Genomic DNA, 113,100 nt, shown 5'->3' with positions numbered 1-113,100 from the left:
ATGGCATGTTGCAGGGGCCTTCTGTAGCACTGTATAAAGAGCTGATAGCTGCAACGGGCATACACCTTATTGCCAGCGGGGGTATAGCATCTCTTAAGGATGTTGCCATACTTAAGCAAATTGGGTGTGCGGGCGCCATAATAGGCAAAGCCCTGTATGAAGGAAATATTACCTTAAAAGAACTGAGTAAATTATGCTGAAAAAAAGAATAATACCCTGCCTTGATATAAAAAACGGCAGGGTGGTAAAAGGGGTCAATTTTATAGGACTTAAGGATGCGGGCGATCCAGTGGCACTGGCAAAGCAATATGCCCGTGAGGGAGCAGATGAGCTGGTGTTTCTGGATATTACCGCTACATCTGAAAGGAGGAAAACACTTGCTGCACTGGTTACTGATATAGCAAGGGAAATTAATATACCCTTTACGGTTGGGGGCGGCATAAAAACGGTTGAAGAAGCAGCTATACTGCTGCATTGTGGGGCAGATAAAATAAGCGTAAACACCTCGGCAGTTATAAATCCGCTACTTATCCAACAAATTGCTGCCAAACTGGGCAGCCAGGCCGTTGTTGCTGCCATTGATGCGAAAATGGTAAACAATACCTGGGAAGTGTTTATAAACGGCGGCAAAACTGCCACAGGTATAGAACTTGTAAGCTGGGCCAGGCATGTTGCCGAAATGGGAGCGGGGGAAATACTTTTTACCTCAATGAACAGTGATGGCACTAAAAGCGGATTTGAACTAAATGCATTGCAGGCAGTATGCAATGCGGTCAACATTCCGGTTATTGCATCGGGTGGTGCGGGTACAATGCAACATTTTGAGGAGTTGTTTTCTACAACCAAGGCAAGCGCAGCCCTGGCAGCAAGTATCTTTCATTTTGGAGAAATACCCCTGCCACAACTTAAAAATTATTTAAAGCAAAAAAACATACCCATACGATGAAACCGGACTTTATAAAACTAAACGGGCTGCTGCCTGTAATTATTCAGGATGCTGCCAGCCTTGAAGTACTCATGCTGGGTTATATGAACCAAGAAGCGTTTAATAAAACCTGTACAGAAAAAAGGGTAACTTTTTACAGCCGCAGCCGCAAAATGCTTTGGACTAAAGGAGAAACATCAGGCAATTACCTTACGGTAGCCTCAATGGGGTTAGATTGCGATAGCGATACCTTGCTTATTAAGGCAATACCAGCAGGGCCTACCTGCCATACCGGTAGTTATTCCTGCTTTGGTAACCAAAGCAATAAAGGGTTTTTATATAAACTTGAGCAAAAAATATCCGACAGGATTGATTCAGATGCAGATGGATCCTATACAAATGCCCTGTATAAAAAAGGGATTAATAAAATTGCCCAAAAAGTAGGTGAGGAAGCTGTGGAGCTTATTATAGAAGCGAAAGACAATAACCAGGAGCTTTTTACCAATGAAGCTGCAGATTTGCTGTACCATTATTTAGTGCTGCTGAAAGCAAAAGGGGTTTCATTGCAAACCATAGAGGGTGTAATGCGCAGCAGGGTATAGGTGCGGTAAATTTTTTTAAATGCCAGCCTCATTAAATAACTGTGTAAATATTTGTTTTACATATTCTTAACATTTTATTTATGTTTTAAAAGTTGCGTAGAATTTTCATAATGATAACTTTGCGAGTATTTATTATTTTCTAAGCTTCAGTTAATTACAAAAAAAGTAAAGAATTTAAACTGATGCTTGGCAGTTATGTGCCGAAACTAATTTTAATTAAACAATTTACACATGAAAATTTTTACAAAAAGAGTATTACTTCTTTTAGTAATGGCTTTGGTACTTCCGGCATCGTTTTACGGGCAGGCGGTGTTTTCTAATGAAATTAACGACAGCAACCCGGGCGATTTTAACCCGTACACCTCCGGGCAGGTTGTAAACGCCAATATTACTGCCAGCGGTATAGGCCGGGGGCCGGGTATTACAGTAAATGGCGGTTCGTCACGGTATAATGCCAAAGGATGGAATACAGCAGATTTAGCTGCTGACAATTATTTTTATTTTACCCTTACGCCTAATGCAGGCTATGAAATAGATTTTGACAGTTTTATGTATACCGGGCAAAAATCGGGTACAGGGCCTAAGTATTTTTCGATAAGGACAAGCCTGGATAATTACACAACTGATGTGTATACCTATTCTGAAACGGGTGATGCTTCAATGACATTTCCTGAACTTACGGCAAGTTTATCAGCAAGTACTTTTCAGGGCATTACACAGGCTATTACATTCCGTTTTTATGCCTGGGGCGCAACTTCGGCTACAGGAAGCTTTAGTATAAACGATTTTGCCTTTAACGGTACTGTAGCATTAGCTGCGCTGGCTGCGCCCGTTACTGCTGTAACAGATGTTAACGCTACAGGTTTTACAGCCACATGGAACGCCGTACCCGGCGCCACAGGCTACTATCTTGATGTGAGCACAGACCCTGATTTTTCAGGGGCGGTTCCTGAACTGGACCCGTGGATAAACGAGTTTCATTATGATAATTCCGGTACCGATACCGGAGAGTTTGTTGAGGTTGTAGTGCCCAATAGCTTACTACCTGTTTTAGCTGATATAAAAGTTACACTATATAACCAAACCGGTGGTGTATCTTATGATGAGAAAAATTTAAGCGAGTTTACAGCAGGTACTAATACAGGTTCTTTTACGGTATTTTATTATACCTACCCCTCTAACGGCATACAAAACGGAGATGCTGACGGTATTGCCCTTTCGGTTGACGGGAGTGTGGTACAGTTTATCTCTTATGAAGGTACCCTTACCGCATCAGACGGAGATGCTACAGGCATGGCCTCTACAGATGTAGGTGTTAGCGAGCCCACCAGTACCCCAGCCGGTAACAGCTTAATGCTTACAGGTACGGGAACAGGCTATTCAGATTTTACCTGGAGTGGCCCCGATGTTGCCTCACCGGGTAGCGTAAACCCCGGCCAGACACTGGAGGTGCCTGCGGGTGTGCCGAATTTTGTTACAGGATACCAAAACCTTGATGTAGGCAATGTACTCATATATAACGTTACAGGCCTTGAGGCAAATGTTACGTATTATTACCGTGTAAGGGCTTATAACAGCACTTCAGTTTCTACAGACTCTACTACTACCCCTGTAACTACAAGCTGCCCGGTTGTTGCGCTGCCCACAGCCAACGGCCAGTTGTTTTGCGGTGCCGCTACTGTAGCCAGCCTTGCAGTAACCACAGGCGAAATGACTAAATGGTATGCCTCTGAAACCGCTGTTGATGCCCTTGCGGATGATACCGTAGTTGAAACCGGCACCTATTATGTAAGCCAAACGGTAAACGGTTGCGAAAGTGAGCGTGTTGCTGTAGAAATAGTTGTTAACCCCGTGCCGGATGCCCCTGCTATAACTTCGCAACTGTTTTGTGGCACTGCCACCACTGCAGACCTGCCTTTAGGCAATGGCCTTATATGGTATACTACCCTAACAGGTGATAATTACCTTGCGGTAGATGCCGAACTTTCTACAGGTACCTACTATGTATCTCAGATAATTAACGGCTGCCAGAGTGAGCGTATAGCTGTAAGTGTAACCGTAAACCCTGTTCCTGATGCACCTGTGGTACCGGCGCAGCTTTTTTGCGGTAGCGCCATGCCTGCCGAACTTCCTATAGGGCCCGGTATGATATGGTATACCGATGCAGAGGGTACTATACCCCTTGCGACAGATGCCGAACTTTCAACAGGTACCTATTATGCCTCTCAGATAGTGTTGGGTTGCGAAAGTGCTGTAACGGCTGTAAGTGTAACCGTAAACCCGGTTCCGGATGCGCCTGTGGTAGCAAACCAGTCGTTCTGCGGCAGCGCTACTGCTATGGACCTGCCTGTTGATTCCGGCTATATTTGGTATACGGATGCACAAGGTACTGAAATACTTGCCGTGAATGCAACGCTTACTACCGGGGTTTATTATGTATCTCAAATAGTAATGGGCTGCCCAAGCGCACTGGTTGCCGTTGATGTTACCGTAACACCTTTAGAAATGCCTACAGGCGATATTATGCAGGACTTTACCGAAGGGCAAACGCTTGCAGACCTTGACGTAACCGGAGTTAATATAATGTGGTATGCTGACGGAGCGCTTTCACAGCCGCTGGATGCCACAACCCCGCTTGTAGATAATAATACTTACTATGCCGTATCTGTTAACGGTGACTGTGTTAGTGAACCGTTTGCGGTTACCACTAACTTAGTACTGGCACGTGCCGAATTTGAACTATCGGCACTTGCTTATTACCCTAACCCGGTTAGTGATGTGCTTACCATTTCTTACCAACAGGAAATTGCCTCGGTAGATGTGTATAACCTGTTAGGGCAAACTGTACTTGCGCAGCCGGTTAATAACCGGGAGGCTAACATTAATATGGCAGGCCTTGCTGAGGGTACTTATATGGTAAAAGTAGTTTCGGGTACTACAACCACTATGGTAAAAGTGCTGAAAAAATAATCTCCACCCCCACAATTCTATATATAACCAGGGCTGCCTTTTTTAAGAAGGCAGCCCTTTTATTTTTAGCAATTTCAGCTTTACTGTACTTAGTTTTGAAAAGAAAATTAGTCCATTTCTGAAGTGTAGAACAATTTTACCGAAGGGTATTTTTGGTGTACCATTTGTATGGAAAATTCGCTATCTGCCAAAAACACCAGCTGCCCGTGTTTATCTTTCGCCATAAATTTCTGCTTAATACGGCTGAACTCGGCAAACTCTTCGTTTTTAGGGTCATCGGGTTTTACCCAGCAGGCTTTATAAGCCGGGAAATTCTCATACGTACATTTAGCGCCATATTCGTGCTCTAAACGGTACTGTATCACTTCATATTGCAGCGCACCCACGGTACCAATAACCTTACGGTTATTCATTTCAAGGGTAAAAAGCTGCGCCACACCTTCGTCCATCAGCTGGTCAATACCTTTTTCAAGCTGCTTGGCCTTCATAGGGTCGGCATTATTAATGTAACGGAAATGCTCCGGGCTAAAGCTTGGTATGCCCTTAAAGCTCATTTGTTCGCCTTCGGTAAGCGTATCACCAATTTTAAAGTTACCGGTATCGTGAAGGCCTACAATATCACCGGGATATGAAACATCCACCACCTCTTTTTTCTCGGCAAAAAAGGCGTTGGGGCTGCTAAATTTCAGGTTCTTGTTGTGGCGCACGTGCAAGTACGGCTTATTACGCTCAAACGTACCCGAAACAATTTTTACAAACGCCAGGCGGTCGCGGTGTTTGGGGTCCATATTAGCGTGGATTTTAAATACAAATCCGCTAAATTTATTTTCGTCAGGCTTTACAAGACGGGTATCGCTGTCTTTAGGGCGCGGTGTGGGGGCTATTTCAATAAAACAGTCCAGAAGTTCGCGTACCCCGAAGTTATTTAATGCCGAACCAAAAAATACGGGCTGTAGTTTGGCATCAAGGTATTGCTGGCGGTCAAAAGGCGGGTAAACCTCTGTAATAAGCTCCAGTTCCTCACGCAGTTTTTGCGCAGGCTTGGCACCAATTATTTTATCGAGTTCCGGGTTTTCAATATCGTTAAACGCAATGGTTTCCTCTATATTTTTGCGGCTGTCTCCACTAAACAGGTTGATGTTCTTTTCCCAGATATTATAAATTCCCTGAAAATCGTACCCCATACCGATAGGGAAGGAGAGTGGTGTAACGGTAAGGCCAAGTTTTTGCTCCACTTCGTCCATCAGGTCAAAAGCATCTTTACCTTCGCGGTCTAATTTGTTAATGAACACAATCATGGGGATGCTGCGCATACGGCACACCTCTACCAGTTTTTCGGTTTGTTCCTCAACCCCTTTTGCCACGTCAATAACCACAATTACGCTGTCAACCGCGGTAAGGGTCCTAAAGGTATCTTCGGCAAAATCCTTGTGCCCGGGGGTATCGAGAATATTTATTTTTTTGTCTTTATAATTAAAGGCGAGTACCGATGTAGCTACCGAGATACCCCGCTGGCGCTCAATCTCCATAAAGTCACTCGTAGCGCCTTTTTTAATTTTATTGCTTTTTACGGCGCCTGCCTCCTGTATGGCACCACCAAAAAGCAGCAGCTTTTCTGTTAACGTAGTTTTACCCGCATCGGGGTGCGATATAATACCAAAGGTGCGCCTCTTATTTATTTCTTCGTTGAAACCCATAGCCGTTTCTGTTATTTTATTTTATGAGGTGCAAAAGTAAGCCTTTAAGTTGGAAAGTCATAAAGTCAAAAGTTGTAAAGTATTTAAGTCAAAAAGCCTGTTAATTTGAATGCCTGCTTTACCCACAAAGACATCCACTATATTAATTTAAAATTGAATAGCATTTAATTAAACGACTGACGGAAGGCAAGAGGCGAGAAGTTTGTTTTTGCCTTGAAAAGTTTAGTGAAAGACTGTGGATGCTCAAACCCCAGGCTGTAGGCAATCTGGCTTACTGAGAGGGTGGTGCCTGCCAGCTGCTCTTTGGCTTTTTCGATAAGCCTGTCGTGCAGGTGTTGCTGGGTACTACGCCCTGTAAGCGACTTTAGTACCCCGCTTAGGTAATTTGGTGTAAGATTTAGGCTGTCAGCAACATATTGTACAGTAGGTAAACCTTTGTCAATCAGTTTTTCATCATTAAAATAACCATTAAGCACTATTTCTAACTGATCCAATATTTGGTGATTAATTGTCTTGCGGGTAATAAACTGCCTATGGTAAAACCGCTCTGCATAGCTTAACAAAAGTTCTATGTGGGATATAATAATATTTTGGCTAAAAGCATCAATATTTTGGGCGGCTTCATGGTGAATAGCATGCATAATTCCGGTAATAGCTAACTTTTCTTTTTCGGAAAGGAACAGCGCTTCAAAAACAGAATAATCAAAATATTCATATCGCTTTATTTCTTTTGCCAGAGTGGTACCGTGCAAAAAATCAGGATGGATTAGTAATATCCATCCTGATTTCCGGGTTTTTACATTTTTTTCTGTATCTACACTAAACACCTGCCCGGGTGCCATAAAAAACATAGTGCCGTCATCAAAATCACAATCACGTAGTCCATACTTAATTTTGGCTGTAAAATCGCTCTTGAGTGTTATAGAATAAAAGTCCATAACCCGGGTTACTGCATTATTTTCCGGGTCAAAAGGTATGGTGCTGTAGTCTATAACACTTACCAATGGGTGCTGTGGTGCAGGCAGTTTGCTAAACCGGTGAAAATCTTTTATTGTTTTTAAGTGTACAGGTAGTGTAGCCATCATGTTATTTGTTGTAAGCTGCTGCAAACTTTTTTGCAAAATCCCTTAACTTAATGTTGCCCAAAAGAGGTTGGTTTTTATCATAATCTTCGCGTAAAATGCCGCTGTGGGTTGCTGCGCCAAGCTCTGTAAACAATGCTGCTATTTTTGTGGGTATGCCATTAGATTCCATTCCCTGCTGCATTTCTTCATTACTGATGGTTATCCATTGTAGTTGCGGTTTTTCTATAGCCTTGCCAATAATGGCTGCTGCCTCATTACAGCTAAGGTCATTGCTTGCTACGTATCGTATGGTGGTGCTTTCAGGCATTGCAGTTATTTCTTCAGCCACAGCAATGGCAATGTCTTCGGGTGCTACCATGGGTACCCTGTCTTCCCCACCATAATTAGCTGCTATGATATTACCCTGTTTTATCATCGGAATAAAATTAAGTAAATTATAGTAAAAATAACCTGGCCTTATGTGTGTAAGGGCTACACCGGTAAGGGTGTTGAATATTTTTTCTGACTCGTGAGAACCAAGTATAAACCCGGTACCACTGCTTAAATGCGCGCCATAGCTGCTTAAGTGCACTACACGCTTTACATTTGCTGCTTTTATTGCAAGGGTGTAAGCAGCAGCCAGTTTTTTGTAATAGGCAATCTGGTCCTGCTCGGCAAAATTTGGTGGCAGCATACAATATACCGCATCAGCCCCGGTAAATGTTTGGGTTAAAAACGCCGCATCTGATACAGAACCTATGGCAGATGTAGCGCCAAGTTTTTCTATTTGACCTCTTTTGTTTTCAGCGCTGCTTATTATTGTTACATTGTGGCCCTGACTTAAAAGTTTTTCGGCTAACGGTTTACTAATATGCCCTAAAGAGCCTGTAAGTACTATTTTCATAATTATTATTTTTGTTACTACAAAGTTTAATTTTTATGAAAATAAGTACTTAGCCTAATCTATGTATATGTTAGCCAAAAATAACAATATTGAAGCGTGACGGATATAAAAAACTTTATTGCTTTGCTTTTTGTTACTTTATTACGCCGCTACTTTATCATAAAAAAGGCTATTTTTACAGTGACAGATGATTTGTCCGGGGATTAGCCTATGAAAAAGAACTATTATTTTGTAGCGGTAATATTATTTGTGTGTGCAACTGCTTTTGCCCAGCAGGAGCCGCAATATACGCAGTACATGTATAATACCCTTACTGTAAACCCCGGCTATGCAGGCTCTCCGGGCTATATGCAGGCAGTGTTGTTACACCGTTCGCAATGGGTGGGTATAGATGGCGCGCCACGCACACAGTCGTTCAGTTTTCAGGCGCCGCTGCATGATGCCAATGATCGTATGGGGCTTGGGTTTAGTGCCGTGAATGACAAGCTTGGCCCTGCCGATGAGGTATATGTCGATGGTAATTTTTCGTACGCGTTGCCTGTGGGAAAAGCTGCAAAGCTGGCCTTTGGGTTAAAAGCCGGGGCACGTATGCTGAGTGTAGACTGGGCAAGGGGGCAATATTACCAACAGGGCGACCCGTTGCTAAATAATAACATTAACAACAAAATAGCGCCAACCGTTGGCGCAGGGCTGTATTATTATACCGATACCTATTATGCCGGTATTGCCATACCCAATTTTATCCGCAATAATTATTATGATGATGTAGCCGAGGCCGTAAACCAGGAACGTATGCATTATTATATTATGGGCGGCTATGTTTTTGACCTGAATGAAAACCTAAAGTTTAAGCCCGCTGTGCTTGGCAAGGTAGTTAATGGCGCACCCATTACAGTAGATGTTTCGGCTAATTTTTTGTTACACGAATTGGTTACCCTGGGGGCATCGTACCGTTGGGATGACTCGGTTAGTGCGCTGGCGGGTTTCCAGATAACGCGAAACCTCTTTTTGGGCTATGCGTTTGATTATTCGGTTACGGCACTTAACAAATACAATAACGGTTCGCACGAGTTTATACTTACCTATTCGTTTATGCCGCCGCCAATACGTATAAAGTCGCCCCGGTTTTTTTAAAACGCTATGCCATGAAGAAACTCTTAGTTTTTTGCTTGTTATTCAGCTTTACTGCCTTTGCCCAGTTGCGCAGGGCCAATATGCTGTATGAAGGCTACGCCTATAAGGAAGCCGCTGAAAAATATGATGCCTACCTGCAAAAACACCCCGATGCAGCGCCGGAAATACTTAAAAAGGCGGCAGACGCTTATTATAATATTGGTGAGGGCAGCAAGGCTTTGTACTGGTACCAAAAGCTGTATGAAAGGCAGGGCGCAGCTATAGACAGTCTGTACTTCCGCAGGTATGTGGATGCCCTTAAAATGGAAGGCCACTTGCAGGAAGCAGATAGTTTATTGCTGCCTTGGGCAGCGAAGGCCGAAGGGAAACCGGGTGTAATGGCTTCTCAAAAGTATCTTCTTGAAAAAAATAATTATAACGAAAATATACTCCTAAAAAACCTGGACACTAATACCCCCGTAGCCGATTTTGGCCCTGCCTTTTACGGGGACAAACTGGTGTATGCCTCGGCAAAAGATACGGTAGGCGACGGTAAAATTTATCCATGGAATGTGCAGCCCTATCTTTCGTTATATGTAGCAGGGCGTAATGCTGATGGCTCACTTTCAAGGACAGAAAAGTTTTTGCCCGGCGCCCAAACGGGTTACCATAATGCGCTGGCGGCTTTTTCGCCCGACCGGCAAACGGTATACGTAAGCGTAAATAATGTTACTAATGCAGACAAGCCGGAGTATGATGCAGAGGGTACCAACAATATACAATTGGTATACGGGCAGATAAAGAACGGGAAATTTACCGATAAAAAAATAGCGCCGTTTTGCAATATACGGTATTCGGTAGGGCAGGCGGCAGTATCTTCAGACGGGCGCTGGCTGTATTTTGTAAGCGATATGCCCGGTGGCTATGGCAGTACCGATATTTACCGTACCGAAATTTATGATAACGGTACCATTGGCGCTCCCCATAACCTTGGCAAACATATTAATACCACGGGGCGGGAAATGTTTCCGTTTGAGAAGGATAATGTGCTTTATTTTGCTTCAGACGGTCATTATACCCTTGGCGGGCTTGATATTTTTAAAGTATCTGTTGAAAATGCTGATGCAGGCGGGGAAAACTATACCATACCACAAAACCTTGGCGCACCCTTTAACAGCGCCGGTGATGATTTTGCCTTTATTGTGGATGATGAGGGCAAGGGTTATTTTTCTTCTAACCGTAAGGGCGGTAAAGGCGATGATGATATTTACTATTTTTATCCGGATGAAACCCTGCAAAGCATAGCAGGTATACTAACCGAAAAAGACAGTATAAACCCTATAGACAAGGCAAAGATTACGGTAAAATATGATGGGGTGGAAAAGAGTATAGAAACCCATCCACTGGGGGATTATAACCTATATGTACCAAAAAATAAGCCTTATAGTATTACGGTTACAGCTGAAGGTTTTGCTACGGTAACCAGAAACTTTAAAGCAGGCGAAACCCCCGATGAGGATAGCCTGAGCCTACAGAGCCTTGAAAGCCTGACCAAGAAAGAAAATGGCGTGGAGAAAATAGCCATAAACCCGATATATTTTGATTTTGATAAATATGATATTACTCCGCAGGCTATTACAGAACTGGCAAAAGTGGTGTATGTGATGGAGCAGTTTCCAAACGTGAAAATAAAAATAGAGTCGCACACCGATAGCCGGGGCAGCGATGCCTATAATATGGTGCTGAGTGATAACCGTGCAAAATCAACCTACAACTATATCATATCAAAAGGTATAGATAAGGCCCGCATTATAAGTGTAAAAGGCTATGGCGAAACACAACTGCTTAATGAATGCAGCAATGGTGTGCCCTGTACTGATGAGGCACACCAGCTAAACCGCCGCAGCGATTTTATAATTGTAGAAAAATAATTGTAATACGTTTAGTTGTTAGGCGCAAACTCAGCCCTTTTAAAAGTAGAAACCGTTTTTGGGCATCCCACACAGGCAAAAGAGGGGTATAAAGATGTAAGCTTAAGGGTATCTTTGTCAACTATTTCTATATCAAATGTACTGGTATACTGGCCATCCGGCGTTACTAAAATCAGTTTACCTTCTTCAGTACTGTAATTATAATCCTGCGTATTGGGCTCGCCAAGGTCGGTTAATGTAGCAGTGCTTTCATCAAAACTAAAGATATAATTGGTAGGGTCTGTTTCAACCCAGTTCCCGAAAAGATAATCACTGTTTAGTGTATAGGTTTTGTTATCATCATCATCTTTGCTGCACGAGGTTAGTGTAAAAGCAGCCATTGCTACAAATAAAAAAAGTTTTTTCATGGTAATTGTTTTTTTATGTCAGATGCAGCTTAAGCCAAAGCGTTGCGTTACTACCATTTAAAAAATCTGTTTTTATAAATATATCCTTGCACAATACTGCCGATTGTTTACTTTTGTGGGTTGCAAATTGCAACCGGCATACTTTTTTAGGGTATGCCGCGTTTAGTAAACCGTATTATATCATATAAATTACCGTTTAATAATGAAATTAAATCAGGTTTTTTCTGGCCTATTGCTCACTACATTGTTAGTTGCCGGCTGTAAATCAACTCAAAGCACCACTACTTCAGCACCATCGCCCAATGCAAACAAAGAAGTACTTTTTACCATAGACGGCACACCGTATTACACTGATGAATTTGTAAGGGTTTACAACAAAAACCTTGACCTTGTAAAGGACGATTCGCAAAAAGACCTTGACAATTACCTTGACCTTTTTATAGGGTATAAATTAAAGGTAAAAAAAGCCGAGAAACTGGGCTTGCAGGAAGATAAAAAATACCAGGGCGAGCTAAAAAGCTACCGCACGCAACTGGCAAAAAACTACCTTACCGATACCAAGGTTACCGATGAGCTTATTGAAGAGGCGTATAACCGCTCTGGCAAAGAGATAAAAGCGTCGCATATTTTATTTCTTGCTGATGAAAATGCCAGCCCGGCTGATACGCTTAAAGCCTATAATAAGGCGGTAGAGGTACGCAAAAAAGCCCTGGCAGGCGAAGATTTTGGTAAACTGGCGCAGCAATATTCCGAAGACCCTTCGGCTAAAGAAAATAAAGGTGATTTAGGTTATTTTTCGGTTTTCCGTATGGTGTATCCGTTTGAAAATGGCGCTTATAATACTCCCAAAGGACAGATATCTGAGCCGGTACGTACCCGTTTTGGCTACCATATTATAAAAGTTGACGATGTAAGGGAAAACCGTGGCGATATACAGGTAGCGCATATTATGCTGCTTAGCCCCAAAGACGGCAACCCTGAGGATGCCGCTAAGGTAAAAAGCCGTATTGATGAAATTTACCAGAAACTACAGCAGGGTGAAGATTTTTCAAGCCTTGCCAAACAGTTTTCTGACGACAAAACCAGTGCAGAAGCCGGTGGCGAACTGCCTAAATTCAGTTCCGGCGAGCTTACTTCAACCGATTTTGAAAACCAGGCTTTTTCCCTTAAAAACCCGGGGGATATTACCAAACCCTTCAAAACGCAGTTTGGCTGGCATATTATAAAACTTATGAATAAATATCCGGTAAAAACCCTTGAAGAGGTTAAGCCTGATTTTGAAAACCGTATAAGGAGGGATGACCGCTCTAAACTTATAGCGGCTTCTATGACTAAAAAACTTCGTGAAAAATACAGCATAAAAACAGATCAGGATTTGTATGCCAAAGTAGAAAAAGCGTTTAATGACAGCCTGTATTCGCACAAATGGTCTATACCTGCCAATGCAGACAGTTATAACAAAACACTGCTTACCATAAATAATGATAAAAACCTTACCGGTAAAGAATTTTTGCAATATGCCCATTCGCAACAGCGCACCGGGGCATGGCCTAGGCCATTATCGCGAGCGGTGAATGATTTGTATGAGCGTTATAAAGATGAACAGCTTAGCGCTTATTATAATGATAACCTTGAAAATGAGTTTCCGGAGTTTGCTGCCACCATGCAGGAATACCGCGATGGCCTGTTGCTGTTTGACCTGATGGAGAAAGAAATATGGAACAAGGCTAAAACTGATACCATCGGACTTCAAAAGTATTATAATGCCCATAAAGATAACTACCTGTGGAAACAGCGTGCCGAAGCAGAGGTGTTTTCTTCAACCGACGAGAAGGCGGCACAGGAAGCACGCAAATACCTTACAGAGGGTAAAGATGCCGCTTTTATAAAACAAAAGCTCAATACCGGAAAAATCACTATCATGGAAAAATCGGGCACGTTTGAAAAAGGCAGCAGCGATTTTCCTGAAAGCGCCGGTTGGCATGAGGGTATTTCGGATGTTATTAAGCAGGATGGTTACTATTATGTGGTTAATGAGAAAAAAGTATTGCCTGCAGGGCCAAAAAGTTTTGAAGAAAGCAAAGGCCGCGTTATAAACGATTACCAGCAGTATCTTGAAAATACGTGGGTAGATGACCTTAAAAAAGAGTTTACTATAAAAGTAAACCAGGATGTATTTGAGAAAGTAAAAAAAGAACTTAACCAGTAATGGCAAAAAGGGCTTTATGGCTTTTAGCGGGAATACTGGCCTGTTCCTGCGGATATTTTAAAGAGGAAGAACAGCCAAAGGCCGTAGCGCGCGTTAATAATTCTTACCTGCAGCAGGAAGATATAAAGGGCCTTGTACCACCGGGTACGCCTAAAGAAGACAGTATTGCCATAGTAAAAAATTATATAGACCACTGGGCGCTGCAAAAATTGCTGTATGATGCTGCGGTGGTTAACCTTGATAAGGAGCAACAGCAGGAATTTGATGCGCTTGTAAAGCAATACACGGTAGACCTGTATACCAAAGCCTACCTTGAGGCGATAGTAAAGCGCAGTGTAGATACCGTGGTTACCCAGCAGGACCTTGAGGCGTATTATAAAGAGAACAAAGACAATTTTAAAACAACCGAAACATTAGTTAAGCTGCGGTACATAAGGCTGCCAAAAGATTTTGCAAAATTCAGCACAGTAAACAAGCGGTTTTTAAGCGGCAGTAAAAAAGACAGGCAGGCGCTTAATGATATGGCCCTTCAGTTTAAAAGCTATGCCTTTAATGATACCACCTGGGTAGATATGGACCAGGTATATGGCAAGCTGCCTTTTATAAAGCCCGATAATCGCGATAAGTATATAGCAGATAATTTGTCTTACCAGTATACCGACTCAACAGATGTATACCTGGTAAAAGTAAATAAGGTACTGCCAGATAACAGGGTGACGCCGTTTGAGTATATAAAGCCTACTTTAGAGCAGTTAATAATAAATAACAGGAAACTGGAGTTAATAAAGAAGTTTCAAAAAGATATTACGGATGATGCAATTAAAAACAGTAAATATGAGATCTATAAGTAACAGGATATTCCTGTTGGCATGTGTTTGGCTTTTAGGCTTTCAGGCGGCAAAAGCGCAGGAAATTATATCCGAAAGCGTGCAGGATACAGTAAAGCCGGCACCTGTTAACCAGCCAGGCAGGACTAAAATAGACGGTGTGGTGGCAGTAGTGGGCGATTTTATTGTGCTTGATTCTGATATTGACCTTACCTTTCGCGAGCTACAGGCGCAAAATGTGCCTATACAGGGCATTACCCGTTGTGAGATACTGGGCAAGCTTATGGAAGATAAATTGTATGCACACCAGGCCATACAGGATAGTATTATAGTAAGCGATGATGAGGTAAACGAAACCATGAACCGCCAGATTGATTATTTTGTTGAAAACCTGGGCACACCCGAAAAAATGGTGGAATATTTTAAAAAGAAAGATCTTGAAACTTTTAAAACAGACCTTTTTGAGTTAATAAAAAACCAGAAACTTACCGAGCAGATGCAAAAAAAGGTAGTAGATGAGGTTGAAATAACCCCGGAAGAGGTAAGGCAGTTTTTTGCTAAGTTTAAAGAAGATGAGCGCCCCGTGTTTGGAGCCGAAATGGAAGTGGCACAAATTGTAATAAAGCCTGAGATACCCCAGGAAGAAAAACAGAAGGTTATAGACCGCCTGAACCAGATTAAGAAAGATGTTGAAGGCGGCTCAAGTTTTTACAGTAAAGCTGTACTGTATAGCGAAGACCCCGGTTCACGCTCCAGCGGGGGGTTTTATAAAATTACCCGTAAAACGCCGTTTGTAAAAGAATTTAAAGATGCCGCTTTTAGCCTGGACGAAGGTGAAATTTCTGAGCCTATAGAAACTGAGTTTGGCTACCACCTGATTTATGTGGAAAAAATAAGGGGCCAGGAACTGGATGTAAGGCATATTTTAATGAAGCCCAAAACTACTCCTGAGGCATTGCAAAAAGCTAAAGAAAAGATTGAAGCCATAAGGAAAAAGATAATAAGCGGCGAAATTACATTTGCCGATGCGGCCCGGTCTGAATCGGATGAGAAAGAAACCCGTAACAGTGGTGGCCTGCTTATGAACCCCCGCACGCTTGAAACCCGTTTTGAGCTTACTAAAATGGACCCTTCGGTATATAACTATGTATCGTCGCTTAAAGAAGGCGAAATTACACCTCCTATACTGGATGAAGATCCAAGGTCGGTTTCCAGCTATAAGATAATGACAGTGGCTCATCGTTATGACGATCATAAGGCCGACTATGCTAATGACTATACCAAAATTAAAGAATTGGCATTGCAGGAAAAACAAAAGGAAACCATAAAAAAATGGAGTGCCAATAAAATTAAAGAAACCTTTATAAAAGTATCTAAAGACTACCAGGACTGTGATTTTGCCAATAACTGGGTTAAATAACATTTTATTTGTTTAAGCAGTAGGTAAAAAATAAAAATTCTTTTTAAGTTTGAAGGGTAGTCTGCCGAAATGGAAAAAGGCTGCCCTTAAATTTTTTAAACCACCGATAAAAAAATATGTCAGACGTAGCAGCAATACAGCACCTTGTTGAAAAACAGGCCGCTTTAAAAAGAGAAATAGCAAAAGTTATAATAGGTCAGGATGATGTTGTAGGGCAAATAGTACTCAGCATATTCAGCGGGGGGCATGCACTGCTAGTAGGTGTGCCCGGGCTTGCTAAAACCCTTATGGTAAACACTATAAGCCAGGCGCTTGGCCTTGATTTTAAGCGTATACAGTTTACACCCGATTTAATGCCGTCTGACATACTGGGGAGTGAAATACTGGACGAAAACCGCCAGTTTAAATTTTTAAAAGGGCCTATATTCAGTAATATTATCCTGGCAGACGAGATAAACCGTACACCGCCCAAAACACAGGCGGCCCTGCTTGAGGCCATGCAGGAAAAGGCCGTAACCGTAGCCGGGCACCACCACAAGCTGGCATTGCCTTATTTTGTGCTTGCCACGCAAAACCCTATAGAGCAGGAGGGTACTTACCCGTTGCCGGAGGCACAGTTAGACCGTTTTATGTTTGCCATAAAACTGGACTACCCAACTTTTGATGAAGAAGTACAGGTGGTAAAAAGCACTACTGCCGATTTTACAGCAACCATACAGCCGTTGTTTACGGCTGAAGAAATACTGGATTTTCAGCACCTTATACGCCGTATACCGGTGGCTGATAATGTTATTGAATATGCCGTAACGCTGGTAAATAAAACCCGCCCCGGCAATGCATTGAGCAATGATTATGTAAAAACCTACCTTGATTGGGGGGCAGGGCCCCGCGCCTCGCAAAACCTTATACTGGCTGCCAAGGCCAATGCCGCATTAAAAGGTAAATACAGCCCCGATATTGAAGATGTGCAGGCTGTAGCTACAGGTATATTACGCCACCGTATCATTAAAAACTACAAAGCCGATGCCGAAGGCATTACCGAAGAGGATATAATAAAAAAGCTGTTTTAATAGAGGGTTTTATTAAAATATGCTGTGTTATTATAATGTTCCCGCCACTTTTTTTATGGCGTTAAGAGTATAATCAAGGTCCTCATAGGTTAAGGCGTCGGTAATAAACCAGGTTTCATAGGCCGAAGGCGCTATGTACACCCCGTTATCCAAAAGCCCGTGAAAGAATTTTTTAAAGGTGTCGTTATTGCCGTTTCCTGCGGTGGCAAAATCGGTTACCGGCTTTTTGTCAAAATGTACCGATATCATAGAGCCTACCCTGTTAATAGTATGGCTTACTTCTTCTTCCAGTAAAATTTTGTGGATGCCTTTTTCAAGATAGGCTGTTTTTTCTTCGAGCCTTTCAAATATTTTGGTGTCGCTGTTAAGCGCTTTAAGCATTTCGAGCCCGGCAGCCATAGCAAGCGGATTGCCTGAAAGTGTACCGGCCTGGTATACCGGCCCGGATGGCGCCAGGTAATCCATAATTTTGCCGGATGCTGCAAAAGCCCCTACGGGCAGCCCGCCGCCAATAACCTTACCAAAGGTTACTATATCGGCCTTGATGTTAAATAATTCCTGTGCGCCGCCCTTTGCCAGCCTAAACCCCGTCATTACTTCATCAAATATAAGCAAGGCACCGTTTGCAGTACACACCTCACGCAGGCCTTCTAAAAATCCTTCTGCCGGGGGTATGCACCCCATGTTTCCGGCTACGGGCTCAATAATAATTGCAGCGATTTCATCAGGGTTTGCAGCAAACAGCGCTTTTACATTTTCCAGGTTGTTATACTGTGCCAGGAGGGTATCTTTGGCAGTACCCTGGGTTACGCCGGGGCTGTTTGGGGTGCCAAACGTTACTGCACCGCTGCCCGCCTGTATTAAAAATGAGTCGGAATGCCCGTGGTAGCAACCCGCAAATTTTATTATTTTTTCCCTGCTTGTGTAGCCTCGCGCCAGGCGTACTGCGCTCATACACGCTTCGGTACCGCTGTTTACAAACCTTATCTTATCAATATTAGGCACCATGCTCACGGCAAGTGCAGCTATTTCGGTTTCAAGCGCGGTAGGTGTACCAAAAGAAGTACCTTTTTTAGCGCGTTCTATAACGGCATTTACTACCGGTTCATACGCGTGGCCCAATATCATGGGTCCCCAGGAGTTAATATAGTCTATAAGTTTATTTCCGTCTTCATCATAAAGATAGGCGCCTTTGGCCTCTTTAATAAAAACAGGAGTGCCCCCTACGGCTTTAAAAGCCCGTACAGGAGAATTTACACCTCCCGGTATTACTTGTTCTGCTTCGGCAAAAAGACGGCTGCTGCGTTGATATAACATGATTATTTTACTTTTAATACCTGGCCTATGGATATGGTATTGCCTGAAAGGCCATTTAGTTTCATTAGTTGCTCTACGGTAAGGTTGTGTTTTTTTGAAATGGAATAGAGCGTATCGCCCTTCATTACAGTATATGACCCGTTAGCGGCCACAGTATCGCTATTATTTTTGGTAGCCTGTAGTACCGAATTTTGGTTTGAGGCTACTGCCGGTTCTGTTTTTGGTGCAGGGGTATAGCGTTTGTTTAATACTTCAGAATCATATTTATCAAGCTCATAGCGTTCAATAAGCCCAATAAGCTTTTCCGGGTATTTAGGGTCTGTAGCATAGCCTGCCGCGCGTAACCCTTTTGCCCACGCTTTATAATCGTCTTTATCAAGCTTGAATAAAGAGGCATAGCGCCCCCTTGTGGTAAGAAATATGGAATGGTCATCAAACGATTCTGAGGCATGTCTATATTTCCTGAAACACTCCTGTTCGGCATCATCATCATGGTATATTTTATCGCCTGCCCAGTCGCTATGGCATTTAATGCCAAAATGGTTGTTGGCTTCTACACAAAGGGTACCGCGCCCCGCGCCAGACTCCAGTATTCCCTGCGCAAGGGTAATGCTGGCAGGTATGCCGTGGCGTCTCATATTATCTTTGGCTACGTCTTTATACTGGTCTATATATTGGTTTACAATATCGCTGTATACTACAGTGCGCGATGTAGACTCTAATACCTCTTCCTGCCTGTTGTTTGCCGCGGGGCGGGCAGCAGCAGTAGCGGTTTGGCCTTTATTGGTTTTTATTTTTGAGGTGCGCTGATGTTTAGAAGTTTTTGCAGAAGCAGTGCGCCCTTTTGTTTTTACGCGCGATTTTGTGGTGCCGCAACTTACAATAAAACTTAGTAAAACGAATGCCAGTATCTTTTTCAACATTTATCTAAGGTTTTTATAATTGGTAATTTCTTTTTTAATAACATGTTATTCATTCCTGCTATGCCCTGCAACCCGCCTGTATGTATGGCTAAAATTGAGGCGTTTTCAGCAAAATATCCCTTGTATACCATATCTATAACGCCAAAAACCATCTTTGATGTATAAACGGGGTCCAAAGGTATGGCTGTTTTTTCAAAAAAATCGTTTATAAACCGCACAAGTTCTTCATTTATTTTGCCGTACCCGCCAAACTCATAGCCTGTTTTAAGCTGCCAGTTGTGTTTTTGAGTCAGTTTAGAAATATCTGCTGCCAGGGCTTCGCTTTTTAATGCGGGAAACCCCAGAACCTGCTGCCCCGCGTGGGCTGCATTGGCAATGCCTGCTATGGTGCCCCCGGTGCCCACAGCACAGCAAATATGCGTAAAGGCATTGTCTTCATCTGTTACAATTTCTTCACAGCCTTTTACTGCCAAAAGGTTGGTACCGCCTTCGGGCAGCAGGTAAAATGAGCCAAATTCGGCTTTTAATTGCTCAATAAAAGCGGCTTCATTTTTTTGCCGGTAAGCCTCACGCGTTACAAATTTAAACCTCATGCCGCGTTCTTTGGCAAAGCTGAGAGTTGGGTTATCATCAACTTTATTAACCAGCTCTTCACCGCGGATAATGCCTATAACAGGTATGCCATATTGTTTACCTGCGGCGGCTGTAGCGGCTATATGATTGCTGTATGCACCGCCAAAAGTAAGCAATGCCGGGCAGCCCAGTTTTTGGGCCTGCAGTATGTTGTATTTGAGCTTGCGGAACTTGTTGCCCGAAATATGGGGGTGCAACAGGTCTTCACGCTTAATGGTAAGCTTTATATTATAGGGTAATGGTAAATGCACCTGCTGGTTCATGCCTGCAAATAACGTAAAAAGTGGCTGTAATGCCAATTTTTACTGTTAAAGCTGGTTTTACGGGTGTGTATCTTAAAAAGATATTAAAAGGCTGAAATGCCTGTTAATCATGCGTTAATTATACTGCTATTGCTAAAATGGATTGGTAACTTTATAGTAAAAATAAGACAGACCCATGAAAAAATCAATGTATAAAGTTTATGTACTGCTGGCAATGGCAGCTGTTTTTACCTCTTGCAACACCCATGAAAAACCCAAAGCCGAGGCAAAGGCCGAAGCGCAGGTGGGCAAGGTGTATAACCCTGATGTACAGGGTATGGACCAGGAAACACATGCCAACCAGTTTTATGTTAGCAGGGGCAGCGATAAAAAAGCGGTAACCCCGCAAATTGCCACACCGGCAGTAGATACGGTTGCCCAGGTAAAAGAAGCTAATAACCAAACGGTAAACAAATAGTATTATGCAGGCAAATGTTGTAAAAGAATATAGTGACCAATACCGGGAGCTAAGGGGGCTTTTTGAAAAGCAACTGATGGAGCTTTACTGGACAGAAGGGGTTATGGGTAATATGCTGAATGGGGTTATTGTACAATCGTCCAGCAAAGATTTGGTTACCGTGCTGCAAAAACACCATGAGGAGACCCTTACCCATATTGAGCGCCTTGAAAAGATTTTTAACTACATAGGCATACCTGCGCAGGAAAAAGAGTACGAAGCCATAGACTGCTTTGTAAAAGAGGCCGAGAGCATTATACACATAACCCGCCAGGGTGTGGTGCGCGATGCGGCTATTATAGCGGTGCTGCAAAAAATAATGCATTATGAAATTGCCTGTTACGGCACCATGCGGGCATATGCTATTGCCCTGCGTGAAGAAGATGTGGTAATGCTGCTGGAGCAAACGCTTCAGGATGAAAAAGGGGCCGACCTGATGTTATCATCCATTGCTGAATCGCATATTAATACCGAAGCTGCTGATAAAGAGATTTAAAAGAGATTTAAACGATATAGGTTATGAGTTACCCCACAAAATTTCCACCGCAACACCAGCAGGGCCAGCCCGGCGATGAATATAAAATGACACCCAAACCGGAGTTTATCCGCGATTCTTATAAAGGAAGCGGTAAATTGACCGGAAAAAATGCTTTTATAACGGGTGGCGACAGCGGTATTGGCCGTAGTGTGGCACTGCATTTTGCACGCGAGGGCGCCAATGTGTTTATTGTGTATTATGATGAGCATGAGGATGCCGAAAAAACAAAAGCCCTGGTAGAGGCGGAAGGTGTTGCCTGCTATGTTATGAGCGGCGATATAAAAGATGAGAATTTTTGCATTAAAGCCGTAGATAAGGCAATAGCCGAACTGGGCAGCCTGAATATTTTGGTAAATAATGCCGCAGTGCAGTTTCCGCAGGAGGATTTTAAAGATATTACAGGGGAGCAGGTGCGCGAAACCTTTGACACTAATATACTCCCTATTTTTTATATAACCCGCCAGGCGCTGTTTCATTTACAAGAAGGCGACTGTATAATAAATACCACATCGGTAACGGCATATCGCGGTAGTGAGCACCTTATTGATTACAGTAGCACCAAAGGGGCTATAGTATCATTTACACGCTCAACATCGGCCATGCTGGCCGAAAAAGGCATACGGGTAAACGGCGTGGCGCCGGGCCCTATATGGACACCGCTTATACCCGCCACCTTTGATGAAGAACAGGTTAAAGAGTTTGGAAAATCTACGCCAATGAAAAGGGCAGGGCAACCCAGTGAAGTAGGCCCCGCCTATGTGTTTTTAGCCAGCGAAGATGCCTCATACATTACCGGGCAGGTGATTCATGTAAATGGGGGTGATACAACCGACAGTTAAAATAAATAAGAAACATTAAAATTAATGAGATATGGAAAATAATGAAAAAAAACCTGTTGTACCCACAACAAACAGCAGGGCAGATATTGTAAACGGAATTGATGAGAACAGGAGGGCCGCCGCCAGCACTACTAATAATGACGGGCGTGTGCCTTATGATAAACTGCCGTATGATGACCCGGCTGTGGTAAACCCGCAGGAGTTGGCTTCTTTTCCGCCACCGGCAGGAAAAATCAGCGAAGAAGCGCTTGAAAGTGAAAATGAAGAGCGCAATGTGAGCCTTAAAAAATCTCCGGTGCGTGACGGACGTAATATTGTACGTACCGACACTACTGCCGGTAATGATGGAGGCTATTTGTAGTAATTACCCACTTACTGTTATTATAAAGGTAAAAGGGCTGTTTTTGTAAAAAGACAGCCTTTTTTTTTATGCTTACTATAACGATTGATAAATTAATAATTTTTAACTGAAATTTTGTTAATTTATCAAAAAAACACGTACCTTTATATAACAAAAAACAACAAGTTATGGCAATTACTACTACTTTGCGTACCGGTCGGGATGATGCGGGCGCAGTGAAAACATTGAGCCATACATTTGACAGTTATCTGCCTTATGATGACCCAGCATTTATTAACCCCGCTGAACTGGCTACTTTTCCTAAAGTGGCAAAACCGTCCGGCGAACTCCATGGCCATGACAGCCACTTTGTAAACAGGAGGACACCGGTTAGGGATGGAAGTTATATAACGCGTACAGACAACCACCCCGCAGGGCGGTATATTTAAAAAGCATATTTGTTTTATTGGTTAATTTACTCCGGGCCAGGTACTATTTATATAGTTACCTGGCTATTTTTTTGTTTTTGGCGCTTTTTTGGGCTTTTGGCTGCTAAACAGGCCTGCGGTATATTTTTCGTACAGCTCAAAAAGAAACTCCATGCGCTTGGCTTCGCTTACAAAGGGTTGCGGGCGGTAGGCAAGGTCTACGGCTTTGTCTAATGCGTTATGGGCTTTTACCAGTGCGGGCGGCATGGTGAGCGGGTGGTACAGGTCGGCGAGCGAACTGCCCGGGAATTGCTCCCGAACCTCAAGCACTTTTTGCGCTGCCTTTTCTATGGCCTTAATGTGTTTGTCTGATGGGTTTTCGGGCCAGGGATAGTTATTGTAAACTATATCTTTAGAATACCTGTAATCGCTTTTTAGCCTGCCACAGGTTGTTTTTACCCATGCCATGTGCATGATAGAGGTTAAAACGCCAAAATGGTAGAGAGTTGCATCAGGTATTGCTTGACAAGTATCTCCGACGATAAAGTCTTTAGTAAAAAAACCGATGGGTATATAATTTCTATTTTCAGAAGTAGTTCTAGGGATTAATAAAAAATCACTTTTTGGTTGTGTTATTTGTCTGAAAAGATTGTGGAATTTATAATTTCTTGTAGTTGCAGCCTTACTTTCGCCTCTAAAATTTTTTACTAGTCTAATTCTTTCAGTAATTGATGGACACTGTTTAAGTATATTTGGATCTGAATCAACTAGCCATATACACCATCTTTTCTCTCCATTTATATACTCTCTAGCACTTAGAAATGGTTTTATAAAAATATCAGCTTTAGGCTCATTAATCAAAAAATTTATTTTTTCTTGATCGGTTAATAAAAAATTACCTCCATCGGTAGGTTTGTTACCATACATCATTTTAGGAACTTCACAAATTGGAGAAGAATTATTACTGATTATTATATCCTTTGCATCTACTAAATATGGATTTATATTTTTAGAATGAAGTTCATGGGGTTCAGCTTTAATATCCTCGTATTCATATATCACTTTATTATTAGTATCAAAATTAGCAAAGCCAATAATTACGCAATATACGGCTGCATTGCCGCGTGCCTCGTTACTCCATTTAAACGTGCGGTGGGCAAAATGGATTTTGATAGAGAAATTATTAATTAAATGAAGCCACAAAATTCCAACTTGTTCGCCTTGGACTATAGAATTTGTAGATACAAAAGCAGCTTTTATTATTGTATTTTGTATATATTCTGCTGCTTTATAATACCAGGCGGAAACATAATCCATGACCCCTGCAGCTTTTATACCTTTTAAAGTGTAATGCAAGTCTGACTTTTGTAATTCAGTTTGTATATGATGCCCGATAAACGGCGGGTTACCAATAATATACGATAGTTCGGTTTTAGACACTACATCTTCCCAATCAATACGCAAGGCATTGCCATGCACAATAGTAGCCGCTTTTTTTAAGGGCAGGCGGGCAAAGTACTGTCCAAACTCATTGCTTATCAGCATATTCATCTGGTGGTCCATCAGCCACATGGCTACTTCGGCTATCCGTGCGGGGAACTCCTCATACTCTATGCCGTACATCATGTCTACATCCAGCCATATAATGTCGCGCACATCTAAAAAGCCCTGCCCGTTTTTGTTGAGCGCGCGCAGTATGGCAATTTCTAAAAGGCGCAGCTCGCGGTAGGTAATTACCAAAAAGTTGCCGCAGCCACACGCAGGGTCCAGAAACTTTAATGTGCTCAGCCTCTTGTGGAACTCATTAAGCTTGTTGCGGTTGCTTTTTATTTTTTCAAACTCCTGCCACAATTCGTCCAGAAACAACGGCTTTATGAGTTTTAATATGTTTTTTTCGCTGGTGTAGTGCGCACCCAGGTTGCGGCGTTCCTGCGGGTTCATTACGCTCTGGAACATAGAGCCGAAAATAGCGGGCGATATCTGGCTCCAGTCCAGGTAGCAGCAATCTAACAATGCCTGCCGCATTTTGCTGTCAAAACTTGCCATGCGCAGGGGCTCTTCAAACAGTTTGCCGTTAACGTATGGAAAAGAGTTTAGCTGCTCATCCAGGTTTGTAAACCGTTTATCCGGCGGGGTATTTAATACCTCAAACAATTGCTGTAGCTTGGCGGCAAGGTCGCTGCCGTCTGGGCTGGTGCGCTGCTCTATAAAATTCTGGAACTCCTGCCGTATAAATATGGTGGTGTCTTCGGCAAACAGGCAAAACAGCAGCCGTACCAGGTATACTTCAAGGCTGTGGCCCTGGTAGCCAATATCCTCAAGCCTGTCGTGCAGCCTGCCCATAAGTTCGGCAGCTTTAATATTTACAGGGTCCTGCTCTTTATATACCTGTTTTTGGTAGCCGGCAATAAAGCCAAAGTGCTGCACGTTGTTTACCAGCTCCTGTAGCTTAAACTCTATGGTTATATCTTCTTCCAGGTCATATAGCCTGAAACGGGCAAAGTCTGACACCAAAATATAGCGGGGCAGTTCGGCATCCTTCAACCCGGGAAAATAGCCCCGTGCCTGGGTGTGCGCCTTATCCAGGTCTTTACCCCTCGATTTAAATTCTATGAGTATAACGCCCTTCCATAACAAATCTATAAACCCCTGTTTGCCGCCCGTTTTTTTTACATGCTTTTCAAAACTTGCCACCCGCCTGCGCGGTATACCGAACACGTTAAAAAAATCGTCCATGAACGATTTTGCCTCGGCATCTTCATTAAAATCATTTTCCCATTCTTTGCTAAATTTTACTGCGCGGTCTTTAATTTCGTTCCAGCTGAGTGCCATAATAATTGGTTTAAACTTTATAAAAGTAAACATTAATTTTTTATTGCCAAGCCTATACTGCAAGAGGGGTTTCAGTACTACTATCCTAAAATTTTGTATGGCGGTGCGCTGCCGGTTGCCATTTTTGGCACATGTGAACGATTTTTTTAGAAAAAAATATAAAGTACTGTATAACAGATTTTTAATTAAACAGGGTGTTTCTCACCCTAAAGGTAAAAAAGTACCAAATTGTGAAAGAAAAATATGTTTTTGTGGCTTTTTTCTTAAAAAAAATCCGCTCCTGTGAGCAGGGGCGGATTTTTCAATTATGAAGAAAAGGTTGGTTTTAAAATTCCCTTTATGCGAAAAAAGGTTTTGTTACCATTGCAAATGTAATAAAATATCTCAAACGTTTTCGCTTGTAACATAATTTTTTACAGTTGTATAATGTTAAAATTAGGATTTGATTAATTATGTAAAATATTAATCTTAAAATGGTTAAAGCTTGCGTTTTTGTTAAAATTATCAGACTTTTGCTACATAAAAGTTGTATTACTTTAAAACCAATATTATTTTACAATGAAAAAAAACTCACTTTTATGGATTACCGGTATGTTTATTTGCCTTGCCGGAATCTTTCAATCTTACGGGCAAATATCTTATTATGAAGACTTTGGGTCTGAAGATTTAACCTGGGACGATGGCGGCTATATGTTTTGGCAGGATGATTATTTGTCTTGCAACGGTCAGTCATGGGTAACCGAACTTTATTACTATTATGATGATGTACAGAGTGTTTCCGGTTCTATAGGGGCTTCAGACGGTAATGAAGCGACACTTACATACAGCTATAAATTAACCGATTACTGGAGTGACGAAGCTTTGCCAAATACTCCTGAATGGGGCTCAATAACAGTGTCTTACGCTACTTCGCCTACCGGCCCGTGGACAGTTATAGATGAGATTACTCCCGATAACCACACCCCTTCAGACCAATGTGTTGTGCGCTCGGCAACTTTTACACCGCCAAACGGTAATGAAATATACCTTAGTATCAATACTCAAAATCCTGTAGATGAAGATGTTGATGCGTTATTTTATATTGATGACCTGTATGTTGTACAGGGTAATTGCAATGGCACCCCGGCAGCAGCAGCTACTATTTCAAGCCTTGATGAAGCTTGTTTAAATAGCAGTTTTACGCTTTCATTATCAAGTAATTATATTTTTCCTGGTATTACTTATCAATGGCAGGCCTCTACTAATGGTACAACGTTTACCAATGTGGCAGAAGGCGGTAATTTAGCTACTTACACTACTACAGAGCCTGAAACCATGTGGTACAGGGCTATAGTAACCTGCACAGAAAGTGCCGAAAGCATTACCAGTACCCCGGTTGAGGTAACGTCTACAGGAGATATATGCCTTTGTGATATAGAGTTTTATGAAGCTGTGGAGCCTATTACACTAGTAAATTTTGCTGGCATAAATAATACTTCGGCAGATGATGCTGAAACAGGCCGTGAGGATTTTACCAGCCTTGATGCTGCACAAGTGGTTAAAGGTGAGACGTATACGCTTACCCTTAAAGGAAATACAGAAGGCTTTTATGAAAGTTATTTTACTTTATTTATTGATTTTAACCATGATGGTAACTTTACCGAAGGGGAATCTTTTGAGGCAGGATCGGTATTTTTTTCAACCGGAACCGATGATGAAGAGGCTGTAACAGAGATAACTATACCTGCCGGTGCGCTTACAGGCTTAACGTATATGAGGGTTTTAAAACTGGATGGATCCTATTCGTCTGATCCATGTTCAAGTGTAGATGGAGATGGGTATGGACAGGCAGAAGATTATATGATAAACATTAGCTGCCCCGAAATTGATACTACAGAACTGGATGAAAATTTAGTTTTTTGCGAAGGTGCTACCGGCGCCAACCTGCCATCATTTGGAGGTACTGTAGCCTGGTATGCTTCAGAAACCGCACCAGAAACTATAGCTGATACAGAAGTGTTAACTGAAACAACCTATTATGCTACTAAAACTGAAGCAGACTGCGTAAGTGAAAGGGTTGCTGTTACTGTTATGATAGATGAAATTAATCTGGATGTACAAGATGTAGCTGCCTGCGGATCATATACATTGCCGGAACTTGAAAGCGGTAATTATTATACAGCCGCCGGAGCTACTGGCGATATGCTGGCTGGCGGAGATGTAGTTACGGCAAGCATGACAATTTACGTATATGTAGAAACAGCAGAAGGCTGCGTTGCAGATGAATCTTTTGCGGTAGAAATAAATGCTGTACCTGAAATTTCTGGGGCCACAACCCAGGAGTTTACAGAGGGGCAAACCCTTGCAGACCTTAACGTTAACGGTGATAATATAGTATGGTATGCTGATGCTGAAATGACGCAGTTGCTTGAAACCACCGCTGTACTTACAGATGATGCTACTTACTATGCCGTTGCTACCAATGGCGGCTGCGTTAGTAATGCGCTTGCCGTAACGGTAAACCAGGTGCTTTCTGCCAAAGCATTTACGCTTGATACGCTTAGCTTTTATCCTAACCCGGTAACTGAGACGCTTAACCTTAGCTATGGCGCAGCCATAACATCGGTAGCGGTATATAATATTGTAGGGCAGCAGGTAGTATTTACTACTGTAAATGCTAACCAGGCACAAATTAATATGTCGGCACTTGCTGCCGGTACCTATATGGTTAAGGTAACCGCAGGTGATGCCGTTCGTGTTATCAAGGTGATGAAAAATTAATATACTGTTATATAGTTTTTAGAGCAGCCCGTTAATGGGCTGCTTTTTTTGTATACAAAAAAGTCCCGGCTGTTTAGCAGCCGGGACTTTTTACATATAAAGCAAGATGAATTAATATATTACATTATAAAACGTATAACTTCTCCGTTTTTGCTAAGCATTTCTACCCGTACACGGTTATTACCTTTGTTAGATAATATTTTAGATACTGTGCTTACATCAGTAGCCTTTACACTGTTAATACTGAGTATAATACCGTCTTTAAGTTCATCATAATAGGGCATAAAGGCTTCATCGGTAATATCTTTTATGCGTACACCGTAGTTGAGCTTAAGTTGTTTTTTCTCATCCGGGCTAAGGTCTTGCAGCTCCAGCCCTTCATAACTGTAGGTATTAATTTCGTTTTTAGAGAGTTTAACAGGCAAAGTAACTTCTTCACCATCCCGGTGCACGGTAACCTTCACCACATCATTAGGGCGTTTGGTAATAATAGCAGCATTAAGGTCAGCAAAGCCATAAATATTTTTATTGTCTACCTTAATAATTACATCACCTTTTTTAAGGCCGGCTTTCTCTGCGCCCGATCTTTCAACTACGCGGTTAACATAAAAGCCCTGGGTATCACTCACACCCAGTTCTTTAGATACATTACTATTCAATTCGCCGCCTTCAACACCCAGTACACCACGCTGCACATTGCCAAATTCCATAATATCTTCAATAATTTTGCGTGTAATATTACTGGGCACAGCAAAAGAATATCCAACATAAGATCCTGTCATAGAGGTTATCATGGTATTTATGCCTATCAACTCTCCATGAGTGTTTACCAATGCGCCCCCACTATTACCGGGATTAACGGCAGCATCGGTTTGTATAAAAGATTGTAATCCGTCTTTGCTTAAGTTTCTGGCTTTGGCAGATATAATACCTGCGGTTACGGTACTGTTAAGGTTATAGGGGTTACCTACGGCAAGTACCCATTCACCCACCTTTACATCGTCAGAATTTCCAAAAGTTGCATAAGGCAGTTTTTCATCCGTGTCAATTTTTAACAGGGCAATATCCATTTTGCTGTCAGTGCCAATAAGTTTAGCCTTATAGGCTTTGTTGTTATTCAGTGTCACTTCAAGGTCGGCAGCGCCCTGCACCACATGGTTGTTGGTAACAATGTAGCCGTCTTCGGTAATAATAACACCTGATCCCGTGCCTACCTGCGCACGCTGTTCGCCGCGTCCGCCATAGCCAAACATATAGTCCCACGGGTTAGAGGGGGCAGTGGCATAAGAGGTATTTTTAACGTGTACCACAGCATGCACGGCCTTATCGGCAGCTTCGGTAAAATCTACATTTTCAGCGCCAAGCGATACATTTCTGGCGAGGGCGGTTGGGGGAGCTATTGATAAGGCAGATGATGGAGCAGTGTCATTATCAAATACCAGTTTATAAGCTCCAAGTGTAGTGGCGCCGCTGAGTAGCGATACTAAAAAAAGGCTTGAAATTTTTTTCATAGGTTAAACAGTATTTAATTTTCTATTTGTTATTAATAAATATAGTAAAGGTGCTTTGCCTGCCATGGCCGCGTGTTATTTATATTTGTATTTTTGTTCATATTTATTTAAAATATGGAATACACCTTTTATAAATACCAGGGCACCGGAAACGATTTTGTCATGGTAGACAACCGCGATAAACTATTTCCCAAAAATGATACCAAACTTATAGAAAGGCTTTGCGACCGTAAATTTGGTATTGGCGCCGATGGGCTTATACTGTTAGAGAACGATAGTAATGCCGATTTTCGTATGGTATATTATAATTCTGACGGTAATGAAAGCTCAATGTGCGGAAACGGTGGGCGTTGCATTGTGGCCTTTGCTAATTTTTTAGAAATAATTGATACCGAAACCGATTTTTTGGCAATAGACGGCAGGCACCACGCTACTATTAGTGACGGAGGAAGCATATCGTTAAAGATGAAGGATGTTAATACCGTTTCGGTATACCAGGATTATACGTTTCTCGATACCGGTTCGCCCCACCATGTAGAGCTGGTAGATGATTTGCTTAACCTTGATGTAAAAAAAATAGGGGCAGGCATACGTTATAGTGATATGTATGGTGAGAGAGGGGCTAATGTAAATTTTGTAAAACAGTCTGGTACTGACACTTTTTCAGTACGTACCTATGAGCGCGGGGTTGAAGATGAAACACTTAGTTGTGGCACAGGCGTAACCGCCGTGGCGCTTGCTATGAAAGCTATGGGAAAAGCTGAAGGTAATACTATAATATTGCATACGCCGGGAGGAGAATTAATTGTATCATTTAAACAAAATGATAAACAGTTTAGCGATATATACCTTACCGGGCCTGCTAAATTTGTTTTTAGGGGAGATATTGAATGGTAACACTGCAAGGGGAGAATATTTTTTTAAGGGCCCTGGAGCCCGAAGACCTGGATTTTGTGCATGCACTGGAAAACGATACCCGCGTGTGGGAAGTAAGCCAGTGCCAGGCTCCTTATAGCCGTTACATTATAAAACAGTATATTAAAAATTCGCACCGAGATATTTATGAAGTAAAGCAGCTGCGTCTTGCCATTTGCCTTATCGGCAGCAACAATGCTATTGGGCTTATAGATATTTTTGACTTTGACCCTGCTAATGAAAGGGCCGGCGTTGGCATAATTATTAGTGAAAACCAGCGCAATAAAGGCATTGGCGCCGAAACCCTTAAATTGCTTACTAACTATGCTTTTACAGCACTGGGCCTGCATCAGCTTTATGCAAATATAGATACTCAAAATGCTGCGAGTATAGCACTTTTTACTACATTTGGCTTCCGGTTGGCAGGCATAAAAAAAGCCTGGAACAAGCGCAACGGAAGCTATCATGACGAGGCGCTGTACCAGCTTATACATCAACATTAATACAAAGATTGTGAAGCTTAGAAAAATTATTACAATAGTTTCTATAATAGTGGTAATTGGCGGTACTGTTATTGCCTATAACATGTATAAAAAAGTATTTACCCCCAATACTGCTTTTAGCAACAGCCGGGTAGCTTTTTACATACCTTCTGATGCTACGTATAGCCAGGTGCAGGATTCACTAAAGCCATACATTGAAGATATGGAACGTTTTAACTGGGTGGCAGAGAAAAAAAAATATCCCGGTTATATAAAGTCCGGTAAAATTGTGCTTACCAATGGCATGAACAGTAACGAAATTATTGCCGCATTGCGCAACCCGGTGCCGGTTAAAGTAACCTTTAATAATCAGGAAACATTACAGCACCTGGCAGGCAGGCTTGGCGAGCAGATAGAGCCAGACAGCATTGCATTATTAGAGGCTTTTACAGATAAGGTATTTTTGCAGGAAAATGGTTTTACAGAAGAAAATGTACTGAGCATTTTTATACCCAACACCTATGAATTTTACTGGAATACCAGCGCCACTAAAGTACGCGATAAAATAGCCAAGGAATATCGCAAATTCTGGACGGCAGAGAGAAAAGCCAAGGCTGAAGCCGTTGGCCTTACTCCGTTGCAGGTTAGTATACTGGCCTCTATAGTGCATAAAGAAACCGTTAAAAAAGATGAACGCCCACGCGTAGCCGGTGTATACCTTAACCGTTTAAAAATGGGCATGCCGCTAGAGGCAGACCCTACAGTTATTTACGCCAAAAAGAAAAATGCGGGTGATTTTAACCTGGTATATAAAAGGGTGCTTAATGCAGATTTGCAAATAGATTCGCCATACAACACCTATAAAAACGGTGGCTTACCGCCTGGGCCAATTGCCATGCCCGATATTTCTGCTATAGATGCCGTACTTAATCCCGAAAAGCATAATTACATTTACTTTTGCGCCAGTGTAGACAGGCCGGGCTATCATGAATTTGCCGTAACGCATGCGCAGCATGTTGTTAACAGTATTAAATACCACCAATGGCTTAATAAATTAAATATTAAAAGATAAGTATCTGATATACATTGTTTTATTTGTTTAAATAAGCTTTTGGCTGATAATACTGTTATAGCTAATCAGTTTTTTTAAAAGACTGTTAAAAAAAGCGCCAGGTTTTTATAATTAGTTCTTAATGTAAAGTTAAAGTTATGAGGATGTGTAAGATATTGTAAATCAGGTTACTTTTTGTCATATATTTGCCCGCAGAAATTTCATGGGGTGACAGGCCATGAGAAATTCCAATACATGATAAAAAAATGGTTAAACCTAACAGGACTTTTACTTTTAGTACTTTTAGTAACAACCGGGTTTACTAAAACCCACGTAAAACAATTTGGCAGGGTAGAAGGTTTTCACCTGGCTAAAAATGAAATTGACACCTATACTGTAGCACCTGCTGCAGAAGCTTCAAAAGAAATTAAAGAACTCAGAGAGCATTATACCTTACCTTATACAGGTAAATCTTTTGTCGGCTTTAAGCAGGCCATAGGTATAAAAGAGTCACAATGTCTTTACCGCCTTATAAGCAGCTATGGTTATATGGGCAAATACCAGTTTGGTAAAAGCGCATTACAATCGGTTGGAGTTTATAATACCGATAAATTTTTACATAATCCCGCCCTTCAGGAGCGTGCTTTTAAAGCACTGCTATCTATTAACAAATGGCAATTACGCCATGAAATTAAACGATACAGCGGCACAACCATTGCAGGTATAAACATCACTGAGTCAGGTATACTGGCGGCAGCGCACCTTGCAGGGGCACAGTCAGTAAAAAACTTTTTGCGTAGTAACGGCAAGGTAAGGTTTCGCGATGGTTTTGGTACTACGTTAAAAAGTTACCTTAAAAGCTATAGCGGTTATGATACCTCTGTAATTAAAGCCAACCCTAATGCCAGGGTACAGGTTAATTAATAATTAATGGTACTTAACGCTTATCTGCCCGTCCGGGTTATTTAATGTGTTATACAGCTTATCTTCAGCGTCATTAAGCCAGCTTTTCTGCTGTTTTAAGGTTCTGTATAGCTGTAATTGCACAATAGGGTTGTAGGATGTTTTTACACGTGAATAATTTTTATTAGAAAGATAGCTTATATAGTTGCTTTTTAGGTATTTATAGTAATTGCCATAAGTCATATCTTCAGTAAATTTTTTACCGGCGGCATTGTTTTCCTCAATGTAATTTTTAAGCATGCTTTGCAGTTTGATAGACTGCGCCCTTGCCTGGCGGAAGCCGGAAATTAAATCTCTCCTGAATTTTTTATAGGGCGGCAGGCTAACCAATATTGCCCAAAAAAATAAAAGCAGCAAAAAAAGCAAAAGCACAATTGCTAAAATCTTTTCAGTGATTGACATAATAGTAGGGGTTTATCGCAAATTAACAAAAAAGAATCTGTCTTCCTACTATAGTATGTTATTCATTTTTTAAATTTTAAGAATTAAATGTTATTTTTAATAATACTGTTAATGTGTAAAAATTAACTTAAAGTGTTTTTTCTGCTTTAGAAAAAATTGTAATTTAATTCCTGCATATGAGAAAATTTTCAACCATCTTTAACCTCAGGGAAGGAGAAGACGACAGGGAAAAAACACTGGAGAGCGTACGTAAGAATATTAATTTCCGCGGCGCAAATTTATGGATATTAGCCTGTGCTATATTGGTGGCCTCTATAGGGTTAAACCTCAATTCAGCAGCCGTAGTTATAGGTGCTATGCTTATCTCTCCGCTCATGGGGCCAATAGTAGGGGCGGGGTTTGCACTGGGTATTTATGATTTTACCCTGCTTAAAAAATCACTCAAAAACCTGCTTAATGCTACTGCGGTTGGGTTAGCCTTCTCGGCATTATATTTTTTTATAAGTCCGTTTAAAGATGTTCAGTCCGAAATACTGGCGCGCACATCACCCACTTTATATGATATACTCATTGCTTTTTTTGGAGGTATAGTGGGCGCAATAGCCGTAACACGCGAAGAAAAAGGCAATCCCATACCAGGGGTAGCTATTGCTACAGCCCTTATGCCCCCACTTTGTACCGCAGGCTATGGTATTGGTACATGGCAATGGTCATATTTTATTGGCGCATTTTATTTATATTGTATTAACTGTGTGTTTATAGGTATTTCAACTTTTGCTATAATAAAGTACCTGAAATATCCTCCTAAAAAACAGGTAAATGAAAAACAGCAAAAGCGCGTGCGTGTTCTTATCCCGCTTATTGTTACTATAATGATACTGCCCGGCGGTTACCTTGCCTATTCGCTTTACAGGGAACAACAGTTTAAAAAAAATATAGATGAATTTGTTGAAAATGAATTTACAGATAAAGGCTGCACAATAGTATTTAAAAAGTCAACCTTTAATAGTGTAACAAAAAAGCTTGAATTAGCCTTTCTGTCAAAACGCTTTGATAAAAGTGATATTAAACACCTTACCGACTTAATGGATTCCAATAAATACCTCGAAGGTACAGAATTGGTTATACGTCAGGATAGTACTGACAGGTTTAATGCTCTTAAAGGTGATATACTCAGCCAGATACGCAGCAGCGAAAATGAGCTGAGTGAAAAAGACGTAAGGATTATGCAGCTTGAAAAAACAATCACTGAAAACACTTTTGATAATCAGAAGCTTTTGGCAGAATCAAGGGCTTTATTTCCGCAGATAACATCATTATCAGTATCTAAAAATGCACTGGCTACACAAAATGATAGTGTACAGGAGCTTACTGCGGTTATTATAGAAACACCCAAACCCCTGTCAGATGCGGATAAAGAAAAATACCGTAAATGGCTAAACGAAAGGCTTTCTGTAAAAAATGTATACCTTTTCAGGAAAGAAACACCACAGCCCGAACCTACTGCTGCCACACCAAAAAAGGCTAAAGCTAAATAAAGCTGCTTATTTACTGGCGGTTACTGCTTTCTTTTTTTGCTTTTTACTGTACAGGCTAAGCCAGGTAACCCCTACAATACCCGAAAGTAACGACGCTACCAATATGGCAAATTTAGCCTCGGTTTGCAGTGCTATGGCACCATCAAAAGAAAGTATTGATATAAATATAGACATTGTAAAGCCTATACCGCCCAGCATACCCATTCCTATTACATGTTTCCAGTTGGTTTCAGATGGCAGCTGTGCAATTTTAGCCTTAACCGATAGCCATGATAAAGTAAATATACCCAGTGGCTTACCAATAAATAAACCTAAAACTATACCCAGGCCTAAATGGCCCGCTAGGCCACTCACCATGCCATGTAAAAAGGTAATATTGGTGTTGGCAATGGCAAAAATTGGCATAATGATAAAGTTTACCGGCTTGGCAAGGGCATGCTCCAGTTTTTCCAGCGGAGATTCACTGTCATCCGGTGTGGTAGGCAGTGTAAGTGCTGTAAGCACACCTGCAATAGTAGCATGTATACCCGAGTGGTGTATAAGGTACCACATAATAATACCGGGTATAATATAAAAGAAAATATTTTTTATCCGTAAACGGTTAAATACTATAAGCACTAAAAATACAATCCCTGCATACATAAGGTAATTTAAATGCAGGTCATTGGTATAAAATATGGCAATAACCAAAATAGCCATAAGGTCATCTACAATAGCAAGGGCTGCTAAAAATACCTTTAGCCCATTGGGTACTTTATTGCCAAGCAGCGAAATTATGCCCAGTGCAAAAGCAATATCGGTAGCCATGGGTATTCCCCATCCGTGGCTGGTAGGCGTACCATTATTAAACAGCGAAAATATAAGGGCCGGTGCAACTACACCGCCAATAGCCGCAAGCACGGGTAATGATGCCTGTTTAAGGCTGGATAATTCTCCTTCTACTATTTCGCGCTTTATTTCAAGCCCTACTAAAAGAAAGAAAATGGCCATAAGCCCATCATTAATCCATTCTAATACAGAATAGCGTAAACCTATGCCGCCACCTTCAAACCCGAATTCTGACTCCAGGAAATCTTTAAAGGCATAGCCGGCATTTGTATTGGCTATTAAAAGAGAAATTACTACACAGATAAGAAGTATAATACCTCCTGACGATGATGAGTTAAAAAACTCTCTGAACGTCTTTAAATTGATGAGCTTTGTTATAGGTTTTGCCATGGTTGCAAAATTACAAAATAGATACGTTTTTTAAGATATTTTATTATAGCAAAATCACTTTTTAAGTTACTTTATAATAGTTATCCCATAATATTATAAGCAGGGTCTTCTAATATATTAACTTCAATAACTGCCCCGGCATTTTCAAGCAGCCTACGGCAGTCATTGCTCAGGTGTTTTAAGCGTATTGTTTTGCCGGCAGCTTTATACTTGCGTGTAAGGGTGTTAAGTGCTTCAATAGCGCTCATATCTGCCACGCGGCTTTCTTTAAAATCAATAACAACTTCATTGGGGTCGCCTGCTATATCAAATTTTTGGTTAAAAGCAGTAGTAGAGCCAAAAAATAGCGGCCCGAATATTTCGTAATGTTTTACCCCGTTTTCATCGGTATACTTGCGTGCACGTATGCGTTTGGCGCTTTCCCAGGCAAAAACCAGTGCAGATATAATAACGCCTATAAGTACGGCCAAAGCCAGGTTATGCATTAAAATAGTAATTACGGCTACCAGTATACCGGTAAAAATATCATGGCGCGGCATTTTAGTTATTATCCTGAAACTGGCCCACTCAAACGTGCCAACAGCTACCATTACCATAACCCCTACAAGCGCTGCCATAGGCAGCCTGCCTATTACCGGGGCGCCAAACAAAATAATAATTAATATTGTAATGGCAGCTATAATACCGGCAAGCCTTGCGCGTGCACCTGCATTAAGGTTTACCAGGGTTTGGGCAATCATAGGGCAGCCACCCATGCCGGTAAAAAATCCGTTAGCAATGTTGGCGGTACCCTGTGCCACACATTCGCGGTTACTGCTGCCGCGCGTGCCGGTAATTTCATCCACAAGGTTAAGGGTAAGCAAGCCTTCGGTAAGCCCTACGGCCGCCATGATGAGTGAGTAAGGGAATATAATTTTAAGCGTATCAAAATTCAGCGGTATCTGCGGAATATGAAACGGGGGGAAGCCTCCCTGTACCGAAGCAATATCCTGTACCGTTTTAGTTTCTATCCCAATAAAATACACCAGGGCAAATACTACAATAATTGCTACTAATGATGCAGGTACTGCCTTGGTTATTTTGGGCAGTACTATTACTATGGCAATAGTAAGCGCTACAAGGCCCAGCATAGTATAAAGCGTAGTGCCGCCTATCCAGCCTTCGCCCACTTTAAATTGCTCCAGTTGCGACATAAATATAATAACCGCCAGCCCGTTTACAAACCCATACATTACAGGTTGCGGCACCAGCCGTATAAATTTGCCCAGTTTAAACACACCCACCAGTATTTGTAATACCCCGGCCATGGCAACAGCGGCAAATACATATTCTATACCCCACTCCTGCATCAGGGCTATAAGCACCACTACCGTAGCGCCCGCACCACCCGATACCATGCCCGGCCTGCCGCCTAAAACAGCGGTTACCAGCCCCATAATAAACGCGGCATATAATCCTACAAGCGGAGGGAACCCTGCCAGTATGGCAAATGATAAAGATTCCGGGATCATGGTCATGGCTACCGTAAAACCTGCCAGTATTTCGTTTTTATAATTTACTTTTTGAGAAAAGTCGAATAATTTATAAAGTCTGCCCATGCCGCAAAAGTAGCGATTACATTCTTTAGAAAAAATTTATTGGTTTTGCTTGAATGTTATTTTTGTTTATCGTAATATTGCAATATACAAATATAGGTAATGGGAGCTACTAAATCGGCTAAGTTTACAGAAAGGCAAAACGAGTTGGCAATTATTGCCAAAGCACTTGGAAACCCTGCCCGTATTGCCATTATAGAATTTTTAATGAATACCGAAGGCTGTATATGCGGCGATATAGTAGATGCACTGCCTTTGGCACAGCCCACAGTATCGCAACATCTTAAGGAATTGAAGAATGCCGGGTTGATTAAAGGTACTATTGAAGGAACCTCTGTATGCTATTGTATTGATGAAAAGGGTTTTGAAAAGGCTAAGGCCTTTTTTGATGTGGTGGACTGCAAGGCAAACGAAAAAACCAAGACTTGTTGTTAAATATAAATTGAACATAATGAGATTATCTGAAGTAAAAGAAAGCCTTGCCAAAGTAGAAAAAATACGCTTTCGCCTGGAAGACGGCACCTATGTGCCATCACATTTCCATATTACGGAACTGGGGGTTATCAACAGGCATTTTGTAGATTGTGGCGGTACGGTGAGGACAGAAAGGAAAATAAATTTTCAGCTTTGGACCGCAGATGACTTTTCTCACAGGTTGGAACCTTATAAAGTGCTGAATATTATTTCCCTGTCTGAAATTTTACTTGGAACTAATGATGATGAGGTGGAGGTAGAATACCAGGCAGGTACCATAGGTAAATTTTCACTGGATTTTGATGGTGAAGATTTTATACTGGTTAATACCCATACCAATTGCCTTGGTACAGATAAATGTGGCGTTAGTGTTAAGCCAAAAGTAAAACTTTCCCAATTAGCTAATTACTGTGTGCCGGGCTCCGGTTGCTGCTAAATCCATTCTTTTTATGAAAAAAATACTGGTACTCTGCACCGGCAATAGCTGCCGGAGCCAGATAGCCCATGGCTATTTAAAACATTTTGCAAATGGAAAAGCTGAAGTGTACAGCGCCGGGGTAGAAACCCACGGTGTAAACCCCAAAGCTGTTACAGTTATGGCAAGTGACGGTATAGACATTTCTGCACATACATCTAATAATATTAATGAATATCAGGATGTTGACTTTGATTATGTAATAACAGTGTGCGATAATGCTAAAGAACGTTGCCCGTTCTTCCCCTCATCGGCGCAAAAATTTCATTATAACTTTCCAGATCCGGCTAAGGCACAGGGCACAGAAGAGGAAGTGATGGATCAGTTTATTAAAGTGCGCAATATGATAAAAACATATTGCCGGGATTTTATAAAAACCAATAACCTTGGATAATTGCACCCCTACCCGTAACAGAAAAAAACTAGGCTTTTTAGACCGATATCTTACCTTATGGATATTTCTTGCCATGGCAACAGGTATTCTTATAAGTTACATAATGCCTGCATCGGTTGATTTTATAAACTCCTTTTCAAGCGGCACTACCAATATACCGTTGGCAATAGGACTAATAATTATGATGTACCCGCCATTGGCAAAAGTACAGTACGGTAAAATAGGGCAGGTGTTTAAAAATGTAAAAGTACTCTCAGTTTCGCTGCTGCTCAACTGGGTTATAGGGCCATTGCTAATGTTTTTGCTTGCGATAGTTTTTTTACAGGATTATCCTGAATATATGTCCGGGCTGATACTAATTGGCCTGGCACGTTGTATTGCCATGGTAGTGGTGTGGAACGACCTCGCCGAAGGTAACCGCGAATATGCCGCCGGGCTTATTGCACTGAACAGTATTTTTCAGGTACTATTTTACAGTATATACGCCTATATTTTTATAACGTGGCTTCCTACCCTGTTTGGTATAGAGGGGGTAGCCATTGCAATTTCCATTACTGATATTGCCCACAGTGTGCTTATATATCTGGGCATCCCTTTTGCTTTGGGGCTTATTTCGCATTACGTCTTAATTAAGTGGAGGGGTAGGGAGTGGTTTTATAATACATTTGTGCCGGTTATATCGCCTTTTACACTCATTGCCCTTTTGTTTACTATTGTAGTAATGTTCAGTTTTAAAGGTAATATTATTGTAGCATTGCCATTAGATGTACTGCGCATCGCCCTGCCGCTGGTTATATATTTCGGGCTGATGTTTGTAGTAAGTTTCTTAATAGGTAAAAAAATGGGCGCCAATTATTCCGAAAATACCGCTATAGCTTTTACTGCAACCGGAAACAACTTTGAGCTTGCCATTGCAGTAGCCATTGGTGTGTTCGGCATTAACAGCGGACAGGCATTTGTAGGAGTTATAGGGCCGTTGGTAGAAGTGCCGGCACTAATAGCACTGGTAAACCTGGCTTTTTGGATTAAAAGGAAATATTTTTAGGCCTGGATTAAAATTTGTGAATGATAAAAATACAAGGCCGGTTATGCAAATCCGGCTTTTCCTTTTTCCATTGGGCAACCGTTTTTGTTTTTATAAATTCAGTATCAAGCGTTATATCTGCGGCAAGGCATAAATGAGTAGCAGGATGGAGTATTTGCAGCAGGTCGTCAATAAGTTTATTGTTACGGTAGGGAGTTTCTATAAAAAGCTGGCTCTGGCTTTTTTCTTCACTTAGTTTTTCATAAAATTTAAGCGAGCTTTTCTTTTCACTTTTGTCTATAGGCAGGTAGCCGTTAAACGCAAAACTTTGCCCGTTCATGCCACTTGCCATAAGGGCGAGTAAAATAGATGAGGGGCCTACCAGCGGCACCACCTGTATGCCTTTTTCATGTGCCAGCTTTACAATAGCAGCACCGGGGTCAGCAACACCGGGGCAACCGGCTTCGCTCATAAGCCCTACATTTTTACCTTCTATACAGGGTTGTAAAAAACCATTGTGTTCAGATGGTTCAGTATGTTTATTTAATACTGATAAGTTAAGTTCGGGCTGTTTTTTTGCAGGTAGTATTGCCTTGATAAAGCGTCGGGCTGTTTTTTCATTTTCCACAATATAGTGGTCTATAAACTCAATGCTCCTTGCTACTGTTTCCGGCAATACATTTTTAGGGTTGGCGTCAGGCCCTAATGGTACAGGTAACAGATATAACTTTCCTGCAGGCATCAGGCATGTTCTTTTAAAAGTTTATTGGCTACAAGGCTGCAGGCTTCGTCCAACATATCATATACTTTTTCAAAACCTTCCGGCCCTCCAAAATAGGGGTCTGGTACATCAATTTTTTTACCGGGATAAATCTCGTCCATCATCATCTTAACCTTAGCTTTCGCTTCGGTGTCCGGTGCCATTGCGGTTACATTTTTAAGGTTGCTGCTGTCCATTACATAAATATGGTCAAACTCCTTAAAGTCGCTAATGCGTATCTGTCTTGCTTTTTGGGTACTTATATCCAGGCCGCGCCCTTTAGCGGTAGCTACAGACCTGGGGTCTGGGCACTGCCCGGCATGCCAGTCGCCCGTTCCGGCACTGTCTACCATAAACCTGTCGGCCGGAAGCTTACTTTGTAGTATTCCTTCTGCTAAAGGAGAGCGGCAAATATTGCCAAGGCAAACCATTAAAATTTTTACAGGCATTATACAGACAGTTTTTTGTTGATGTCATCAACAAATTTACGAAATTGTTTATCGGTACTTACAAGGTTATCAACCGTTTTGCAGGCATGTAATACGGTGGCATGGTCACGGTCGCCAATTTGCGAGCCAATATTAGCCAATGATGCCTTAGTGTATTTTTTGGCAAAAAACATAGCAAGCTGCCGTGCCTGTACTACATGGCGCTTACGGGTTTTAGACTGTAAGGTATCTACATCAAGCTGAAAATAATCAGACACTACTTTTTGTATGTAGTCTATAGATATTTCGCGCTTTACATTTTTTACAAATTTTTCTACTACCTGTTTGGCAAGCTCCAGCGTAACCTCACGATGGTTAAATGAAGACTGTGCTATAAGAGAAATTATAGCGCCCTCCAATTCCCGTACGTTAGATTTTATGTTGCGTGCCACATATTCTATAATCTCTGCAGGCATTTCTACGCCATCGCGGTATAGTATATTGTTTAGTATAGATATACGTGTTTCATAATCGGGTTGGTGCAATTCTGCCGAAAGCCCCCATTTAAAACGCGAAAGCAGCCTTTGCTCAATATCCTGCATATCAACCGGGGCTTTATCAGAGGTTAATATAACCTGTTTGCCGTTTTGGTGCAGGTGGTTAAAAATGTGGAAAAACACATCCTGCGTACCGGTTTTGCCCGATAAGAACTGTACATCATCTATAATAAGCACGTCTATTAACTGATAGAAGTGTATAAAATCATTACGGGTATTGCGCTTAACCGAATCTATATACTGCTGGGTAAATATTTCTGCCGAAATATACAGTACCGTTTTTTCGGGGTACTTATCCTTAATTTCTATACCAATGGCATGTGCCAGGTGGGTTTTGCCCAAACCAACACCGCCAAAAATAAGCAATGGGTTAAACGATGTTCCACCGGGTTTGTTGGCTACTGCCAAACCTGCCGAACGGGCCAGCCTGTTAGAATCTCCTTCAAAAAAATTATCAAAACTGTAATTGGCATTAAGCTGCGACTCTATTTTCAGGTTCCGTATACCGGGAATAACAAATGGGTTTTTAAGCTCCGGGCTTTTATTATGCAAGGGAACATCAACCTCCTGAGGCTTTACCGGCGCACGGTTGGCGCTGGGCAGTTGCTCAGTAAACGGCTGTTTGTTGCCGTAGGTGTTTTCCATCTTGATTTTATAGAGTAACTTTGCCGTATTGCCAAGTTCTCTTGTTAGCGCCACTTTTAATAGCTTTACATAATGTTCTTCCAGCCATTCGTAAAAAAATTTACTGGGCACCTGGATATAAAGAGCGTTGTCAGTCAGCTCAACTGCCCTAATCGGCTCAAACCAGGTTTTGTATGCCTGGTCCTGTATGTTGTCCTTTATGAACATAAGACAATTATCCCATACCGATTGCGCAGTTTTTGTCATATACTGATACTTAAGTGTTTATTAAAAGTTGTCTTTCAATTCGGAATGAAAGGATTTCATTCTCATTCGGGAGAACAAATATGAAGACAATTTTCTTTAAAAAAAAATGCTTTGTGTATTGATTTTTATGAAAAAAAAACGTAAGCATTATTAAGAGAAAATTAATAAACATTTAACATTTTTTAAACATGAATTATCATCAATTTAACGTGCGAGTACGATATGCTGAAACCGACCAAATGGGGGTGGTGTATCATGGTAATTATGCGGAGTATTTTGAAATGGGTAGGGTTGAATGGCTTAGAAATCTTGGGGTTAGCTATAAATCGCTTGAAGATGGCGGAATTATGCTGCCGGTAGTGTCTTTAACCATGAATTATAAAAAACCTGCCCGGTATGATGACCTTTTGACCGTGCGTACCATATTAAAAAAACATGAGGGCGTTAAGATAGAATTTGACTACGAGATATACAACGAAAAGCAGGAGTTATTAACAACGGGCTACTCTATGCTGGTGTTTGTAGATATGAAAACCGGCCGCCCCACAGCGCCCCCGCAATACCTTAAAGAGAAACTTAATTTTTAGTTTTTAAAACCTCAATCAAATAATAAATAACCAAAATTTAAACTGATTTAACGGTTATACCATACAAGCCTTCTAATGCCTCAAGTACCATTGGGGCATTTTTTTTGCGGGTGCTTATGGTTATCTGGCAGTCCAGTTCCATTTTTTGAGAAACAATATTCAGGTTCTTTTCTTTTATTACCCGCATTACCTTATTCATGTCGGGATAACCAAATGCAAGGGTAAAGTGTTCGTCTATAGTTTTTTCAATAATTTGTGATGCTTCCAAGGCCATTTGTGCCGAAGTGCGGTAGGCCGATATAAGCCCACCCACGCCCAGCTTTACCCCGCCAAAGTAACGTACTGATACTACAAGCACATTTGTAACGCTAAAACTCTGTATCTGTCCGTAAATAGGCATACCGGCACTGTTGTTAGGTTCGCCGTCATCATTAGCGCGGTAATATATGTTGGGTTCGGTACCCAATTGATAGGCATAACACCAATGGCGTGCCTGGTGGTGGTGTTTCTTTATTTCCGACAGTATCTCTTTTACTTCATCCTCATTACTTACCGGGAATGCATACCCAAAGAACTTGCTGTTCTTTTCTTTAAAAAGGGTTTCTTCGCCCGGTGCGGCAATGGTTTTATAAATGTCTTCTTCCATACAGTTGCAAAGATACTATTATACCAGGCAAAGCAAAAATTATGTACATTGCAATAAACCAATTAACCGGAATATGAAATACTTCTAAATTTTCATCATCTTTTTGGTAATTAGCTGTGAGAGGAAAGATACGGCTATACAGCAAAATAATCAGGATGAATGGGATAAAAATAATAACCAGGAAATTTATCCTCATAATCTGAATTTATTAAGTTCTAAAAATCTAACAAAAACTTATTTGCCATATTTTATTTCTGAATTTAAGAAGAAAAATAAAGATACTTTTTTTGCAAAGTTCAAAATATCAGAAACTGATGCAACGGAGCATATATGGCTTATGATGCTGCGTATTGATAATGATAGGTCATATGGAATCATTAGTAATGAACCTGCCGGCCTTAAACATATCATCTATGGCGACACGTTGACAATAAACATATGGCATGCCGAAGATATAATGATTATACGAAATGATTCTATATATTTTGGTGGTTTTTTGCAAAAAGAGATGGAGAAATAGATAGTATAACTTCTATCTGGAAGGAATAAAAAATGAAAATTCAAACTGAGGTAATAAAATTACTGTAGTGCTGCTTTAATAATGGCGGACAGTGTAAAGTAAACTTTAAACCTGAAACCTGAAACCTGAAACCTGAAACTTTTAATGTTACACCTCATGCAGGCTTAGCACCTTTTTTTTAAATAGCTGGGTTACATCTTCTTTCTCGGGGTTTAATGTCCAGGTTTGAAAGCCCAGTGCTGCTGCGGCATCCGTATTTTGTTTTTTATCGTCTACTACAAGTGCACGCTTTGGCTGTATCTCGTGCTTGTTCATCACATATCTAAAGGCTTCATAATCAGGCTTTCGAAGGCCTATTTCGTGCGAAAAATATACCTTTTCAAAACAACGGTAAAAATCACCGTAAAAAGATGGCCCGGCATCATCTTCAAACTTTTCTATGTGTATGGTATCGGTATTACTCAGTAAAAACAGGCGGTAGTTGTGCGATAACTTCTGTAAAAATTCCAGTCTTTTCAGCGGGAAATCTTTAATGCCTGCATTCCAGGCATCACGAATGGCATTCAATGAGGCATTATTGCTGTATTGCTGTATACCTTTTAAAAAATCATGTTCACTAATGGCGCCCCTTTCAAAATGGTCTTCCAGGTTGTCAAGCGCAGTATTCCATTGGGTTACACCCAGCGCAGCCAGGGCATCTTGTTTAGCCTTATTGTTTTTATTTATAAAAACATCGCCAAAATCAAATAGTATTGTATTGACCATAATTTCTTATTATTAAAAGTTCGTCATTCAATATTTTTTCCCTTGCGGCTATATCTCCTGTAAGGTGGGGCGCTTTAGTTCCGCTGCCAAAAACAGCCGTACCTTTAAAAACACGCGCCTCATCCCACAGCCCGGCATCTATAAAAGTTTGCAGCGTTTGCCGCCCGCCTTCTATAATGACGGATAGCAGGTTGTGCCTGTACAAAACACTGCAAATGTTTTGTGGCAGGGCATTATCAAACGTAATAGTTTCAAAAAAAAGGTTATCTAAATTAGGTAAATTAGCCTGTTCTGTCAAAATAATTGTCTTATTTTTTTGATTTTTAACAGAATAGCTTTCAGGTATCCTGCCGCTCCTGTCCAGCACCACACGCACCGGGTTATGCCCTGTCCAGCTGCGTACATCAAGCCCCGGGTTATCATCCAGCACAGTTTGGGTGCCCACTAATATGGCAGCCTCTTCGCTACGCCATTTGTGTACCAGCTGGCGGCTGTAGGGGGTGGTTATCCACACGGGCTTTTGCTCCTCTTTATGTTGCGGACTCAAAAAGCCATCGGCACTTTCGGCCCATTTTAATACAATATAAGGGCGTTGCTTTTCATGAAAATTAAAAAAGCGGCGGTTACTGTTGCGGCACTCTTTTTCAAGCAGCCCCAGTTGCACATGCCTTCCGGCAGCTCGTAATTTTTTTATGCCGTTTCCGGCTACTTTTTCATGCGGATCGGTTGTGCCTACTATAATGTTTTTAATACCTTTTTCAATAATAAGGTCGCTACAGGGTGGGGTTTTGCCGTGGTGGCTGCAAGGCTCCAGGCTTACGTATAAGGTAGCTTCGGGTATCAGGTGCCGGTTTTCAGCCCGTACCGAGTTAATGCAGTTTACCTCTCCATGCGGCCCCCCGTAGGGCGATGTATGCCCTTCTCCTATAATACGGCCATTATGCACCAGTACTGCGCCGACACCCGGGTTGGGCATAGCATTGCGCATACCTTTTTCGGCCAGTTCAAGGCAACGCTGCATAAAAATTTCTTCTGCCATGGTTTTGAGGTTGTTAATCAAAATTACAAAGTTTTTACACCTCTTTTTTATTAATATAAAAAAATGTGCTATATAATTTTACAAAAATAGTAGATTTGTATTATGGACGTGATGATTCGTGAGATACAACCGGATGATAATCCTTACATTGCCGCTGTAATACGTACTGTTTTTGAAGAGCTTGATGCCCCTAAAACCGGTACGGCTTATGCCGATACCTCGCTTGATAACCTTTTTAAAAACTACAATAAGCCAAATTCCGTATATTATATTGCACAGCAAAGCAATGGGCAAATTGCCGGCGGTGCAGGTATAGCCCCGCTTGATAATGGGCCGGATGGAGTTTGCGAACTGCAGAAAATGTATTTTTTAAAAACAATACGCAGTACCGGCACCGGGGCAGCCATGATACAAAAGTGCCTGCAGGCCGCAAAAAGTTTCGGGTTTACACAATGTTACCTCGAAACGCTTACTGATATGCATGCCGCGCAGAAGCTATATGTTAAAAGCGGCTTTACTTACCTTAACGCCCCGCTTGGCAATACAGGGCACAGCTCCTGCCCGGTCTGGATGATAAAAGAACTTGTTTAATATGCAGATGCTCCTTAAAGAATATAAAAATAATTTTATACAAACACTCTCGCATTGGTATGACCGTGCAGAAGCCGAACGTTTTTTTTATATGGCGCTTGAAGAGCTGAAAGGGTGGAAAAGGGTTGACCTTGCCATGAAACCTGAAGAATGCCTTACCGACGATGAAAAAGAGCAGTGGGATTTTGTATTGCTTGCACTGCGCCAGCAACGCCCTATACAATATATTTTTGGCAAAGCCTTTTTTATGGGGCTTGAGTTTGCCGTAAACCAGAATACACTCATACCCCGCCCGGAAACCGAAGAGCTGGTAGAACTTATTATAGCAGCACACAGCGGCAAAAAAATAAAAATACTTGATATTGGCACCGGTAGCGGCTGTATTGCCATATCGCTGGCAAAAATGCTGCCCGAAAGCGAAGTTTGGGCGCTGGATGTTTCGGAGGGCGCATTGGCAACTGCACAAAAAAATGCTGATGCTAACGGGGTACAAGTAACTTTTATGCAGCAGGATATACTTGCCTTAAAACAACTGCCGGAACGTTTTGATGTAATAGTGAGCAACCCGCCTTATGTGCGCGAACTCGAAAAAGCTGAAATAAAAGCCAATGTGATGGAGTATGAACCGCATTCTGCGCTTTTTGTGCCTGATACCAACCCTTTATTGTTTTATAAAAAGATAGCAAAACTTGCCCTTAAAAATCTTACTGAAGGCGGTATGCTGTATTTTGAAATTAACCAGTACCTTGGCCCCGAAACCCGTTGGATGGTAGAAAATACAGGCTTTACAAATGTGTTGCTCAAAAAAGACCTTTTTGGCAACAACCGTATAGTATCAGCAGTTAAACCCTGATTTATTCGTAACGCAATGCCTCTACCGGGTCTAGTGCCGCAGCCTTAATGGCAGGGTAAAGTCCGGATACAATAGTTACCACAACAATAGTAAGCAATGCAGCAATAAGCGCCACCCACGGCATTACAAACGCTATACCCATTATAGCGGCTATGCCCAAACCAATTAAAAGCCCCAGCACCACGCCTATAGCGCCACCCCAAAGGCAAATAATAAGCGTTTCGGTAAAAAACTGCATAGCAACAATGTTTTTTGTAGCTCCAAGTGATTTACGCACCCCAATCTCACGCGTACGTTCGGTTACCGATACCATCATGATGTTCATAAGCGCTACAGATGAACCAAAAATGGTAATAATACCTATTACCCATGCAGCGGTATTAAGTACCTGTGTGTCTTCAGCTAACGATTCTAAAAGCTCATCGCTGCGTTCTACACCAAAATTGTCTTTTTGCATTGGGCTAAGCCCGCGCACCCGCCGCATGGTAAGTATGGCCTGGTCTACCGCGCCGTTAAGCATATCGCGGTTGCCAATGCTTGCTTTTATTTCATAATCAATATTAGGTGCGGTAAATAAAGAGCGTGCCAGCTGTATGGGTATAATAACATTTAAATCCTGGCGGTTGCCAAAGGTAGACCCCCTTGCCTTTAAAACCCCGATAACCTTAAAACGTGCCCCCCGTATAGAAATGGTTTTGTCTATTGGGTTTACATCTTTAAAAAGCCCTTTTTCAAAATCAGAACCTATAATACATACATAATTGTTATTACTTACATCAAAACTATTAAAATTGCGGCCCTTTTCTGCTTCAAGGCCGGAGTTGGGCAGGTAATTTTCGTCAGCGCCTATAATGGTAATTTCAGGATCCGTTTTTTTTTCTCCAAATTTCACTTCGGCGCCACTTGCAGCTCTAAATGATAAAGAAACTGTAGAAACAGGGAACGCATAATCGTCCTGAAACTGCTTTGCCTGCGGGTAGGTTATTACCTCATTAACCCGTGCATTACGCCTGTTGCGGCCAATTTGCTCAGATAAATCATACCGGCTTATAGTAAAAGTGTTGGCACCCATCACCGCAAAATTGCCGGTTACAGAGTTTTCTATAACTGCCACACAGGCCAGCACGCCAACTAAGGCACACATGCCTATACCAATTATTAAAACAGTTAATATGGTGCGCAGCATCTGGCTTTTAATGGCCCCCAGCGCTATTTTTGTATTTTCCCGCAGCAGGTTAAACATCAGGTCTTAAATTTTAATGGGTACTAAATTACACAAATTATATAAGATTTGGCTTAACCGTTTCATCATTCCCCTTAACACAGCCGAAATGGCTATATTTGCAGTAAAATTTAAGAATACAGATGGCAAAACCGGGAATACCAAAAGGCACCAGAGATTTTTCACCGGCAGAGGTGGCAAAGCGTCAATATATTATATCAGCAATAAAACATCATTTTGAGTTGTTTGGCTTTCAGCCGATAGAAACCCCGTCTTTTGAAAACTCTGACACCCTTATGGGTAAATACGGTGAAGAAGGCGACAGGCTTATTTTTAAGATACTTAATAGTGGCGATTACCTTAATAAAGCGAATGAAGCTCTTTTACAAGATAAAGACAGCCTGAAGCTTACCCCGCAAATATCAGAAAAAGCCCTGCGATATGACCTTACGGTGCCATTTGCACGCTATGTGGTACAGCACCAAAATGAAATTGACTTTCCGTTTAAGCGGTACCAGATTCAACCTGTATGGCGTGCCGACAGACCACAAAAAGGGCGTTTCCGTGAGTTTTACCAATGTGATGCCGATGTGGTAGGCAGTACTTCGCTTTGGCAGGAGGTAGAATTTGTGCAATTATATGATGCAGTTTTTACCTCATTAGGACTTAAAGGCGCAACCATCAAAATAAATAACCGCAAAGTATTATCGGGCATTGCTGAGGTAATAGGCGCAAAAGATAAGCTTATTGATTTTACTGTAGCGCTGGATAAACTTGATAAGATAGGAGAGGAGGGCGTAAAAACCGAAATGCTTGCAAAAGGCATTAGCGAAGATGCTTTACAAAAAGTGCAGCCGCTTTTTAATTTTACAGGGACTATTGATGAAAAGCTAAATAAATTACAAACCCTTCTGGCTTCTTCTGAAGAAGGTTTAAAAGGGGTAGAAGAATTACGTTTTATCTGCGATAATACGGCAGTAGCGGGGTTAGGCCACTCAATGCTGGACCTTGATGTTACCCTGGCGCGCGGGCTTAATTATTACACTGGTGCCATATTTGAAGTTACGGCTCCCAGGGGCGTAGCAATGGGGTCTATTGGTGGCGGTGGCCGTTATGACGACCTTACAGGTATTTTTGGTTTAAAAAATATGAGTGGTGTAGGTATTTCTTTCGGGTTAGACCGCATTTATCTTGTGCTGGGAGAACTGGGATTATTTCCCGAAACGGTAACAGAGGGTACAAAAGTGCTTTTTATAAACTTTGGTGAAAAAGAAGCCCGGTATGCCTTACAGGCAATACAGGTATTACGCCGGCAGGGCATACGTGCAGAGTTATACCCGGATGCCGCCAAAATAGGGAAACAATTTCAATATGCAGATAAAAGGGGCATACCCTTTACAGTAGTAGTAGGGGACGAGGAAATACAGGCTGAAAGTTTTACACTTAAAAACATGGCTACAGGCACACAGGAAACAGTTACAAAAACAGCGCTTGCAGAAAAACTGAGATAAATAAATAAAAAATCCCGCTTGGCATAAGCGGGATTTTATAAAATCAACACAGCGCTGTTACTCAACAGTGTCAAGTATATTTACCTGGTTTTTTGGTACAGCACCGGTAAAATCCTGAAGAATTTCAATACCTAAAATCTCGAACGGGCGCTCAAGCTTAAGCCCGTTTGTATCAAGGTAATCCATTACAAGGTCGTCAAAACTGTCAGGGTGTAATGATATGGCTACACTGTCAGTTAACTCATTGTCAATAATAAAATTTCGAACGGCATCAAGAGTAATTTTTTCCATATAAGTAATGATTTAGGTTTGGGTAAAAATACATGAAACCACTGAATAAAGTATTGTTAAAAATGTTAAACGTTGTTAATTTAACATTTACCTTTAAATAGTAATGATAATAACACAAAAAATCTTACTGAAAACAATTTTTTTCTTAATTTACATGAAGCTTATAATGCCCCCACCGTCTTTACCAGACTTAGGTGTGCTGTTTATAACCTTATCCCAATCAAGGTCAGGGTATTTTTTTTCAAACTCTTTAATGTCGCGTTCCATCCTGTCTGTAACATATATTCTTGGCGAGCCGGGTTCGGCTTTATCTACATAGGTAAATTCGCCAATATAGGTTATGCCACCCTTTTTAACTTCAAAAGGTATTTCAAAATCTTTACTGTTGCTTATCATACCGTTAGAGCCTATATGGTCAAGATAGTTGTATTTTGTAAAAGCATAAGTTCCCGGTTTTCCTTCAATAACAATCAGGTAAGTTTTTTTATCATTAAAATCACCATTAAAGGCACTCTTTCCGTCATTACGGCCATTAATTAAAATTTTACCGTCATTGTGCTTTTTAAATTTTTTATCTCCCGATATAGGACTGTAAAAAAATCGGTACAAATCGTTTACAGGTATATCGCCCTCAAATGTTATAGTGCCCACAGCTATACCCGTATTGGGATTAGTGGTAAGGCTATCAGGGGAGGTAGTATAGTTTTGAGACGAACACGCAGCCAGTAGTAGTGTAACCAGTGCAAAAAGTTTATTTTTCATATAATCAGCATTTATTACAAAGGTACGGCAAAACGTATTTACACCTAAAGCAGTTTTTGCTATATTTGGTTTTAACTAACCATTATACCACCAATTATGAGGATATACATCATACTCCTTGCATCACTTTTGTGCTGTAAATCTTTTTGTCAGGTAAAAGAAAAAGAACAGGCAGAAATACTGGCCGAGGCCAGGCTTATGTATAACAGTGAGCGTGCCTCGTGGCTGGGCACCGATATATTTAATGAGCGGATGCCCAAGAAAATGGAAAATGAAGCCGGTGGCTATTTTAGCTATACCGCAGAGGATAAAAAACACAGATGTATTTTTTATGACCGTTCTGATACCCCTAAAATGCTCGCTTCTTTTATTTTTGATGATAGCTTTACACCCGAAGCGGTTGAGGTTGACACTGTAAAAAGAAATTTTACGGCGTATGAAAAAGATATGTATGATATAAAAAAAGGGGCACAGCAACGTGTAAATACAGACACGATATTTAAATTTTATGAAAACACAAATTATAATTTCATTCCGCTTATAACAGGCAAAAATAAAAGGGTATATATACTTACCGGTACTAACGAAACAGGTGTGGTAATACTCGGTAACGATTACCTTATAACGTTCGGCAAAAACAATACTATAAAATCGGTAAAGCCACTCCATAAAAATATTATACCGGTAAATTATGCCGGGGAGGGTCAGGAAGAAGTTGTAACTGTACACAGCCATCTTGAATCTACAGGAGATCTTATAACCGCTACCGATATTTGTACTTTACTATTATATGCACCTTATGCCCGTTGGAGGCAGCATTATGTGATGTCTAAAGATTATGTTTCGATATGGGATTGTGAAAAAGAAACACTTATGATACTCACCAGGAAAGCCTGGGATAAAATATCGGAATTTGCGAAAGACAAAAAAAGTGATGATAAATAGTAGGCAGGGGTATATTTTACAAACTTCATAAAAATTACAGGCGGATTTATTTAATATATTTATTATCAAAATAATACAATATATTTGTGATATAACCCTTAACCGCCTTAGTTATGAAGTTAAAAGTCCTACTACTTTTACTGGCTGCTGCAACCCTTACATCTTTTACCTACAGCCAGGCAAAAGAGTTTGATATTGTGGGTACGTGGCAGGCTACAAATAACGATCAGAAATTTATACTCACCTTTGATAAAGAAGGATATGCCACGCTACAAAAAGGCGGTGAGATAATAGGGGGGAAAGAGTTTACCCTTTATGGCGAAAAAGGGTCTATGACCTACAAACTAAATTATGCCAAAGATCCTGATGAGATAGATATAACTATAAGGCAAAATTCTACAGGCCGGGAAAAAGTGATTAAAGGTATTTTTAAAGTAATTAGCCTTGATGAAATGCTTCTGGCTATGGATTTTGATAACCGCCCTGCTAATTTTGACTCTGCAGAGGTAAGGCTCTTTAAAAAAGTAAAGTAAATAGCTCAACATCTATAATTTAACGTATAATTACCACTAATTAACAAGGCCCTATAAATTCGGTGCGTTAACTATGGCTACCTTTATCATTATAAATTATAAAGATAAAAAGTTATGTCACTAATCAACAACGACCGTACAGAAGGTACGGTAGCAAAAGCTATTGAAAAACAAACCGCTAAACTCCCGTCAGACATTTTTTTATGGGCTGCATTAGGCTCAATGGCTACATCAGCAACATTAAAATGTTTCGGAAAAGACAAAACGGCTTTATTTGTGGGCCAGTGGGCAGCACCATTTTTGCTATTGGGTATTTACAATAAAATTGTAAAAGTAGAAGGTAGCGATAAACAAGACAGTCCGTTTACAGGTTATGCTGAACCGGATGACGAAAATATTTTTGCAGATGCCTAACAAAAAAACAGGGCTGTATCTAAAAGTGATACAGCCCTGTTTTTTTTATAAATATTGTATTTATGCCTGCATGTAAATGCCTGTACAAACTATAAGGGCAACAATGCCTGCAATTATAAATTCTATTCTTTTAATAATAGTGTCTTTCTGGATAAAAGATTTATGAAGTTTATCCTTCTTTTGTAATACGTACGTTTTCATAGTCATTTCAGTTTATAGTAAGATTGGTTGTTGTAAAAATAATAAAACTATATTACAACTTCATTAATATTAACATTTAAATAGCTTATTACGGTCATAATTTAACATTTATTAGCTATTTTAAGGCTTTATCTGATAATTTTCCGATTGTAGAAAGGCATTTTATCCTCAACAAACTTTTGGCTAAATTTGCAGCTTAAGTTTTTAGCGGTTTGAAAAAAGAGATAATTGTACTTATAGGGGGGCCTGGTTCGGGTAAAACAACTTTAATAGACCATCTTAAAAATAGTGGCTACCTCTGTTACCCCGAAATTTCGAGGGAAGTAACACTCGAAGCCCGTCAGAGAGGTATTGAACAATTATTTTTAGAAAAACCATTGTTGTTTAGCGAACTCCTGCTGGAAGGCCGCAAAAAACAATACCAGAAAGCCCTTAAAGAGGAGGCAGCGGTTGTATTTATAGACAGGGGCATACCTGATGTATTGGCCTATATGCATTATATAGGCGATGCCTACCCGTCTTTTTTTGATCAGGCATGCAGGGATCATATCTATACCAAAATATTTTTTCTGCCACCATGGGAAGAGATTTATACCCCGGACGAAGCCCGTTATGAAAATTTTGAACAGGCAAAACTGATTGCCGGGCATTTGCATGAAACCTACAAAAATTATGGTTACAACCCAATAGAAGTGCCTAAAGATACACCTGATAAAAGAATTCTTTTTATCTTGGGGCATCTTTCAAAATAACTATGCAGCAGGCGCTCGATATCCTTAAAAAATACTGGCAGCACAACACATTCCGTACTCCGCAGGAGGCCGTAATTAACACGGTGCTCTCGGGTAAAGATGCATTTGCGTTAATGCCTACAGGGGGCGGCAAATCGGTTTGTTTTCAGGTGCCCGCACTCATGCAACCGGGTATCTGTGTGGTTATTTCACCTCTTATCGCGCTAATGCGGGACCAGGTACAAAACCTGGAAAAAAAAGGCATAAAAGCCATATCACTGGCCGGGAGCCTCTCGGTTGATGAGTTGAGCAACTTGTTGGATAACTGCCTGCATGGTAATTATAAATTTGTTTACCTCTCTCCCGAAAGGCTGCAGGCAGAGTGGGTGGCAGTGCGTATAAAGCAACTGCCGGTAAGCCTTGTGGCGGTAGATGAAGCCCATTGTGTGTCGCAATGGGGGCATGATTTTCGTCCCGCATATTTAAAAATAGCCGACTTTAAAAAAATGCTGCCCGATGTGCCGTTTCTTGCACTAACAGCTTCGGCAACCCAAAAGGTACAGCAGGATATTATAACACATCTGGGATTAAAAGACCCGGCGGTATTCAAAAAATCATTCTATCGCGAAAATATAGCCTACATGGTTTTTGAAACCGAAGATAAGCTATATCGCATCCGGCAGATACTTACTAAACATCCCGAGCCTTCTATTATATATGTACGCAACCGCAGGGCCTGCCATGATATGGCTTCTCAGTTAACAGCAATGGGCTACACCGCCACATACTATCATGGCGGGCTGAAAGAGTATGAAAAAGAAGCCAATATGCAACTATGGCTTAAAGACAGAGCACAAATAATGGTAGCTACCAATGCTTTTGGTATGGGTATAGATAAGCCCAATGTAAAAACCGTTATACATATACAACTGCCCGAAAATATAGAGAGTTATTACCAGGAAGCCGGGCGGGCAGGGCGTAATGGTAAAAAAGCCTATGCGGTATTGCTGGTAAATAAAAGTGATGTGCAAAATGCCCGTAACCAGTTTATTAATGTACTTCCTGATAAAGATTTTTTAAAAAAGGTATACAATAAAATAAATGCCTACCTGAAAATTGCGTATGGCGAGGGCACAGGAAAAACCTATGCGTTTGATTTTAATGAATTTTGCACGCGCTATGGTTTTAACCCGGTAAAAACCTATAATACATTATTGTTTTTAGACCGCCAGGGTGTACTTACACTTACCCGTGAGTTTTACCAAAAAGTAAAAATGCAGTTCATTATTTCCGGTAGGGAGGTGCTGCGTTACATAAGCCTTAACCCGTCTGATGAACCAGCCCTTTTAGTACTGATGCGCAGCTACCCGGGGCTTTTTGATATGGAAACTGCTGTAAATACCGTAATGATTGCTAAAAAAGCAGGTATTGCCGAAGGAGCATTGCTGGGGTTGCTGCAAAAGCTGCAAAAAAAAGAAATTATTTCATTACAGCTTTCCGGTACCGATAGCAGCCTTATATTTAATGAGGTGCGGGAAGATGTGCATACCCTTAGCCGCGTTAGCAAATACCTGTTGCGGCAAAACGAAAATAAGGTTAACCACTTAGAGGCCGTTATACGCTATGCTTTTGATGAGTCACATTGTAAAAGCCGCATTATTTTAGAGTATTTTGATGAACAAACGGATACCGATTGTGGTATTTGTTCCTATTGCATCACCAAAAAGGCAAATGTCGTTCCGGCAGATGTGGTGGCTAACGCTATACTCAGTACTTTGCGTACGGCTCCACTCGGTTCCCGGCAGTTGCAGGAACAATTGGGGTTTACCTCTAAAGACACTCTTTTTGCGCTTCAGTTATTGCTCGAAAATGAAAAAATAAGTATAACACCCAACAATGAATATATAATAATATAATATGGAAAAATTAAAAATAGTATTTATGGGTACGCCCGGCTTTGCTGTGGGCATACTGGACACTATTTACCAGAATAATTATGACATAGCCGCAGTAATTACCGCACCAGATAAACCTGCCGGTCGCGGGCAAAAGGTAAGTATAAGCGCGGTAAAAGAGTACGCACTGCAAAAAGGCCTTACAATTATGCAGCCCACCAATCTTAAGGATCCTGTATTTTTAGAAGAACTTAAACAATTGGGGGCAAACCTGCAGGTGGTAGTAGCTTTTAGAATGCTGCCCGAAGCTGTATGGAAAATGCCTAAATTAGGCACTTTTAACCTTCATGCCTCTTTATTGCCACAATACCGCGGCGCTGCCCCTATAAACTGGGCTATAATAAATGGTGAAGAGCAAACAGGCGTTACTACTTTTTTTATCGATGAAAAAATTGACACCGGCGCCATGATATTACGAGAGCAAATTGACATTAAACCTGATGAAACTGCCGGTGAGCTGCACGACCGCCTTATGGACCTTGGTAAAGATGCCGTAATAAAAACCCTTGCGCTTATTGAGACAGATAATGTACAAACAACCATACAGCCCCAAAGCAGTGATATAAAAACCGCATATAAGCTTAATAAAGAAAATTGCCGCATTAACTGGCAGGCCAGTGGTATAGAAATTTATAACCTTATACGCGGGTTGTGCCCTTATCCGGCAGCATGGACGTTTATAACGGATAATGAAACGGAATGGAATGTAAAAATTTACGAAAGTAAATTCGTTCCCGCAGACACGAGCGAACCCACAGGGACACTGATATCAGATAAAAAAAGCCTTAAAATTGCTGTTTCGGGTGGATATTTGGAAATTCTCAGTCTTCAGTTTCCCGGAAAAAAACGCATGTTTACACGCGATTTGCTCAATGGTATACAGTTTTCAGAAAATGCAAAAGCTTTTTAAATAGCCAAAAAACGACTTTTTTTATGAAATTATGTAAAAAACCGTATCTTTATTAACAATACAAAAAAAGTTATCAACAATTAAAATCAATTTTGCATCAACAACTTGTGTGATATTGTTTTCCTTATAAATTTGTATAACAGGATAGGATTCAATAATTTTAACCAAACAATTAATAACTATTTATTATGAACAAATCAGAATTAATCGATGCGATTGCTGCAGACGCGGGAATTTCTAAAGGTGCAGCCAAAAAAGCTTTAGAATCTTTTGTAAATAATGTTAGCGGTTCATTAGCAAAAGGTGGGAGGGTATCCCTTGTTGGATTTGGTTCTTTTTCAGTATCTGAAAGGGCAGCTAGGGAAGGCAGGAACCCACAATCAGGTGAAACTATTAAAATTGCAGCAAAAAAAGTTGTTAAGTTTAAACCCGGAGCAGAGCTGGATGGCGGTGTAAACTCTTAATATAACTTAGAATAAAATCTATTTAAAGCCTCCCGTACGGAGGCTTTATTTTTACAAAAAAAATATTTTTTTTTGTAAGGTGTTTTTTTTTAATTAAATTTAGGTCAAATTGCAAGAAGATGATTTCAATTAAACCAAAGAAAGGTTACCTGCTCATAGCAGAGCCTTCTACTATCGGAGATCTTTCTTTTAACAGGTCAGTTATCCTGCTTGCTGATCATAATTTTGAGGGTTCTGTTGGTTTTATACTCAACAAGCCCCTGGGTTATACTATAAAAGATCTCCTGCCCGAAATTCATGCCAATTTTAAAATCTATAACGGGGGGCCTGTAGAACAGGATAACCTCTACTTTATTCACAATATTCCGGACCTCATTCCCGGCAGTATAGAAATATCTAACGGTATTTTTTGGGGCGGTGACTTTGAAACCACAAAAGGCCTTATAAACAGCGGGCACGTAAAAAAAAATAATATCCGTTTCTTTTTAGGGTATACAGGTTGGGATCCCCAGCAATTGGAAGATGAGCTTGAGGTTAATTCCTGGATTGTTTCAGAAAACAGTTATAAAAACAAAATAATAGGGAAATCCAGCACTTACTTCTGGAAAGAAAAAATAATGGAACTGGGCGGTAATTACCTTATTTGGTCTAATGCGCCAGAAAATCCTTCGCTTAACTAAACCTTATTTTTGCATTTAACCTTTTTACCAACTCTGTAGCAATAGTATTTTTAAATTCTTTTTTCCTGTATTTGGTTACAGGCTGTATACCATTAATAACATTGGTAATAAAAAGTTCATCCGCCTTTTGAAGTTCAAAAGGCGAAATTGAAGCTTCTTTTACCTCAATGCCTTCTATTTTTTGGGCAAGTGCCAATACCTGTTTACGCATTATACCGTTAAGGCAGCCATCGGTTAAGGGAGGTGTAGTTAAAACATTGCCCATAAACATAAATAAATTGCCCTGTAGGGCTTCCGCAACATTTTTGGCATCATTTAGCACCAGACAATTGTTAAGGCCATTTTCATGCGCGTAAATGCTTCCTGTAACCTGTATAAGCCTGTTAGTACTTTTTAGGGTAGAGAGCAGCTGCCTGCTTACATGAAAATCTTTATAAAGGTCAACCTCATAAGGTGCTTGGTTTAACACATACAAATTTTGGTCAAGTGGCTGTGCGGTAATAATAAACTGTGTATTATTATCTGTTGGCAGATAAAATCCGCCCGAATTTCTGTAAAAAGTAAGCCTGGCACGTGCTGCTGCGCTGCCCAGTGTAGCTGTTAGCGCGATTATTTGCTCCTCCATATACTCCATGGTAAAGTTCATGGGTATTTCCATACGCAAAACCCTCATAGAGGCCATAAGCCTAAAATAGTGGTCTTCGGCAAAAATTACCCTACCGTCTAATACACGCACGGTTTCAAATACAGCATCGCCATATAAAAAAGCCCGGTTGTTTTCTAATGCGGTGGGGGTTTGTGTTAGCAGTTCTCCGTTAAAATTTATCATAAAAATGCCCTGAAATTTATTCAGGGCACAAATATAGTCGTTCTGTAAATTAATTCCTAAGCAGAACCTAAAACGTGTTTAAGGTCAGATATCTGGTTTTCCCAAAGCTGTTTAGATTCAGCCAGGCTATCTTCCTCGGCAAAATCAACTACCATAAGCGATACATCTTTGGTTATGTCGTCTACTATTATTTTAAGCTCAAAGTAATATTCTCCATCATTATTATCATCATCAACCCATTTAAATTTCACCTTCTCGCCCGATTTTTTAGAGGTCAGGCGTGCTTTCTCTTCAGAGTCATCCCAGATAAAGGTAAAAAACTCACCACGGGAGTTAACATTGTCTGCAAACCATTCAGAAAGTCCGGAAGGAGTAGAGATATATTGGTAAAGGAGTTGAGGAGAAGAGGTTATAGGAAATTCTAGCTCATATTTTATTTTTTCGTCCATTGTTGTCTAAAATTTTTGGAAATATATAATAATTCGGTATTATAAAAAAGCAATTTGTAAAATTAATTTTTTGAGTAAAATATATTTGCAGCCTTTAAATAAAGTTTTATATTTGCACCCGCATTGAGAGATACAATGCACACCGATAAAATGGCGAGGTAGCTCAGTCGGTTAGAGCGCAGGATTCATAACCCTGAGGTCACGGGTTCAACTCCCGTCTTCGCTACAAAGCCTTAACCAATTCCCCTTTAAATGGTTAAGGCTTTTTTTAAAAGCTTTCGAGATTAAAACGCTGTTGACAAACGACAAGGTAAACGGCAAAGTAAATCACAATGAAAGATCTTCTTAATGGATGCTCATATTCAGATATATGGGTTTCTCCCACTAATTGGAAAACAACTAAGAAATTAACTGGAAATTGGTACATTCAGTGTCAATTTTACGATCCGCTTTTTTCAAAAAAATATCCTGAAGGCTTTCCATTCAGGAAGAAATTAAACCGTATAAAAAATCTGGAAGCCCGAAGGGCAGCTGTGGCACTTCTCCTGAATGAGATTCCTAAACTTTTTGAAGAAAAAGGGTACAACCCTATCACTAAAGTTTTCATGGCCCGGAAAATTGATAATCAGACATTAATTTCACCTGAAACCGAATTTATAGAGGCCTTAAAATATGCACTTACTAAAGTAGTTGTAAGCGAATATACAATGAGGGATTTAAAGGTGATTGTCAACAATATTGAAAAAGCGGTAAAATCCATGCAATTGGACTTGCCATTAAAAAACGTTAATCGGCTGTTGATTAAGCAAGTTTTGGAAAGGCTACCAATGACACCTTATAAATACAATAAATACCTTACGCACCTATCAATTTTATACAACGAATTAGTAGAGCTGGAGGCATTGGAGTATAATTATATCCGGGATATAAGAAAACGTAAGACGGTAAAAAAAATAAGGGAGGTACTTACCCCTGAAGAAAGAAAAAAAGTTTTTGTACATCTTAAAGCTAATTATACCAGCTTCTGGGTTTTCATGATCATCTATTTTCATTCCGGAGGCAGGATAACTGAATTGCTTAACCTGAAAGTGCGGGATATTAATTTAACCAGGCAGTACTACCGGACAGTTATTAAAAAGGGCAGCCATTACAGGGAAGTTGACAGGCCGATTAAAGATATTGCTTTAGAATTTTGGTCTGGCTTAATAAAAGATGCTGAACCTGATATGTATGTTTTTGCAGAGAACCTGGAACCGGGGCACAGGGATAAACCTATCCGAATTGAGCAGATAACCCGCAGATGGAGAACGCACGTAAAACAACAGTTGGATATAACGGCGGATTTCTCTTCATTAAAACATTCCAATTTAACTGAGACGGTTGATGAACTTTCGGCACAGCTTGCCGCTAAACTTGCCGGGCACACCACCACTACAATGGTTAACCGGCATTATGATGTGAATAAAGAAGCCAGGGAAATGGAAATTTTAAAAAGAATGAAAAATCATTTTATTCCCGCAGATTAAAGGACTACCGATTCTATTTCCACTTCATACTGGTCAGGCGCTACTTGTGTCTTCTGATAGTTTTTTACCAGGTGAATGTTGGTATAGGCATGAATGCGGCTGCGGGCTGTAAGCCCTATGAGTTTTTCGTAATGGGCTTTAAATGTCCATGTAAAGGTTTGTGAGTTAATGCGTTTTTCCAGCCATTGCTTGTGGTAATTCTCGTGCAGGTACGGAATTAAAAGCTGAGAAGGATCTACGCTAAGGTTAAGCCCACCCACAAGGCCATTATATAGTACAAAAAAGGGCTTGCTTTTATCTTCCAGGAACCCATGTGCAGTTTGCACGCCACTGCGGAACAGTAGTGGCAGGGGCAGGGCGTTAATTTCTATATCCGTTGTCTTATCGTCGCGTGTATAACCTGCTGTTACGCTGCCCTCATAATTCTGGAAAACTTCGGCATACGTGTACACATCGCTGTTGGCATCCTGATATTTGAGCAGGAACGAATTTCCTTTATTAAATTTCCTTTTCGGAAAACGCACCTCAAATTCTGACAGGTCACGTACAGCCGCGGTTAAGAGTTGTGTTTGTATATAGTTTATGGAAACCTGGGTGCCATTTTTTTCCATATACATATTTTTCATGGCCAGTACTGCTTTGATTAATTCCCCAAAGGTCATTTCCGGTACCGCCCTGGGAATGTTTACCTGGTTTAAATTCAATATAGAAGGAATTATATTTCCTTCAACGTCATGTAGTATAATGGGGTTGACCTGAATATCAAATATGATTTCGTCTTCAAGATAACGCGCAAATAAGTCAAATAAGAGAAAGTCAGGCTGTCCGTCGTCCAGTGTTTCAAAAACAATATCAACGTTCCATGTCCGGTAATGTGAGGCTGTGTCCTGTATTGTTTTTTCCCCAATCAATTGATCCCTGTAATATATTTTAGACCATACGGAGGGGCTTTGGCTAAATGTCCTTAAATATATGCTGCCTGTAATCCTGTATTTTCCCGGTTGCGTAATCTCAAGCTGGCGTGTTAATGTCATTGAGTAGCCTTGTATACCTACGTTTGTAATTGAATCGTACTGGTCTGATAAAGCCATTAGTTCAAGGCTATCCTGGCTAATAGAAGTATAGTACTCGCAATCGGCATATAAAAGTGTTTTTTGCAACACCGGATCTGATAGGATATCGCCGTGCAGGGTAAAGCCTGCAGCCTCAATTCCGGCCTTAATAATATAAAGTAAATAGGGCAGGGGCTGCATGATGTTCCTGTTAAAGGTTTCTTCTGTTTCAATGTCCACATCATTAACCAGGAATGCACCGTTGATATAATTATTAATTATCTTATTAAAAGCATACCACACCTCGCTTTCATCAGTGTCTATCTTATCAATATGCACCTGTGGGAAATTATAATTTACTTCCGGCCATTGCTTTGTAATTACCTCGGCAGCATGTTCATAAATATCATCTACCTCCTGCAGCAGCAACGGCAGCTCCGATAGCTTCTTTCCGAAGTTGGGGAAATCATCCAGGCCATAACGCAGGGTAAGAGAAACTGTTTTTTCAATTTCCCCAATCTCAAGTACAGCTTGTTCCAGGGTATCGCCATCTACATATATCCCTTCAAAAATGGTTTCGGCCCCGGCAGCATTATAATTGCCTATCATATTGAGCATGGCATCTGTGGCATCGGTAAGCTCCATAGTAAAAGGGTAGCTGTATTTGGTAAAGTAGTTACCGCTTAGCCAGGGATTTTCTTCGTTATCGGTAATCTGATAGGCCGAAAGGTCCAGCTCAAAATCAGAATGAATAAATTTCCTCATCGTACTGCCTGTTTATTTGAAATTCTACATCATACGATACCAGCGCTTCACTGTCATCCACATTTACTATTGATTTTGATACCGGAACAATATGTATCACCTGGCTAACGGTTATAAGTACGGCGCGCTTTGCCCTCATCAGGCTTTCCACTGCAGGTTTTTCAGATTTTAAAATCCACCCGGTATTAATAGTTAGTGTGCTTACTTTTGTGGAATCTATTTTGGTTAGCACATCCACCAGATCGGTATACAGTAACTGTGTGCGGCTGTCAATATCTGATTTAACCGTATACTTCCCGCCAAATTCCATTGCAGTCTTCAGCTTATATTCATTTTCCCAAATCACCATGTTTGAATTATACCCTTCAGGAAAAACCTTCAGGAATTTTGAAAGGTTGCCTTCGGGAGTTATCAGGCGGAACTCAAACACATCCCCCGGAGCTGCACCCAGGCTGGCCATGTCTAATTTTGTTGTGCGGATGCCTTCGTTAATGGCAAAATAGTCTATTTGTTCACCGTTTTTATAGAGCTGCGCCTGTTGGAAACCTTTTACCACATAATTAATGAAGTAATACCCTGAAGGCATTACGCGTGATGCGCCGGTATGTATCTCTAGGAAACCGGTACCGGACTTAAATTCGGGCTGCAGGCCGGCAACAAAACGTATATCATTTATAATATAATGTTCATCGTATTCAGTATCAGAAAAACTTTTTTCGTGCAGGTCCAGCGTTACACTGGCCACGCGGTAAGGCTCCCCGGCTTCCTGTATAAAATCAGGCATGCGTGCCATCACCCGGTCTACAATCAAACCGATATTGAATTTCTGCTTTTGGTCAAAAAGCGGAATTTTAAAAGGGTAGTGGTAATTTTTAGGGGTATGGGTATAAAAATCTTTTGCCGTGATATACAGCATCAGTTCGTAATAGGCATCATTCAATGACGAAGTAAACTCAATAAATTTCCGGTCCAATGTAAAGGCATGGCCTCGCGTAGGGTATGGCAGTACAATATTGCCCACCACATCATACGTCACTTCAATAATGCCAAGCAGTGTATTGTTGGGCACCTTCCGTACTTCCACATTAAAAACATAGGTACCCGGCTCCATATTGGCCTGTGATAGCGGGGTAAAGGTAAGCGTAGCGCCATTAGTAACGGTTTGGGGTGATACCTGCAGCCAGGGCGGCATTACAAAATCATAATTGCCCTGGTAATAGGCCATGACAGTTTGAGGAAAGGCATCGGAAATATTTTTATAAGCTATAAAGTGAAGGCTGTCATGCTCAAGGTACAAACCATTTTCGGTAACTATGGTAACCAGTATCGGCACTTCTGTTTCACCGTTATTGATGCTTAGCGTAAATGTGAGCGGGTTCTGGGTAATCTCCTCCGGGATAATGCCACCTGCACAGAACAGTGCAAAATTTACTGTGCCGGAACCCGACATTGTAGTGCCACCCCACTCATTGGGCTGCAGCAGTGTAGTACCGGGTATGTCCGGGAACAGAAAGCCGGCCGGTGCCTGCATTGTCCAGGCATCGCCTGTTATTTGCAGGGGCTGTGATGAGGCAAGTAATTGCGGCTGGCCAATGGTCCAGGTAATATTTATAGGGCTTGGGCTAAAGCCCACGGTACCTGCAGCCACCACCGTAATAGTAACGGTAAGTGTTTTTTCGCTGTGCAGTACATTTTGCCCGGATAAACTGGTAGCCCATATCTGGTGCTTTGCAGTATAGGTATAGGTGCCCACAGGCAACTGCTCAAGGTTCTGAAAAGAATAGACCATGTCTTCCTGAAGGCCATTCTGGTAGGTATTAAATGCCAGGCTGCCCGTATACAACGGCCCGGACATAACCACCGGGGGCGAAATACTTGAAAGGCTGCCTGATAAGTAACAACGGTATTTGAAATTGCTGAAACCCGAACCGGCAATGGATCCAATAACATCTTTAAAACGGGTTACAACTGTTACCGGGGCAAGCGGTGCACCCCCCTGGGTATATACCAGGCTTATGGATGATGGGTTTAGCAGCCAATCGTTGAATAGCGGCGTAGTGCCTCCACCGGCATAGCCTCCGTTATTTAAAATTATTCCGGGCATTATAAAAGTATTGGGTTAATATCATCAATATGCTGCACATATACGCCCTGTGTGGCGATAATGTTAATGGGGCCTTCCTGGTACCAAATTTCAAGGTATAGTCCGGGGAACTGGAAAAGCGTACGCTCAACAAATTTTATACATCCGGAATGGTCAATTTTTTTGGGTAACGATTGTTGAATGAAACCATACATATCACTGTCATTAAGCAGCAGCACAACATTTTTGCATTCCGTTTCTTCGGCACCCTGCAGTATGGCTGCAGCCCGGCCTGTAAGGCACATTACTTCGTGTATTTCCACTTCAGGAAACTGGGCAGTTATTGTGCCGTAAATAAGGTCTAAAATAGCAGAAACGTTAGTGTCCTGAAAGGTCTTTGATTTTGAAAAGTTGCTCATACCCTGGCTTTTTCTTTACTGTCTTTAATTTTATCCTGTTCCTCAATCAGTTTTTTAATATCCCTCGGGTCACGGCTCACGTAGGCTACAAGGCCTTCGTTAAATATTTTCTCCATTACCTGGGTATTGCGCTCAATAACCTTCAGTAAATATTCTTTACTAACATCCTGTGCTGCCTTGGGCGCCAGTGAGGTGTCTGCCGGTACCTCAAACCGCGGATTTTTAACTTCGTCACTGTAAAAGCCTTTTTCAAATCCTTTAATGCCCCGCAGTTCCCGTATAAGAAGCGATTTTGTTTCCGGGCTCATTTCCCTGTACGCTTTGCTGTCAATCACCATTTCCGGACCGTTCTCACCCGCAAGGAAATAGGTAGGCTTATTTACCATGCCGCTGCGGGTTTTGCCCCCATACTTAGCATTAAACATTTTGCCGTCCTGCTCCCTTTTTACATATTCCGGGTAAAGGCCTTCTTCATAACCACGTGCAGGCAGTGGCTGCTGTTTTATAGTGGCAATCTGCAAAGCCCCGGTAGCTGCTGCCAACGCTGCAAATACCAAGCTCAGCGGCCACGGGCTTTGCAGGGCAGAAGTGACACCCTTGGCGGTATTTACAATAGCCTCAACTATATCAATGGTACGTTTGCGTTTTGCAGCTTTGTACTCCAGCTCTGCCTTTTTCTTTTCATAATCGGTCTCCAGCTTACTCATGCTGCGGCGGTACTCTACCTGGCTGATGTAGCCATTGTCAAGCTGCCACTTCAGTTTCCGCTTTTTAGCTTCTGCATTTCTTTCATATTCATTAAGCCGGGCGCTTTCCTGTGCGCTCACAAAATCAGAATATGCCCCCCACGCATTTTGCAATGCCGATGTACCCATTTTTACGGCGGCGAGTTTTTCTTCAAGGGTATCAAGGCTGTCAAAGGTTTGTTCCCACTGGTCTACTGTGAAGCCTAAAATATCGGCATCGCCAAAAACATTTCCGGCTGCCACACCAAAATCATCACTGCCACCTTCTCCCTGAAGTTCGGCTTTTGCCTTTATTATTTCAGAGATTTTAAGTTTCAGCTGTGCAATTTCTTCTTCAAACTGTTTCTTTTGCTCCGGGGTAAGAAGATCGAAATCTATAGCATTGTTCTGGTCGTTAATTACAGCCTGAAGCTGTGCTACCATTTGCTTTAAAAAGTCCGATTGCCTGTACAGTTCTTCTTTGTTAAACTGTTCCTGAAGCTTCTTTTTGCCTTTTTCATTTTCACCCAATGCAGCCATGGCATAATTGTGGGCCGTTTCCCGGGCAATCGTTTCTTTATCAAATTGCTGTTGTAAATCGTCAAAACGCTTATTCTCCGCATTAATGGAAATAGTTTCCATTGCCAGTTGGTGCCGTCCTTCTTCCAGTTCTATAAGCTCATTGATGTGCTTATTTTCCTCCAGCCAGTATTCCCTGATGTGTACCAGGTTGGCGCGGTCTACCACAGAGGTTTCCGGCGCATCAATCCGGGCATTTAATTTGGCTATCTCGCTTTCGTTTACCAGCTGTTGTTTCAGGTCGGCCAGGCGGCGCTTATGCTTTTCGGCTTCCAGCGCTTCCTGCTTATCATAACCATCTTCAATAAGTTCCAGCCTTTCGTCAATAGCATCACGCTCCAGGTCTAATGCTGCCTTGCGGGCTTTCTGTAAATCATCCAGGTCTTTTTTGCGCTGGTCATCTCTACGTTTACGGGCTTTGTCTTCTGCTTTTTCATCACCGGGGACAATAGCAGAACCTCCATCATCTTTGGATTTGGTTTTTATATTAACAGTAGCATCATAGTTTGCCTGTTCTTTAAGCAGGCTATCAATTACATCCTGTATTTCCTGAATGCTTGCATTTTTATTATTTATAGCCGTCAGCACATTTAGCATAGCTCCGCCGCCGGGCATAGTCGCGCCTGACTTCATAGTGTTCCACAACATCTCAAAATATGAGATATTATCCTTCAGGTTTGATTTTTCAATATCAAGTATCTGGCTGTATAATTCAGTGATTTTTGAAGCTACCGCTTTTGCCCTCGCAGATTTTTCAAGAGCTACTATATAATCATCAATGAGTTTCTTCCCTTCCTTAGTGGCGGCGTTCTGGAGGGTGAGGCCTTTAAGCATTTCCGGATTGAGCGCAATAATATCTTTAAGGGCTTTTTCCCTTTCTTTATCACTACGGTTGGTATCATTAACTATTTTTAGGCGTTGCTGAAGAAGATCCTTTTCTTTTTTAACGGCAATGGCTGTTTCTGCAGCCACATCGTTAAACATCTTCTGCTGGCGTGTTGCTTTATCACCCTTTTCTGCAAATAAAATGTACGCTGCAGCAACTGCAGCAACCATACTTAATACAAGCCCCCATGGGGTGGTTTTCATAGTGGCAGCCATTACCCTTATCGCCTGAGTGGCGCCTTTAATATTACCGGTAAGCAGCATGGTAACTGCTGCGTATGCTTGGCTTGCAATTATTCCTAAGTTTTCCATTAAAACACGGGCTTTTAAGCCCAGTGTATATAACTTAGATGCCTCCCATGCGCTCTTTGTGGTCAATGCCACAACCTGAGTCCAGGCAGCGTTTGTAATGAGCGCAGCCGTAACCACACCTACTACTTTAGCCAAAAAGGCAAGCGTATTCCGGAAGGCAGAAACATTTCCTTCAGTATCTTCCATAGCGCCTACAAATTTTGCAAACCAGTTTACCCCGGCTTCAATAAAGGCTACTACACTATCAGATGTAAACCAGCCCAACACCGTTTTCCTTAACCGTTCCATTGTGGCGGCCAGGTTATTATTTTTTATATCATACTCCGCTGTGAGGGATGTTGCTTCGGCCATGCTTTCCCCTGCCAGGCGTATTTTATCCCGGAAAAGTTCAACGTTTTCAGATGCAGCACCCAACACCTGTTTTACCTGCTGGTCATTCAGCTTCAGGTAATCTAATATTTTGGCAAGCTGTGTGGCATCAAGTCCTTTTATGGACTTAGAAAACTGGAAGAAAAATTCAGTCGGGTTAGTGTTTATTAACTCCTCCAGTTCTTTTGCCGGCCGTCCCATAACTGTTGCAAACTTGTCTACATCCCGCGCGGCTATAGTTATAAATTTGCTATAATTGTTTCCGGCAATTTCCGCTTTAAGCCCCGATTCTTCAAACGCAGCGCCAAGCCCCAGAGCCTCTTTAACAGTTGGGCGCATCTTTCCCGGTATCGTACCCACAATCTGTACAAATTGTGATACATTATCTTCAGATGCAGTTCCGGCAGCTCCTAAATCATTCAAAGCAGAACCCACAGCTTCAAAAGCTTGTTCTACACCCACATCACGTAACTCTGCGTAAAGCCCTTTAATCCTGCCCAGCTGTTCGGCTACCTGGCTGGCGCCACCCTCAAAACTATCACCCAGGGCTACTGAGGCTTTATTCATTACTTTTACAAAGTCTCCAATTTCCTGTTTTGCAATACCAAGGCGTCCGCCTATTTCGGCAATACCCAACAGTTCTATACGTGATGTACGGGTTTTCAGCATTCCGAATGACTTGGCCAGGTCTTCCACCTCCTTTTTAGTCATTCCGGTAGTTTTCTGCACATTACTTATACTGTCTGACAGTTTAGCATTAAAATCAAGGATCTTCTGTATCGAAAGCACCACCCCCGTAACCCCTGCCACGATAGATGCCCCCAGGGCAGCATACCGGTTAAAGTTATCGGCAAGGCTGCCAATACTCCATTTTGCCTGCTGCGCATTACCTCTAAGCTCACCCATACGGGCATTTACTTTTTGTAATTCGGCTTCGTATCGCTTGTAATCTTCTGTACCGGGAATTAAATGAGATAAAGTGGCCCTGAGCATGGTAGCCTCGCTACGAAGCTGGCTCATGGTTTTATCAGTAAGGTCAAGGGATGATTTTAGTTCTTTTATCCGTTGATTATTGCGCTTAACAGCTGCTTCATTCTTATTGATTTCGGCAGTTAGCGTTTTGTAGTCTGCTGTATCGGTTTTCTTCTGGCGCTGTAGTTTCTTTTGTTCCTTAAGTTGATCGGATAACGATTCTTTAAGGCTTATGTTCGCCTTTTCAAGGTCCAGTATTTCTTTCTGGGCCTCATTGCCATTAATAACAATGGAAAGTTTTATTTTATCATCGGATAACCGCCGGGCCATAGTAAGTGGAATTTCCCCAAAAGTGGCAAACCCCCGGCACCTAAACTGTAACATGAAAAAAGCCCCATTTACGGGGCTTTTAAAATATAACTAATATGAAGTATTAATTAATATTGAAGTTTTAAAGACGATAATTCTGAACCTAACTTATGTAGTGCGGCTTCAATTTTTTTCGCGCTTTCCGGTCGGGGTTTCCTGTGCCCGGTAGCATAATGATGTAATTGCTTCTGGTTTATACCAGTTAGCTTTTCAAGCGCCGGATTGTTGAACAGGCGTTTGTAATGTTCTAAGAAACTCTGCGTGTCATAAGTGTATTCCAACACATACTCCTTCTTTAAAATGTCTGGCACGTTCTCCGCAGTATTATGCTCTTTTAATAAGCGGATAGCATTTTCAACAGACCTTTTAACTTCTTCTACAGATTCCCCGGCTGCGTACACTCCTTCGACATTTTCTGCATAAGCAGAAAATAAGTCATCTGTACGCTCAATGACAATCTTAATAGTTTCCATTGTTTTAAATTAAATTTTTAAAGTACTTACAAGCGACTTTAATTAGCTTATAATATGATGAAATATGTTAAAAAGGGGAGGGGCTAAAGCCCCATCTCCTTTTTAATTTTACTGGCAAGACCTTTACCAACCTCTTTAGCGCCGTGATAAGGTACAGGGTATGTTTTGCCATCCTTTTCATAGATGTAATGACTTCCATCCGTTCTAACATGCAACCACCCTGCTTTTTTTACCATCCGATGTAACTCATTAGATTTCATAAGCGTTAAATTAAGAACGTATTACAATATTATACCACAAAGATATACAAATATATATCATTAATCAAGCTAAATGATAACTTTTTATATATCATTTAGTTTGATTACACTTACCATAAGATAATGGTATTCTTTATTTACTTCAATCCGTTTGGGTTTTAGCCCCCGGAAACACTTCAATGCCTGGCTGTAATTATCGCTGCCCCAGGTAAACATAACCATTACATCAGTTACGGCATGGCCCACATTGCTAATAACACTATCCACATCCGGAAGTTGACCAAGTTGCTGTACAGGCTGCCTTAGCAATGCCGGCAGCGAACCAAGCACAGGTAAACGGCCTGCGTTTGGTATATATGTTGCCGCATCCATCAGGCAATTTTTTCAAATAGTTCATCGTTTGCAACACATATAACGCTTCGGTCATCATCAACCAGATGAAATTCTCCATCACGTAGCAACCAAAGGTTACCTCTTTCAATTTCATCATGCTTGCCGGTTTTTAAAACGGTTGTATTTCGGTACAATCCTAGGCAATGCAGTATGGCTAATAGTTCATTATAAGTAGTAGCATCTTTACGATACTGCTCCAATACATTGGCATTGTAATATAGATGTGTACCAATATTAGGCCGGAGGATGGCCAGGGGGTCATTTCCATTTACAGGCGCAGGCCTGGAAATAAGCAGTTGCTTTACTGTAAAGTCAGCAAAGGTGTGTGCGGTACCATCGGGGTACAGCAGCACAAGGGTAGTGCGCACATCCATAACCTACACATTTATAGGATGAAAGATTGCAATAAAATGTTTTGGATTGTTACAGTGTACCCAAGGTAGGGCAGTGGCCAATACAGGTACTAAACCCGCAATGGTGTTTTTGATACTTTTGTTCTGCATAAAAAGTTCTGATTAAAATACCCACTAGCAAGGCTTGCAGAACAAAAGATTTTCATCAGAAGTGGGGTGCTACCCCTTCCTTGCCGTGGGATTATTGTTAATACAATAGATTTAAGAGTCATGTTAATGAAAAGTTTTGTTCTGCATGACAAATATAGGGAAATCATTTAATTTATTAACTTTGGATATTAACCAATCATTATTAATATGCAAACAGACACAATTCCAAAAGGGAAAGGTATATCTTATAACCATACCCTGCTTACCGATAAACATTTTTTTGGGGGCTTTTTCAATCTTGCTGAAAACAATAAAGAAGCGGCTTATGCACTTTATAAACAACGATTCGGGAAGTCAATTCTTGAAGATGTTTTAAAACCAGACAGTAATGTTTCTGAGCCTGACTATATAGACCGGGTTGAGTTTTTAAAGCAATATTTACCGGTAGTGAAATATCTTGATCTACCTGTAGAGCATGATCTGTTTTCTCGATCAGCAGATAAAGTACATGCACGGAGGGAGTACTTAATAAATAACTTTAAATTACTCACAGGAACTGTAAACGACCTAAGAAATTTTTATACGCATTACCATCACGATGCACTTCCTTTAGATAGTACATTATTTAATCTGCTAGACAATATTTTACTTAATGTTGCTAAAGATGTAAGAAAAGCAAAGAAGAAACGGGATCACACCAAACAATTAGTAAAAGATTCATTAAAAGATGAGTTGGTTGTACTCTCTGAGCAGAAAAAGCAACAACTTTTGGAAAAGGGAAAGTCGAATCCACGGGTTAAACTGGATGATGAGTCTATCGAAAACAGTATTTTCAACGACGCTTTTTCACATTTTTTATATAAGCCTAAAGATGCAAAGACAGAAATGCTTACTGACAGGTATAAGTCTGTGTACACAGGAGACCCTGCTGAGAATAATATTACAATATCTCAAAACGGAATTATATTTTTATTAAGCATGTTTCTTTCCCGTAAAGAAGCTAAAGACCTTCGTAGCAGGATGAAAGGATATAAAGGCAACGTAATAAAAGATGCCCCTGATTTTCCTAATGACAGAAATAACAGCCTGAAATTTATGGCAACCCACTGGGTATATGAATACCTGAATATTAAAACTATCAGGCCAAAACTTACAACCGGCTTTACAAAGGAAAAATTACTTACTGAAATTGTTGATTACCTTACCAAGGTGCCGGATAAAGTTTATCAAAACCTTTCTTCAAATGACCAGCAACGCTTTGTAGAAGACACCAACGAATACTTTAAAGATAACGAAGAGGCTGATGCCACCGAAGAAGCCCGGGTAATACATGATGTGATAAGGAAGCGTTATGAGGATAAGTTCAACTATTATGCCTTACGCTACCTGGATGAATTTGTAGATTTTCCATCTTTAAGGTTTCAATTGCATATTGGCAATTACACTCATCATAGCCAAAGTAAAGAAATTAATGGCACCAAATATATCACAGAGCGAAAAATAAAAGAAAAGGTCAAGATATTTGGCAGGCTGTCTGAAGTTACTAATATAAAGTCGGAATATATTCAAAGCATCAGGGATGAAAACTCAGACATAGGATGGGAAGAATTTCCAAATCCTTCTTTCAATTTTGTAGGTAATAATATCCCGATCCACCTAAATATTGATGGATTTGAAAACAGGGGAAGCAAATATAAAGACAAGCGAAATACAGCAGAAAAAAGAACAGGTAGGGGCAAGAGGCTACATAAACAGGATGTGGTTAATGAACTTGTAGCTGATAACAACAGCGTTATTGTTTCGGAACCTATTGCCATGCTCTCTTTAAATGAGTTGCCAGCGCTTTTATATGAACTTTTAATTATTGGTAAAACAGGGAAGCAAATAGAAGAAATTTTAAAGAAAAAGCTATGGCAAAGGTTTGCAACTATAGAGAATTATAAACCGGGAGAGTTGCCAAATAATCAAATTCCTAAAAAACTAAATAAGAGTACAGGTACTGATAGTATTAATATAGATAAGCTAAAACGGGCTTTGCAAAAAGAATTAGACATTAGTGAAGCCAAGCTCACACTCATTAAAAATAACCGCCGTGAAATGGATGTCTATAAGCCTACGCGAAAGTATGTATTTTACGCTAAGGAACTCGGAGCGGAGGCGGCCTGGCTGGCAGACGACCTTAAACGTTTTATGCCCATAAAAGCCCGAGAACAATGGAAAGGCTACCATCATAGCCAATTGCAAAATTCTATAGCATATTACCATCAAAAACCGGGAGAAGCTTTTGACCTTTTGCGGACTGTATGGAATTTTAATGATGATGATTTTTCGTGGAACTCCGGAATTAAGAAGGCTTTTGCCAATAACCGCTTTTTTGATAAATTTTATGAGGCCTATTTAAATAACAGGAAGAAGGTTTTAGAAGATTTTTTAAATCATATAGCCCAGCATGCTGATGACAAAAAAATGCTAAAAAGATTCATTAAGCAGCAACATATAGATAATTTATTTTATATGCGCCTTTATACTATAGACAATACCCAGGCAATTAAAGAAAAGCTACTGGCAAAGCCTTTTGTTTTCCCAAGGGGCATTTTTGATGATAGGCCAACATTTATAAAAGGAACAAATGTAACTGATAGCCCCGATGGTTTTGCCGCCTGGTACCAGTACCTGTATAATAAGCATGACTATCAGGAATTTTATAACTATGACCTTGATTATGAAGAGAACTACAAAGCATTTAAAATATCTAACGATGGGTATATTGAAAACAAGCTAAATCTAAACGCAGAAGAGCAGGAGCAAAAATTTAAAATGAATGAAGACCTGGCTATTAAAAGGGAAAAAGGTAAAGATGTTTATCTCAACCTTATAGCAAATCAGTTATTTACTGACCTCTTTAAACATTCAGCAGATTTTACATTAAACATGTTATATAAAGACCGCCAGGAGCGTATACGGATAGCAACTGAGGCAAAAAAACAAAACGACCGTGAGAAAGGGGATATTTCTGAAAATATTTTAAATAACAGCTTTATCTGGGATGAACAAATCAGTTTTACTAACGAAAGCGGGCAGATTACTGAAAAAATAAGGCTTAAAAATATAGGTAAGGTAAAAGTGTTTTTAAATGATAAACGGGTTAAAAAAATCATGGGGTATGATCCTGCCAGGAAGTGGACCATACAGCAGTTGGAAGATGAACTATACATAAAAGCCAATTCATACGAAACCCTGCGCCGCGAAGAAATATTGAAGGCCATTCAGCACTTTGAAAAGTTTATTATAGATGAAAATGGCGGGCATAGCACTGCGTTTGAAATTGGTGAACACCCAAACTTTAAAATGTATATGGTAAACGGAGTATTACAGCACATACCTTACATAGACAGCGGTGCGGTAGACTGGCTAAAAAATTGCAAAGAGGATTATTTTAATAAACCTGATGTAAGTGAATTAAATACTAAACCCGAAGAAATTCAAAAGGTATTTTTACTTACTGCAGTGCGAAATAAAGTAGGGCACAACCAATTGCCGGTAACAGAGTTGTATAACCTGATTAAAAATACAGTACCTAACCATGACGGCCTTACTACAACAGAAATTTTGCTTACTTTTACACAACAAATAATAGAATATTTTCAAAATATTTTAAAAAATAAGTAAGTAACTCTTTAACATTAAAGGTTTTACGGCCTAGAGGCTGTAACAACCCTGATTTTAGAGGGTACTCACAGCCCGTAAGGTTTTTATTGGTAAAGCTTACAGGCTGTAACAACCCTGATTTTAGAGGGTACTCACAGCGGCATTCGCCTTTATAAGCTGCCCACAATTGCTGTAACAGCCCTAATTTTGAAGGCTACTCACAGCTTTTGTAAATTATATTTCAACATACCTACAGCTGTAACAGCCCTAATTTTGAAGGGTACTCACAGCTAGTATTACCTTGTAATAGGTGTAGAAATTGCTGTAACAGCCCTAATTTTGAAGGGTACTCACAGCCACAAAAAGCAATAATACAGATTTGAACTTGCTGTAACACCCTTACTTTTGAAAGGTACTCACAGCTTATGTTTTTCTCTTAACCATTTTTGTAATGCTGTAACACCCTTACTTTTGAAAGGTACTCACAGCTTAAAATCCTGCTTCAACATCGGTACTCTCGCTGTAACACCCCTAATCTTGAAGGGTACTCACAGCCATCGTTCACTTTGCATTTTAGTGGCTTAAGCTGTAACAACCCTGATTTAGAGGGTACTCACAGCGACAACCCACTCAATTTGAGCATCAAAATAGCTGTAACAACCCTGATTTTAGAGGGTACTCACAGCGTCATGAGGCGGGTTTATTATGTTAAGTGGGCTGTAACAACCCTGATTTTAGAGGGTACTCACAGCATTAAGCAAATGCAAAGCTTTTCCGGCAGCGCTGTAACACCCTTACTTTTGAAAGGTACTCACAGCTGGCTTGCAATTGTCCTTTAAAATTCAGTAGCAGTAACACCCTTACTTTTGAAAGGTACTCACAGCGCTCACGCCGTACATCTGACCATTGATGTTGCTGTAACAACCCTGATTTTAGAGGGTACTCACAGCGTACACGGATTTTTTCCATGTTATCAGTCCGCTGTAACAACCCTTATTTTAGAGGGTACTCACAGCTAGGTAAATATCAATTCTCCCGTACTTTCTGCTGTAACAACCCTGATTTTAGAGGGTACTCACAGCTTATACTATTTTCTGAACTGGCTCCAATTAGCTGTATCACCCTTACTTTTGAAAGGTACTCACAGCACCGTAGTCGTTGTACGCGAAACTTGAACTGCTGTACCAATCCTAATTTTGAAGAGTATTCACAGCAGTAATTCAGGGTTTTCGTGTATGTTGCCTGCTGTATCAACCCTTAATTTTGAAAGGTAGTCACAGCGAGCAGTCAGAGCAGTCAGAGCAGTCAGAGGCTGTAACACCCTTACTTTTGAAAGGTACTCACAGCAATTCTTGTAGTAATAGAAATAAAAAATGCCCCTCTTCTGTAGAGGGGCATTTTACCAACCAACCAATTATTAATACTCAAATAAGTATTTGATGGCAAAAGTAGTCCTATATTCTATCCTTCCAACTTTCTTAAATCTTCTTTAACAGCTTCAGTAAAGCCATAGGCAAGTTCCCGCACAATGTTATTATAATGGCCCCACATAATGCGGTTGTATATAGGGTGGGCTTTCTTTTTATGGCGGGCTTCGCCCTGGCCAATAAACTTCATATCTACAAACCGGTGCTTTAATTTTTGCGAATATTGCAGGGCATTTTCCTGTACATCAAAGGTACGGTCGCTTATCCAGTCAGCATTGCTAAAGTTATGGCTGCCTATATATTGTACTTGGGCAAGGTTTACATCATTACTGTAATCTGTAAGTACCCGGCGTATAAACCTGCCCTCCAGTATCTCGTCCAGATGCTCAGTACCTTCAGCCATTATGGATTTGATTTAATATTGATCTGTACATAAAAGCCATTACAATCAGCCAATACCCTTACCGGGATTGCCGTAAAGCTCGCTTCCTGTAGCCAGGCTAAAAAGCCGCAGAACAAGCCCTGATTTGTGCTCTTGTCAACCATAAGCTTATCCATAAATGCCTTTGCTACGGCCTGAGTACGGGCAAAAACATCAAGGTAAGCCTGGTGGTCTTTATTGTGCTGGGTAGTTTTTTCAAGGAAATAAAAACCACAGATATTAACGTACTTAGCGCTGTCCTGTTCGCCCTCCATCGCATGATCGGGCAAAACCGAAAGCATCATGATGTTATCTTCTTTTTTCATGTCCTGCATAAATTTTATAAGATCTTCCTTCACCACGGCCACTTCAGCTTTTTGTATACCCGGCAGGGCTTCCATTACCTGCGCAGTATAGTCCCGGAGGTTATTAACTGTTATCATGATTTTTGATGTTTTTCATTTAGTTTACGGTCCAGCTCATTTTTCTTTAGATGATACAATAACATAAACACTTCCCAAAGGTTCGTGTTACGTACTTTATCAAAATTGCCCAGCTGGCCATTCTCTGCCAATGCATAGGCTACACCATCCATCCCCAGGCCGGGCACCGCTTCTTTAAATTCACCTTCACTTTCATCAAATAATATTGAAAGGTCAAGGTTACGGCCACCCCAGGGCACCACTGCTGTGGTTATAAATTTTTGGAACGAGGCAAACATTAAGTATACGCCATAAATAAAACCTTTGGGGCAGTATTTAAAAGCACTCCTGGCCTGCTCTTCTGCCGTATGCTCATTATATTTCCTGCGGATATCGCCTTTGTAGCCAGGCAACATTTTTTGCAGCCACGGCAGCGGCTTTGCCTTCCGGTATAATATTGCCGCCATTAAGTATAGGTGCTTTTCGTTCCGGCTACATCCATGCTCCATAAACAGCCGCAGGCAGTCCAGGTACTCTCCAAAGGTAATATTGGCCATTGCATCGGCCGGGCCATAATAATATTTCCACAACGGCCTGAACCTGGGCACAGGGTTATGAAAATAATCCACCCGCATAATCTTTCGCCCATTGCGCTCCTCAAAAAAACTTTCAATAAGTTCTGACATTTTATAGATATTACTCCACTTGTCTTCTTCCTCTGCAGGCATCAGGGTTCTGCCGGAGGGCTTAAGGTTTAGCAATTTGTACACGGCATGTACTTTTACATCGGCAAAAGTTATTTCCCCTTCCATATACCGGTACAGCAACCCGCACATTTCCACATACTGCTGCCCCTCGCATTCGCCCAGGTGTTCCGGCATGTACAATGTCTTTTTTAATTTAGGGATCGCTATCGTATGCATACTGACAAATCATCGTTTAAAATCACGCCCCATTTATCCATATCACGGCCAAATTTTGCCAAAACTTCCTTCCGGCATTTCTCTTTGTTCTTGATGTGTAGCGGGATAAATTTAGAATGGCCTTTAATACCCAAGAAGGTGTACAGGTGCTTTGTAATTTTGTATTTGAGGACAATCTGCTCAACCTCCCTTTCGCTTTGTTGCTTTATATGGGCTGCTTTTAGTTGTTTTTCAAAGGTTTCAAACTGTCTCTTTTTCTTTTGGCCAATCAGCCAGAAAAATGCGCCGGCAATGGCTGAAAACATTTTTTTCATGTGGATAGAAATTTACTTCCTGTTATTATTTTTGGTATGATTAATTTTTCGCAGCCTGGCTCCGGTGGCGGTGCCATAAGTTTTTCTATACGCTCCAGCGCTACGGCTGCATCTTCAAGAAATGCCTGTTTGGCTGCCTGTAGTTCCATATTCTGGGCCGGTTGCTTTATCTGCCTGCTATCCCTGTCTGAAGTATAGGCCTGCAGCACACCTTCGGGGAAAAGCGTAACCGAAAAGCGCGGCATTGCCCATGCAAGGGCTTTATAGGCACAGGCCTCGCGTATTAGCGAAAGCAGTTCCTGGTCTTCCAATTCATCTTCCCCTGCCTTTACTTTGGCTTTCAGGGCATCAAATTTTTCTTTGCCAATGCGTGGCAAAATATCCTCGCGCTCGCATTTGCTAATGCCCGGCTCCAGCTTCAGGAGTATCAGCCTGGATTCAATCCTGAAAAATTCATCAAACTGAAATGCCGACCTTATAAAAAGCCTGTTCAGGCGCTTGTATTGCTCTGAAGATTTCCAGCCGTCATAGTCTTCCAGATATATTAAAAGGTCTTCCTGGGCGCGGTAATAGCGCTTCTCAAGGGCTTCATTGTCGCGGTCTATCATCCATTCCCAAGGCGCTTTTTCATATTCACCGGCACGCATTTTGCGCCCGTTTGCAGTATGGGCAACATCATTGCTTGGCGCATAGAGGGTATAGGCACGCACTGCAATAGGGTAGCGGGTCAGGTATATTAAATGTTCCTGGTCTTCGTCTGCGCCATCAGTATAAAATCCTGTAATTTCCTCATACAGCGGTTTGCCTATCAGGGCAATCATTTCATTCGTAGCGGTAATGATGTCTGCCTTTAGGTTGGCAAACTCAAAATCGGCATCCATAAAGCCCATCAGTTGCTTTATTTCATAGCCGCCATCTTCTCCGTCCTTATTAAACAATAACTTCATTATATAGAGTTTTTAAGCCTGTTTTCGGGGTTTACGTCCTGCTCTTTCTGCGGCTGCATATGGTAAAAGCCCATCTTAAGCCCCAGCTGCGGAAAGTTCGCCTTCAGGGCGTAGTTAATAGCTTTCATGATGATCATTTCCGGAATATCAATGCCGGTAGCCATGTAGTTTTTAAGGGCATATAATTGCTCAGAACCGCTGTCTGACTTGCCCTGGTCTGAAAGGTTACCCAGTGAACCATGCAGGCCTATGCCTGCGCTTACTGCCCTGTCTGCACGGTTGGCAATGGCTATCTGAGAATCCACAAAATCTTTTAGCTGATTGTCAATTACCTTAATTTCCCATCCATGCTCAATAAGGTTTACGCCGTCATGCTCAATTTCTTTAACCGTATGCCAGAATTTCCCTGTATTATGTTCGTCAGAAAGTATTTTACCCACATGCTCCAGCGTTTCCTGTATGCAGGCCTGCAGCATTTCTTTTTTATATTCCTGGCCCATCTTTTCGCAGTTCGACTTAATATCCTTTTCTTTATTTTCCCAATACTTAGCCGGGGAAATGATGTGGTACTTTAAGTTGATGGCATTTTTAGAAAGGGCTTTTAGTATAAGTGGAATTGCCGTAGAGCGCCTTAGCCACTCCAGAGAGCCGTACAGGTCAGGCACCGTATAATAGTCGGTACAGAAGCTGTACATGTTGCTGTACAGTATGGCATTCTTTGAAGCAAAAGGCTTTGTGAAATCGAATTTATCATACACCTTGCAATCCAATGATTGAGGCCCCGCAAAGCTCCAGTCATTAACAAGTACATGGGTAGGCTTACGGGTATTAGCCGAACGTAAGGAGGCAAGCCTTGCCTTATCTACAGACACATGGTCAAGGCTATGGATAAAGCGTTTGCCTATACGGCTGCCCCTGCTTTGTATAAAGTTGCTATACACCCCTTCCATATGATGATAGTCTACACACAGTTTAGTTATATAGGCTTCAAAATCCCACGTATCAAGCCAGGCCTGTATAGTAGTATTATCCTGCCAGTCCCTTACTAATTCCCTATTCTCAAATACTTCTTTATACAACTTAGGACCGCTGCCCCACAGCAGTTGTGTCTTCTTAGTAATAATACCGGGAGCGAGCGAGTTGTTCATCACCACATTGCGGATCTGTTCCGGCAAATCGTTCCTGTTGCCATAGGGGTACACAATATAATCACCTATGTAGTTGGCGGTAGAGTTCCAGTTCAGGTCATCCACATAGCTTTCCTCCCTTAGTTCCCGGGGCGTTTCTGATGTTTGGTAAGTAAAGGCCAGCTTATCGGTTTGTACAATGGCATCCCTGCCCACATACTCTACATGCATACAATTATGGTTTTATTCTTATTCCGTTGAAATTCATCAGCAATGCAAGGTGAAAGAACCTGGGTGTAGTACCGGCACTATGGTCGGTATATGCTACTAAGGTGTTAGCCATGTGGCTCTGGTCGTTGCGCAGCCCCTGCCTGAGCTGTGCTCTGGCTACAGCTTTAAATCCATTGCTTTCATTCTTGGTTGAGTTGTATGACATAAACTCAATAGAGAAAGGTATACCAGCCCTGCTATGCTCGCGCATACGCTTGATAGCCTGGTATGGTGTAATGGAAGTTTCCATGTATTGCCTTTTTATGCAATATTATTGCAGGCAACTGCTTAATACTGTAACATGGTAAACACCAGTAAACACTGGTGTTAGCGAGTGGTTGCACCCCCTGCGGTGGTGGTGCGCGCCCTCATATTTCCCCCCGAGGGGGGCGCATGGCAACTGCTAAACCGATACTTAGCGGGACGGAGAGAATTAAACACATACAAAACCCTAAATATAATTTTTAGGGTTTGTTTGTTGTTTTTCTGATAGTTATAATTTTAGTAGTTATTTTTAAGGGCTTTTTTTAGCTGTATTATTTTGCAATTCTGCCTAATTAGAATGTGTTTAAATAACATTTTTAATTGCAAAAAAAAACGTCAATTTACCATTAAAAAGTTGGCTATATTGCTAACATTTTGTATCTTTAAGTATTGAAAATCAAATAATTGTACACATTATGAAAACACAAAACAGAAGCCACGACTACAAAGAAGTTAAAACCCTTAAAGCGGCAACTGCCGAAAAAGCAAAGGGAGAAACCACCCCAACAAAGGAGGAAACCAAAGCCGAAACTGTAATTGTGCCGACTGCTGCACAAAGGTTAATTAACGCGCAAAAATTTGCCATATTAGGCACTAAGTTTGAGCAGTTGAAGGCTAAAGGCGATGCCCTTGAACGTTTTATACTTTCAAATGATGGCACGAGGGAAAAATTAACCCTTAGCAATCAGGAAGGATTTATTTTTGAAATTAGTAATACCATGACTATTAGCAAGGTTTTAGGTGTTGTTAAAGAAGATGTTAACACCCTAATTCAAAAGGCTGAAACCCAAATTATGGAGTTTACAATTTAAGACTATTTTTAATGATAAACGCCCGCAAGGTCGAAGCTGCGGGCGTTTTGAAAATCAAATTAATTTACACTTACGAAATGCAAAAATTAATTCAGGGTAAAGGTACGCCTTTTACACCCAGTGCGCAAGTTATTGCCATACTTCACGATAAAGGATTATCTAAAATTTTCAATTATAGCGATTACGAATATTTTAAAAGGCTTTGTAAAGGCGCTTTTAACCTACCTATGGCTATTGTCGATTTGTTTATTCAGTATAACACAGAAATTGTAAGCGACTATGAAGAGTATATTTTTTGAAAATATACGCCATTTTACAATCTCTTCAATTTTTGTAAAGGCGCAATTTAAAAGAAGCCTTAAACCCAAACTTACATTAAGCGGCGACTGGATGAATGCCGCAGGGTTTAGCATAGGCGATAAGGTAACCGTTAAAATTTCAGATAACCAACTAATTATAGATAAAGATGACAGCAACAGCAGCACCAACGACTAAGACCAGAGCAGAACAGCACAAAGAAAAAAGGCAAAAACTTATTGAATTAAGCCAGGAAGCGCGCGAAATTCAAAAGGAAGAGTTAAGCGATATGTCCATAAATGAAATTTTAGTTAATGTATTTTACAGGGATGCAGACAATACAGAATTTAACACCTTCAACCAATGGAAAGAAAAAGGAATGAAAATTAAAAAAGGCGCAAAGGCTTTTTTAGTGTGGGGCAAAAAGAAAGAGGGCAAAGGGGCAGAAAAGCAGCAAGAACAGCGAGAGCAGGAAGCAGAAACTTATGAATATTTCCCGCTTTGTTACTTGTTTTCTAACAATCAGGTAGAGCCAAACAATGATTAAAACGCAGGAAGCACCCAAAGGACTAAGGGAGTTTAATAAAATTTTTAACTCCCTTACTTATAGGCATGAGGTTGTAACGGTTTTTGATGATTTGCTAACCATCATAATTTGCTGTTTGGGGCGTGGCACAAACGAGCCATTGTATTTTGATACAATTAAACGTTACAACCCTGACGAGCTGCAGCAATTTGCACAACTCTTTGCCGAGTTATGTATATATTATGAAAAAGAGATTAATGCAAGCGGATGGGCTGACCCCCTTGGAACCTATTACGAATTATTAGCAGGTAAATATAAAAAATCCCGTTTAGGGCAATATTTTACACCTGCTGCAGTATGTACCCTGATGGCTGAATTAACAGTGGGGCAGGAATGGGGGCAGACCATGAACGAACCCTGTTGCGGTAGTGGCAGGATAGTATTAGCAGCCAACCACAAAACCAAAGGGAATTATTATGTGTGCGAAGATTTGGACCCGATTTGCTGTAAAATGACTGCCATAAATTTATGTATGCACGAAATCAGGGGCGAAGTACATTGCCACAACGCCTTAACGCGTAAGGATTGGCGGTTTTCCTATGCTATAAATTACGAATACTGGAAACATAAGACTAAGACCGTTTTTATGTATAAGCCCTCTTAAAAGGGCTTATTTTCTAAATTTTCTCGCGCTGCGCGCTCGTAGCCGAAAGATAATTAACAATGTTTTAACTTTTTTTTAATAGTTCTGGGTTAATGGTACTCTATTTTTGAAAAAACCAATTTATTAAACCAATGAAAAAAAATCTTCTGAGGCTTACTAAGCCATTAATCTCTATTTTTATTTTTATCATTTTGCTAAACAGTTGTGAAAATGATGATTCTTTAAAAACTAACCAAATTGTAAATGTTGACAGCAATGGAGTTTCTTCAAAAATTATATCTCTTAAGGATATAGAAGGGATTCCTGGTTTGATGGATAAAATTTCTCAAATCAAGTCACTAAGAAATCAAAGTAATTCCAACCAACGGATAATAGATAATAAAGAATTTGATTTTATCATTGATACCGATTCAGTGCTTCTTGTTCAAAAAGGTTCTTATCACTCTTTATCGTTTCCTGTTTACAGGGATGAAGATAATCATTTGCAGGAAAATTTATTTTTGCATCCTTATAATGGGGGATACTTAGCTTTCCTAATGAAATATAATTTCAACTCCATTCAGTTAAGTAAAATCAATAGTGGTATTTCATTAGGAATATCTGAAATTCTAAACACATTACAAGTCGTTCCACTTGACGAACAGTATACAACATATGGAGCTCCTACAGGTATAATAATAAGAGGCGAAGACGGTAAATGTTACAGGCCTAATCTTTATGAATGGGGTTGGGGATGGATAGAGTGCCCCGGTTGTGAGTGTCCTGGAGAAGGAAGTGGATCTAATAATAGCTTTCCTGGAACTTTTACATTTGATGTTAGGCCTTGGGGACCCAGTGGAACAGGGGGAACAACAAGTTCAATATTTAACCCACCTTCTTCTGGAGGCGGTGGAGGTAGTTCCACCCCTCCTGGTCAGCCTGATATACCATATCCCGATCCAAGTAACCCAAGTGATCCGACATATAGTTTAACACCAATACGGAATATAGACAATGGCGAACCAATTATCGGATTTGTTATGCCTAATAGAGGTATTGCTGTTAGATATATAAATAATTTACAAAATACTTATCCTGATTTCTGGAATGACTCTAGTAATTTTACTACTGTAAATAAAATAATATCATTTATAAATAACAATACTAATCACGAAGACTATGAATTTGCAAAGCAGGCGATTGAAGTTTTAGAGGACGGCGGTGATGTAGACTTTTTTTATAAGGTAATTTTAGATGAATCTTTTACAAATAATCTTATGTTAAAAGGTATATATGATGCTTTAGGAGGTTCAGCAACTTTTCAAAATTATGTTCAAAATTTTGACGAAGAATTTTCGGTTGCCCATCTAAAATTTAGTGTTGGGCTTGATAGTGGTAATACTGGTGCATTAGCTGCAACTTATCCTCCTGATAATTATATTATCGAAATTAAATTTAATCCAAGTTATTTACCGCCAAATCAGACGAGACCAGATCTTGATATTGTCGGTACATTTATTCATGAAATTTTGCACGCAGATATTTTTAGAAAATTGCTATCAGTTGTAGAAAATGAAGGCACGATTTATGGATTTACCCAAGGTGATATAGAAAATTTACAGGATAGTTTTCCAGGTTTATATGATTATTACATGAGGTATATGTTTGGTGTGGTAGATAGTAATTTGTTGACAGATGCTCAACATCAGATGATGGCAACTCATTATAGAGATATTATTGTAGATGTTTTAAAAGAATATGATTCTTCTAAGCCGAATGAACTTTACGAAGCAATTGCTTGGGCAGGGCTAATGGGAAGTGGACAACTTGACAATTCGACTTTACTTTACGAAAACTCTACTGTTGCATGGGTAAATTTAACGTTCTCTGAAAGAGAAGAAATTTTAAATTTATATATTAATTTTATAAATGGAGTAGAATGAGATTAATTTATAAAACATACTTATTTATACTAATCGCAGGAGTTAATTTTTTTTCCTATGCACAGGACAAAGAAAAACTATTTATTCTTTTCAGGCCTGAAATAGACTCAATAGTGTATTTGAATGGACAAATAGATTTTTTTAACATCAAAAATGATAATTACGAAGAGGAATTATTGAAGTATAAGGAGTTAAAAAAAGAAAATAGTTTTTTATACCCAGACCCTGTTCTGCCTGAAAAATATTTTCCATTTAAGGTTTTATATGAAGAAAAAGAAAATTCAATAAACATCTCCGACTTTTGTTTTATTGATGTTTCAAAATTAAGGTCATTACCACCTTCAAGGTCCAGAGAATTTTATATTATTGATCAGTCAAATAACAAATGTTTTAAAGTAAAGTTTTATTATAATTTTTATCAGTAAATTCGAAACACATCAGGATATCGTTTTATTTTATTATAATATTGAGGGATAATGAATCTCCTCCGGGATAATAACAACAGTATACTATTTTTAGATGAAATCCTTCCTCACTTTTATATTATTAATTTCACTACAATGTTTCAGTCAAAATATTGAGCCCTTTTACTTAAATGGCCCTATTTATATTGATATGACAAATGACTCAATTGTAATGAACAAATATTTGGATTTTAACTCATTTAAATTTTATATTACTGATAATACTTTTCAAAAGGAATATACATTTAATGATAAAAAATTAAACCATGGGACAGTAATTTTAGGTAATTATAATAATATTCATAGTGATGATATATGTGTTAAGAAAAATGAATTTTATATAGATAATGCACCAAGGATTTTTGATTTAGATTTTATAGATAAATTTGGTATGGGGCTTTTTTTTACATACTTTAAGAGTATGGAAGGCTTTTATGTTGTCGAATCGAATAAAAAAAAACATAGAAAACTTACTTTGATAAAAGTACAAGTTGTTAGAATAGGCTATTCTACCTTTTAATTTTTAAATCTTATATAAGCTGAAATAGTTTTTATGGTTACCATGAAACCAAGTGATTTTGTGTCCTTATTCATATAAAATTATGAAATCCTTACTCACTTTTATATTATTAATTTCACTACAATGTTTCAGTCAAAATATTGAGCCCTTTTACTTAAATGGCCCTATTTATATTGATATGACAAATGACTCAATTGTAATGAACAAATACTTGGAATTTAATTCATTTAAATTTTACATTACAGATAATACTTTTCAAAGGGAATATACTTTTAATGACAAAAAAATTACAAGCAGAACAGTAATTTTAGGTAATTTTCGTCAAATGCATGGTGATGATATATATGTTAAGAAAAATAAATTTTATGTCGATAATGCGCCAAGAATTTTTGATCTTGGTTTTATTGATAAAGTAGGTTTATCATTTTTTTTCCTAAATGTAAGAAGTAGAGGAGGAATATATATAATAGAAACGGACAAGAAGAAGAGTAAAAAAGTTAAACTGATAGAGGTCAGGCGTATTATGATAGGATATGCCCCTCAGTAGTTACAATTTTTTATTCTTTGATTATGAGTACATTAAGTTTGTATTATAAACCATAAATTAAACTTATAGAGGTCACACGTTTAATATTGGGGTATAGCCCTCACTAGTATTATCTTTCAATACACACCCGGAGCAATTCCGGTAAATGTATCTGAGCGTTTTACATATTGTGTAAAGTCCGGACGGTAGATGAAATATTTAAAGGCATCTGACATGTTTGTGGAGTAAAGAGGCCTTGATGCCAACGGCAATTTTTCGGAGGATTTGTCTTTGTAAATTCGCTTTGTGCCATTCGCATCTGTTTTTACTACTGTTTTTGTGAGCTCCAGGCTACTTTTCAAATGTTTGCAGCCGAAAGTGTCAATTTTTAGTTTCGGCAATTCCTTCTCTGCTTCTCCCATCAACTGGCGGGCAAAGTTAAATTCTTCTTCCTGGGTGATGTTGCCCTGGCCAACATTCTTCAGGTTTACCGTCCAGCCTGTTTTACTTCCGTCTACATATTCAATAGAACGCTTTACCTCAGAAGCCCAGTCACGCTTCAATTTACGATACTGGTTACCGGAACGGTCATAGTACATATCCAGTTCCTTACGTTTGTGATTTTTATAGAAATTCACAAACTGTTTGCCCAGTTCCCGGGAACTTTCCGGAGCAAGCGTGTGAAAGTCCTTCAGACAATAAATATAATTGCCCCGGTGCTGGCCGGTAACCATACTTATCATATCTCCAAAGTCGATACCACACTCCATTTTTTTATTGTGGTCTACATATCGCAATGCAAGGCTGCTTTCCTGAATGGTATCAGTAAGGGAATATTTGTCTTTATAGAAATCAGCATTGATCCCATCATCATAAAAGTGATGCTGGCCAAGGTGGGAGTAGAATTTTTCACCCTGTTTAATATCCACCTTTAGTGAAAGTACTGCAGACTTAAATTCTTCCGGGCCCAAAGATGCAAGTACGTCATAAAAGTAACCATCCGTAAGTACATCTGCATTGGCCAGTGTTGATATTACATAAAACAGCGTAAGGTCTTTCCGGGCGGCATACCATTTTTCTTTCCATTGTTTATAATGCCTATACACGCGGTTGAACTCTTTTTTATCTTTGGCCTGCATGGCATTTACCATTTCCAGCTTTATTTCATTCAGCACCATGCCCGCCTGCAGGGCGAGTTGCGCGCGCTCCGGATCCATTTCTTTTTGCATATCCCATATCCAGTCTTCATCCCCGGAAAGCAGGTTTGGCATATCTGTCATGAACGTACGACCGCGGTAATATGGTGAAGTATGGAACCGGGCATATTCCCCCCTTATAGCCGGATTTATACGCTTAAGCTTTTCAAATTTCAATAAGCGGGCTTCATCACCAAAAATATGCTGGTAGGAGTTACCGGCAAGCCCGCTTGGCTGGTCCATACTTCCTAACTGGAACAGATTGCCACACAATGTTGAAATGGTATGCTTAAAACTAAGCGGCGGCTTGTAAGGCTCTTTAAAGTGGGATGGCGGACGCTTGTCTGTTACAAAATGGATGCCTTCGCGCCAACCTTCACGTTTCCAACCATCAATTAATGTCGGTACAACGTTTGCCATGGCATTCACATACGTATCAGAAACCAGGGCGAGGTAACTACCCGGCATGTCATAACATACATCCATAGAACGGCGCGCCATAAAAACAGTAGTTTTTGCAGTACCACGGCCACCGATAACACCCAGGCTCTTGGGGGCTACATTATCAATAACAATTTGCGCCTTTGTTGCGTACCTTTTTTCGACCAGGGCGTGCTCAAGATCTACGTGGGTCCTCCTGCTCATCTAAAAATGCTTTAAAGGTTCCGTCAATATCTGCTTCCATGAACAGCGCCTGCTTTTCTTTTTCTGTTAGCCCGGGTATTTTATCTTCAATAAGCGCCTTGAGTTTATTACGGTCAATTTTAGGCATGCCCAAATCCTCCGGATTTGCTGTGTACACTTTAAATGGCCTGTTGAAAATTTCTTCCGGCAGTTCCTCCTGGTCCGGTTGGTCCAGCCCACGCGCTTTATACGCATCTGTAATAGCTTTTGATATTTTCACCATGTCATTTACATCTTTCATGATGTTCATAGCGAAATTGATAAGCTGGTCCAGTTTTTCAGCGTAAATGTTCCGCCAGGCTTTATTGGAAATATGATTATCGGCGTAGAAGTATTCCAGTGCTTCTTCATACATCTGCTTCGCCTTGTTGCGTTTGAGGCCCTCATGCACCATTAAATGCTTTATGATAGCCTCAGGGCTGCCATACTTGTCAATACGCTTGTGCATGCCACGGATCTTATCCAGCAGGTCCAGGTACTGATTGATGTGTGAAGGAGCTTCGCCTCCGGGTCCATTTTCAATGTATTCCAGAATATCCTTCAGGTCTATATTTTCTATGCTTTGCTTATTCACCTTCATCACCACCAAAAAGTATTTGTTTACGGATGTTATCTACCCGCACTTTTTCTGCTTCTTTAAAGTATATTTGTGCTGCTGTGATGTTTCCGGATTTAGCAAGTTCCAACTGTTTTTGATTTGTCAGAAATTCTGCCTCCAGCTGGCCACCATCATAGGCAATACGGATATCAGTGTCATGGTCATACCAATGCTGCAGGAACAGCTTTTTATCCACCCCCAGGTACAGGGCAATTTTCTCCGGGCTGTAGTTTACTGCCGCCAGATCGGACACTGCCTTTAACTGTTCTTCAGCAAGGCTTAAAGGAAACAACTGTTTAGCCATGGGAAAAAATTTGAGTAGATTAGCAGCGCAATAATTATAGCCAGATAACAGCCTTCTATAACTTGGCTGCGCCATTCTTTAAAATCGGCCAGCTGTAACGCCTGCATGGCTATTGTTGCCATTATCACAACCATTACTATTATTTGAAAAGGATCCATCAGTATTGTTTTAATTTTGTTTCTGTGAAAAGCTTCATCCTGAAATCGTAAAGGCCTTTGTCATCTACCATGAGATACTGCTCATAATGTGCATTTTCACTCCAGTTGCCGGAACCCTCAATTACAAAATGTGCCTGATCTGTGCGCAGTAAACATACTTTAGCGTGGACCCAGGCATACAGTACCTTTACGTTAGGCCGGGTTGATGCCATTGCCCGGAGGTTATCTATTGTGACAGGGTTTCGTTTTATCATGCTGTCTGAAATAAGCAGCGTTACCTGTTCTACCGCACCACGGTCGTGCAGCTCTATTATGGCATCTATAACCTTTCGGCTGATGCTGTATGTGGTGGCGTGCAATTCCTTTATCCTGAAACTTGATACTAACAATTCTATAAATGTGAAGGCATTAAAAGCACTGTCTGACTGAAGGAAGAAAATTTCGCCCTGGGTTGGAATGCGGACAAGATCTTCCCGCAGGTTGGCTACTTTTTCAAAATGCATAGCCCTGTAAGTGGACACGTATGCGCCGTGGCTCTTTTCTTCCCCTTCATCATCAGACAGGTGTGCCTTGTAATCAAAAAATTTATTTACCGGCACCTAACTTCTTATTTACAAGTTCCAGCTTATCCTGACGATCTTTAAGTTCTGCCTGGAGTTTTGCCTTACGCTCATCTGTTGTAGCTGATGCAATTGCTTTATTTTTTTTAGAGATGTAAGAAGCAGAGCCTTTTACGAACTTCAGACATTCTTCATTAGTCATTGCCTCGACTTCGCGCTCCAGGGTAAGGCGCGCAAATATGGGATGCTCTCCGAGCACCTCTTTTTTCTCCAGGTAATGGTCAAGCTCTTTTTTAATGGCTTCGCTTTCGGCAAAATTTTCCGTAGCTTCTTTTGCTAGAGCAAGCTGCTCATCTTCCGTCAGCTGGATCTTACCCTCTTTTGCTTCCTGAAGATTTTCATGTGCCTCTTTATACCTGTTATAAGCGGCTATTTTTTTACCCACCAAGATTAAAAGTTCGTCTGGGCAATTTTTATCGTTAAGAAACGGGTATTCTGAACGGATTTTTTGAGGTTCGTCTTCCGCTGCCGGCTGTGTGCCAGAAGACAGTTTATTTGCATCCTGTGCAATTAAATCTGCATTTTGCGAATTGCCTGGAGGGTTTAATCTGATTCCTTGTCTGTACGACATACCTAAAGGTCCATCAATAACAGTTTGTGCCTGGGAAAGAGGCTTAATTTTTTCCTTATCGGTAATGCCATACGCCTTTTGTAGCTCATATATAAGCGATTCCAGATTGTACCGGCTATAGCCACCTGTATTCAGGCTACGTACAATAGCAGCATTTTTATTAGGCGACTGGCTGTAGAGCTGGAAGGCGTGATTGAAAAAATCAACCTGGCTTTTTGGGGGGTTATGGAATAAATCCAATACTTTTTCTTTAGTCATGACTTACTATTTTGATTAATCAGGACAAAAATGGTAAACCCCATAAAATAAAAGTGTAACATGAAAAAAGCCCCGTTTTCGGGGCTTTTAAAGAAGAAGACACTAACAACACATTATGAACGAGAAAGCTCAATTAAATATTTATCATCCCCGGCATCAAATACCTGAAGATGTATCACAGCATTTTTAAGCGCTGTCCATGTGGTGCCTGAAGCAAGTAACACTTCTACCACACCGGCTGTGCCCTGGGTAAGTGTGGCTGGATCATCGCCGCCGCTACCAATAAATGTTACAATCTGCCCATTGGTCAATTCCATAGCTGTTGGCGCAATAGCTGCCGTTACATCCAGCGCCGGAACTACATAGTGGCTTCCGTTTGCACTGTTTATTGCAAATGCTGCTGTAGCTGCCGTGTATGGTTCTGCAAAAATCAGCGCGCCGGTATAATGGCCTGGCTGTAAGGTTGTTTTGGCAACCTGCTCAAACGATACCATTTTTTTACGCGCCTCATTGTTATCCTGCCCGGTAGGCTTGAGTTGTAACGGAGCACATTTGGTGCCATACGCTTTTTTAAAGTTGTCCTGGCAGCTGTCAAAGATAACTATGGCATTAATACCCATCCAAGCATGAAGGAACTCATTTACCTCCAGGCTATCCCCGGGTATTTCAGTATCTACCTTATGCTTTATAGTGTACGCATCTTCATCACCTTCTACCTCAGTTGAAGCATTGAATTTTGAAGTGGTCTGTGAAAATTTATACATGCGGGCACCTTCTTTTAAAACGAAGTTACCCAGCATCTTTACCCCCTTGGCATCGCGTAAAGGCCATACCGCTATATCTTCTGCAGCGATTATAGTTACTATATCGCCTTTTGCTGCAGCACCGGCAGGCGAGGGGCCTGCGGGCCTAATAAAGTCTACTCCTGCAAACATATCTTTTTATATTTAAGCAATTACACGTTTCGTTTCCATCCAGGTACCAGCTACATTAGTAAGCTGTATATAGTCTGCAGCAGATGCTAGTGTAGCATTAACCGTAACATGGATGTTACCGGTTGTGCTTAGCGTAACATCTACATCTGCGGTATCGGTTCCATATATCTTAATGCTCTGGCTTTCCACACCATTAAGTATATTAGTTATAGCCGTTGTATCTTCGCCGTTAAACCTGAATACATTACCCTCATTGGCATCTATAACCGCCTCTGTAAAGCCTACATCGGTAACAGCAACTTCAGGTGCCGTAGTTGTCCTGGCCAACTCTTTTAACGTTTTGTCTTCATTCACAAAAAGGGTAATAGTTCCCGGAGTGTTTAATGCATAATCTCCCTGAAGGTCGAATTTTGCATTGTCCTTTAGGTTTTTCACACTCGGTAATGATGCGTTACCTGTTATTCGTATTATCTGGCCCGGAACCAGATTACCTTCAATATCTGCAATATCCGTAACCCATGTTTCATCTATGATCATGTTCGGATAGTTCACTTTTAGTATTCCTGACTTATCATCAAAAACCGGTACTTTAGTTTCATTACTGAAGATAGGGGCGTTGTTAGACCACAACACCTGTTTTTCAAATTCCTTAGGGTCTCCCGGTACTGTTTTTGTTCCAACGAATTTGAAGCGGATGCCACGCCTGTAGTCGGCAAAGATGTGCATGTCCCTTTTCTCGAAGGTAAAGGTGAACATATTCCTTTCTTCAGGCCTGTACTGCATATCCTGAATATTTTTAGAATAGGTAAAGCCTATAAAGTCTGTCTGAGTCTGGTCTTTAAGTACCTGGAATTTAAAATTAGGCCTGTCGATAGGATGGTCAAGGCTATAATCTTTTTTTCCCTGATCAGTACTGTACTGGAGATTATATATTTCGCCGGCTTTTTTGTTGTAGGCGCGTTTCCAGCGGTCTGAAATCTGAATTTCCAGTCCCTGGTCTTTCCTGTTTTCCTCCGGAATCATCAGGATGGCTTTTTCTATGTAATCAACGATGTTAGCCTCAGTAGGCAGGCCAATATTGAACGGGCGGTATTTTTTAAGGACATCCCTGTAATACCACCATAGGTAGCGCAAGCCGTTTTGAGAGTTTACGTTTGCGCCTGGCGTATCACCATCACCACCAACAGAAAAGATACCGTTAATTTGGGCTATACGGTCATCTACCTTTTGCTGCTTGGCTAGTTCTGAAAGTAGGAAGCCTACAAAGCTCATTTTCCATGGATGAGAACCTTCCATGTTCTTAATCTGGCCAACCCAGGTGTTTTCCATTTCCTGAAGCTCATAGCCATCGAAAGTGATGTCTATTTTCTTGCGGTATACTTTACCTTCTTCAGTATCGAATTTGAATTTTTGCTTGGGCGCCCAGCCTTTTTTACGGCCCTGGACAATTTCAGCCGCAATTACAAAACCGGATGAGATCCTGTCCTGTACATTTGTTACCCTGTCCCATTCTGCCGGTAGTTCTTCATAATCATTAAACAATGATTCTATAACCGTTGGATTTTGCCTTACAAAGTGCTCAAGGTCGCCCTGGAGGGTAGGTATGGTAGATTTAGAATCGTTTGTAAAATCGGTAGCTTTGACCCCGCCATCACGCAGGCGCGCATTCCATGGGCGCTTATCAAAAGCATCGTATTGTTTGCCGGATGCAAATAAATGCGTGGCTGAATGTTCCATCGTAGCTTTGTTTAGTTTGATTATTGCTGCCGGAACATCGCCTTCAGAATCCTTTAGAAGTTCCTGTACTGTTGCTTCTAATTCCTTACGCTTTTTGGTTTCTGCGGACAATGCCGTGTTTAACCTTTCCAGTTTTGCGGAAACTGTAGCATCATCTTCTGTTTTGGCTTCAGGATTTTCAAGGTCTTCCTGAATGAGTTCCTGCTCTTTCAGGATTGCATCCAGTTCGTCCTGGATCGCTTTTAATTGGAGATTGCCGTGGAGCGCGGCTTTTATTTCGCCATCCATTGCCTTAATCATTTGTGCTGTGGGGGCTTTCCCCAGCGCTTTTTCCAGCGCGACCATTTGTTCAGCTGTAAGGTCAAGTTTCTTTTCTTCAGCGTTAATCGGAATATCATCCTCTTTACTGAAGCCTAACACCGCCATAAATGCCGCGAGTGTTTTCTGAAGCTTGCCAAACTTTGGTTTTTCGTTTGCCATTTTTAAAGGGTTTAATTAATAGTTATTTATATAGTGATTTGATTTCACTCTTAATCTGAACCATTCGTATACCGTCGGCTATAGTACCTACACCATCTGTGAGGCCATATTCAATTGCCTGTTCGGTAAAGAATGTTTTTCCGGTAAGCACTCCAGGCGCTTCTTTAAGTTTTGGCCTGGCTGCCCTAACGGCATCCTGAAACTTTGTCGCCAGCGGGGACAGCATTTCTTTCTTGATCATTTCATATTTACCTTCCATGGCCAACCGAAACGCAAGATTTTTATCTTCGCTTTCGTCCGGGTATATTTCATGGAATTTATACCCCAGGCTTTCGAGGTATTTCCTGTTATCGACCACTGAAAACACAACCCCGATTGAACCTATAGTGGATGTCAATGTGTTTTCTGCCATTAAATAATCACAAAAGGTATATGCTGCAAACAAGTGTGCCGAACAGCATAGCTCATACACGCCTACATAGGTTTTAGTTTTTCTGGCCGCAAAAGCCTGAAAGGGAGGAATAGCATTAACGGCGCCGCCGGGACCGTCAAAATATACCACTGCGCCAATAAAGTTTTCGTTTCTCTCCACTTCATCCAACGCCTTCACAATATCATCAGCGCCATAAATACACCAGTCTCCATAGCGTATGAGCGCGCCAACCATTGAGATGACGGCTACAGAACCGGGCGGCACTTCCTGATGGCCATCTTCCTCCGGGGCAATGTATCTGAGATTCTCATCAAACACCTGAACTAAAGAGCCGGCCTGTAGGTCCAGCTTCACAAGCTCTCCGGACATCAGCTTATTGGCGAATGGCGCCCAGAAGGAAATACCTTCAAATGTCATAGCCCAATAGCCTTTGGACAGGTCGTTTATTAGCGGATTTGATTTCATGATGCAAAAGTGATTTTATCGGGATAAAAATTCTGTAACATGGTTTTTCAGCTTTATAAGCCAGCCAAACCTCTTATTGAGGTACCATGCAACTGCTATAATTACTAGTAGGAGTAATAGCCATAGCCAGGAGAAAAAAGATGTTGTACGCTCTACTTTCTTATCGAGCGATTCGGAATATGCCTCTGAGCTGGCCACTTCAGTACCAGAAGAAGCTGTTTTATTTTCCTGTATAACAGTGCCCTGGCTTTGAGTAGTACCACTTTCTTTTTTGCCGCCGCTTGATGCTTTAATTTTTCCGGATCCTTTAAAAACAAGTTCCCGGACGATGCCGGTGGGGCCATACTCTGTAAAAACGAGGGAATCGCCCTCACAGCCGTCGTATTCCATATCAGTAAACTGATATTCCTGGAGGGTTTCAGTGTCAAACGACTGATTTTGTAATTTTACCACAGATGTTTCACTGGCAGTATCAGTCATTTTATATCTAGCTGCAGTTTCTGTGTGCCGGCTGACTTCCTTTTTGCTGCTGCAGCCTGATGCCATTACCAGGAGAATTATTAAGAGCTTTTTCATTACTGCAACACTTTTGGATTAACAAACAGGGCTACTTTAGCACTACGAACCCGGCGCATTACCTGGCCACCATTACTGTCATTACCAATAGCTGTATTGCCTTCAATGGTACAGAAAAGGCCTGCTTTCCTGTCTTTCCAGCTGTGAAATATGCCTACATGGTCATAACGGCCATCGCTATTCCAGTCAAAAAAAACAATATCACCCAGCTGCGGCTCTTTTGTTATTGTACCCAGCTTACTTAAATGCGCCACTGCGTACTGGCAACCGGCAAAGCCACGGAGATATCCAACATTACCTAATGGCACGCCCGCACGGTCAAATACCCAGCTGACAAATATGCCACACCAAGCCACACCGTTTAAGCCAAACCATGCGCCGTACTTTGTTTTATTACTGTTGGCTGGCGTTTCCTTTGTGCCCACTTCTGCCAGAGCGGCATCCACTACCTTTTGTCTGTTCATGATATTTATTGATTTAAATTAATGTCGCTGCTATTGCCGTCGGATGCGGGAGGGGTATTGCCCAGCCCTTGCTTGAGCTTATTCAATACACTGTCATCCTTCAGGGCTATTTCAAGAAGTTCCCGCGCTACTTTTTCAGTTTTACGGCGGTATTTTTCGTCTGCTTTTTCCCGTACAGACAGAAATTCTGTCCATACCAGGATTACAGCACCTATTATGGAAGCCAGTGGGAGTATGTTAAATCCTTCGTTTAAAAGCCCAAGAGGGCTAATGCTGTCAAAGAGAAGCATGAACAGCATCATTGCGAGGTAGTTTACTATTTTTTGTACGGTTTGCCGGAGTCCGTAGCTATGGGTTATCTCCCCCAGGCTTTTTGATTTCTTAATGCCAAAATAGAGATCTATGCCCACTGCCAGTAGTACCACCAGCCAGGTAAAAAAAACAATTGAAACTTTTATGTATATACCCTTAAGGTCACCATTTACAAAATCGAGTATCATTATTACTATTTTCCGCCAAACTTATTGCCGGAGCGTAATAGAAACTGTAACATGGTTTTTAACCGTAGTTTAACACGCGGTTAGGGGAGATGTGCTGGAAGCGTTCTAAACGGCCTTTTTTTTTTCACGGTAGTACAGCTGGCGCATAGATTCCGTGCTATGGCCAAATTCCAAAAGGTCATATTTTTTTATGAAAGAATCTATTGCCGGAATAATCTTTGCTCCGGGCGTGAGCATATAACCGTCTACATAATAGACGAAAGAAGTCCTGAAGATGTCCTCCAACAGATCATTAATTGCCCTGTTAACATCTTCAGGCATCTTTAAGAAGGAACGCGCCCCGGATTCATACTTATAGTAATTACCCTCATATTTTTTTCCTGTAGGGGTATCTTCTACTGCCAGGTAAATATTATAGTAGTCCGGATCTTTCTCCGGTAAATCCACTTTTATCATAAACAGCCGCATCATCCTACCCAGGGAGGAGGATGTAGAAATCTTGATAGCAGTTACTTTCTGGTTTAGGTATACAGCTTCCCGTCCATTAAACTCTTTTAAGAAGAATGGCACCAGGTGTGGGCGTATATGAACCGGAACTGTAGACATTTTTATTTTTTAAATAAGCCTATAAATCGTTTCTTTTCGCTCGCAGGCAGCTGGCTCCATACAAACGGGTAAAAACACAGGCAACATATTATGAATACATGTAGTATTTGCCAGTAGCTGTAATTTTCCCAAACCGGTTTGCCTATAAATTCATATATGCCCAAGGCTATGGGCAGGCACATAAGGACCGAAAGTATACCCGCGCACATGTCGCTTACCTGCATGGTACCGTTACCGGTTTCTCCCTGCCATATTTCCAGCCCGATAGCTGCCAGTACAGTAACCAGAGCTGCTATACAAATAGCCGCTTCGTGTACAAATAGCATGTCAGCGCCAAGCGTTGTTACAGTAAAAAGCACAGCAGCACCTATGGCGTGGTCTACAAAGTCGAACCCTGTAAACCGCATAAAGTCAAGTAATTTTTTAATAAGTGTTTTCATTATTTATAATTTTAATTAAAGTTCCAGTCTTCGGGCAGGATATCTACCTGCCTGGCAAGTTCCTGCCCGGTAAATAGGCCTTCAAAATTTACAGGCGCAACCAGGGTTGTACCATCATGGTTTGTAACACCTTGTACATTCTCATACCATATTGCGGCTTTATCGTCTGTAGGGTGTATGATTAGCGGGTGGTATGCAACACCTTCAGGGAGATAGCCTGCCGTTACCGCATCATCGGTTAAAATCTGAAGCCTCATTTGGGCGGTACTTACTTTGTCGTAAATTATATATGGCATAGCTTTAAGTATAAAGGTTAGGGTATCTTATGTTTATATATTCGTTGTAAAGCCGTGCATGCTCATCTAATATTTGCGCCTGGCTTTTTCCGGTATTGTCATAAATAATTATTTCGTAAATATGATTGTTCGCTGTGCCGTTACCCTGTCGCCCGCCAAAGGTTACGGTAAACATATTGCCATCATTTCCAGTGCCAGGTGCCTGGCTAAATTTTTGTTCTTTTTTTAAAACATTATTGAGATAGGATTTGCGGTGCAGAGTTGAAGAAGTGGCATTGTAACCCAAATCCACCAGAGAAATTACCTGTGCACCGATTGCAGTATCATCAGCGGGAATACGATTATCGGCAATATTTGTTGATGCGCCTGAAGTCCACTTTTGAGTTGACATACCAATACCGAATGTTGTTGGGGCTGCTATTGTAAATCTACCATAATCGGGCGTTATGACATTATCGGTAGAGCCAATAAAGTTAAATCCGCCCCCCGTAATGTAATTACATTTAAATACTATAAATATTGTTATTGGCCTCCCGTCATAAAACATTGTTTTAAATGCAGTGTCAGACGGGCATAACATCCGGGCAGAACCATCACCCCCACCAATAGCAACACCATGTTGGGTATTTTCAAGCCGTCCCATATATACATGATAACTATTACTATTGTTGGTATACGAAACTAAATCACGGCCATAGCCACTAATATCTCTCCATATATCTACATAATTTCCCGTTAAAAACTGCACGCCATCTGTTGCGCGCCACCAGCCTGCCAATTCGCCGTTAAGTGAAAAATCTAAAGGAGACAACCCACCGTATTTAAAGCCCTCTATTTTACCGCCTTCTATATGCATTATCCAATATTGTATTTAATCTCGGTGAATGCACCCGTATAGTTTGTGTTATCATCTGCATCAGGCGTAAAGTAAAATTTGATAGTATTTGTACCGGCTATATGCTCTACACCTACCGCCCAATCGTGATAGGCTGCGTTGCTGTGGTTGGATGTGATGTTTACCGTATAAGCCGATATTGACAGGTTGTTGTTGGCTATACGTGCCACTATTGGCTTGAAATCACCAGCTATTATTTCACTGCCGGAAGCGTTTTTTACAATAAATGATATGGAGGCCTGTATGGTTTGGGCATTGCTGTCCAGTGTTAAAGAAAGGTCATTACCCAGGCTGTCTTTTCCGTATACTTTAGTCCCTGCACCGGCTGTGGTTATAGCGGCCTGTTCCCACTGAAGATTAAAAAACACTCCCCTTGATATTACCTGACGTTGTAGAAGTATAATACCCTGCTGCCCGTTTAATGATTTAAAGGTCATGTAATTGACGCCGTTGGTATCTATAAACTGCAGGGCTTGTTCCTGGTCTGCATTAAACTCCACATAAGCATTGCCTGAAGCAATGTTATTCTGGACTTTTAAACGGAACTCGTTCGATATAACCGTTAATTTACCCGTACTTATTCCATCCTGCCCAATGGTAAGATTATTGGTTATTTGGTTAAAACTTATATCTGCTTCGCCTATTGGAGTACCGTCCGTTGTAGCTAGAATTACCCGTACAGTGCCCCCTGTCAAAGAGGCATTAGCCCCGGTATTTAATTTATTATTTAAGGCAGCTTGGGTGGCATCGCTTACAGGTTTAGCAACATCACTCGTATTATTTACATTGTTTAAACCTACGGCTGCTTTATTTAAAGTTTGCCAGGATTTATCCCCACGCCAGTATTGTGCTGCAGTTCCAACCTGTATAGGGGGCTCGGCATTTACTTCGTTCATTATCGCGTAACCTGTGCCCGTCCACCGGTACATTTTTCCTCCGGGAATATTATTAACTAATGTCTTAACGATGTACAGGACATTATCCAAACCCGTTTCAGGAAATTGTGCCGTGCTGGAGTATTGTTGCACGCTTTCTATTGCGGCAGGCTGTGTGTTATCTGTAATGGTGACAAAATCACTTGATACAAATGCATTACCGGAGGTGCCGCCATATTGCTGGTTAATGCCTATGAACTGAATCAGGTACAGGACATCCTCTACTATGTATGTGAAATAATACGTCTTTTGATCATCGGTAAAATCATAGGCTTCGCTATTAAGCGTACTGAGCAACGTTTCTCCGGCTGCTATTATGCCGAGAGTTGTTATTTCGGTGTTGTCATTGGGTTGTATATCGCCTGGCTGTAGGTTCTGTACCGGCAGCTCGTACAACATGTTTTCCGATATTTGTGTATAGCCTATGCCAGCGCCCCAGTTGCCCGGGCCTCCTAAAAAAAAGAAGCTGTATTTTTTGGTGGCAACCAGTACAGGGTTGGGTAAGCCCGGGACATCCTGCAATTCGCCACTCAGGGCATATATAATATATGGCGCTCTGTTACTGGCTACTGTAAAGTGGTAGGATGACGAACTGTTGATTATATTTACCAGGTAGGCTTTTGTTACCGGAACAGTAGCAGCTCCCGAGCCTATAGGGATCCACTTTGTTTCTGGCAGTATATTCTGTACCGGCCCGGCTGCATTTAATTCAAGCACACACCTTTTCAGTAAGTTGGTAAATTCTGCATCCACATATTTTTCAGGACCGAAAGACTGAAAAAAAGCGACAAGCTCCGGGCTGTTAACCTTATCGGCATATGCGGCAAGTTGATCAAATATTGTCATTTATCATTCAATTAAATCAATAGGTAAAAATTCAGGCAAACCTGCGGCATTAGGATCGGGCGTATAACCTGATGGAAATATGGAATACGTTATAAACTGTGCCTGTGCGAGGCGCTCGTCTGTTTTTGTCAGGATTTTTGGGCGTGCATTTTGCTCAAAGTCGTTACGGCCCATCAGGATGCTCCTGCCATTAGAAAGGCGTACCATTATATATATAGCCTTACTTATTTCGGCAAGCCTTTCCGGGCGCCTTTTGTCGGAACCGGGAAATTTAATGGCAAGTGTCTGTTGATAGGAATAGCCGGCATTACTTTCATCAGATGCTTCTGAGAACTGTACACTTGCCTTACCAAAATACGCTTCCTGGAATTGTGTGCCATCAGGCAGGCTGTTATAAAAGGGCTGATACCCCTCAATTGAAGAAGGCCTTACAGTACCGGAAAAAGCGAGCGCAATTCCGCAGATGTATGAAGAAGCTTTCGCCCTTTCAAATAATTCGGACATTTTAAAATTTTAGTTGGACAGCAAAAATAATCAAAAACGTTAACAAAATATTAAAAGTAAACAATATAGTTAACTTTATATTATGCTGTATTATTGTGTTAAAAAAAATATTACTTTCATATATATTTTTTTACTTAACGACTGTCATGATAAAATAAACGATAGGATTGGTAAAGAAGTGAAGTTTGCCGGAATGGCGCTGAACCAATAAACTAATTATAATTATCAAATTGTAGATGTAATGAAAGTATTTAATAGTAGTTTTCCATTATTGCATTATAAATATTCAAAAAGGTATTTAGAAGAAGTTTCAGTTGAGAATAGAAAAGAACGTAACTTCTATCACTTATTCAAAAAATTATCAGTTGCAAATATGTATCTTGTTGCGAGAAATAAAGATAACATTTTGAGGAATGCAAAATTTACTGGAAAGTATGATCATTCTTCTCGTAAAAATAAAATACATTCAACACTATATGAAGAGTCTTATTATATAAAATTAGATTTTTCGTTGACAGGACCGGGTTCGTATTGGGCTATATGTGACATGGTTTTAACAGCTGATGAGTACAAGTTGGAAAATAGGATGGAAAATTTCACATCTGACCTTTTAACAATAGGAACAAATCACTTTTCGATAATTTTACCTGTAGATCACAATACTGAGCTTGAAGGTACTGATGCAGAGTTGACATTAATATTACAGGGACAAGTTCTAACTTATAACCCTTACACTTTTGAAAGTGATCAATATTTGCAGAAGATAAATGTACTGTCTTTGCCAGACAACAAAATTGAAATTTTATATACACTTTTATGATAAAAATAAACCCTGCAAAGCAGGGGATTATATATTTTTATCCATTTCATAGAAAAGAAAACTTTACGTTTTGAATTGAGTATTCGTACCATTGTTTAATATAAAGCAACCTGTTGCATATTTCCAGAACCTTTTCATCGGTTGTGTCCAGAGGCAGCAGCGTATCAAAAGTTATAACCTGGGTATTTTGTGACGCGTCTATAAAAGTGCATTTCACTTTTGCCAGTTCCCCGTTGGGGACACTGCAGGCACTGCACAGGTCAATCTCCACCCAATAGCAGGGTTTTCCGGTAACGGCAACGCATATACTGCAGTCTTCTTCAGTACAGCCACACACCCTGCATTTTTGGTGATCAAACACCGGATCATGAAGCCCTGCTTCTTCATCCCAATACTCCTGCAGCTGTAGCAGCAGGTCATGGAGCGATTGCTCAGCTTCATCAGCGGTTAGCGCAGCACTATCGTTTATAAGCCACATATAAAGCTGGCCAATGCCAGCCATAAAGGCACGCTTTGTTTCCTGTACTTGTAGCGGATTCATAATATTTTCGCTAAGCTGCACGCGCTCCAGGTACAGCTGCCATTGTTCTTCTATATTAAATGTTTTCATTATTCCAGCATTAAAAAGTTTTTATCATTAATACTATCGTAAACTGTTTTGCCGCCTTTTGTAAGCGCGTAAGGAAGGAACACCTGGTCAATTGAGGCAAGTTCTGCCTGTATAATTGCCGTTTGCGCTTCAACCCAGTCGCGGATGATCCGCCAAGAAACCCGCTGTGCCTGGTCTTTTTTACGTAAAGCCCGCGGCACCTTTTCATCTTTTCCCATTGCATTTAGTACTCCCTGCCAGTTTGCGGGTAGCCTGAAGCTAATATTGCCTTTGGCTGTATCTATCTGGAAAGTAATGTCTGAAGGGTCTTTGTCCTTATATTCTACCATTATCTTTTGAGCGCCATGCGCCGCCAACATCTGCTGGATTTCTGAAATGGTTTTATGCGTGGGAATTTTTGTAGTGTAATTTGAGATTGGCATACCTTAATTATCTAATTGTGTTAAATATGCCTCTACTAAAGCCCTGCCTGAATAATCCTGCCGGTTGCATGCATCCTCTAAAATGTGACCGGGACACTCCCTTAATAGGTGCACAACTTTATCCATATCCTTGCCGCATAAGTCACTCCAGAGGACATACAGATTAGTACCACGAAGGGATTTTAAATCATTAATTTTGAAAAAGGCAAACTGTGCCGTTTCCGGATATGTTTTACCAATGTTGGCTAATTCCATTAGAAACGCCATAGCTCCCGGATTCCCTTTTGAAAATTCTATTATTGTGTGTTGCATAATTTTTATTTTGCTTTTGATTCTTTATCCCCAAGCAATGCCTGGATTCCTTTTTTAAGTGCTGATTGTATCGGTTTTGCCTGAGCTTCTTCCATTTCCTTAATTTTTGCGTTTTCCTTTTCTATGCGTACCTTTACAATAGCTTCATGTTCTACCGTCATTTTTTCCACATCAATGTCCTTATGGCCAATAGCCAGTAACATAATTATTTTACCAAAAAAAGTTTCATGGGTAGTACTGCCTTTGCATTTGCGAAATAGTGCCAGGGCACATATCTGTTTGCGCTGCTCACTGCTTAATGGCTTTACAAACTGTAGAAAGTTCTCCAGCGTATCATACTTTATATCATAGCCCAGGGCCCGGATGTCTTCTGCCAGGTAGTGCAGCTCTGCATTGTTCAATGCCATATAAATGAACATGGCATCCACAAAGTGGTCCGTTAGCGTAATGGGCTGTTCCTGCTGCTTTTCAAACTCCATACGTAGCGCCTCCACAATCTGGCCATGCAGTTTTTGTTTGTCCAGTTCCTTGTTTCGCTGCGCCCTGTCTTTAAGGCGGTCTAATTCGGTATAGGTTTCTGTCAGCGCCGGGCTTACAGCTGTCTTGTCAGCAGGCCTGTATGCTTTGCCCCAGGTACCTACTTTTTCGCCATCTACATAAAATACCTCTACTTCTTCAGCATGGATGGCATTTTTATTCGGGAAAATATCCTGGTATTCCTTGTTAATTTTAAGGTCGTATGCTGCAGCCATTTCCTGCACACCTGCAGAGGGGCTACCTTTTGTATTGCCGGCCAGTGTTACTGGTTTGCCGCTGTTAATAATTTCCTCCAGCTGTTGGGTAACATGCAGGTCCAGCTTTTTGCGAAAGCAGCTCTTATCGGTACAGCTGTCGGCATCCTGCATGTCCGGGAACAATATCAGGTTATTGGCTGTGCGCTTGGGGCAGGCAGAACAGGCTACAATAGGCCCGTAAGGCTTTTCCAGCGAGAATTTTGCCTTTACCATGGGGATGGTTTCTTCCCGTATTTCTTTTTCCAGTTCCCGTACGGTACCATAACCATCGACCTGTTTATCTTTATAACCGGCAAATATTTCCTGCTGCCTATCTTCCGGCATACGGGCTATTAATATGGCATGGCCAATGCCCAGCTGGGCATTGTAAAAATCCTGCTTAATTTGGGGTATTAGGTGGCAGAGGCTAAGGCGCTGGGCTATAAAACTTTCGGGCTTTACAAATTTTGCAGCAAGATCCTGTAAGGTGTACCTACCGGTGTCCAGCATTTTCTGGAACGCTTCCGCTTCGTCCATCGGGTGCACATCCTTGCGCTCAAGGTTCTCCATGATCTGGAGTTCAAAAGCTTCATCATCGGTAAGGATCCTGATGTTTGCGGGAATAACCGTCATGCCTGCCATTTCCGAAGCCCGGTACCGGCGCTCACCGCATACCAGTTCGTAATTTTTTTCTACAGGCCTTACCACTATGGGATGTAGTACGCCTACCTTTTTAATGCCTTGCGCCAGTTCTTCCAGCGCTGCCTGGTCGAAATGTTTCCGGGGGTTTGTGGCCGAAATCCTGATTTCGGCTAACCGCAGTGTTTTTTGTTGATTTTTAAGATTCATATTTTACGATTTAGGAGATTAAACTGGGCGACTGGAATAAATCCCAATGGTCTGTATGTTTTGAAATGTTGTAGGGCTTGCGGCATTCATCTTCATCCAGGTCATTAAAATCCGGAGAGATCCACACATCACAGTTCACCGAGGTCTGATTCCAGGCTATCGCAATAAATTCTTCGTCAGAATTATAGAGGTTTTCAATTTCGTCGGCTTGCTGTGGTAAAGAAGTATCGGCTTCAAAAGCCCTGTAAGCTTCAAGCAACTTTGGAATATCTTTACGGAGTACTACAACATTGTCAAAGGTTGAACCCAAAACAATTCTATCTATGATGCTTACTTCTGGATTTTTAAATAAATCCCATATTTCCTGTCTGGTATTATTAAACATGTCAAACATTCGAGACATTGATTTATCTGGCATCAATGGATTAACTATCTTAGGGAGATATGTTTCTTCCATTGCAATCCAAATTGCCATTCCGCCCCTGAAAGCATTTTTAATTTCGGCAAATACTTCAGCATCGCCATCTTTATTAAATTTGAAAATTTCTGTGTAGGACATTATGTTATAGTTTAAGAGATTACTTTTTGTTGTGGATCTTCTTTTTCCACTTTGGGGATTGCCTTTATCATGTTCTTTAATTGATTGTCCAGGTCATTCTGATAGATTAGCGCCACACAGCTCTGGAACTCCCCGTCTTCTTTATAACCGTAGGAACAGGCAAACAATAGCGTTATGGCCTGGTAGATTTTTATCGAAAATGTAAACTTTAGTTTACCGGATTCAATTTTTTTACGCAACTCGTAATACAGTTCCAGGCATATGGCCATTTCCTGCAGCGCAAGGGTATGGTCTTTAGTGACGTTCTTAAATTTTACCGGGGGGAGTTTCATTTTTTAAAAATTGTGTTCTTCTAAAAGTTGACCGGTATGGTTATCATAAAATTGTATTACCTGGGTTTCCTGGGCAATGGCATGTTTCATAAACCGGGATTTCATACGGGCGATAATTTCGTGTGGCGGCTTATTGTTTTCCTTCAGGAAATTGTACCAGGGAAAGTTCTCTTTATTGCCTTTGGTTAAAATCTTCATCCTGATTTTGCTTTTTTCTCTGTCTATTCCGTGCATGTGTCTGCTCTTAAGGTGTCTATCTTTTTTTGTTTGTACTGGATGATCCTGTTCAGCCGGGCTATTTCGTTTTTCATGTCCGGGTACGCCTCCAGCAGGAACAGGAACACATCTTTGGCACTTTTAATATTTTCGGCGGTGGCAATTTCCTCCAGCAGCGCTTTTTGCCGGGGGGTAAACTTGCGGATGTAGGCCTGATTTTTAATCATTGTTGTTGATTAGTCGACTTTTTAATATCATGCATAATATGTTTTTACTCCTGCAGCGTTTTGCAAACGCCTGGCATATTCATCGCGTACTTTATCCAGGTAGTCCGGGATATTTCGTTGCACATACTGCAGCAGCTGGTCAGTTGTCTTTCTGCCGGCCATGAAATCATCCATTACGGCTTTAAATTTTTCTTCAGACGTACGTTTGTGTACAATCTTTTCGGCCATTTTTCGGGCTGCCTGCTTCATTTTAGGCTCTATGCCACTCCGTTTCTTGCTATCCTGGCTGAGTTTGATGGCACCGCGGATGTTTACACCCATACCGGGTTTGGAATTGTGATTGAAGTATATGCTAGGCCAGGGGATGAACAGCTTTTTTGTTTTCTGTGGTTTTTGGCTGGCTACCCACCGCGCGGCGTGGGCAATGGCATCCATGTATTCGTAGTACCAGGAGAGCATATTTGCCTTATTCTGGAAACTGCCATGCTTGAGTATAAACTGGTTACGCATGTGTGAGAGGGTATTTATCCAGCAGCCAATAGATATATTGCGCCTGCCGGGGTAGAGCTTGTGTGCCGAAAAACTGAGAATGCACTGCAGCACGAGGTTCACAAATTCCTGGTTGGTCATGGTACCGTTACCCGACTTGACTTCGCGCTCCAGCTGGGCAGGATCCAGGGGCGCATAATTATCGTACCGGCCCCGGGCAAGGCGCTCACAAAACTCATTATCGTTCAGTATCAGCGACTTTAACGCTTTAGATTCGGGGTTTTCGGGAACATTTAACACTTTTCGCGCCGCGCCCCCCGGTGAATTTTCTTTACTTGTGCCGAGGACGGTGCTCCTGTCCTGCTCTTGTCCCGTAGAGGGCGCCGGCTTTGCCGGCACCTTATCAACAAAAGCGCCAACAGCGTTTTTGCTCTTTTCTGGTCTAATAGTTGCTCCTGTACCACAAGAACACTCCGGCAACTTTTTACCACTGACCCCGGTAAGAGGCTGGATTTCAGTGCGGGTTAATTTTTGGGTTTCGATGTCAAAAAAGGCCAGGATTTCCGGATTTATGTGCACATGGATGCCCCGGAAGCTGCCCCGGAACGTGTAATTAACAAATACCCCGGCTTCGTGCAGGCGCTGGCGGTGGTTGGCCACTGTTTTTTTATGCACAGGGAGGCTGTATATGCCTTCTTCGCGCTTTATCTGGGTAATCCGGTAAGAATTTAAGTCGAGTGGAGGAATAGGCTCAGGTTGCCTGACAGGGGTGTACTTTAAGTGTACCGTGTTGCGCCGGTTAAGCTGCACGCTGTATTCGTACAGGAAGGTAGAGAAGAACTGTTCTGTGGCCGCCTTTACGGTCTGGATCCTTGCTTTTGTCAGTATCGGCCCGTATTGCGCACAGGCTTCATCCACCGCGGCATTAAACTCCCATACACCTTTCGATGCATTCCGATGGTGGAACATCTCCTGAAATTTTCCAATCAATTCCAGGTCCTGGGCTTTGGCCAGGTGTTGCTCAACGGTAAAATTGTGCTTTTCGGTTTTATCATTGGCTACACGTACCTTCCTGTTATAAACGGAAATGTGCCGCCGGTAGGCCTGCATGCTCAGCGCGTGGCATTCGTTTGTGATGGCCGGGAGGTACGCTATGGGTATGCCTTCCGGCAGTTCCTCCAGCTGCAACTTTCGCTGTATGGGGCGTGTTTTTAAATTGGGGTGTGGAGGCTGTTGTTTTAAATGTGTCGGGATTGCATTGCCGGCAGTTGTTGTGTTGTTTGCTCTCATGATTGTTCAGGTTTGGTTATGAGGTGTCTTTCTATAAAGAGGCAAGCATCTTCAATATCATCAATTGATTTAAGGTCAAAATTGCGATATCCCTTTCGGCCTGTTGCAAACTCATACCTGATATGAAGGCACCACATCCCACCGTCAAAAATTATCTCCCAATAAGAATTGTTTTCAGGATCCATGCTTTCTATCATGGCATATCCAATAAGTTCAATTAGCCGTTTCATAATAGGCAGTAGTTTTTTAACCCCTCGGCGGGGGCAGGTTTCACACTGCCCCTGGCGTTAGGGAATTTAAGTGCACACTATTGTGCCTCGGACGGTATTTTTAGTTAGTGGAAACGGCCGGATTTGAACCGGCGGCCAGCAGATTTTCAGTCTGCCACTCTACCAGGCTGAGTTACATTTCCAATTGCCCGGGCTTTCACCGGGCTGTCGCTTAACAGAAAAACAATAATTAATAAAGTTTGCACGCAGGGCAGGATTCGAACCTGCAGGGCTATAGCCACGGTTTTGGAAACCGCCTGACTCACCAATGACGCCTGCGTAGATGCCGGTCTATTCCCGGCTGTCAATTGATAATCTATAACTTTAAATATGAAAACAAGAACGTTCCTGGATTGGGCTGACCAGGCTCAGTTGTGGCAGGAACAGGATTCGAACCTGAGAGAGGATTGATGACCGGATTTATTTTTCTGCTTCTCACAGCTTGCAGTTCTGTTCTGCCTGTGTACCCCTGACTTAATGCGGGGCCTATGTATTCGGTACCTCTTAATCATTAGCTTTGCTACTTCCATAGCCATCCTGCCAGTTGCCCCCCGAAAGGGGCGTTGCTGGTTATTATGAAGAAAGAACGTTCCCGGGTTGTTCCCGCCACGCCGGGTAATTGAGACAGGAGCAGGATTCGAACCCGCAAACCGATTATTAATTTCGGGCGTCTACCAATTCCGCCACCCTGCCTTATGGCCCCCGGAGAACCGGGGGCACCCCCAAAATAAAAGTACTGCCGGCTTATGCCCCGGATGGCTTTGTTTTACTACCACCGCCCATGGTAAGGCTGGCAATCAGTTCTAATTGCTGTTCCGGACTAAGCTCATGCGCCGCCTTGCGGCGCCGCCCATCAGAGTTCCCCAACTCATTCAGGGCGGATTTAAGCGCGCTTTCGAGATTAGACGCTATTGCTAAATTTTGCCGGGCAACTTCTTTAAGTTGTGCCGCTGAAGCTTCCATTTGACGGAAAGCTTTTAATTTTTCTGCTTTATTCATCTCTAAAACATTTTGTTGCGGGGGCGGGATTCGAACCCGCATACACGCCCGGCGAGAACTACCGGGAGGGACCTAACCACTCAGACACCCCGCATACCACCCCGTGAGGGGATCTATTTACCAACCAATCATTAATATTCTAATCTGTTGCCGCCTTTAAAAGGCGACCCGAAGGGCACATTTTTATACTCTTTATCCAATGGCTTTAGCCTTAGCTCTGCAATTGCATCCCAAGCCAGGTTAACTTTTTCCTGCAAGCCATCGGTATAGGGCCGCCTTGTAATGCCGCTTTCCATACGGCGTAGCATCACTATCTCACAGCATGAGATAATGCGTAACAGCCGCCTCGATTCGTTTAGCACATATTCTGCAGCCAGTAATGCTGTGGCCACCCCGCTGCCACTGCCAAGTGTCATGCACTCCAGCGCGGCATCCCTAACCCCTTCGGGCGTTTGCGGGTAGTTGTATTTTCGCTGTGCCTCCCTTATTTCTGTCCTAGCGGCCAACACAGCAGTTTGCCATGTTTCCGGAAACTTCCTTTTCACTTCCTCCAGGGCATTGCGCCCCGCTTGTTTATTGTATCTCATGCCAGGCAGATTAACGTTATTGCACTAAAAAAAAGAACGGTAGCCCAGGCTATAACCCTGTTTTCATAACGGCAACGGTCCTGCATGTTTACCGCCCGGCAACGCAGCCGCAGGCTGTAGGCCATCTGCAGTACTGCAATCGTGCCGGCTATATATCCCATAGTAATTAACCCTTCCATAGCTGTAGTATTTCAGGATCTACCACTTCAATTTCCGCTAGGTGTAGTGTATTTATTGTCATAGCACAACCCTTTCTATATATGCCTGTTCTAACAACCCCGGCCTGCTTAGCACCCCTGCCTTACTGTAAATGTTCCTTTTATGCACGCTCAGGGTACCGGTACTCATGTGCAGTTCTTGCGCTATAAGTTTGTCAGGCTTATCGCTGGCCAGCTTGTCGGCTACCTCAATTTCACGTCGGGTAAGGGTATTTCCATTGATGCGTATTTGTTTACTGTTCCATTTAAGGCAACGACAGTTGCCGCTGCACCTAAAGTTTTCCACTTCGCCCATGGTACCATCCGGTGTAAAGTCCGGCTTGTGGTCCGCATCGCCAAAAAGGCAAAAGGCAAATTCCTCCAGTGCGGCATTTTCATCCATGCCTTTCAGATCATTCATGGCAGGGTTATCGCCCAGCATTTTTTCAAAAATGCGCGCTTTAAGAGCCGGATTGATATTTGTAAAAGGGATGGTACGGCCATCTACCAGGGCAAAAACTTTACGGGAATCGCGGCAGCCGAAAAGTTCGGTACCAAAATCGCCGGGCAGTAACCCTGCCGGCAGTGGCCGGGCTTGCGGGAGTAGAAATTTTGTGTTACTTTTGTTGTACATAAACTTATAATTTAGGAGATTATATTTTTATCCCGGAACCTGAAGTTGCATCTTCAGGTTTTTTTGTTTCTTCAAAGTCTTGAAATGCTTCTGGATATGCTTGCTTTATTGCTGCTTCTATAACCAGATTATCTCTTTCTCCATTAAATACTTTTGAAATTGTTGTACTGTCAAAAGGCTTATCATTTCGGTTTACAACACCTAACTCCAATAGCACTTCTTTAATCTTGGTGATGTAGTAATTACCATGCATAACCTTAATTCTAACTCTGGCTTCTGGATTTATCATACTAAAATGGTATTTAATTATAAACCTAAATAGTGTATATTTGTCAAGAGTTGACAACGATACAAATATATGACAAATTTGCCAACTATTGACAAAAACGCTAAAAAAAAGTTTGTAAAAATGCAAACAACAGGAGAAAGGATATTGTATCTAATTGATCATCAAGGGGATAATTTAACTACGTTTAGCAAAAAAACAAAGATTGATTATACCTCATTGAGTGCTTTGACCAATAATAACAGAAAGTTAGGAGCTACTTTAATAAAAAGAATAGCGGAATATATACCTAATTTAAACTTAAACTGGCTATTGCTGGGACAGGGAGAAGTTTTTATTGGCAAAAATGCGAATGAAGATTCGTTAACAAATTTACCAACTCTTGCTGATCCTGTTGGCAATTATGCCAATATTGACCCTGTAGAAGAAATGTTTTTAAAATACCTTGATAGGCAGAGCGTACAAGATAAAATAAAGAGTATAACCAACCGTAAATAGATTATTAATTAAAACCAACCATAATTATGTCTTTACCTAAATCATTAACAAAGGAATATTTAGCAGAAAAATCAGAAAAAGAATTGTTAGAAATCAATGCTGCTTATGCAGCAGAATCAAACAATTATTTAAGAAGGATTAGCATGAATGTTCAATTCTTCTTTTGGATATTTTGTGTCTTTATGATATTAGCAATAGTTGTAGTTGGTATGAACAAATAATTATATTGGAAATGTCATCTGGAAAACGCCTGGAACAATATCTAAATGATAAAGGTAATAGCAACCTTAAAGACTTTTGCAGGGAGCATGACATTACCTATACTTCATTTATTGCTATACTAAATGGCAAGCGTACATTCGGTATGCCACTGCTTATAAAAATAGGGGAGCTGTTTCCGCAGCTTAACATTAACTGGCTTTTGTTTGGCCGTGGTCCTGTAGAGATAGCCATAAATAACCAGGAGGGACTTAATGATATGGATTTTCAACTGGCCAAATACCTAAACCGGGATAAAGAAACCCGTAATAACGTATTAGAATTTTTAAACAAAAATAAGCCGGAAGGCCAGTAAATACTGGCACTACATCAATATTCTTTCCGGCAAAGTAAATTTATAAGAACATTAATTAATAACAATATTATAGTATAAAATCAAAAATTTACCCTGCTGTCTAACAGTTGTTTATGATTATAGCTTTGTGCGGCCTTACCTTTCATAACCCTGAGGTCACGGGTTCAACTCCCGTCTTCGCTACAACAAAATAAAGGCTTTACAGAAATTTCTGTAAAGCCTTTTACTTTTAAGTGCTGTTTCAAATAAACTTATACTACAATTATTAAGCAAAAAATATTGAACCCTGTAGCTAATGTATGTTTAAAAATAATACAAAGGGGCTGTCTCAAAAGGGACAGCTCCTTTTTTTTATAATCAATTCTGATTTCTCTTTATTTACTGATTTATATG

General features: G+C 41.1%; 125 protein-coding genes and 5 tRNA genes (1 of these 130 only partly in view). 54 read left to right on the top strand and 76 right to left on the bottom strand.

Features of this window, described 5'->3' with window-relative positions; genetic code table 11:
- The 4 genes from hisA to ABS766_RS10375 all read left to right on the top strand — a co-directional run.
- Positions 1–200: the 3' portion of a 1-(5-phosphoribosyl)-5-[(5-phosphoribosylamino)methylideneamino]imidazole-4-carboxamide isomerase gene (gene hisA / locus ABS766_RS10390; RefSeq protein ID WP_408085081.1), read on the top strand. The gene continues 514 nt to the left of window position 1, outside the view; only the last 200 of its 714 coding nucleotides appear in the window; the start codon falls outside the window, past its left edge; the stop codon is at positions 198–200.
- Positions 194–946 (top strand): imidazole glycerol phosphate synthase subunit HisF, encoded by a 753-nt coding sequence (gene hisF, locus ABS766_RS10385; RefSeq protein ID WP_408085080.1) that lies wholly within the window; start codon positions 194–196, stop codon positions 944–946. The genes hisA and hisF overlap by 7 nt, the downstream gene beginning before the upstream one ends.
- The gene (hisIE, locus tag ABS766_RS10380; RefSeq protein ID WP_408085079.1) at positions 943–1,527 is read left to right on the top strand and encodes a bifunctional phosphoribosyl-AMP cyclohydrolase/phosphoribosyl-ATP diphosphatase HisIE; all 585 of its coding nucleotides are present in this window, start codon (positions 943–945) and stop codon (positions 1,525–1,527) included. Before hisF ends, hisIE begins: the two co-directional genes overlap by 4 nt.
- Before the next feature lie 231 nt (positions 1,528–1,758).
- Positions 1,759–4,497, top strand: a complete 2,739-nt coding sequence (locus tag ABS766_RS10375; RefSeq protein WP_408085078.1) for an Ig-like domain-containing protein — start codon at positions 1,759–1,761, stop codon at positions 4,495–4,497.
- A gap of 107 nt (positions 4,498–4,604) precedes the next feature.
- Here ABS766_RS10375 and ABS766_RS10370 read toward each other — a convergent pair whose 3' ends face one another.
- From ABS766_RS10370 to ABS766_RS10360, 3 genes are all read right to left on the bottom strand, one after another.
- Entirely contained in the window at positions 4,605–6,194 is a 1,590-nt protein-coding gene (locus ABS766_RS10370; RefSeq protein WP_408085077.1) for a peptide chain release factor 3, read from the bottom strand.
- A 164-nt stretch (positions 6,195–6,358) separates the two neighbouring features.
- A complete protein-coding gene (locus tag ABS766_RS10365) occupies positions 6,359–7,279 on the bottom strand; it encodes a helix-turn-helix domain-containing protein (RefSeq protein WP_408085076.1) in 921 nt (306 codons plus the stop codon).
- A 1-nt stretch (position 7,280) separates the two neighbouring features.
- Positions 7,281–8,162: an NmrA family NAD(P)-binding protein gene (locus ABS766_RS10360; RefSeq protein ID WP_408085074.1), complete on the bottom strand. Its 882-nt coding sequence runs from the start codon at positions 8,160–8,162 to the stop codon at positions 7,281–7,283.
- A 210-nt stretch (positions 8,163–8,372) separates the two neighbouring features.
- Here ABS766_RS10360 and ABS766_RS10355 point away from each other — a divergent pair, with 210 nt between their 5' ends.
- Both ABS766_RS10355 and ABS766_RS10350 read left to right on the top strand, forming a co-directional pair.
- Positions 8,373–9,296: a PorP/SprF family type IX secretion system membrane protein gene (locus ABS766_RS10355; protein WP_408085073.1), complete on the top strand. Its 924-nt coding sequence runs from the start codon at positions 8,373–8,375 to the stop codon at positions 9,294–9,296.
- Positions 9,297–9,307: 11 nt separating this feature from the next.
- Positions 9,308–11,206: an OmpA family protein gene (locus tag ABS766_RS10350; protein ID WP_408085072.1), complete on the top strand. Its 1,899-nt coding sequence runs from the start codon at positions 9,308–9,310 to the stop codon at positions 11,204–11,206.
- Positions 11,207–11,217: 11 nt separating this feature from the next.
- On the opposite strand, the gene ABS766_RS10345 is transcribed toward ABS766_RS10350, so the two are convergent.
- Positions 11,218–11,613, bottom strand: a complete 396-nt coding sequence (locus ABS766_RS10345; RefSeq protein ID WP_408085071.1) for a hypothetical protein — start codon at positions 11,611–11,613, stop codon at positions 11,218–11,220.
- A 202-nt stretch (positions 11,614–11,815) separates the two neighbouring features.
- Between ABS766_RS10345 and ABS766_RS10340 the strand changes: the two genes are divergently transcribed.
- The 4 genes from ABS766_RS10340 (at position 11,816) to ABS766_RS10325 (ending at position 17,139) form a co-directional block, all read left to right on the top strand.
- The gene (locus ABS766_RS10340) at positions 11,816–13,822 is read left to right on the top strand and encodes a peptidylprolyl isomerase (RefSeq protein WP_408085070.1); all 2,007 of its coding nucleotides are present in this window, start codon (positions 11,816–11,818) and stop codon (positions 13,820–13,822) included.
- Complete coding sequence (locus ABS766_RS10335; protein WP_408085069.1) at positions 13,822–14,673, top strand: peptidylprolyl isomerase; 852 nt, start codon at positions 13,822–13,824, stop codon at positions 14,671–14,673. The genes ABS766_RS10340 and ABS766_RS10335 overlap by 1 nt, the downstream gene beginning before the upstream one ends.
- Entirely contained in the window at positions 14,657–16,069 is a 1,413-nt protein-coding gene (locus ABS766_RS10330) for a peptidylprolyl isomerase (RefSeq protein WP_408085068.1), read from the top strand. Before ABS766_RS10335 ends, ABS766_RS10330 begins: the two co-directional genes overlap by 17 nt.
- Positions 16,070–16,185: 116 nt before the next feature.
- On the top strand, positions 16,186–17,139 hold the full coding sequence (locus ABS766_RS10325; RefSeq protein ID WP_408085067.1) for an AAA family ATPase: 954 nt from the start codon (positions 16,186–16,188) through the stop codon (positions 17,137–17,139).
- A gap of 30 nt (positions 17,140–17,169) precedes the next feature.
- Here the strand turns inward: ABS766_RS10325 and hemL are convergent, their stop codons facing one another.
- Genes hemL through ABS766_RS10310 form a run of 3 tightly spaced genes read right to left on the bottom strand, consistent with a single transcriptional unit; the run spans position 17,170 to position 20,275 of the window.
- Entirely contained in the window at positions 17,170–18,456 is a 1,287-nt protein-coding gene (gene hemL / locus ABS766_RS10320) for a glutamate-1-semialdehyde 2,1-aminomutase (protein WP_408085066.1), read from the bottom strand.
- Positions 18,457–18,458: 2 nt separating this feature from the next.
- Positions 18,459–19,379, bottom strand: a complete 921-nt coding sequence (locus ABS766_RS10315; RefSeq protein ID WP_408085065.1) for a glucosaminidase domain-containing protein — start codon at positions 19,377–19,379, stop codon at positions 18,459–18,461.
- Complete coding sequence (locus ABS766_RS10310) at positions 19,373–20,275, bottom strand: 1-aminocyclopropane-1-carboxylate deaminase/D-cysteine desulfhydrase (protein WP_408085134.1); 903 nt, start codon at positions 20,273–20,275, stop codon at positions 19,373–19,375. Before ABS766_RS10310 ends, ABS766_RS10315 begins: the two co-directional genes overlap by 7 nt.
- Before the next feature lie 175 nt (positions 20,276–20,450).
- Here ABS766_RS10310 and ABS766_RS10305 point away from each other — a divergent pair, with 175 nt between their 5' ends.
- The 5 genes from ABS766_RS10305 (at position 20,451) to ABS766_RS10285 (ending at position 22,937) form a co-directional block, all read left to right on the top strand.
- Positions 20,451–20,732 (top strand): hypothetical protein, encoded by a 282-nt coding sequence (locus tag ABS766_RS10305; RefSeq protein ID WP_408085064.1) that lies wholly within the window; start codon positions 20,451–20,453, stop codon positions 20,730–20,732.
- 4 nt (positions 20,733–20,736) lie between these two features.
- Positions 20,737–21,267: a YciE/YciF ferroxidase family protein gene (locus ABS766_RS10300; RefSeq protein ID WP_408085063.1), complete on the top strand. Its 531-nt coding sequence runs from the start codon at positions 20,737–20,739 to the stop codon at positions 21,265–21,267.
- Between the two features lie 23 nt (positions 21,268–21,290).
- Positions 21,291–22,148 carry an SDR family oxidoreductase gene (locus ABS766_RS10295; protein ID WP_408085062.1) on the top strand — a complete coding sequence of 286 codons (858 nt, stop codon included), beginning with the start codon at positions 21,291–21,293 and terminating at the stop codon, positions 22,146–22,148.
- A 31-nt stretch (positions 22,149–22,179) separates the two neighbouring features.
- The gene (locus ABS766_RS10290) at positions 22,180–22,509 is read left to right on the top strand and encodes a hypothetical protein (protein ID WP_408085061.1); all 330 of its coding nucleotides are present in this window, start codon (positions 22,180–22,182) and stop codon (positions 22,507–22,509) included.
- A 167-nt stretch (positions 22,510–22,676) separates the two neighbouring features.
- On the top strand, positions 22,677–22,937 hold the full coding sequence (locus ABS766_RS10285) for a hypothetical protein (protein WP_408085060.1): 261 nt from the start codon (positions 22,677–22,679) through the stop codon (positions 22,935–22,937).
- Between the two features lie 63 nt (positions 22,938–23,000).
- On the opposite strand, the gene ABS766_RS10280 is transcribed toward ABS766_RS10285, so the two are convergent.
- The gene (locus tag ABS766_RS10280; RefSeq protein WP_408085059.1) at positions 23,001–25,748 is read right to left on the bottom strand and encodes a DNA methyltransferase; all 2,748 of its coding nucleotides are present in this window, start codon (positions 25,746–25,748) and stop codon (positions 23,001–23,003) included.
- 558 nt (positions 25,749–26,306) lie between these two features.
- Here ABS766_RS10280 and ABS766_RS10275 point away from each other — a divergent pair.
- Positions 26,307–28,508 carry a T9SS type A sorting domain-containing protein gene (locus ABS766_RS10275; protein WP_408085058.1) on the top strand — a complete coding sequence of 734 codons (2,202 nt, stop codon included), beginning with the start codon at positions 26,307–26,309 and terminating at the stop codon, positions 28,506–28,508.
- Positions 28,509–28,627: 119 nt separating this feature from the next.
- Here the strand turns inward: ABS766_RS10275 and ABS766_RS10270 are convergent, their stop codons facing one another.
- Entirely contained in the window at positions 28,628–30,019 is a 1,392-nt protein-coding gene (locus tag ABS766_RS10270) for a Do family serine endopeptidase (protein ID WP_408085057.1), read from the bottom strand.
- Between the two features lie 114 nt (positions 30,020–30,133).
- Between ABS766_RS10270 and dapF the strand changes: the two genes are divergently transcribed.
- From dapF to ABS766_RS10250, 4 genes are all read left to right on the top strand, one after another.
- Positions 30,134–30,916 (top strand): diaminopimelate epimerase, encoded by a 783-nt coding sequence (gene dapF, locus ABS766_RS10265; RefSeq protein WP_408085056.1) that lies wholly within the window; start codon positions 30,134–30,136, stop codon positions 30,914–30,916.
- The gene (locus tag ABS766_RS10260; RefSeq protein ID WP_408085055.1) at positions 30,910–31,437 is read left to right on the top strand and encodes a GNAT family N-acetyltransferase; all 528 of its coding nucleotides are present in this window, start codon (positions 30,910–30,912) and stop codon (positions 31,435–31,437) included. Before dapF ends, ABS766_RS10260 begins: the two co-directional genes overlap by 7 nt.
- A gap of 10 nt (positions 31,438–31,447) precedes the next feature.
- A complete protein-coding gene (gene mltG, locus ABS766_RS10255) occupies positions 31,448–32,488 on the top strand; it encodes an endolytic transglycosylase MltG (RefSeq protein WP_408085054.1) in 1,041 nt (346 codons plus the stop codon).
- A gap of 234 nt (positions 32,489–32,722) precedes the next feature.
- On the top strand, positions 32,723–33,391 hold the full coding sequence (locus ABS766_RS10250; protein WP_408085053.1) for a peptidoglycan-binding protein LysM: 669 nt from the start codon (positions 32,723–32,725) through the stop codon (positions 33,389–33,391).
- Positions 33,392–33,394: 3 nt separating this feature from the next.
- Here the strand turns inward: ABS766_RS10250 and ABS766_RS10245 are convergent, their stop codons facing one another.
- Positions 33,395–33,832 carry a hypothetical protein gene (locus ABS766_RS10245; RefSeq protein WP_408085052.1) on the bottom strand — a complete coding sequence of 146 codons (438 nt, stop codon included), beginning with the start codon at positions 33,830–33,832 and terminating at the stop codon, positions 33,395–33,397.
- 176 nt (positions 33,833–34,008) lie between these two features.
- Between ABS766_RS10245 and ABS766_RS10240 the strand changes: the two genes are divergently transcribed.
- Positions 34,009–35,370: a TIGR00341 family protein gene (locus tag ABS766_RS10240; protein ID WP_408085051.1), complete on the top strand. Its 1,362-nt coding sequence runs from the start codon at positions 34,009–34,011 to the stop codon at positions 35,368–35,370.
- Between the two features lie 6 nt (positions 35,371–35,376).
- On the opposite strand, the gene nhaA is transcribed toward ABS766_RS10240, so the two are convergent.
- Positions 35,377–36,588 (bottom strand): Na+/H+ antiporter NhaA, encoded by a 1,212-nt coding sequence (gene nhaA / locus ABS766_RS10235; protein WP_408085050.1) that lies wholly within the window; start codon positions 36,586–36,588, stop codon positions 35,377–35,379.
- Positions 36,589–36,668: 80 nt separating this feature from the next.
- Entirely contained in the window at positions 36,669–38,186 is a 1,518-nt protein-coding gene (locus tag ABS766_RS10230) for a SulP family inorganic anion transporter (RefSeq protein ID WP_408085049.1), read from the bottom strand.
- 99 nt (positions 38,187–38,285) lie between these two features.
- On the opposite strand from ABS766_RS10230, the gene ABS766_RS10225 reads away from it, so the two are divergent.
- Genes ABS766_RS10225 through arsB form a run of 4 tightly spaced genes read left to right on the top strand, consistent with a single transcriptional unit; the run spans position 38,286 to position 40,571 of the window.
- Entirely contained in the window at positions 38,286–38,618 is a 333-nt protein-coding gene (locus tag ABS766_RS10225) for an ArsR/SmtB family transcription factor (RefSeq protein WP_408085048.1), read from the top strand.
- Between the two features lie 16 nt (positions 38,619–38,634).
- A complete protein-coding gene (locus ABS766_RS10220; RefSeq protein WP_408085047.1) occupies positions 38,635–39,093 on the top strand; it encodes a DUF6428 family protein in 459 nt (152 codons plus the stop codon).
- A 13-nt stretch (positions 39,094–39,106) separates the two neighbouring features.
- Positions 39,107–39,526, top strand: a complete 420-nt coding sequence (locus ABS766_RS10215) for an arsenate reductase ArsC (protein WP_408085046.1) — start codon at positions 39,107–39,109, stop codon at positions 39,524–39,526.
- On the top strand, positions 39,513–40,571 hold the full coding sequence (gene arsB / locus ABS766_RS10210) for an ACR3 family arsenite efflux transporter (RefSeq protein ID WP_408085133.1): 1,059 nt from the start codon (positions 39,513–39,515) through the stop codon (positions 40,569–40,571). The genes ABS766_RS10215 and arsB overlap by 14 nt, the downstream gene beginning before the upstream one ends.
- Positions 40,572–40,578: 7 nt before the next feature.
- Here arsB and ABS766_RS10205 read toward each other — a convergent pair whose 3' ends face one another.
- Genes ABS766_RS10205 through dnaA form a run of 3 tightly spaced genes read right to left on the bottom strand, consistent with a single transcriptional unit; the run spans position 40,579 to position 43,186 of the window.
- Entirely contained in the window at positions 40,579–41,292 is a 714-nt protein-coding gene (locus tag ABS766_RS10205; RefSeq protein WP_408085045.1) for an SAM-dependent methyltransferase, read from the bottom strand.
- Positions 41,292–41,759 carry a low molecular weight protein-tyrosine-phosphatase gene (locus tag ABS766_RS10200; protein WP_408085044.1) on the bottom strand — a complete coding sequence of 156 codons (468 nt, stop codon included), beginning with the start codon at positions 41,757–41,759 and terminating at the stop codon, positions 41,292–41,294. The genes ABS766_RS10205 and ABS766_RS10200 overlap by 1 nt, the downstream gene beginning before the upstream one ends.
- A complete protein-coding gene (gene dnaA / locus ABS766_RS10195) occupies positions 41,759–43,186 on the bottom strand; it encodes a chromosomal replication initiator protein DnaA (RefSeq protein ID WP_408085043.1) in 1,428 nt (475 codons plus the stop codon). Before dnaA ends, ABS766_RS10200 begins: the two co-directional genes overlap by 1 nt.
- 188 nt (positions 43,187–43,374) lie before the next feature.
- Between dnaA and ABS766_RS10190 the strand changes: the two genes are divergently transcribed.
- Positions 43,375–43,773: an acyl-CoA thioesterase gene (locus tag ABS766_RS10190; protein ID WP_408085042.1), complete on the top strand. Its 399-nt coding sequence runs from the start codon at positions 43,375–43,377 to the stop codon at positions 43,771–43,773.
- A 37-nt stretch (positions 43,774–43,810) separates the two neighbouring features.
- On the opposite strand, the gene ABS766_RS10185 is transcribed toward ABS766_RS10190, so the two are convergent.
- Complete coding sequence (locus ABS766_RS10185) at positions 43,811–44,419, bottom strand: IMPACT family protein (protein ID WP_408085041.1); 609 nt, start codon at positions 44,417–44,419, stop codon at positions 43,811–43,813.
- Between the two features lie 238 nt (positions 44,420–44,657).
- Here ABS766_RS10185 and ABS766_RS10180 point away from each other — a divergent pair, with 238 nt between their 5' ends.
- Complete coding sequence (locus ABS766_RS10180; protein ID WP_408085040.1) at positions 44,658–44,939, top strand: DUF2314 domain-containing protein; 282 nt, start codon at positions 44,658–44,660, stop codon at positions 44,937–44,939.
- 147 nt (positions 44,940–45,086) lie between these two features.
- Here the strand turns inward: ABS766_RS10180 and ABS766_RS10175 are convergent, their stop codons facing one another.
- Both ABS766_RS10175 and ribD read right to left on the bottom strand, forming a co-directional pair.
- A complete protein-coding gene (locus ABS766_RS10175; RefSeq protein WP_408085039.1) occupies positions 45,087–45,704 on the bottom strand; it encodes an HAD family hydrolase in 618 nt (205 codons plus the stop codon).
- A complete protein-coding gene (gene ribD / locus ABS766_RS10170; protein WP_408085038.1) occupies positions 45,682–46,743 on the bottom strand; it encodes a bifunctional diaminohydroxyphosphoribosylaminopyrimidine deaminase/5-amino-6-(5-phosphoribosylamino)uracil reductase RibD in 1,062 nt (353 codons plus the stop codon). Before ribD ends, ABS766_RS10175 begins: the two co-directional genes overlap by 23 nt.
- Before the next feature lie 102 nt (positions 46,744–46,845).
- Here ribD and ABS766_RS10165 point away from each other — a divergent pair, with 102 nt between their 5' ends.
- The gene (locus tag ABS766_RS10165) at positions 46,846–47,334 is read left to right on the top strand and encodes a GNAT family N-acetyltransferase (RefSeq protein WP_408085037.1); all 489 of its coding nucleotides are present in this window, start codon (positions 46,846–46,848) and stop codon (positions 47,332–47,334) included.
- 7 nt (positions 47,335–47,341) lie between these two features.
- Positions 47,342–48,187, top strand: a complete 846-nt coding sequence (gene prmC, locus ABS766_RS10160) for a peptide chain release factor N(5)-glutamine methyltransferase (protein WP_408085132.1) — start codon at positions 47,342–47,344, stop codon at positions 48,185–48,187.
- A 1-nt stretch (position 48,188) separates the two neighbouring features.
- Here the strand turns inward: prmC and ABS766_RS10155 are convergent, their stop codons facing one another.
- On the bottom strand, positions 48,189–49,430 hold the full coding sequence (locus ABS766_RS10155) for an ABC transporter permease (protein ID WP_408085036.1): 1,242 nt from the start codon (positions 49,428–49,430) through the stop codon (positions 48,189–48,191).
- 122 nt (positions 49,431–49,552) lie between these two features.
- Here ABS766_RS10155 and hisS point away from each other — a divergent pair, with 122 nt between their 5' ends.
- A complete protein-coding gene (gene hisS / locus ABS766_RS10150) occupies positions 49,553–50,920 on the top strand; it encodes a histidine--tRNA ligase (protein WP_408085035.1) in 1,368 nt (455 codons plus the stop codon).
- Between the two features lie 57 nt (positions 50,921–50,977).
- Here the strand turns inward: hisS and ABS766_RS10145 are convergent, their stop codons facing one another.
- The gene (locus tag ABS766_RS10145) at positions 50,978–51,211 is read right to left on the bottom strand and encodes a hypothetical protein (RefSeq protein ID WP_408085034.1); all 234 of its coding nucleotides are present in this window, start codon (positions 51,209–51,211) and stop codon (positions 50,978–50,980) included.
- A gap of 150 nt (positions 51,212–51,361) precedes the next feature.
- Positions 51,362–51,973, bottom strand: a complete 612-nt coding sequence (locus tag ABS766_RS10140) for a hypothetical protein (RefSeq protein WP_408085033.1) — start codon at positions 51,971–51,973, stop codon at positions 51,362–51,364.
- Positions 51,974–52,069: 96 nt separating this feature from the next.
- On the opposite strand from ABS766_RS10140, the gene ABS766_RS10135 reads away from it, so the two are divergent.
- From ABS766_RS10135 to ABS766_RS10125, 3 genes are all read left to right on the top strand, one after another.
- Positions 52,070–52,918 (top strand): hypothetical protein, encoded by an 849-nt coding sequence (locus tag ABS766_RS10135; RefSeq protein ID WP_408085032.1) that lies wholly within the window; start codon positions 52,070–52,072, stop codon positions 52,916–52,918.
- A 113-nt stretch (positions 52,919–53,031) separates the two neighbouring features.
- On the top strand, positions 53,032–53,451 hold the full coding sequence (locus ABS766_RS10130; protein ID WP_408085031.1) for a hypothetical protein: 420 nt from the start codon (positions 53,032–53,034) through the stop codon (positions 53,449–53,451).
- Positions 53,452–53,565: 114 nt separating this feature from the next.
- The gene (locus ABS766_RS10125; RefSeq protein ID WP_408085030.1) at positions 53,566–53,865 is read left to right on the top strand and encodes a hypothetical protein; all 300 of its coding nucleotides are present in this window, start codon (positions 53,566–53,568) and stop codon (positions 53,863–53,865) included.
- 60 nt (positions 53,866–53,925) lie between these two features.
- On the opposite strand, the gene ABS766_RS10120 is transcribed toward ABS766_RS10125, so the two are convergent.
- Positions 53,926–54,066: a hypothetical protein gene (locus ABS766_RS10120; RefSeq protein WP_408085029.1), complete on the bottom strand. Its 141-nt coding sequence runs from the start codon at positions 54,064–54,066 to the stop codon at positions 53,926–53,928.
- A gap of 212 nt (positions 54,067–54,278) precedes the next feature.
- Here ABS766_RS10120 and ABS766_RS10115 point away from each other — a divergent pair, with 212 nt between their 5' ends.
- The 5 genes from ABS766_RS10115 to ABS766_RS10095 all read left to right on the top strand — a co-directional run bounded on the left by ABS766_RS10115 (position 54,279) and on the right by ABS766_RS10095 (position 58,806).
- Positions 54,279–54,818: an AAA family ATPase gene (locus ABS766_RS10115; RefSeq protein WP_408085028.1), complete on the top strand. Its 540-nt coding sequence runs from the start codon at positions 54,279–54,281 to the stop codon at positions 54,816–54,818.
- Between the two features lie 2 nt (positions 54,819–54,820).
- Complete coding sequence (locus ABS766_RS10110) at positions 54,821–56,713, top strand: RecQ family ATP-dependent DNA helicase (protein ID WP_408085027.1); 1,893 nt, start codon at positions 54,821–54,823, stop codon at positions 56,711–56,713.
- 1 nt (position 56,714) lies between these two features.
- On the top strand, positions 56,715–57,662 hold the full coding sequence (fmt, locus tag ABS766_RS10105) for a methionyl-tRNA formyltransferase (RefSeq protein ID WP_408085026.1): 948 nt from the start codon (positions 56,715–56,717) through the stop codon (positions 57,660–57,662).
- Positions 57,663–57,850: 188 nt separating this feature from the next.
- Complete coding sequence (locus ABS766_RS10100; protein ID WP_408085025.1) at positions 57,851–58,126, top strand: HU family DNA-binding protein; 276 nt, start codon at positions 57,851–57,853, stop codon at positions 58,124–58,126.
- A gap of 119 nt (positions 58,127–58,245) precedes the next feature.
- Positions 58,246–58,806, top strand: coding sequence for a YqgE/AlgH family protein (locus ABS766_RS10095; protein ID WP_408085024.1), 561 nt, complete (start codon positions 58,246–58,248; stop codon positions 58,804–58,806).
- Here the strand turns inward: ABS766_RS10095 and ABS766_RS10090 are convergent.
- Positions 58,799–59,635, bottom strand: coding sequence for an aminotransferase class IV (locus tag ABS766_RS10090; protein ID WP_408085023.1), 837 nt, complete (start codon positions 59,633–59,635; stop codon positions 58,799–58,801). The two genes, ABS766_RS10095 and ABS766_RS10090, sit on opposite strands and share 8 nt — an antisense overlap.
- Positions 59,636–59,691: 56 nt before the next feature.
- Positions 59,692–60,084 carry an START-like domain-containing protein gene (locus ABS766_RS10085; RefSeq protein WP_408085022.1) on the bottom strand — a complete coding sequence of 131 codons (393 nt, stop codon included), beginning with the start codon at positions 60,082–60,084 and terminating at the stop codon, positions 59,692–59,694.
- A gap of 152 nt (positions 60,085–60,236) precedes the next feature.
- Between ABS766_RS10085 and ABS766_RS10080 the strand changes: the two genes are divergently transcribed.
- A tRNA-Met gene (locus tag ABS766_RS10080) sits at positions 60,237–60,310 on the top strand.
- A 106-nt stretch (positions 60,311–60,416) separates the two neighbouring features.
- The gene (locus ABS766_RS10075; RefSeq protein WP_408085021.1) at positions 60,417–61,610 is read left to right on the top strand and encodes a tyrosine-type recombinase/integrase; all 1,194 of its coding nucleotides are present in this window, start codon (positions 60,417–60,419) and stop codon (positions 61,608–61,610) included.
- Here ABS766_RS10075 and ABS766_RS10070 read toward each other — a convergent pair.
- The 8 genes from ABS766_RS10070 to ABS766_RS10035 form a co-directional block, all read right to left on the bottom strand.
- Positions 61,607–63,427 (bottom strand): hypothetical protein, encoded by a 1,821-nt coding sequence (locus ABS766_RS10070; RefSeq protein WP_408085020.1) that lies wholly within the window; start codon positions 63,425–63,427, stop codon positions 61,607–61,609. The two genes, ABS766_RS10075 and ABS766_RS10070, sit on opposite strands and share 4 nt — an antisense overlap.
- Positions 63,405–65,531, bottom strand: a complete 2,127-nt coding sequence (locus ABS766_RS10065) for a hypothetical protein (RefSeq protein ID WP_408085019.1) — start codon at positions 65,529–65,531, stop codon at positions 63,405–63,407. The genes ABS766_RS10070 and ABS766_RS10065 overlap by 23 nt, the downstream gene beginning before the upstream one ends.
- The gene (locus tag ABS766_RS10060) at positions 65,531–65,929 is read right to left on the bottom strand and encodes a hypothetical protein (protein ID WP_408085018.1); all 399 of its coding nucleotides are present in this window, start codon (positions 65,927–65,929) and stop codon (positions 65,531–65,533) included. Before ABS766_RS10060 ends, ABS766_RS10065 begins: the two co-directional genes overlap by 1 nt.
- Positions 65,926–70,155, bottom strand: coding sequence for a phage tail tape measure protein (locus ABS766_RS10055; RefSeq protein ID WP_408085017.1), 4,230 nt, complete (start codon positions 70,153–70,155; stop codon positions 65,926–65,928). Before ABS766_RS10055 ends, ABS766_RS10060 begins: the two co-directional genes overlap by 4 nt.
- A 53-nt stretch (positions 70,156–70,208) precedes the next feature.
- Positions 70,209–70,613: a type II toxin-antitoxin system HicB family antitoxin gene (locus tag ABS766_RS10050; RefSeq protein WP_408085016.1), complete on the bottom strand. Its 405-nt coding sequence runs from the start codon at positions 70,611–70,613 to the stop codon at positions 70,209–70,211.
- A gap of 83 nt (positions 70,614–70,696) precedes the next feature.
- Complete coding sequence (locus ABS766_RS10045; protein WP_408085015.1) at positions 70,697–70,873, bottom strand: type II toxin-antitoxin system HicA family toxin; 177 nt, start codon at positions 70,871–70,873, stop codon at positions 70,697–70,699.
- An 84-nt stretch (positions 70,874–70,957) separates the two neighbouring features.
- Positions 70,958–71,245: a hypothetical protein gene (locus tag ABS766_RS10040; RefSeq protein ID WP_408085014.1), complete on the bottom strand. Its 288-nt coding sequence runs from the start codon at positions 71,243–71,245 to the stop codon at positions 70,958–70,960.
- Positions 71,245–71,640 carry a hypothetical protein gene (locus ABS766_RS10035; RefSeq protein ID WP_408085013.1) on the bottom strand — a complete coding sequence of 132 codons (396 nt, stop codon included), beginning with the start codon at positions 71,638–71,640 and terminating at the stop codon, positions 71,245–71,247. The genes ABS766_RS10040 and ABS766_RS10035 overlap by 1 nt, the downstream gene beginning before the upstream one ends.
- Before the next feature lie 336 nt (positions 71,641–71,976).
- Here ABS766_RS10035 and cas13b point away from each other — a divergent pair, with 336 nt between their 5' ends.
- The gene (gene cas13b / locus ABS766_RS10030; RefSeq protein ID WP_408085012.1) at positions 71,977–75,438 is read left to right on the top strand and encodes a type VI-B CRISPR-associated RNA-guided ribonuclease Cas13b; all 3,462 of its coding nucleotides are present in this window, start codon (positions 71,977–71,979) and stop codon (positions 75,436–75,438) included.
- A gap of 1,440 nt (positions 75,439–76,878) precedes the next feature.
- Here the strand turns inward: cas13b and ABS766_RS10025 are convergent.
- The 7 genes from ABS766_RS10025 to ABS766_RS09995 are packed head-to-tail and all read right to left on the bottom strand — an operon-like array spanning position 76,879 to position 81,518.
- Complete coding sequence (locus ABS766_RS10025; RefSeq protein WP_408085011.1) at positions 76,879–77,247, bottom strand: hypothetical protein; 369 nt, start codon at positions 77,245–77,247, stop codon at positions 76,879–76,881.
- Positions 77,247–77,708, bottom strand: a complete 462-nt coding sequence (locus ABS766_RS10020) for a hypothetical protein (RefSeq protein WP_408085010.1) — start codon at positions 77,706–77,708, stop codon at positions 77,247–77,249. The genes ABS766_RS10025 and ABS766_RS10020 overlap by 1 nt, the downstream gene beginning before the upstream one ends.
- Positions 77,705–78,568: a hypothetical protein gene (locus tag ABS766_RS10015; RefSeq protein ID WP_408085009.1), complete on the bottom strand. Its 864-nt coding sequence runs from the start codon at positions 78,566–78,568 to the stop codon at positions 77,705–77,707. Before ABS766_RS10015 ends, ABS766_RS10020 begins: the two co-directional genes overlap by 4 nt.
- A gap of 29 nt (positions 78,569–78,597) precedes the next feature.
- Positions 78,598–78,924, bottom strand: coding sequence for a hypothetical protein (locus ABS766_RS10010; protein WP_408085008.1), 327 nt, complete (start codon positions 78,922–78,924; stop codon positions 78,598–78,600).
- A complete protein-coding gene (locus tag ABS766_RS10005; protein ID WP_408085007.1) occupies positions 78,921–79,871 on the bottom strand; it encodes a DUF6712 family protein in 951 nt (316 codons plus the stop codon). Before ABS766_RS10005 ends, ABS766_RS10010 begins: the two co-directional genes overlap by 4 nt.
- Positions 79,871–81,229, bottom strand: coding sequence for a hypothetical protein (locus ABS766_RS10000; RefSeq protein WP_408085006.1), 1,359 nt, complete (start codon positions 81,227–81,229; stop codon positions 79,871–79,873). Before ABS766_RS10000 ends, ABS766_RS10005 begins: the two co-directional genes overlap by 1 nt.
- Positions 81,230–81,233: 4 nt before the next feature.
- Positions 81,234–81,518, bottom strand: a complete 285-nt coding sequence (locus ABS766_RS09995; protein ID WP_408085005.1) for a hypothetical protein — start codon at positions 81,516–81,518, stop codon at positions 81,234–81,236.
- Positions 81,519–81,948: 430 nt separating this feature from the next.
- On the opposite strand from ABS766_RS09995, the gene ABS766_RS09990 reads away from it, so the two are divergent.
- The 9 genes from ABS766_RS09990 to ABS766_RS09950 all read left to right on the top strand — a co-directional run bounded on the left by ABS766_RS09990 (position 81,949) and on the right by ABS766_RS09950 (position 87,284).
- Entirely contained in the window at positions 81,949–82,344 is a 396-nt protein-coding gene (locus ABS766_RS09990) for a hypothetical protein (protein ID WP_408085004.1), read from the top strand.
- A gap of 77 nt (positions 82,345–82,421) precedes the next feature.
- A complete protein-coding gene (locus ABS766_RS09985) occupies positions 82,422–82,643 on the top strand; it encodes a hypothetical protein (protein ID WP_408085003.1) in 222 nt (73 codons plus the stop codon).
- On the top strand, positions 82,624–82,839 hold the full coding sequence (locus ABS766_RS09980) for a SymE family type I addiction module toxin (protein WP_408085002.1): 216 nt from the start codon (positions 82,624–82,626) through the stop codon (positions 82,837–82,839). Before ABS766_RS09985 ends, ABS766_RS09980 begins: the two co-directional genes overlap by 20 nt.
- Positions 82,811–83,188 carry an ArdC-like ssDNA-binding domain-containing protein gene (locus tag ABS766_RS09975; protein ID WP_408085001.1) on the top strand — a complete coding sequence of 126 codons (378 nt, stop codon included), beginning with the start codon at positions 82,811–82,813 and terminating at the stop codon, positions 83,186–83,188. The genes ABS766_RS09980 and ABS766_RS09975 overlap by 29 nt, the downstream gene beginning before the upstream one ends.
- Positions 83,181–83,831: an N-6 DNA methylase gene (locus ABS766_RS09970; protein ID WP_408085000.1), complete on the top strand. Its 651-nt coding sequence runs from the start codon at positions 83,181–83,183 to the stop codon at positions 83,829–83,831. The genes ABS766_RS09975 and ABS766_RS09970 overlap by 8 nt, the downstream gene beginning before the upstream one ends.
- A gap of 131 nt (positions 83,832–83,962) precedes the next feature.
- Entirely contained in the window at positions 83,963–85,753 is a 1,791-nt protein-coding gene (locus ABS766_RS09965) for a hypothetical protein (protein WP_408084999.1), read from the top strand.
- Positions 85,750–86,178, top strand: coding sequence for a hypothetical protein (locus tag ABS766_RS09960; RefSeq protein WP_408084998.1), 429 nt, complete (start codon positions 85,750–85,752; stop codon positions 86,176–86,178). The genes ABS766_RS09965 and ABS766_RS09960 overlap by 4 nt, the downstream gene beginning before the upstream one ends.
- A gap of 190 nt (positions 86,179–86,368) precedes the next feature.
- Positions 86,369–86,737, top strand: a complete 369-nt coding sequence (locus tag ABS766_RS09955) for a hypothetical protein (protein ID WP_408084997.1) — start codon at positions 86,369–86,371, stop codon at positions 86,735–86,737.
- A gap of 82 nt (positions 86,738–86,819) precedes the next feature.
- Positions 86,820–87,284 carry a hypothetical protein gene (locus ABS766_RS09950; RefSeq protein WP_408084996.1) on the top strand — a complete coding sequence of 155 codons (465 nt, stop codon included), beginning with the start codon at positions 86,820–86,822 and terminating at the stop codon, positions 87,282–87,284.
- A gap of 116 nt (positions 87,285–87,400) precedes the next feature.
- Here the strand turns inward: ABS766_RS09950 and ABS766_RS09945 are convergent, their stop codons facing one another.
- The 18 genes from ABS766_RS09945 to ABS766_RS09860 all read right to left on the bottom strand — a co-directional run bounded on the left by ABS766_RS09945 (position 87,401) and on the right by ABS766_RS09860 (position 101,764).
- Entirely contained in the window at positions 87,401–89,104 is a 1,704-nt protein-coding gene (locus tag ABS766_RS09945) for a hypothetical protein (protein WP_408084995.1), read from the bottom strand.
- Complete coding sequence (locus ABS766_RS09940; RefSeq protein WP_408084994.1) at positions 89,076–89,723, bottom strand: hypothetical protein; 648 nt, start codon at positions 89,721–89,723, stop codon at positions 89,076–89,078. The genes ABS766_RS09945 and ABS766_RS09940 overlap by 29 nt, the downstream gene beginning before the upstream one ends.
- Positions 89,710–90,045 (bottom strand): hypothetical protein, encoded by a 336-nt coding sequence (locus tag ABS766_RS09935; RefSeq protein ID WP_408084993.1) that lies wholly within the window; start codon positions 90,043–90,045, stop codon positions 89,710–89,712. Before ABS766_RS09935 ends, ABS766_RS09940 begins: the two co-directional genes overlap by 14 nt.
- On the bottom strand, positions 90,021–90,203 hold the full coding sequence (locus tag ABS766_RS09930; protein ID WP_408084992.1) for a hypothetical protein: 183 nt from the start codon (positions 90,201–90,203) through the stop codon (positions 90,021–90,023). The genes ABS766_RS09935 and ABS766_RS09930 overlap by 25 nt, the downstream gene beginning before the upstream one ends.
- Positions 90,203–90,802, bottom strand: coding sequence for a phospholipase D-like domain-containing protein (locus tag ABS766_RS09925; protein ID WP_408084991.1), 600 nt, complete (start codon positions 90,800–90,802; stop codon positions 90,203–90,205). The genes ABS766_RS09930 and ABS766_RS09925 overlap by 1 nt, the downstream gene beginning before the upstream one ends.
- Positions 90,789–91,652 (bottom strand): hypothetical protein, encoded by an 864-nt coding sequence (locus tag ABS766_RS09920; RefSeq protein WP_408084990.1) that lies wholly within the window; start codon positions 91,650–91,652, stop codon positions 90,789–90,791. Before ABS766_RS09920 ends, ABS766_RS09925 begins: the two co-directional genes overlap by 14 nt.
- 113 nt (positions 91,653–91,765) lie before the next feature.
- On the bottom strand, positions 91,766–92,587 hold the full coding sequence (locus ABS766_RS09915) for a hypothetical protein (protein WP_408084989.1): 822 nt from the start codon (positions 92,585–92,587) through the stop codon (positions 91,766–91,768).
- Positions 92,588–92,599: 12 nt separating this feature from the next.
- Complete coding sequence (locus ABS766_RS09910) at positions 92,600–94,804, bottom strand: hypothetical protein (RefSeq protein ID WP_408084988.1); 2,205 nt, start codon at positions 94,802–94,804, stop codon at positions 92,600–92,602.
- 22 nt (positions 94,805–94,826) lie between these two features.
- Positions 94,827–95,702 carry a S49 family peptidase gene (locus ABS766_RS09905; RefSeq protein ID WP_408084987.1) on the bottom strand — a complete coding sequence of 292 codons (876 nt, stop codon included), beginning with the start codon at positions 95,700–95,702 and terminating at the stop codon, positions 94,827–94,829.
- Between the two features lie 15 nt (positions 95,703–95,717).
- Positions 95,718–96,278, bottom strand: a complete 561-nt coding sequence (locus ABS766_RS09900; protein WP_408084986.1) for a hypothetical protein — start codon at positions 96,276–96,278, stop codon at positions 95,718–95,720.
- Complete coding sequence (locus tag ABS766_RS09895) at positions 96,278–96,742, bottom strand: CHAP domain-containing protein (protein WP_408084985.1); 465 nt, start codon at positions 96,740–96,742, stop codon at positions 96,278–96,280. The genes ABS766_RS09900 and ABS766_RS09895 overlap by 1 nt, the downstream gene beginning before the upstream one ends.
- 5 nt (positions 96,743–96,747) lie before the next feature.
- Positions 96,748–97,242, bottom strand: a complete 495-nt coding sequence (locus tag ABS766_RS09890; protein ID WP_408084984.1) for a holin — start codon at positions 97,240–97,242, stop codon at positions 96,748–96,750.
- A 105-nt stretch (positions 97,243–97,347) separates the two neighbouring features.
- On the bottom strand, positions 97,348–97,848 hold the full coding sequence (locus ABS766_RS09885) for a hypothetical protein (protein ID WP_408084983.1): 501 nt from the start codon (positions 97,846–97,848) through the stop codon (positions 97,348–97,350).
- Between the two features lie 2 nt (positions 97,849–97,850).
- Positions 97,851–98,288: a hypothetical protein gene (locus tag ABS766_RS09880; RefSeq protein WP_408084982.1), complete on the bottom strand. Its 438-nt coding sequence runs from the start codon at positions 98,286–98,288 to the stop codon at positions 97,851–97,853.
- An 11-nt stretch (positions 98,289–98,299) separates the two neighbouring features.
- Positions 98,300–98,584, bottom strand: coding sequence for a hypothetical protein (locus tag ABS766_RS09875; protein WP_408084981.1), 285 nt, complete (start codon positions 98,582–98,584; stop codon positions 98,300–98,302).
- Positions 98,585–98,588: 4 nt separating this feature from the next.
- Positions 98,589–99,440, bottom strand: a complete 852-nt coding sequence (locus tag ABS766_RS09870) for a hypothetical protein (protein ID WP_408084980.1) — start codon at positions 99,438–99,440, stop codon at positions 98,589–98,591.
- Positions 99,440–101,260, bottom strand: a complete 1,821-nt coding sequence (locus tag ABS766_RS09865) for a hypothetical protein (protein WP_408084979.1) — start codon at positions 101,258–101,260, stop codon at positions 99,440–99,442. The genes ABS766_RS09870 and ABS766_RS09865 overlap by 1 nt, the downstream gene beginning before the upstream one ends.
- Before the next feature lie 3 nt (positions 101,261–101,263).
- On the bottom strand, positions 101,264–101,764 hold the full coding sequence (locus tag ABS766_RS09860) for a hypothetical protein (protein WP_408084978.1): 501 nt from the start codon (positions 101,762–101,764) through the stop codon (positions 101,264–101,266).
- A gap of 241 nt (positions 101,765–102,005) precedes the next feature.
- Here ABS766_RS09860 and ABS766_RS09855 point away from each other — a divergent pair, with 241 nt between their 5' ends.
- A complete protein-coding gene (locus tag ABS766_RS09855) occupies positions 102,006–102,584 on the top strand; it encodes a hypothetical protein (RefSeq protein ID WP_408084977.1) in 579 nt (192 codons plus the stop codon).
- Between the two features lie 46 nt (positions 102,585–102,630).
- Here ABS766_RS09855 and ABS766_RS09850 read toward each other — a convergent pair whose 3' ends face one another.
- The 19 genes from ABS766_RS09850 to ABS766_RS09760 all read right to left on the bottom strand — a co-directional run bounded on the left by ABS766_RS09850 (position 102,631) and on the right by ABS766_RS09760 (position 111,638).
- Entirely contained in the window at positions 102,631–103,194 is a 564-nt protein-coding gene (locus ABS766_RS09850; RefSeq protein WP_408084975.1) for a hypothetical protein, read from the bottom strand.
- On the bottom strand, positions 103,194–103,616 hold the full coding sequence (locus tag ABS766_RS09845; protein ID WP_408084974.1) for a hypothetical protein: 423 nt from the start codon (positions 103,614–103,616) through the stop codon (positions 103,194–103,196). The genes ABS766_RS09850 and ABS766_RS09845 overlap by 1 nt, the downstream gene beginning before the upstream one ends.
- A gap of 3 nt (positions 103,617–103,619) precedes the next feature.
- On the bottom strand, positions 103,620–103,928 hold the full coding sequence (locus ABS766_RS09840; protein ID WP_408084973.1) for a hypothetical protein: 309 nt from the start codon (positions 103,926–103,928) through the stop codon (positions 103,620–103,622).
- A 5-nt stretch (positions 103,929–103,933) separates the two neighbouring features.
- A complete protein-coding gene (locus tag ABS766_RS09835; protein WP_408084972.1) occupies positions 103,934–105,550 on the bottom strand; it encodes a ParB/RepB/Spo0J family partition protein in 1,617 nt (538 codons plus the stop codon).
- Positions 105,551–105,560: 10 nt separating this feature from the next.
- Positions 105,561–105,968, bottom strand: coding sequence for a hypothetical protein (locus ABS766_RS09830; RefSeq protein WP_408084971.1), 408 nt, complete (start codon positions 105,966–105,968; stop codon positions 105,561–105,563).
- Between the two features lie 152 nt (positions 105,969–106,120).
- Complete coding sequence (locus ABS766_RS09825; RefSeq protein ID WP_408084969.1) at positions 106,121–106,441, bottom strand: hypothetical protein; 321 nt, start codon at positions 106,439–106,441, stop codon at positions 106,121–106,123.
- A 3-nt stretch (positions 106,442–106,444) separates the two neighbouring features.
- Positions 106,445–106,675, bottom strand: a complete 231-nt coding sequence (locus ABS766_RS09820; protein WP_408084968.1) for a hypothetical protein — start codon at positions 106,673–106,675, stop codon at positions 106,445–106,447.
- Complete coding sequence (locus tag ABS766_RS09815; protein WP_408084967.1) at positions 106,663–106,884, bottom strand: hypothetical protein; 222 nt, start codon at positions 106,882–106,884, stop codon at positions 106,663–106,665. The genes ABS766_RS09820 and ABS766_RS09815 overlap by 13 nt, the downstream gene beginning before the upstream one ends.
- A 27-nt stretch (positions 106,885–106,911) precedes the next feature.
- Positions 106,912–108,663, bottom strand: a complete 1,752-nt coding sequence (locus ABS766_RS09810) for a hypothetical protein (RefSeq protein WP_408084965.1) — start codon at positions 108,661–108,663, stop codon at positions 106,912–106,914.
- Positions 108,660–108,893, bottom strand: a complete 234-nt coding sequence (locus tag ABS766_RS09805) for a hypothetical protein (protein ID WP_408084964.1) — start codon at positions 108,891–108,893, stop codon at positions 108,660–108,662. Before ABS766_RS09805 ends, ABS766_RS09810 begins: the two co-directional genes overlap by 4 nt.
- A 108-nt stretch (positions 108,894–109,001) precedes the next feature.
- Positions 109,002–109,075: transfer RNA gene (locus ABS766_RS09800), tRNA-Phe, on the bottom strand.
- 60 nt (positions 109,076–109,135) lie between these two features.
- A tRNA-Trp gene (locus tag ABS766_RS09795) sits at positions 109,136–109,213 on the bottom strand.
- A 341-nt stretch (positions 109,214–109,554) separates the two neighbouring features.
- Positions 109,555–109,625 (bottom strand) — tRNA-Ile (locus ABS766_RS09790).
- Between the two features lie 51 nt (positions 109,626–109,676).
- Positions 109,677–109,895: a hypothetical protein gene (locus tag ABS766_RS09785; RefSeq protein ID WP_408084963.1), complete on the bottom strand. Its 219-nt coding sequence runs from the start codon at positions 109,893–109,895 to the stop codon at positions 109,677–109,679.
- 51 nt (positions 109,896–109,946) lie between these two features.
- Positions 109,947–110,025 (bottom strand) — tRNA-OTHER (locus ABS766_RS09780).
- Between the two features lie 37 nt (positions 110,026–110,062).
- Positions 110,063–110,518, bottom strand: a complete 456-nt coding sequence (locus tag ABS766_RS09775) for a hypothetical protein (RefSeq protein ID WP_408084962.1) — start codon at positions 110,516–110,518, stop codon at positions 110,063–110,065.
- Positions 110,515–110,697, bottom strand: a complete 183-nt coding sequence (locus tag ABS766_RS09770) for a hypothetical protein (protein ID WP_408084961.1) — start codon at positions 110,695–110,697, stop codon at positions 110,515–110,517. The genes ABS766_RS09775 and ABS766_RS09770 overlap by 4 nt, the downstream gene beginning before the upstream one ends.
- A 58-nt stretch (positions 110,698–110,755) precedes the next feature.
- On the bottom strand, positions 110,756–111,349 hold the full coding sequence (locus ABS766_RS09765; protein WP_408084960.1) for a helix-turn-helix domain-containing protein: 594 nt from the start codon (positions 111,347–111,349) through the stop codon (positions 110,756–110,758).
- Positions 111,350–111,368: 19 nt separating this feature from the next.
- A complete protein-coding gene (locus ABS766_RS09760; RefSeq protein ID WP_408084959.1) occupies positions 111,369–111,638 on the bottom strand; it encodes a hypothetical protein in 270 nt (89 codons plus the stop codon).
- A 69-nt stretch (positions 111,639–111,707) separates the two neighbouring features.
- Between ABS766_RS09760 and ABS766_RS09755 the strand changes: the two genes are divergently transcribed.
- From ABS766_RS09755 to ABS766_RS09745, 3 genes are read left to right on the top strand one after another with little or no spacing between them, the layout of a single operon-like run.
- A complete protein-coding gene (locus ABS766_RS09755) occupies positions 111,708–112,133 on the top strand; it encodes a hypothetical protein (RefSeq protein WP_408084958.1) in 426 nt (141 codons plus the stop codon).
- A 26-nt stretch (positions 112,134–112,159) separates the two neighbouring features.
- On the top strand, positions 112,160–112,354 hold the full coding sequence (locus tag ABS766_RS09750; RefSeq protein WP_408084957.1) for a hypothetical protein: 195 nt from the start codon (positions 112,160–112,162) through the stop codon (positions 112,352–112,354).
- An 11-nt stretch (positions 112,355–112,365) separates the two neighbouring features.
- On the top strand, positions 112,366–112,707 hold the full coding sequence (locus ABS766_RS09745) for a hypothetical protein (RefSeq protein ID WP_408084956.1): 342 nt from the start codon (positions 112,366–112,368) through the stop codon (positions 112,705–112,707).
- Positions 112,708–113,100 lie beyond the last annotated feature (393 nt).

Source organism: Flavobacterium rhizosphaerae (assembly GCF_046000445.1).
GTDB classification, from domain to species: domain Bacteria; phylum Bacteroidota; class Bacteroidia; order Flavobacteriales; family Flavobacteriaceae; genus Flavobacterium; species Flavobacterium rhizosphaerae.
The sequence above is the reverse complement of the archived record's forward strand: the minus strand, read 5'-3'. Positions and strand labels throughout refer to the sequence as shown.

Bases quoted from the DNA above. Each gene is read 5' to 3' on its own strand.
- hisF (WP_408085080.1), top strand. From the start codon at position 194: ATGCTGAAAAAAAGAATAATACCCTGCCTTGATATAAAAAACGGCAGG.
- hisIE (WP_408085079.1), top strand. From the start codon at position 943: ATGAAACCGGACTTTATAAAACTAAACGGGCTGCTGCCTGTAATTATT.
- ABS766_RS10375 (WP_408085078.1), top strand. From the start codon at position 1,759: ATGAAAATTTTTACAAAAAGAGTATTACTTCTTTTAGTAATGGCTTTG.
- ABS766_RS10370 (WP_408085077.1), bottom strand. From the start codon at position 6,194: ATGGGTTTCAACGAAGAAATAAATAAGAGGCGCACCTTTGGTATTATA.
- ABS766_RS10365 (WP_408085076.1), bottom strand. From the start codon at position 7,279: ATGATGGCTACACTACCTGTACACTTAAAAACAATAAAAGATTTTCAC.
- ABS766_RS10360 (WP_408085074.1), bottom strand. From the start codon at position 8,162: ATGAAAATAGTACTTACAGGCTCTTTAGGGCATATTAGTAAACCGTTA.
- ABS766_RS10355 (WP_408085073.1), top strand. From the start codon at position 8,373: ATGAAAAAGAACTATTATTTTGTAGCGGTAATATTATTTGTGTGTGCA.
- ABS766_RS10350 (WP_408085072.1), top strand. From the start codon at position 9,308: ATGAAGAAACTCTTAGTTTTTTGCTTGTTATTCAGCTTTACTGCCTTT.
- ABS766_RS10345 (WP_408085071.1), bottom strand. From the start codon at position 11,613: ATGAAAAAACTTTTTTTATTTGTAGCAATGGCTGCTTTTACACTAACC.
- ABS766_RS10340 (WP_408085070.1), top strand. From the start codon at position 11,816: ATGAAATTAAATCAGGTTTTTTCTGGCCTATTGCTCACTACATTGTTA.
- ABS766_RS10335 (WP_408085069.1), top strand. From the start codon at position 13,822: ATGGCAAAAAGGGCTTTATGGCTTTTAGCGGGAATACTGGCCTGTTCC.
- ABS766_RS10330 (WP_408085068.1), top strand. From the start codon at position 14,657: ATGAGATCTATAAGTAACAGGATATTCCTGTTGGCATGTGTTTGGCTT.
- ABS766_RS10325 (WP_408085067.1), top strand. From the start codon at position 16,186: ATGTCAGACGTAGCAGCAATACAGCACCTTGTTGAAAAACAGGCCGCT.
- hemL (WP_408085066.1), bottom strand. From the start codon at position 18,456: ATGTTATATCAACGCAGCAGCCGTCTTTTTGCCGAAGCAGAACAAGTA.
- ABS766_RS10315 (WP_408085065.1), bottom strand. From the start codon at position 19,379: ATGTTGAAAAAGATACTGGCATTCGTTTTACTAAGTTTTATTGTAAGT.
- ABS766_RS10310 (WP_408085134.1), bottom strand. From the start codon at position 20,275: ATGAACCAGCAGGTGCATTTACCATTACCCTATAATATAAAGCTTACC.
- ABS766_RS10305 (WP_408085064.1), top strand. From the start codon at position 20,451: ATGAAAAAATCAATGTATAAAGTTTATGTACTGCTGGCAATGGCAGCT.
- ABS766_RS10300 (WP_408085063.1), top strand. From the start codon at position 20,737: ATGCAGGCAAATGTTGTAAAAGAATATAGTGACCAATACCGGGAGCTA.
- ABS766_RS10295 (WP_408085062.1), top strand. From the start codon at position 21,291: ATGAGTTACCCCACAAAATTTCCACCGCAACACCAGCAGGGCCAGCCC.
- ABS766_RS10290 (WP_408085061.1), top strand. From the start codon at position 22,180: ATGGAAAATAATGAAAAAAAACCTGTTGTACCCACAACAAACAGCAGG.
- ABS766_RS10285 (WP_408085060.1), top strand. From the start codon at position 22,677: ATGGCAATTACTACTACTTTGCGTACCGGTCGGGATGATGCGGGCGCA.
- ABS766_RS10280 (WP_408085059.1), bottom strand. From the start codon at position 25,748: ATGGCACTCAGCTGGAACGAAATTAAAGACCGCGCAGTAAAATTTAGC.
- ABS766_RS10275 (WP_408085058.1), top strand. From the start codon at position 26,307: ATGAAAAAAAACTCACTTTTATGGATTACCGGTATGTTTATTTGCCTT.
- ABS766_RS10270 (WP_408085057.1), bottom strand. From the start codon at position 30,019: ATGAAAAAAATTTCAAGCCTTTTTTTAGTATCGCTACTCAGCGGCGCC.
- dapF (WP_408085056.1), top strand. From the start codon at position 30,134: ATGGAATACACCTTTTATAAATACCAGGGCACCGGAAACGATTTTGTC.
- ABS766_RS10260 (WP_408085055.1), top strand. From the start codon at position 30,910: ATGGTAACACTGCAAGGGGAGAATATTTTTTTAAGGGCCCTGGAGCCC.
- ABS766_RS10250 (WP_408085053.1), top strand. From the start codon at position 32,723: ATGATAAAAAAATGGTTAAACCTAACAGGACTTTTACTTTTAGTACTT.
- ABS766_RS10245 (WP_408085052.1), bottom strand. From the start codon at position 33,832: ATGTCAATCACTGAAAAGATTTTAGCAATTGTGCTTTTGCTTTTTTTG.
- ABS766_RS10240 (WP_408085051.1), top strand. From the start codon at position 34,009: ATGAGAAAATTTTCAACCATCTTTAACCTCAGGGAAGGAGAAGACGAC.
- nhaA (WP_408085050.1), bottom strand. From the start codon at position 36,588: ATGGCAAAACCTATAACAAAGCTCATCAATTTAAAGACGTTCAGAGAG.
- ABS766_RS10230 (WP_408085049.1), bottom strand. From the start codon at position 38,186: ATGGGCAGACTTTATAAATTATTCGACTTTTCTCAAAAAGTAAATTAT.
- ABS766_RS10225 (WP_408085048.1), top strand. From the start codon at position 38,286: ATGGGAGCTACTAAATCGGCTAAGTTTACAGAAAGGCAAAACGAGTTG.
- ABS766_RS10220 (WP_408085047.1), top strand. From the start codon at position 38,635: ATGAGATTATCTGAAGTAAAAGAAAGCCTTGCCAAAGTAGAAAAAATA.
- ABS766_RS10215 (WP_408085046.1), top strand. From the start codon at position 39,107: ATGAAAAAAATACTGGTACTCTGCACCGGCAATAGCTGCCGGAGCCAG.
- ABS766_RS10205 (WP_408085045.1), bottom strand. From the start codon at position 41,292: ATGCCTGCAGGAAAGTTATATCTGTTACCTGTACCATTAGGGCCTGAC.
- ABS766_RS10200 (WP_408085044.1), bottom strand. From the start codon at position 41,759: ATGCCTGTAAAAATTTTAATGGTTTGCCTTGGCAATATTTGCCGCTCT.
- dnaA (WP_408085043.1), bottom strand. From the start codon at position 43,186: ATGACAAAAACTGCGCAATCGGTATGGGATAATTGTCTTATGTTCATA.
- ABS766_RS10190 (WP_408085042.1), top strand. From the start codon at position 43,375: ATGAATTATCATCAATTTAACGTGCGAGTACGATATGCTGAAACCGAC.
- ABS766_RS10185 (WP_408085041.1), bottom strand. From the start codon at position 44,419: ATGGAAGAAGACATTTATAAAACCATTGCCGCACCGGGCGAAGAAACC.
- ABS766_RS10175 (WP_408085039.1), bottom strand. From the start codon at position 45,704: ATGGTCAATACAATACTATTTGATTTTGGCGATGTTTTTATAAATAAA.
- ribD (WP_408085038.1), bottom strand. From the start codon at position 46,743: ATGGCAGAAGAAATTTTTATGCAGCGTTGCCTTGAACTGGCCGAAAAA.
- ABS766_RS10165 (WP_408085037.1), top strand. From the start codon at position 46,846: ATGGACGTGATGATTCGTGAGATACAACCGGATGATAATCCTTACATT.
- prmC (WP_408085132.1), top strand. From the start codon at position 47,342: ATGCTCCTTAAAGAATATAAAAATAATTTTATACAAACACTCTCGCAT.
- ABS766_RS10155 (WP_408085036.1), bottom strand. From the start codon at position 49,430: ATGTTTAACCTGCTGCGGGAAAATACAAAAATAGCGCTGGGGGCCATT.
- hisS (WP_408085035.1), top strand. From the start codon at position 49,553: ATGGCAAAACCGGGAATACCAAAAGGCACCAGAGATTTTTCACCGGCA.
- ABS766_RS10145 (WP_408085034.1), bottom strand. From the start codon at position 51,211: ATGGAAAAAATTACTCTTGATGCCGTTCGAAATTTTATTATTGACAAT.
- ABS766_RS10140 (WP_408085033.1), bottom strand. From the start codon at position 51,973: ATGAAAAATAAACTTTTTGCACTGGTTACACTACTACTGGCTGCGTGT.
- ABS766_RS10135 (WP_408085032.1), top strand. From the start codon at position 52,070: ATGAGGATATACATCATACTCCTTGCATCACTTTTGTGCTGTAAATCT.
- ABS766_RS10130 (WP_408085031.1), top strand. From the start codon at position 53,032: ATGAAGTTAAAAGTCCTACTACTTTTACTGGCTGCTGCAACCCTTACA.
- ABS766_RS10125 (WP_408085030.1), top strand. From the start codon at position 53,566: ATGTCACTAATCAACAACGACCGTACAGAAGGTACGGTAGCAAAAGCT.
- ABS766_RS10120 (WP_408085029.1), bottom strand. From the start codon at position 54,066: ATGAAAACGTACGTATTACAAAAGAAGGATAAACTTCATAAATCTTTT.
- ABS766_RS10110 (WP_408085027.1), top strand. From the start codon at position 54,821: ATGCAGCAGGCGCTCGATATCCTTAAAAAATACTGGCAGCACAACACA.
- fmt (WP_408085026.1), top strand. From the start codon at position 56,715: ATGGAAAAATTAAAAATAGTATTTATGGGTACGCCCGGCTTTGCTGTG.
- ABS766_RS10100 (WP_408085025.1), top strand. From the start codon at position 57,851: ATGAACAAATCAGAATTAATCGATGCGATTGCTGCAGACGCGGGAATT.
- ABS766_RS10095 (WP_408085024.1), top strand. From the start codon at position 58,246: ATGATTTCAATTAAACCAAAGAAAGGTTACCTGCTCATAGCAGAGCCT.
- ABS766_RS10090 (WP_408085023.1), bottom strand. From the start codon at position 59,635: ATGATAAATTTTAACGGAGAACTGCTAACACAAACCCCCACCGCATTA.
- ABS766_RS10085 (WP_408085022.1), bottom strand. From the start codon at position 60,084: ATGGACGAAAAAATAAAATATGAGCTAGAATTTCCTATAACCTCTTCT.
- ABS766_RS10075 (WP_408085021.1), top strand. From the start codon at position 60,417: ATGAAAGATCTTCTTAATGGATGCTCATATTCAGATATATGGGTTTCT.
- ABS766_RS10070 (WP_408085020.1), bottom strand. From the start codon at position 63,427: ATGAGGAAATTTATTCATTCTGATTTTGAGCTGGACCTTTCGGCCTAT.
- ABS766_RS10065 (WP_408085019.1), bottom strand. From the start codon at position 65,531: ATGCCCGGAATAATTTTAAATAACGGAGGCTATGCCGGTGGAGGCACT.
- ABS766_RS10060 (WP_408085018.1), bottom strand. From the start codon at position 65,929: ATGAGCAACTTTTCAAAATCAAAGACCTTTCAGGACACTAACGTTTCT.
- ABS766_RS10055 (WP_408085017.1), bottom strand. From the start codon at position 70,155: ATGTTACAGTTTAGGTGCCGGGGGTTTGCCACTTTTGGGGAAATTCCA.
- ABS766_RS10050 (WP_408085016.1), bottom strand. From the start codon at position 70,613: ATGGAAACTATTAAGATTGTCATTGAGCGTACAGATGACTTATTTTCT.
- ABS766_RS10045 (WP_408085015.1), bottom strand. From the start codon at position 70,873: ATGAAATCTAATGAGTTACATCGGATGGTAAAAAAAGCAGGGTGGTTG.
- ABS766_RS10040 (WP_408085014.1), bottom strand. From the start codon at position 71,245: ATGGATGCGGCAACATATATACCAAACGCAGGCCGTTTACCTGTGCTT.
- ABS766_RS10035 (WP_408085013.1), bottom strand. From the start codon at position 71,640: ATGGATGTGCGCACTACCCTTGTGCTGCTGTACCCCGATGGTACCGCA.
- cas13b (WP_408085012.1), top strand. From the start codon at position 71,977: ATGCAAACAGACACAATTCCAAAAGGGAAAGGTATATCTTATAACCAT.
- ABS766_RS10025 (WP_408085011.1), bottom strand. From the start codon at position 77,247: ATGGCTGAAGGTACTGAGCATCTGGACGAGATACTGGAGGGCAGGTTT.
- ABS766_RS10020 (WP_408085010.1), bottom strand. From the start codon at position 77,708: ATGATAACAGTTAATAACCTCCGGGACTATACTGCGCAGGTAATGGAA.
- ABS766_RS10015 (WP_408085009.1), bottom strand. From the start codon at position 78,568: ATGCCGGAACACCTGGGCGAATGCGAGGGGCAGCAGTATGTGGAAATG.
- ABS766_RS10010 (WP_408085008.1), bottom strand. From the start codon at position 78,924: ATGAAAAAAATGTTTTCAGCCATTGCCGGCGCATTTTTCTGGCTGATT.
- ABS766_RS10005 (WP_408085007.1), bottom strand. From the start codon at position 79,871: ATGAAGTTATTGTTTAATAAGGACGGAGAAGATGGCGGCTATGAAATA.
- ABS766_RS10000 (WP_408085006.1), bottom strand. From the start codon at position 81,229: ATGCATGTAGAGTATGTGGGCAGGGATGCCATTGTACAAACCGATAAG.
- ABS766_RS09995 (WP_408085005.1), bottom strand. From the start codon at position 81,518: ATGGAAACTTCCATTACACCATACCAGGCTATCAAGCGTATGCGCGAG.
- ABS766_RS09990 (WP_408085004.1), top strand. From the start codon at position 81,949: ATGAAAACACAAAACAGAAGCCACGACTACAAAGAAGTTAAAACCCTT.
- ABS766_RS09985 (WP_408085003.1), top strand. From the start codon at position 82,422: ATGCAAAAATTAATTCAGGGTAAAGGTACGCCTTTTACACCCAGTGCG.
- ABS766_RS09980 (WP_408085002.1), top strand. From the start codon at position 82,624: ATGAAGAGTATATTTTTTGAAAATATACGCCATTTTACAATCTCTTCA.
- ABS766_RS09975 (WP_408085001.1), top strand. From the start codon at position 82,811: ATGACAGCAACAGCAGCACCAACGACTAAGACCAGAGCAGAACAGCAC.
- ABS766_RS09970 (WP_408085000.1), top strand. From the start codon at position 83,181: ATGATTAAAACGCAGGAAGCACCCAAAGGACTAAGGGAGTTTAATAAA.
- ABS766_RS09965 (WP_408084999.1), top strand. From the start codon at position 83,963: ATGAAAAAAAATCTTCTGAGGCTTACTAAGCCATTAATCTCTATTTTT.
- ABS766_RS09960 (WP_408084998.1), top strand. From the start codon at position 85,750: ATGAGATTAATTTATAAAACATACTTATTTATACTAATCGCAGGAGTT.
- ABS766_RS09955 (WP_408084997.1), top strand. From the start codon at position 86,369: ATGACAAATGACTCAATTGTAATGAACAAATATTTGGATTTTAACTCA.
- ABS766_RS09950 (WP_408084996.1), top strand. From the start codon at position 86,820: ATGAAATCCTTACTCACTTTTATATTATTAATTTCACTACAATGTTTC.
- ABS766_RS09945 (WP_408084995.1), bottom strand. From the start codon at position 89,104: ATGAGCAGGAGGACCCACGTAGATCTTGAGCACGCCCTGGTCGAAAAA.
- ABS766_RS09940 (WP_408084994.1), bottom strand. From the start codon at position 89,723: ATGAAGGTGAATAAGCAAAGCATAGAAAATATAGACCTGAAGGATATT.
- ABS766_RS09935 (WP_408084993.1), bottom strand. From the start codon at position 90,045: ATGGCTAAACAGTTGTTTCCTTTAAGCCTTGCTGAAGAACAGTTAAAG.
- ABS766_RS09930 (WP_408084992.1), bottom strand. From the start codon at position 90,203: ATGGATCCTTTTCAAATAATAGTAATGGTTGTGATAATGGCAACAATA.
- ABS766_RS09920 (WP_408084990.1), bottom strand. From the start codon at position 91,652: ATGACTAAAGAAAAAGTATTGGATTTATTCCATAACCCCCCAAAAAGC.
- ABS766_RS09915 (WP_408084989.1), bottom strand. From the start codon at position 92,587: ATGTTTGCAGGAGTAGACTTTATTAGGCCCGCAGGCCCCTCGCCTGCC.
- ABS766_RS09910 (WP_408084988.1), bottom strand. From the start codon at position 94,804: ATGGCAAACGAAAAACCAAAGTTTGGCAAGCTTCAGAAAACACTCGCG.
- ABS766_RS09905 (WP_408084987.1), bottom strand. From the start codon at position 95,702: ATGAAATCAAATCCGCTAATAAACGACCTGTCCAAAGGCTATTGGGCT.
- ABS766_RS09900 (WP_408084986.1), bottom strand. From the start codon at position 96,278: ATGAAAAAGCTCTTAATAATTCTCCTGGTAATGGCATCAGGCTGCAGC.
- ABS766_RS09895 (WP_408084985.1), bottom strand. From the start codon at position 96,742: ATGAACAGACAAAAGGTAGTGGATGCCGCTCTGGCAGAAGTGGGCACA.
- ABS766_RS09890 (WP_408084984.1), bottom strand. From the start codon at position 97,242: ATGATACTCGATTTTGTAAATGGTGACCTTAAGGGTATATACATAAAA.
- ABS766_RS09885 (WP_408084983.1), bottom strand. From the start codon at position 97,848: ATGTCTACAGTTCCGGTTCATATACGCCCACACCTGGTGCCATTCTTC.
- ABS766_RS09880 (WP_408084982.1), bottom strand. From the start codon at position 98,288: ATGAAAACACTTATTAAAAAATTACTTGACTTTATGCGGTTTACAGGG.
- ABS766_RS09875 (WP_408084981.1), bottom strand. From the start codon at position 98,584: ATGCCATATATAATTTACGACAAAGTAAGTACCGCCCAAATGAGGCTT.
- ABS766_RS09870 (WP_408084980.1), bottom strand. From the start codon at position 99,440: ATGCATATAGAAGGCGGTAAAATAGAGGGCTTTAAATACGGTGGGTTG.
- ABS766_RS09865 (WP_408084979.1), bottom strand. From the start codon at position 101,260: ATGACAATATTTGATCAACTTGCCGCATATGCCGATAAGGTTAACAGC.
- ABS766_RS09860 (WP_408084978.1), bottom strand. From the start codon at position 101,764: ATGTCCGAATTATTTGAAAGGGCGAAAGCTTCTTCATACATCTGCGGA.
- ABS766_RS09855 (WP_408084977.1), top strand. From the start codon at position 102,006: ATGAAAGTATTTAATAGTAGTTTTCCATTATTGCATTATAAATATTCA.
- ABS766_RS09850 (WP_408084975.1), bottom strand. From the start codon at position 103,194: ATGAAAACATTTAATATAGAAGAACAATGGCAGCTGTACCTGGAGCGC.
- ABS766_RS09845 (WP_408084974.1), bottom strand. From the start codon at position 103,616: ATGCCAATCTCAAATTACACTACAAAAATTCCCACGCATAAAACCATT.
- ABS766_RS09840 (WP_408084973.1), bottom strand. From the start codon at position 103,928: ATGCAACACACAATAATAGAATTTTCAAAAGGGAATCCGGGAGCTATG.
- ABS766_RS09835 (WP_408084972.1), bottom strand. From the start codon at position 105,550: ATGAATCTTAAAAATCAACAAAAAACACTGCGGTTAGCCGAAATCAGG.
- ABS766_RS09830 (WP_408084971.1), bottom strand. From the start codon at position 105,968: ATGCCAGATAAATCAATGTCTCGAATGTTTGACATGTTTAATAATACC.
- ABS766_RS09825 (WP_408084969.1), bottom strand. From the start codon at position 106,441: ATGAAACTCCCCCCGGTAAAATTTAAGAACGTCACTAAAGACCATACC.
- ABS766_RS09820 (WP_408084968.1), bottom strand. From the start codon at position 106,675: ATGCACGGAATAGACAGAGAAAAAAGCAAAATCAGGATGAAGATTTTA.
- ABS766_RS09815 (WP_408084967.1), bottom strand. From the start codon at position 106,884: ATGATTAAAAATCAGGCCTACATCCGCAAGTTTACCCCCCGGCAAAAA.
- ABS766_RS09810 (WP_408084965.1), bottom strand. From the start codon at position 108,663: ATGAGAGCAAACAACACAACAACTGCCGGCAATGCAATCCCGACACAT.
- ABS766_RS09805 (WP_408084964.1), bottom strand. From the start codon at position 108,893: ATGAAACGGCTAATTGAACTTATTGGATATGCCATGATAGAAAGCATG.
- ABS766_RS09785 (WP_408084963.1), bottom strand. From the start codon at position 109,895: ATGGAAGCTTCAGCGGCACAACTTAAAGAAGTTGCCCGGCAAAATTTA.
- ABS766_RS09775 (WP_408084962.1), bottom strand. From the start codon at position 110,518: ATGAGATACAATAAACAAGCGGGGCGCAATGCCCTGGAGGAAGTGAAA.
- ABS766_RS09770 (WP_408084961.1), bottom strand. From the start codon at position 110,697: ATGGAAGGGTTAATTACTATGGGATATATAGCCGGCACGATTGCAGTA.
- ABS766_RS09765 (WP_408084960.1), bottom strand. From the start codon at position 111,349: ATGTACAACAAAAGTAACACAAAATTTCTACTCCCGCAAGCCCGGCCA.
- ABS766_RS09760 (WP_408084959.1), bottom strand. From the start codon at position 111,638: ATGATAAATCCAGAAGCCAGAGTTAGAATTAAGGTTATGCATGGTAAT.
- ABS766_RS09755 (WP_408084958.1), top strand. From the start codon at position 111,708: ATGACAAATTTGCCAACTATTGACAAAAACGCTAAAAAAAAGTTTGTA.
- ABS766_RS09750 (WP_408084957.1), top strand. From the start codon at position 112,160: ATGTCTTTACCTAAATCATTAACAAAGGAATATTTAGCAGAAAAATCA.
- ABS766_RS09745 (WP_408084956.1), top strand. From the start codon at position 112,366: ATGTCATCTGGAAAACGCCTGGAACAATATCTAAATGATAAAGGTAAT.